This is a genomic window from Bacillus sp. HSf4, from assembly GCF_029537375.1.
In the GTDB taxonomy this organism is placed as follows: domain Bacteria; phylum Bacillota; class Bacilli; order Bacillales; family Bacillaceae; genus Bacillus; species Bacillus sonorensis_A.
The window spans coordinates 680,001-795,343 of record NZ_CP120679.1 but is presented as its reverse complement, the minus strand read 5'-3'; the positions used below and the strand labels follow the sequence as shown (position 1 = coordinate 795,343).

The following is a 115,343-nucleotide window of genomic DNA, read 5'->3' as shown; positions in this document are numbered from 1 at the left end:
CGGGACTTCTCCCGCCGCCACCGCAGCTGCGGAGCCCCCGCTTGATCCGCCTGGAACGGTTTCAAGATTCCACGGGTTTTTCGTTTTTTGGAAGCCTGAATTCTCTGTGGAAGATCCCATGGCAAACTCGTCCATGTTCAGCTTTCCGATGGTAACCGCTTCAGCTTCATGAAGCCGCTCGACAACCGTTGCATCATAGATCGGGTCGAAATTGTCGAGGATTTTGCTGGCACAGGTAGTGCGCAGATCCTTTGTGACGATATTATCCTTGATTCCGATCGGCATCCCGAAAAGAAGGCCGTGCTCGCCCCGTGTCTCAAGCGCTTCGTCCAATTCTTTGGCGTAGGCGCGGGCTTTTTCTTCATCAAGCTGCAAAAAGGCCTGTACCTTTCCGTCAACTTCCTGAATCCGTTTGTAAGATTCATCGACTAAATCTGATATGCTGATCTCTTTATTATGTATGAGACGTTTTAATTCAGATATTTTATGGTCAAACAATGACATGTTCTCTCGCTCCCTCCTTTATTTAGTCCAAGATTGACGGCACGCGGATATAGCCGTCTTTATGATCAGGCGCGTTTTTGACGACATCTTCAACCGGAAGGCCTTTATCAGGAACGTCTTCCCTCATGATATTCTTCATTTGCAATACATGCGTTGTTGGTTTAACATTCTCTGTATCGACTTCATTCAGCTCTTCTGCAAATGAAATAATGCTGTCCAGCTGTTCAGTAAACATCGCCGCTTCCTCGTCCGTAATCGCCAGTCTGGCAAGATGGGCGACATGTTTTACTTCTTCTATAGAAATACGTGACATAAAAAACACCTCCATGATGATTCTCGTTTAGTCATATAATACTGATCATATCAAATACCAGCCTGCTAAATCAACAAAACCGCGATTTCAGCCCTTTTTCATTGTATACGAAAATCCCGGACAAGACATCTTGTCCTAATATTCAGAATATTTTTACTTTTAATAATAATTGTAAGCGCTTTCATTAGGGTGCTTATCAGGCCCTTTGCTTCCTTTTGTCAAAAAATAATGGGCTTATAACGGTTGATTGATTTCCAATAGTTTGATAGGTTAGTTAACTAAGTACGATCATATTGGCAGCGCCTTAATTATTCCAATACTTGATCCTTAAAAAGAAGGCTCTGCAATCATTCTTCGTACGCATAAAATCAGTATTGTCGAAAATTCTAAAGAGGTGATGCCACATTATTTTTAAAGAGGAGAGATATGAAACGTGAGTGTTGAAATATTTATTTCGTTGGGGATTTATTTTGCCACTATGCTTTTAATCGGTTGGTATTCCTACAGAAAAACATCCAATCTGAACGACTATATGCTTGGCGGCAGAGGTCTCGGGCCCGCTGTTACGGCTTTATCGGCCGGCGCTTCTGACATGAGCGGATGGATGCTGATGGGACTCCCAGGGGCCATGTATGTATCAGGACTATCAAGCGCCTGGCTTGCAGTTGGTTTAACGATAGGAGCTTATGTGAACTATTTAGTCGTTGCTCCCCGTCTGCGCACATATACGGAAGTAGCGAACGACGCGATAACAATTCCGGACTTTTTTGAAAACCGGTTCAATGATACAACAAGAATCTTGCGCCTGGCATCGGCCATTGTCATCATCGTGTTTTTCACACTGTACACGTCAGCCGGTATGGTATCTGGAGGACGGCTGTTTGAAACGGCGTTTGGCCTTGATTACAAAGTCGGTTTATTTGTAACGGCCGCAGTCGTGATCGCTTATACGCTATTTGGAGGATTTTTGGCTGTCAGTCTGACGGACTTTCTGCAAGGTTTGATTATGTTTATCGCTTTAGTGCTCGTGCCGATCGTTGCCTTTACTCAATTAGGCGGAGTTACGCCGACTTTAAATGTGATAGAAGAAATCGATCCGAGCTTGCTTGATTTCTTCAAAGGAACGACCGTCATTAGCATTATTTCCTTCCTTGCCTGGGGACTCGGCTACTTCGGGCAACCGCATATCATCGTCCGCTTTATGGCGATTTCATCCGTAAAAGAGCTGAAGCCTGCCCGACGCATTGCGATGGGGTGGATGATTATCTCTGTCATCGGCGCATTGCTTGTCGGACTGATCGGAGTGGCGTATATCCATGAGACGGGTGCAAGTCTGAAAGATCCTGAAACGATCTTCATCGTCTTTTCAAAGGTATTGTTCCATCCGTTGATTACAGGATTCCTGCTTTCCGCATTGCTTGCGGCTATCATGAGTACGGTATCGTCCCAGCTGTTGGTGACGTCTAGCGCCATGACGGAAGACTTTTACAGAACGTTCTTCCGCCGCAAAGCTACCGATAAAGAGCTTGTCTTTGTCGGCCGTCTGAGCGTTCTCCTGGTCGCTGTCATCGCCATTCTTCTGTCCATAAGCCCAAATGACACGATCTTGGATCTCGTCGGCTATGCTTGGGCAGGGTTTGGATCCGCCTTTGGACCCGCCATTCTTCTCAGCCTGTACTGGAAACGAATGAACCAGTGGGGCGCATTAGCGGGTATGATTACAGGGGCTGTCACCGTGTTGATTTGTATTATTTTCGGACTTCAAGAGGCAACCGGCGTATATGAAATGATCCCTGGATTCTTCCTGAGTCTGCTTGCCGTTATCGTTGTCAGTCTGACGACGAATAAGCCGGCTAAAGTCGCTTCTGACATGTTTGAGGAAATGGAACAGACGCACGAGGATAATCATTCTTAATCATCAACAAAAAAGCTGCCAGATATATGTCCTGGCAGCTTTTTTATTTTCATCATCGTCCCGGCTTTGCTTCTCTTTTTTTCTTCATGGAATTCTTTTGCGGTTTGTCCGGCAATATAATCAAAAGGGGTATAGTGGTTTTGAATGGTTTTTTTGCGGATCAACATATTGCAGGCAGCAGCCAAGATGATGACGGAAACCGCCAGTGGAAACATGAGTGATAAAAACATCAGCATGCAAAGTCCCGCCTTTCAAAAATGGTTGTCTGTCGGTCATGTCTGTGAGAAAATCATATCAATCAGCTCAGTGAGAAAGGAGGTCCGAAGGCATGGATTGGCATATCGACCTTGATACGGTCCTGAAGCTGGGAACAGCGACATTGATCGGCATGGTCATCGGTCTTGAAAGGGAATTGAAAAACAAGCCGCTCGGCTTGAAAACCTGTATTGTCATTGCGATCAGCTCATGCGTCCTGACATTGGTGAGCATTGATGCAGCCTATCATTTTCCGAAATCAAACAGGATTATGATGGACCCGTTGCGGCTGCCGGCGCAAATTATTTCCGGCATCGGCTTTATCGGGGCCGGCGTCATCTTAAGAAAAAGCAATGATGTCATATCCGGCCTGACCACCTCTGCGATGATCTGGGGTGCGGCAGGTCTCGGCGTTGCGATTGGCGCCGGTTTTTACAAAGAAGCATTTATCAGTCTGATCTTTATATTAGTGAGCGTCGAGTTTTTGCCATGGCTGATCGGGAAAATCGGTCCGGACCGTCTCCAGGAAAAAGAAATCCGCATTCGCATGTCGCTGTCTGATAAGGATAAAATGACCGATATCCTCAAGGAAATGAAAGCGAAAGACATCCGGATTCACTCCGTCCGGATCGATGATATGCGGGAAAAAGACTTCCCGATTATGGAAACGAAAATCATGGTCCATAAGAAGAGGTATGTCACTGATGTTTATTACGACATCAAAGCGATCGACGGTGTCGTCGGCGTTAAATGCGATACGCTTTAAATGCGAAAAGAAGCAGCCTTATCCAGCTGCTTCTTCTTTTATGAATCATAAATATGAACGGTCGGTTCTTTGTCTCCCGGCTTTTTGAGGATGAGGGCTTCCTGTCCGTCAGATGACGTAATGTTGATTTCCACATTCAGTCCGCTCTTACCGTAGTAATCCATCACTTCACCGGTCAGAAATTGCGTAAAGGCAATGACTTCGCTTTTCCCGTAAAACTGCATCGGGATATTGATTTTCATCTCCTGCATTTCGCCGTCTTTATACAAGGCTGTGCCGACAACACCTGTGTAGTTCGGGAAATACGTATCGACTTTATTTTTAAACCGTTTAAAAAGCTCTGAGTCATCCGGGTGCTTTTCCTTCCCTTCATCTGATGGGAAGAAGGTGTATTCTTCATTGATATTGTCCCAGCCGCTGATTTCGCTTGAACCTGCTTTCACTTCGGTTTTTGCGATAAAGTTTCCAGGCACGATCGATGATTTCGGCGCCTGTTTGTATAGGACGATCGTCATCGGAATATTCTTCAGATCATCCATGTTGCGGATTCGTTTTGCGACTTCCTGCGCGATCTTTTCGCCTTCTGTTTTCAATTTTTTATCGCTGATTGTCACTTCTTTTTGCGGATCGCCGACATTTTCGCGGTAATAGTAAACAGAATTGAGCGCCAGACCGATGACAACACCGCCCAGCTCGATCGTGTCTTTGTCTTTGCGGACAAGGTAATCGTGCTCAAGCATATGAGCGAGATAGATCGGGCTTTTCTCGTTTTGCTCTTCCTTTGACCCGCTTCCGGAAAGAGGCGGATTCAGCCCGAGATTTTCAAAATTCTTATCTTCTTTCTGCGCCTTCTTCAGGTCATCGCCCGTTTTTTTCCGTGCCAGCCAGCTTGTCACAGTATCTTCATCCAAATATTGACCTTCCTGAAAAAGGTAATCGTCCGTAGGGAAAGAATTCTGTGCGAGGCGCATCATGCCTGTTTCAAATTCATCGATGTCAAGCCTCGTATTCAGCCGCTCTGTCGTCAATCCCCGGGCTTTTCCGGCTTTAAAAGGAAGAACCATTTTATAATAAGAATCAGAGATGTTGTATTTCGGAATGATCGCTTTTTCTTTTGACTTTTCCGTCTTTTGGACCATCTCCTGTTCTTCTTCTCCCCCAAAATTCGGCGCACAGGCTGAGAGCATCAGCATACCCGCAGCAGCCGCCAAACATAATATCTTTTTCAATAGAACACACTCCTCTTATTTCTTTAGCTCACTGATCAGCCTTGCTTCATCCCAGACTTCGATGTTCAGCTCTTCAGCTTTGGCCAGTTTGCTGCCTGCCGCTTCGCCGGCAATGATAAGATCGGTTTTTTTGCTTACACTGCCTGTGATTTTTCCCCCGAGCGCTTCAATTTCCGCTTTCGCGTCGTTTCGCGACATCTCGCTGAGCTTACCGGTCAGCACGATCGTTTTTCCGGCAAAATAGGAATCGCTGTCTTCGGCGGCCGCTTTTTTCGGGCCTTTGTAAACCGTATTGACGCCGAGCTCTTCCAGCTCAGCCAACAGCTTCAGAATCTCTTCTTTTTCAAAATAAGTGACGAGGGCGTCCGCCATCTTATCGCCGATTTCTTCCACTTCGATTAATTCTTCTTTTGATGCTTTTTTAAGCCTGTCGAGCGTTTCGAAATGCATGGCGAGCGTTTTCGCCGCTTTCTCGCCGATAAAGCGGATGCCGAGGCCGAAAAGCAGCCGCTCCAATGAATTTTCCTTCGATTTGTCGATGGAGGCCAACAGGTTGTCGGTCGATTTTTCGCCCATCCGTTCAAGCTTGATCAGCTGATCCTTTGTCAGCTTGTAAAGGTCTGCGACATTGTGGACCAAATCCTCACGGAACAGCTGGGTGATGACACGCTCACCGAGCCCCTCTATATTCATGGCATTGCGGGAAACGAAATGAATCAGGCCTTCCCTGATCTGTGCCGGACATTCCGGATTGATGCAGCGAAGCGCGACTTCGCCTTCGATTCGGACGAGTTCGCTTCCGCATTCCGGACATTCCTCCGGCATATTGAACTCCTTTTCCTCACCGGTCCGCTGTTCAACAAGGACATTGACAACCTCAGGGATGATGTCGCCCGCTTTTTTGATGACGACTTTGTCCAAAAGCCGGATGTCCTTCTCCTTAATTAAATCTTCGTTGTGAAGGGAAGCTCTTTGGACCGTCGTTCCCGCCACTTTCACGGGCTCCAGAATCGCCGTCGGCGTCACAACGCCTGTGCGGCCGACGCTCAATTCAATATCCAACAGCTTTGTGACAACCTCTTCAGCCGGAAATTTGTAGGCGATCGCCCAGCGCGGGCTTTTCGCCGTATAGCCGAGCTCATCCTGTTGGTGAAGGGAATCGACTTTAATGACGATCCCGTCAATTTCATACGGGAGGTCGGCCCGTTTTGTCTTCAGCTCTTCAACGATTTCGATGACTTCTTCGATCGTGCTGCATTTTTTTCGTTCGTGATTCGTTTTAAAGCCGAGTTCATCGAGAAAATCGAGCCCCTGGCTCTGCCTTTCGACACCCATTTCGTCAAGCTCCGCTATACTGTAGACGAAGATATCAAGATTTCGTTTCGCGGCAATTTTCGGATCAAGCTGTCTTAAGGAGCCGGCAGCCGCATTGCGCGGGTTTGCAAACGGCTCTTCGCCCCTTTCATGCCGCGCTTCATTCAGCAATTCGAAGGAGCGTTTCGGCATGTAGGCTTCCCCGCGCACTTCAATCGAAAGGTCGCGCTTCATTTTGAGGGGAATGGTTCTGATCGTCTTCAAATTCTCTGTGATATCCTCGCCGGTCGTTCCGTCGCCCCTTGTCGCACCTCTGACAAATACGCCGTTTTCATACCGCAATGAAACGGCAAGACCGTCAATTTTGAATTCAACGTTATATTCAACGTCTCCGACCGCCTGGCGCACCCTGCGGTCAAAGTCGCGCAGATCTTCGTCGTTAAACGCGTTGCCGAGGCTCAGCATCGGCGTTTTGTGCTGCACTTTTTGAAAAGCGTCCAAAACGGCTCCGCCGACGCGCTGTGAAGGAGAGTCGGGCGTTTTCAGATCAGGGTGCTCCTCTTCTATTGAAATGAGCTCCTTCATCAGCTTGTCGTATTCGGAGTCTGGCACGCTCGGATCGTCAAGTGTGTGATATTCATAGTTGTATTGGTTGATCAGTGCACGCAGTTGTTCCACACGGCGTTTCGCTGCTTCTTTTTCCATTGATTTCGTCCTTTCATTTCAGGTCTTTTGCCATTATTGCTTTTCAATTGGCGCAAAGGCCGCGAGAAGACGCTTCACTCCGATCGGGCTCGGAAAGGCAATGTCAAGCTCTGTCGATTCGCCGGATCCTTTGACGCTGACGACCGTTCCGACACCCCACTTTTTATGGGAAGCTTTGTCGCCGACGGCCCAATTGACGCCGTCTCCGCCCGTTTTGCTGTAGGATGCGGCGGCTGGTCTCTTCACCGGTCCCCTCCGCTCAGGTCTTCTTGCGAACGGACTTTTCAGATCTTTCTTCTTCTCATTTAGATTGTCCAATAATTCTTCCGGTATTTCCGCGATGAACCTCGATTCCGGATTCATATTCGTTCTGCCGAATAACGTCCGCATTTTCGCGTTTGTCAAATAGAGCTCTTCCTCAGCCCTCGTAATGCCGACATAGGCGAGCCTGCGCTCCTCTTCCATTTCCGCTTCCTCCATCAGGGAGCGGCTGTGCGGGAAGACCCCTTCTTCAAGACCCATCAGGAAAACAACCGGAAATTCAAGCCCTTTTGCGGCATGGAGCGTCATTAAAATGACGGCGTCTTTATTTCCGGACTCTTCTTCTTTTTGATCAAGCTGGTCGATATCGGCGATGAGCGCCAAATCCGTCAAAAAGGCGACGAGCGATTTGTCTTCGCTTTGCTGCTCAAAGTTTTTCGTCACGGATAAAAACTCGTCGATATTTTCGAGACGGCTCTGGGCTTCCAGAGATTTTTCCGCTTTCAGCATCTCGCGGTATTCGGTTTTTTCAAGAATTTCTTCCGTCAGCTCTGTGACGGATAAGTATTCCTGCATATTCGTCAAGTTTTCGATCATCTGTCTGAACTCGTCAAGCGCGTTGGCCGCTCTGGCACTGAGGCCGATAAAATCAACCTGGCCGAGCGCTTCAAATAAAGACATCCCGTTCATATCGGCATACGCCGCGATTTTATCGACGGACGTCGCACCGACGCCGCGCTTCGGCACATTGACGATCCTTGCGAAGCTGATATCATCATCAGGATTTGCCACAAGGCGCAAATACGCGAGAATGTCTTTGATTTCTTTTCTGTCGTAGAATTTCGTGCCGCCGACAATATTATAGTTGATGTTCGCTTTCATCAACGTTTCCTCGATCACACGGGACTGGGCGTTCGTCCGGTACAAAATCGCGATGTCTGAAAGGGATCGTTTTCCGGAGCCGGCAAGCTCCCTGATTTTGCCCGCGACAAATTGGCCTTCGCCAAATTCATTGTCGCCTCTGAAGTAAGAGATTTTCGCACCTTCATCATTTTCCGTCCAAAGGTTTTTCGGCTTTCTGTTTGAATTGTGTTGGATCACTTCATTCGCCGCATGCAAAATCCGCTTCGTCGATCTGTAGTTTTGTTCAAGCAGAATGACGCTTGCGTTCGGATAGTCTTTTTCAAATGAAAGAATGTTGGCGATGTCCGCCCCGCGCCATCTGTAAATCGACTGGTCCGAATCCCCGACGACGCAGATGTTTTGGAAGCGCTGCGCCAGCTTTTTGACGAGCAGGTACTGCGCTCTGTTTGTATCCTGATACTCATCGACATGAATGTATTGAAATTTGCGCTGATAGTATTCGAGCACTTCGGGAACCCGGTCGAACAGACGGATCGTCGTCATGATCAAGTCGTCAAAATCGAGCGACTGATTTTTCCGCAGCTTTTTCTGATAATCCGTATACACGTCGCTGACGACCTGATCAAAGAAGCCGCCCGCCGTTTTCTCGTATTCCTCCGGTTCGATCAATTCGTTTTTCGCGCCGCTGATCGAACCGAGAATGCTCCGCGGGTCGAATTTTTTCGGATCGATGTTTCTCTCTTTTAAAATACCTTTAATCACGGAAAGCTGATCTGAGGTGTCCAAAATTGAGAAATTTCGGTTGATCCCGATCCGGTCGATATCTCTCCGCAAAATTCTGACGCACATGCTGTGGAATGTCGAAATCCAAATGTCATCGGCTCCCGGCCCAAGAATGCTTTCCACACGTTCTTTCATTTCTCTGGCCGCTTTGTTCGTAAAGGTAATCGCCAAAATATTCCAAGGTGCGACACGCTTTTCCGCCATCAGGTAGGCGATCCGATGTGTCAGCACCCTCGTCTTGCCGCTTCCCGCGCCGGCCATGATCAAAAGCGGCCCATCCGTTGTCCTGACCGCTTCCTGCTGCACTTTATTCAACCCATTTAATAATTGGTCGCTAATATAATTCAAAATCCGTTCACCGCCTATTCAAAACATATGTTCTATTATAAACCAATCCGATTCGTTTCGCCTTACTCTTTTACGGCTTTTACCGTTTTCAGCGCTTGTCCGAAATTTTCATAAACCGCGTTTCCGACGACGATCACATCGGCATGCTCAGCCATTTTCGCCGCTGTTTCCGGATCTTTAATCCCGCCGCCGTAAAACAATGTCGTACGTTGCAGCACAGACTTTGCTTCTTTAACCGCCTCGGCGTCTCCAAGCATGCCGCTGTATTCCATGTAAAAGACGGGCAGCCGGAAAAGATGCTCAGCCATTCGCGCGTATGCTTTAATGTCTTCAAGATCAAGCGAAGCATCAGCATTTGTCAAAGCGGCCGCCTTGCAGTCTTGATTCAAAATACAGTAACCTTCAACAACGATTTCTTCAGGCGACATCAGTTCGCCGTACTCTTTCATCGCCTCTTTATGTAAACCGACAATCCAGTCGCGGTCCCTGCTGTTCAGCACCGTCGGGATAAAATACAGGTCAAATCCCGGAACGATCGCGCCAATCGTTGACACCTCAAGGATGCATGGGACTAAAAAACGGCGAACCTTTGACATCAGCCGCAGGACATTGTCCTCTGTGACATTGTCGCTTCCGCCGATCAAAATCGCATCTGTGCCGGATTCACACAGCTGTTCAAGCTGATCATCCGTTATCTCTTTATCGGGATCGAGTTTAAAGACGTGCTTCCACTCGGTAATATCGTACATGAAAAAAGCTCCTCCAATCGTTCTTACCATTTAAATATTATAACAAATTCATTCTCTTTGGAAAAACGGATCGTGCAGAAAGATGAAGGAGGAATCATACAACGGAGGCAAAAGTTGACGGACATGAAAAGACCGCCAAGCCAGGCGGTCCAAGTGTACATCACGAAGATGATTCAGATTCTTTTTCTTTTACACGGTCCAGGGCCATGATATAAGCGTCGTTTCCGTAGTTCAGGCAGCGCTTCACCCGGGAAATGGTCGCCGTGCTCGCTCCGGTTTCCGTCTCAATTTTGTGATACGTGTTGCCGTCGCGAAGCATCCTGGCCACTTCGAGCCGCTGAGCCAGTGACTGAATTTCATTTATCGTGCACAAATCATCGAAAAAGCGATAGCATTCTTCGAGATCTTTTAATGACAGAATGGATTGAAAAAGCTGGTCCAGCTCTCTCCCGCGCAATTTATCGATCTGCATCGTTAACACCTTCTCCTTTACTAATAGAAACCTTGCTGAGATCGGGAATGATATTGATCCATGTTTTACCCGGCACGAATGGAACGGTTTTTCCGTCATCAACAGGGATGATTCGGCCGTTTTCGTTTTTCCAGTTGATCTGACGGACTTCCCCGTTTTGCAAAAGCAGCCCTTTTCCGCCGGACATGAGGTCGATTTCCCTTCTCCCGTACGCATCCTTTTGATGATGTTCGGCTTCCGCTATTAGAATGTTTTGAAGAATAACCGGTTTGTCTGTTTCAAGATCTGTTGTGACAGCGCCGTTTGACGTTCTCACATAGCCGTCAGCCTTCTGATCATAACCGTATTCCACACGGTTTGCAACAGATGTTGTTCCATAATCCAACCGGATGGAATAAAGCGGCTTTGAAGGCTTTTTGCGGCTTTCTGTAAAAGGAAGCGAATCTGTGCGGGCTTTTAGGGCATATCCTTTTTCTTCAGCTGCTTGTTTGATGTTTTCGAATGACGTGTACGAATTATGCGGCGCTTGTCGAAAATCCGCTCTCCAAAACAGACTGCCGTCATAATCCATTCCATTGACATAATCGGCTTCACCGCTTTCAAGCCGGCTTTTCGCACCAGGACTCCAGCCGTGGTGCACAAATACGGCGTCAAAGCCGAGAGCCAAATCAATGAAATACTCCCGCGCGCTTCTGACAGGACCGACCGCTTCAGGCATTTCACTCTGGAAAATCGCCAGAAACCTGGTAATCCGTCCTTCAGCGAGCGCCTCAATCACAATGTCGGCTTTGCTTAAACCGGACTGCGGCCTTGCTTTCGAATGATTATTGACCACGACAGCAATCGGCCGCTTTTGGATGTCCCCGTCCGTTTTCATTCCCGAAAGCGGATATCGTTTCTCTCCAGACTCCTGCTTATTCTGCTGCTGGCATGATGCAAGCAAACATACACAGGCAAAACACAGCAGCACTCTTACATATCGATTGATCATCAAATAGCTCCCGCTCTTTTATATTTTAACGCATTATCGATGGAAAGAGTACAGTTTTTTTCATGACATCAAAGATCCCTTTCGGCGTCACTCTGATGTAAGGGAGATGCGTGCTTTGCAGAAAAAGAAGCGTGTAGACAGGATCGCTGAATGTATAGCCTCTTTCGAAAAGAAGTTCTTTTAATGTTTCTTCCCTTTCAAGCACCTTCTCATACGTCTCATTTGATGCGCCGCCGCTTAAATGCAGAGGAATCTCGTGCAGTATTTTTCCGTTTTCGGCTAAGACGATTCCCCCTCCGATTTCTTTCATCCGTTTAAAGGCAAGCAGCATGTCTTCCTTGTTTTTGCCGATTGCCACAATGTCCCCCGTTGTTGAGTATGAGCTGACAAACCCTTGAACCCGGGTCGCGAATCCTTTCAGCATCGTATTGACCCGCCATTTTCCGTTTTTGTCAAACATGGAAAGATAGCTTTCATCATGGTCAAAAGAGAGCTGATTGACGGAATTGTCAATCTCAATTGTATAAGGTTCCATAATGACCGAATTCCTCATTTTCAAGCCGAGCGGCATCGAAAACTGCAAATCATCCATCGTTAGATCATATGAAAGGTTGAGAGGGACAAGACCCCCTTTTTGCCAATCCGGCTCTGTAAACGCCTTCATATCAATGCCGTCCGCCTTCAAGATTCGCCCCTTCGCAAGAACCGTCACGGGATCGGGTTTTTCAGGACTCTCCAAAATGTTGAGTGTCGCGTATCTTCCCGGTGCGACAACGCCGAGAATGTCTTCCATATGATAATATTTGGCGATGTTAAATGAGGCCATATTATAAGCGTCAATCAACGGCACTCCTTCATCAATGGCAATTTCGATCAGCTTGTTCGTCATGCCTTCCTTATAAAAGTTCGGTGTGGCGCCGTCCGTCGTATAAAACAAATGGTCATAATGGCGAAAGCCTTCTTCATGAAGCTCGCGCAAAATCTTTCGCAGGTCAGGCCTGATGGAAGAATTCCTCAGCCCCACATGATACCCAAGCTCAAGCCGCTTGAGCACTTCCTTTCCCGTCATGGCTTCATGATCGGCGTCAGCGCCGAAAAGCTTCATTTTTGTTAATGTTTTTTCCGATGCGCCCGGAAAATGGCCTTCAATTCGCTTCCGCCTTCTTTTCGTGCACTGCATGCAATGCAGGATCAGATCATCGCCGTCCAAAAGGCGCGGCCAGCTTGTCATTTCTCCTCCCTGTATCACATCCGGATGTTCTCCCCAATGTTTTCGGTAATCGATCGATAAGATTTGATCTTCATTCAAGACTTCGGTCTGCAGGTCATACCTTGACCACCAGTAGTAGTGGACAGGCTGTTTTTTCAGTTCCTCCAATATAGAAAACGCTTTCTTTTTTCCGCAATGCAAAAGCAGAAATAAGTTGTCATTCACGAATGTCGTCGTGCCAAACTGTGACACATATTCAGCCAATGTTTGGGGATTATAAATTTGAAAAGGATGCACATGAGGCTCAATATACCCGGGTACAATGTATTTTCCTTCACAATCTATTGTAGTTTTAACAGCCGATTTAGGCAAATCTCGGCCGACATAGACGATTCTGTCATGATGAATCCATACGTTTGCTTTGATCCATTGCTTTAAAAACGGGTTCAGTACGGATGCATTTCGTAAAAGGAGCGTTGGGAGCAGCCTTGAACTTACAACATCAACTTGCGATCTGATGTGCTTGTTTTTCCAAATTAAGGTGCGTTCGAACATTCACATACTCTCCTTTACATGTAATGATCCTATGTTAACACATTTACTATAGTCACGCATTACCAACACGTTACAATTTTTCGAATAAACACTTTATTTAATTATTTTAATCGGAGGAATTGATCATGAAGCAAAACATCGGACTGTTTGACGCCGTATTTCGCATCGCCTGCGGACTGACGATCCTGTCGGCGGCAGCGGCAAAGTTTACGAGAAAACCGTGGTGCAGAATGACGCTTTTCTGCATGTTTATGGGCGCGCTGAAAGCCGCTTCCGGCATTTTACGATTTTGTCCCATGACATATGTTTGCCAAACTTATATGAAGCAACAGGGACAGACTGGCGAACAGCCGTAAAAAAGCACCCGGTTAGGGTGCTTTTTTCATGATTGAAAAGGCGCCGATTCTCCGGCGGGCTTCACGCGGAGGCGGAAATGTTTCAGACCGTACATGCTGGTGTTTGCCATCGGTGTAATCGAGAGCTTTTCCATTGAAGCATATTGTTTCAAAAGCGCCGTCAGCGCGATTTTGGCTTCCAGCCGTGCCAGCGGGGCGCCGAGGCAGAAGTGAATCCCGTGGCCAAATCCGATGTGCGGGTTCGGATGGCGGTGAATATCAAATTCGTGCGCCCTTGCAAATTTGGATTCATCCCGGTTGGCTGAAGCAAGAAAAGCGATGACACCTTCTCCCTTTTTCAACCGTGTCCCCCTGATCTCAATATCCTGCTTGACATAGCGGACGATCATCGGGGCGGGAGCGCGAAAGCGGACAGCTTCCTCGACAGCCTGCGGAATCAGATCGGGTTCATTGCCCAGCGCATCGTATGTACCCGGCTTTTCAAGAATGCTGTATACCGCATTTGAAATCAAATTCGTCGTCGTCTCATTGCCGGCCAGCAAAAGCAGATTGCAAAACGGCACAAGTTCATCTGGCGAAAGCTTTTCCCCTTCTTGTTCAGCTTGAATTAAGAGCGAAATGATATCGTCTCCTAGATTCTGTCTTTTCTCTTGAATGATGTCTTCAAAAAACGCACTCAGCTCTTTTTCTCCTTGATCTCTCGCATTTATCCACGCCAGCACGTCTTCCTGATGATCACTCTTTGGCAAACTGACCAACAAATCGGACCATTCCTTGAATTTCTCCTTATACTGAGCAGGAACGCCCAGCATTTCAGAAATGACGATGACGGGCAAGGGGTAAGAAAAATCCTGCACAAGATCGATTTCTTCCCGTCCGCGAGTCTCTTTCAGCAGTTCATCCGTCAGCTCCTGAATCCGCGGCTCCCAAGCTTTCATGACGCGCGGGGTAAAAGCCTTGTTGACGATCGACCTGATCCGGGTATGTTTTGGCGGGTCCATGCTGACCATTGTTTTGGCAAATGTATTGGTACCTTCAGTGTGGGGAAATTGATTGGAAAAGAAGTCTTTGTCACTGATCACCTTTTTGACATCCTCATACAAAAACACGCTCCACACTTCGCTGTCTTCATCATAGTGTACAGGCGATTCCTTGCGAATGCTTTCATACCATGGAAACGGATCATACGGGTCCTGGCTGTTCTTTCCGTTAAGCAGCGCTTTTTGAATGGGGTTCTGCTGTTTTGCTTGTTTCACTCGCTTCACTCCTTCTTTTGTTTAGCTGATTCATTTTTACAAATATGTTAGTTTAAAATTAAAAGAATCAGCTGGATGATTCAACCAACAGATGAGAAAGAAGTGTCGAAAAAGTTCGGAGGAGGAGGCTTGATGGACAGCTACCGCGGGGACAAGCGGGTGACGCAATCGAAAAACCGTTTAAAAATGGCCCTTTTTCACCTGCTTGCTGAAAAAGAATGGGAAAAGATATCCGTACAGGACATTACAAAACAGGCAAACTTGAATCGAACGACATTTTATCAGCATTACCAAGACAAATATGATTTGCTGCTCCAAAATGTGAGCGAGATGTTTGCAGCCATGCAAAAAGAGATTTTCTCGCCCCTTGATGCTGAGCTCTCCGGGGACAAGCCCGAAGCGTACTGGTATGTGCTGCGTTTCTATCAGCATTTAAAAAAGAACAGCCCTGATTTTACGATCATCATGAACAGACGGTATGAACTGAATATTAAGGAATTGCTTCAGGATTTTTGGAATGACAGCTTTTTGACGGGCATTAAAAAAGCTGCAGCCGGTGAAGTTGAACATACAGTGCCCTTGGACATTCAGCGGCAGTTCGTGATTTCCGCTTATGCGGGTACGGCGGCATGGTGGCTTGAAAACGGAATGCCTTATACACCGGAATTTATGGCGGAATCCATGATCAGCCTGATCCAAAAAAAGCCGATATAAAAAAAGAGACAAAATGCGCTTCCCATTTTGTCTCTCTTCATGTTTATTGTTGCGCGGCTTTCAAAGCGCGCGAACCGATATCCGTCCGGTAAAAGAGCCCCGGCTTGGCAATTTGTTTTACTGCTTTATAGGCTGTTTCCCTTGCGGCTTCAAACGTATCGGCAAACGCCGTGACATTGGCGACGCGGCCGCCGTTTGTCACAAACTGCCCGCCGCTTTTTTTCGTTCCTGCATGAAAGACGACCGTCTCTTCCTCAACCGGTGTCAAGGCACCGATCGGTGTGCCTTTTTCATAGCTTTCCGGGTAGCCTTCGGATGCGAGGACGACGGTGACCGCCGCCGTGTCTTTCCACTTGAGCTCGACTTGGCGGTCTTCCAACAGATCAAGCATCACTTGCACAAGGTCTGATTCAAGGCGCGGGAGGACGACCTGTGTCTCCGGATCACCGAATCTGGCGTTGAATTCGATCACTTTTGTTCCTTTTTCGGTCAGCATTAAGCCGGCATATAAGATGCCCGTAAACGAACGTCCTTCATTGACCATCGCCTTGGCGGCGGGCTCAAGGATTGTTTTGACGGCATCCCCGACGACCGCGTCGGAAATCTGCGGCACAGGAGAATAGGCGCCCATCCCCCCTGTATTCGGGCCTTTGTCTCCGTCAAAAGCCCGCTTGTGATCCTGTGCGATTACCATCGGATACACTTTTTCACCTTTGACAAAAGCCATCAGTGAAAACTCTTCACCGCTTAAAAATTCTTCGATAACGACGGATGCGCTGGCTTCGCCGAATTTTTCGTCTTCGAGAAAGTCGTGCAAACACTGAATCGCATCTTCCTCTGTCATCGCGACTGTGACGCCTTTTCCGGCGGCAAGCCCGTCCGCTTTAATGACAATCGGCGCGCCTTTGGCTTCGACATAGGCTTTCGCTTGATCAAATGATGTAAATGTGTCGTATTCGGCTGTGGGAATCTGATATTTCTTCATCAGATCTTTCGCAAACTGTTTGCTGCCTTCGATCTCCGCGGCTTTGGCGGAAGGGCCGAATACCGGCAAGCCCGCTTTTTCAAATTCATCGACAAGACCTTCAATCAAAGGGACCTCAGGACCGACGATCGTCAGTCCGATGTTGTTTTCCTTTGCAAAAGCGATGAGTCCCTTGTGGTTTCCTTCATCAAGATCAACGAGTTCGGCCGTCCCGGCCATTCCGTCATTTCCGGGCGCCGCGTAGACGGTGCCGACAAGAGGGCTTTGCGCCGCTTTCCAGGCGAGTGTATGCTCTCTTCCACCTCTACCGATAATCAATACATTCACACTGGTCACTCCCCTTAATGTTTGAAATGGCGGATTCCGGTGAACACCATCGCAATTCCGTATTCATCCGCTTTTTGAATCGAATCTTCATCACGCACCGAACCGCCCGGCTGAATGATCGCCGTCACACCGGCTTTAGCCGCTTCTTCGACCGTATCAGGCATCGGGAAAAATGCGTCTGATCCGAGCGCGCTGCCCTTCGCTTTTTCGCCGGCCTGTTCGATCGCGATTTTTGCGGAGCCGACACGGTTCATTTGCCCGGCGCCGACGCCGATCGTCATGTCGTCTTTTGCGAGAACGATGGCGTTTGATTTGACGTGTTTGACGACTTTCCAGGCAAGCTTCAGATCGGCCCATTCCTGTTCGGTCGGCTCTCTTTTTGTCGGAATCGTAATCTCGGCGTCATCAAAACCGTGCATATCCAGATCCTGAATCAAAAGCCCGCCTTGAACAGATGTCAGCTGCTTTTCGTTTTTGACAGGCTGATTGACATCGAGTGTGAGCAGACGGAGGTTTTTCTTGGACGTTAAAATCTCAAGCGCTTCTTCGCTGAATGAAGGGGCAATGATGATCTCCAAGAAGATTTGCTGAAGCACTTCAGCCGTCGCTTTGTCGACTTCGCGGTTAAGGGCGATAATCCCGCCGAAAATCGATGTTTGATCAGCTGCATACGCTTTGTTGAACGCTTCTGCAATCGTTTCTCCTGTGCCTACGCCGCACGGGTTCATATGCTTGACGGCAGCGGCTGCCGGCTCTGAGAATTCACGGACGATTTGGACCGCGGCATCCGCGTCTTTAATGTTGTTGTAGGAAAGCTCTTTTCCGTGCAGCTGATTCGCTGAAGCGATCGATCCTTTCACAGGGATGGCGCTTTGATAAAAAACAGCTTCCTGATGCGGGTTTTCCCCGTAGCGGAGCGATTGTTTTTTCTCGAATGTCACGGTGAACTGCTCTGGCTCTTTTTCACCTGTCACATTTGTTAAATAGTCTGCGATCAAGGCGTCATATGCCGCCGTGTGGCGGAATACTTTCGCCGCAAGCTCGCGTTTTTTCTCAAGGGAGACGCCGCCTGATTCCTTAATGTCGTTCAATACAGGGCTATAGTCGCGGGGATCGACGATGACGGCCACATCCTGGTGGTTTTTCGCCGCGGCGCGAAGCATGCCCGGTCCGCCGATATCGATGTTTTCAATCGCTTCTTCGTAAGTGACGCCTTCTTTTGAGATCGTTTCTTTAAATGGATATAGGTTGACGACCACAAGGTCAATCGGCTTGATTCCTTGTTCATTCAGCTGAGCCATATGTTTTTCATTGCCGCGGACGGCAAGAAGCCCGCCGTGAATATTCGGATGAAGGGTTTTCAGACGGCCGTCCATGATTTCCGGAAAGCCCGTCACTTCAGAAATGCCGATGACATCAACACCGTTTTCCTGAAGAAGTTTGCTCGTGCCGCCTGTAGAAATTACCTCAACGCCAAGCTCTGTCAATTCTTTTACAAAAGGGACAATGTTTGTTTTATCAGATACGCTGATCAATGCGCGTTTGATCGTCATTCCTTCTCACCTCTGCCATTTAGTTCAAGAAGCTCTTTGATGACTTCCGGATAAAGTTCGTGTTCCAAATTGTGAATCTTTTCTTCCAGGGATTCCAATGTTTCGTCTTTTTCAAGCTCAAGGGCCCGCTGAGCGATGATCGGTCCTGTATCCATGCCTGCATCAACATAATGAACTGTGATTCCGGCTACTTTCACACCGGCTCTGTACGCTTGTCCGATCGCGTCAATTCCCGGAAAAGCCGGGAGGAGCGACGGATGGATGTTGACGATTTTGTTCCGGTATGCCGAAAGAAGCGTGTCACCGATCAGCCTCATGTAACCCGCCAGTACGATCCACTCCGCCCCGTGGAGACGCAGCTGTTCGACGATGATCTGTTCAAAAGCCGCTTTGTTTTCGAACGATTTCGGCTGGAAGGCAAATGACGGGATTCCGGCTTCTTCCGCTCTTTCAAGCACTTTCGCCTGCGGCTTGTCACAGACGACAAGCACGATTTCGGCATCCCAGTTTTCTTCTTTCATCTTCTTTAAGATCGCTGCAAAATTCGTTCCGCTTCCTGATGCAAAAACCGCAAATTTTTTCATGAAAGTCCGGCACCGCCAAACGTCACGCCGCTTCCGCTTTTCACCCGGCCGATCAAGTATGCTTTTTCTCCATTGTTTTCGAGCGTTTGAATGATGTCTGTCATATGCTCTTCTTTGACCGCCAGCACAAAGCCGATTCCCATGTTGAAGACATTGAACATTTCTTCTGATTTCAAACCGCCCTTTTCCTGAATAAACGGGAAGACGGGAGGAACGGGCCATGAGCCGTTGTCGATTTCAACGCCAAGGCCGTCGGGCATCATCCTCGGCAGATTTTCATAAAAACCGCCGCCCGTGATATGGGCCATGCCGTCGACTTTCCCTGTTTTGACCGCTTCAAGCACAGGTTTGACATAAATTTTTGTCGGCTCTAAAAGCTCTTCGCCAAGAGGCCGTTCAAAAGGTGGATATGTTTCAGAGAGGCTCAAGCCGGCATCCTCAAGAAGAACTTTCCGCACGAGTGAAAAGCCGTTGCTGTGAAGACCGCTTGAAGAGAGCCCGATTAAAAGATGCCCTTCCTGAATCTTTTCGCCTGTTACGATCCCGTCCTTTTCCGCGGCGCCAACTGCAAAACCGGCGATATCATATTCATCTTCGGTATAAAGCCCCGGCATTTCCGCCGTTTCCCCGCCGACTAGCGCCGATCCGGACTGCACACAGCCTTCGGCAACGCCTCCTACGATCTCTTCGATTTTGGCCGGATCTGCTTTTCCGAGTGCAAGATAGTCGAGAAAGAAGAGCGGCTCAGCGCCTTGAGCCAGTACATCGTTGACACACATGGCCACGGCGTCGATGCCGATCGTATCGTGTTTATCCATTGCAAAAGCCAGCTTCAGCTTCGTCCCGACGCCGTCCGTTCCGGAAATGAGCACCGGTTTTTTGTAAGGAAGCTCCGACAGGTCGAACATCCCGCCAAATCCGCCGAGAGAACCCATCACACCGATGCGCTTTGTCCGTTCGACGTGTTTTTTCATCCGTTTTACGGCTTCATAGCCCGCCTCAATATCAACCCCGGCGTTTTTATAGCTTTCAGACATCACAATCACTCCTTATTCCGCACTTGTCGATTTATACTTTCCAATTTCAAAAGAGCAGCAATCAAAGAGCTGCCCTTTATTCATTTCACCAGGCACTTTATTTTGTCAACACGGCTTCTTTCACGTGCGGAAGTTCAGTATCCTGATAAATTTCCGTCGGGTATTTTCCCGTAAAGCAGGCCATGCACTGGCCGCAGTTTTCGTCTTCATACTTTCTGCCGATTCCGGAAAGGAGCCCTTCAATGCTTAAGAAGGACAGCGTATCGGCGCCAATTTCCTGACGGATTTCTTCCACTGAATGCGAAGAAGCGATCAGTTCTTCGTGCGTCGATGTATCGATTCCGTAAAAGCACGGATGGGCGATCGGCGGAGAGCTGATTCTGACGTGCACTTCCGTCGCTCCGGCTTCGCGCAGCATCGTCACAATCCTGCGGCTCGTCGTCCCTCTCACGATGGAATCATCTACCATGACGACGCGCTTGCCTTCAACGACACCGCGCACCGCGGAAAGCTTCATTCTGACGCCTTGTTCTCTGAGCGACTGTGACGGCTGAATAAACGTTCTGCCGACATAGCGATTTTTGATCAGTCCGAGTTCGTAAGGAATGCCTGTCGCTTCGGCATAGCCGATTGCCGCCGAAATGCTGGAATCCGGGACACCTGTGACAACATCCGCTTCAACGCCGGATTCTTCGGCCAGCTTTTTGCCCAGGTTCTTTCTGGCGCTGTGGACATTGATTCCGTTAATATTGCTGTCCGGTCTTGAGAAATAAATGTACTCCATGCTGCAGATCGAGCGGTTGATGTTGATGGAGAACCGTTCAGATTTCATGCCTTCATCATTGATGATCAGCATTTCCCCAGGTTCAACATCGCGCAAATAGGTCGCGCCGACCACATCAAAGGCGCACGTTTCCGAGGCGACGACATACGCGTCGCCGAGCATGGCGATTGATAACGGTCTGAGGCCGTTCGGATCAAGGGCGACGATCATTTCCGATTCCGTCATGATCAAGAAAGCGTAAGCGCCTTTCAGCATGGAAAGAGCGTTTTTGATCTGATCTTTCAGCTCGAAGTGCCCGCTTCTTTTAATTAAGTGGGCGAGCACTTCCGTATCAGAAGACGTTTGAAAAATGCTTCCCTGATTTTCAAGCTGCTGCTTGAGTTGGCTGGCGTTCACTAAGTTGCCGTTGTGCGCCAGCGCCAGGCTGCCGTTATTTTGCGAATGGAACAGGAGCGGCTGCACATTTTCAAAGCCGCCACCGCCCGCCGTTGCATAGCGGACATGGCCGATCGCCCCTCTTCCCTTCACTTTTTCAAGCTCGCCGTTTTGGAAAACTTCTGTGATCAGCCCCAGCCCTTTGTGGGCGGACAGCTGTTGCCCGTCCGTCGCCACAATCCCGGCGCCTTCCTGACCTCTGTGCTGAAGGCTGTGGAGTCCGTAGTACGTAATCTGCGGTGCTTCATCATGCCCCCAAATCCCAAATACGCCGCATTCTTCATTTAAGCCTTTGATTTCAGCAAGCATGGGATAGCTCCTTTCCACGCGCTTTTCAGCTCTTCCGTCTGCGCATGAATCCATTGTTTTCCTTCCTGACCTTGGATGACAAGCGTTTCGTCTGATGTTACTTCACCGATAGGGACGGCGTCTTTCACGAGCTTTTCGAAAGATTCACGGTCTTCTTTTTTCACTGATACGATGAATCGTGATTGTGATTCGCTGAATAATAAAGCCGGCTCGCCTGCAAGTGCGACTTCGGCGCCAAGGCCGTCAGCAGACATGACGCTTTCGGCAAGCGCTACACCGAGTCCGCCTTCTGAGACGTCGTGCGCTGATTGGACAAGCCCTGAACGGATCGCTTTGAGGAGCGCTTTTTGCCGCGCCTCTTCAACCTCGAGATCAAGCGCAGGGGCTTTTCCATAGATCTTTCCTTCCGTCAGCTTTTGCAGCTCACTTCCGGCAAACTCAGGAAGCGTTTCTCCGATGACATAAATCAAATCGCCGGCTGCTTTGAACTGCTGTGTCGTGATGTGTGCCGTATCTTCGATCAGTCCGACCATACCGATGACAGGCGTCGGATAGATCGCACTTCCGTTCGATTCATTGTAAAGGGAGACGTTTCCGCCGATGACTGGTGTGCTTAAGACATTGCACGCCTCGCTGATGCCGTCAGCCGCTTTTTCAATTTGCCAGAAGATTTCCGGCTTTTCCGGGTTTCCGAAATTGAGGTTGTCTGTGACCGCGAGCGGCTCGGCTCCCGAGCAGACGATATTGCGCGCGGCTTCAGCGACAGCGATTTTCCCGCCGATTTCCGGATCGAGGTACAAATAGCGGGCATTGCAGTCCGTCGTCATCGCGAGCGCTTTTTTCGTGCCGCGGATTCTGAGAACCGCCGCATCAGAGCCAGGAGCGACGACCGTATTTGTGCGCACCATATAGTCGTATTGGTCATAAACCCATTCCTTGCTCGCAATCGTCGGCTGCTGTAAAAGTGCGAGAAGCGTTTCTTTCGCATCATCCACTTGTGGAGCAGGGACGTCTGTTTCAAGGAACTCTTTGTAGTATGCCGGAACCGTTGAAGGCTTGTGGTAGACAGGTGCCTCTTCTGCCAGCGCATCGACCGGAAGCTCGGCGACCTTTTCGCCATTATGGAAAAGACGGAGCATTTTATCGTCTGTCACCCGGCCCACGGCTACCGCTTCAAGGTCATATTTGTCGAAGATATCGATGATTTCCTGTTCACGGCCGCGCTCAATGACGAGCAGCATGCGCTCCTGGGACTCGGAAAGCATCATTTCGTAAGGTGTCATTCCTGTTTCCCGCTGCGGGATCAAGTCAAGGTTCATTTCGATGCCGGAACCGGCTTTGGACGCCATTTCCGCGCTGGAGCTTGTCAGTCCGGCCGCACCCATGTCCTGAATACCGACTAGAGCGTCGGATTTGATGACTTCAAGGCACGCTTCAAGAAGCAGCTTTTCCATAAACGGATCGCCGACTTGAACCGCTGAGCGCTTTTCTTCTGAAGTATCAGACATTTCCTCTGAGGCGAAGGTTGCGCCATGGATGCCGTCGCGTCCCGTTTTGGCACCGACGTACATGACGGTGTTGCCGACGCCTTTCGCCTGCCCTTTTTTAATGTCTTCATGGTTGATCAAGCCGACACACATCGCATTGACAAGCGGATTGCCTTCATAGCAGCTGTCAAACTGGACTTCCCCGCCGACGGTCGGGATGCCGATGCAGTTGCCGTAGCCGGCGATGCCTGCGACTACTTCTTCAAACAAGTACTTCACACGCGGTGAAGTGAGTTCACCAAACCGAAGAGAGTTCAAAACAGCGATGGGACGAGCGCCCATTGAGAAGACGTCGCGGATGATGCCGCCTACGCCTGTAGCCGCTCCCTGATAAGGTTCGATCGCTGACGGGTGGTTGTGCGATTCGATTTTGAAGACGACCGCCTGGTTGTCGCCGATATCGACGATCCCAGCGCCTTCTCCCGGACCTTGCAGAACACGCTCGCCTTTAGTCGGGAACTTTTTCAGGATCGGCTTTGAATTTTTGTAGCTGCAATGCTCTGACCACATGACCGAAAAAACCCCGATTTCCGTATAGTTTGGAAGCCTTCCAAGGATTGATTCAATCATGGCAAACTCGTCATCGCTGACACCCATTTGCTGATAGAGTTTCTCTTCCTTAATTTGTTCTTTACTTGGTTCAAGCAGTAGCGACATGAGTTTCCCTCCAATTTTTCACGATAGACTGAAACAGCTTAAGACCGTCGGCGCTTCCGAGCAGAGAGTCGACAGCGCGCTCAGGGTGAGGCATCATGCCTAATACATTGCCTTTTTCATTGACGACGCCGGCAATATCGTCGACGCTTCCATTGATATTCGTTCCGTACGTGAAAGCAATCTGGTTGTTTTCTTTTAATCTTGCAAGCGTTTCTTCATCACAATAGAAGTTTCCTTCGCCGTGTGCGACAGGGATCGTAATCGATTCCCCTTTTCCATAAGAAGATGTAAACAGCGTTTCATCGTTTTGCACGATCAGTTCAACCGGGCGGCAAATAAATTTCAAATCTTTATTGCGTCTCATCGCACCCGGCAGAAGTCCGAGCTCCTGCAAAATTTGAAATCCGTTGCAGACCCCGAGCACCGGCTTTCCTTCTTCAGCCGCTTTTTTGACGGCAGGCATAATGTTTGCGAAGCGGGCGATCGCGCCGCATCTTAAATAATCGCCGTATGAAAAGCCTCCGGGAATCAGAACGCCGTCGTATTCGTCAAGACTTGTTTCCGTGTGCCAGACGTATTCAGCTTCTTCACCGAGCTCATCTTGAATGGCGTGGTACATATCGATATCGCAGTTTGAGCCCGGCAATACAATCACCGCAAATTTCACTGTGCGACAACCTCCTCAACTTCATATCTGTAGTCTTCGATCACCGTGTTTGCCAAAAGCTTTTCGCACATTTCTTTGACGAGAACGTCAAGGTCGCGGTCTGATTTTTCGATGGAAAGCTCCATGTATTTTCCGATGCGGACTTCCTGAACTTCTTTGTAGGACATGCTGTGCAAAGCATGCTGGACGGCACTCCCTTGAGGATCTAGGACACTTTCTTTTAAGCTGACATACACTTTCACTTTGTACATATTACATGCCTCCAAGTCTTTTGAAAATTTCTTCGTATGCATCAGTCAATCCGCCTAAATTTCTTCTGAACACGTCTTTATCAAGCTTTTCATTCGTTTCTTTATCCCAAAGCCGGCACGTATCCGGGGAAATCTCGTCGGCCAGCAGAACCTCACCCATAGCATCGAGTCCGAACTCAAGCTTGAAATCTATCAATCTGACATCACAAGCCGCGAAAATCGTCTGCAGCTCTTCGTTTACCTGTCTCGTAATCGATTTGATTTTCTCCACCTGTTCAGGCTCAGCCGCTTTTAAAATCCGGATATGGTCTTCTGTGATCAGCGGATCGCCGAGCGCGTCATCCTTGTAGTAAAACTCGATAATCGGCTGCCCCAGCTCCGTGCCTTCCGGAATGCCGAGCCTTTTGGACATGCTTCCGGCAACGACATTGCGGACAACGACTTCAAGCGGGATGATCGTCACTTTTTTAATGAGCTGCTCCGTTTCAGAAATTCGTTCAACGAAGTGGTTGTTGATTCCCTTCTCGTGAAGCCTTGTGAAAATCAGGCTGGAAATTTCGTTATTTAAACGGCCTTTTCCGTCAATCTCGGCTTTTTTTTCTCCGTTAAAAGCCGTCGCTGAGTTTTTGTATTCGACAAACAAAGTGTTGTCATCATCCGTCCGGTAAATCTTTTTCGCTTTTCCTTCGTATAAAAGTTCATTTTTCGCAATATTCACAGAAGGCCTCCTAACCCGAATGTTGGAAATATTTAAGCAGTTAGACCCCCGCCTGTAAAAGCGGGCGGTCTATTCTATGCCAAGCCTAAACGTTCAAAAATGTAGTCGACATTTTTTAAGTGGTAATTGTAATCAAAGCAGTCGTTAATTTGTTCCGGAGACAGTCGGGACGTAATTTTTTCCTCAGCTTCGACAAGCTGGCGGAACGGCACTTGTTTCTCCCATGCTTCCATCGCTTTCGGCTGCACGGTGTCATACGCTTCCTCACGCGCCATGCCGGTGTCAATGAGAGCGAGAAGGACGCGCTGAGAGTAGATCAAGCCGAGTGTACGATCCATGTTGCGCTTCATGTTTTCAGGGAACACGGTCAAGTTTTTGACGATGTTGCCGAAGCGGTTCAGCATATAGTTCAGCGCGATCGTTGCATCAGGCAAAATGATGCGCTCCGCTGATGAATGGGAAATATCGCGCTCATGCCAAAGCGGTACATTTTCGTAAGCCGTCAGCATGTAGCCGCGGATGACGCGGGCCATTCCCGTCATGTTTTCCGAGCCGATCGGATTGCGCTTATGCGGCATCGCGGATGAACCTTTTTGGCCTTTTGCGAAAAATTCCTCTACCTCGCGCGTTTCGCTTTTTTGCAGGCCGCGGATCTCAACGGCGAATTTCTCGATGCTTGTCGCCACCAGCGCAAGGGCGGCCATGTAGTCGGCGTGGCGGTCACGCTGCAGTGTCTGTGTGGATATCGGCGCAGCTTTTAGGCCGAGCTTCTCACATACGTATTGTTCAACGAATGGGTCGATGTTCGCGTACGTTCCGACGGCACCTGAGATTTTGCCGACTTCGATGCCTTCTTTCGCTTGCTTGAAGCGTTCGAGGTTGCGTTTCATTTCTTCATACCAGAGAGCAAGCTTCAAACCGAATGTCGTCGGTTCTGCGTGCACGCCGTGTGTTCGCCCCATCATCACCGTATATTTATGTTCTGTCGCTTTTTCTTTTAAGATGTCAATAAATCTCTCAAGATCCTTGAGCAAAATGTCGTTCGCCTGTTTTAATAGGTAGGAAAGAGCGGTATCGACAACATCTGTTGAAGTGAGTCCGTAGTGAACCCATTTTTTCTCTTCGCCAAGCGTTTCGGACACGGCGCGGGTAAAGGCGACGACATCATGGCGTGTGTCCTGCTCGATTTCGAAAATGCGGTTGATGTCAAATGACGCGTTTTCCCGCAGAACCTTCACATCTTCTTTCGGAATCACGCCAAGCTCCGCCCATGCTTCACATGCCAAAATTTCAACTTCAAGCCATGCTTTGAATCTGTTTTCATCCGTCCAAATCGCGGCCATTTCCGGTCTTGAATAACGTTCGATCATTGTTTTCGTCCTCCATCTCTTTCGATCCACTTTTCGGTGATGCTCTCGATCCATTCCTGATCGGGTTTTCTTAAAAATGTGATATGCCCCATCTTGCGGCCTTGTTTCACTTCATGTTTTCCGTATATATAAAGCTTTGCTTCTTTTAAAAGCTCCGGGTCTTCTTCTGCCATGTACACTTCATCACCAAGCAGGTTGACCATCATCCCTTCTTTGAGAAGGTCTGTTTTCCCGAGCGGCAGTCCGCAAACAGCCCGGATATGCTGTTCAAACTGGCTTGTTTCGCACAGATCGAGTGTATAATGGCCCGAATTGTGCGGACGCGGCGCAAGCTCGTTGACGAGCAGCCCGCCGTCTTCCTTTAGGAAAAGCTCGACAGCAAGCGTTCCGACGAGCTGAAGCTTCTCCGCAAGCTTAAGTGCGAGTGATGCGGCTTTTTCCTGAATTGCATCATCGATTCTTGCCGGGACGATGCTTTGGAACAAAATGTTGTGCTTATGGATATTTTCGGCTGCGGGAAATACGGCTGTTTCTCCATTTACAGATCTCGTCACGATGACGGACAATTCCATTTTGAAAGGAACCCAGCTTTCCAAAATGCATGTACCATGCTGCAAGAGAGCGGCAGCCTCTTTGATTTGCGCCTCACTCTTGATCACATGCTGGCCTTTTCCGTCATATCCGCCGCGGCATGTTTTCAACACTGCGGGAAGCTCGAGCTCTGCCACGGCTGCTTCAAGCTCAGCATCATCGCGAATGATCCTGTACGGCGCCACTTTGCAGCCTGCTGATTCAATCGCTTTTTTCTCCGTCTCCCTGTTTTGCGTAAGGAGCAAAAGCTCGCTTCCCTGAGGAAGATAAGCATTTTCCTTTAGCCAGTTCAAGGCGTCATAGTCGATGTTCTCAAATTCATAGGTAATGACATCGCTCACTTCGGCCAGCTTCTTTATCGCTTCTTTATCATTGTAAGCCGCGGTGATTTCAATATCGGCGATCTGTCCGCAAGGCGAAGAAGGTACCGGGTCAACCACCGCGATCTTATATCCCATCTGTTTTGCGGCGACCGCCATCATTTTTCCAAGCTGTCCGCCGCCGATAATACCGATTGTTGCACCAGGGAAAATCGTCTGTTTATACAAGCTGATCACTGCTTTCCAAAACGGTTTGTCGAGTGTGTTCTCTTCGCTCATCCAAAACGCGAGCTATTTTCTCATCAAAAGCGGAGATCATCTGTGCCGCAAGCAGACCGGCGTTGACCGATCCGGCTTTTCCGATCGCAACGGTTGCCACCGGAACGCCTCCGGGCATTTGCACAATCGATAAAAGCGAATCCATGCCGTTCAGGGCCTTTGACTGGACAGGGACGCCGATAACAGGCAGCGTCGTTTTGGCTGCGACCATTCCCGGGAGGTGAGCGGCGCCCCCCGCTCCGGCGATGATCACTTTCAAGCCTCTCTCCCGCGCTCGTTCGGCATATTCAAACATTAAATCAGGCGTCCGGTGCGCGGACACGACCTTTTTTTCAAACGGAATCCCAAGTTCCTCGAGTATGCCGCAAGCATGCTTCATCGTTTCCCAGTCGGATGTGCTTCCCATAATAACGCCAACAAGAGGCTCCATATTATTGTCCCACCTTTAGCTGTCTTTTTTGCAAACAAAAAGCCCGGCATGTATTGCATTTGTAGGAAGCAACACAAACCGGGCATGGCGCGTGTATCGTCAGTTAGTCCGCTTCTCCGCGTTTTCCATGTCAGTTTATTGTCCACTTTCCTGCATAGTCCGATGATTTACGGTCATCGGGTAGAGACTTATGGGCCATATTCCCAAGATTATATGAGGTTCGTGTTTTCATGTCATGTTTATCTTAACAACGGACTGTTATAATGTCAACGACATTATCGAACGATAGTATATTTTGTTGTTTTAATGTTCGGGTTTAGAGTAATTTCCCTTCAAATATAATTTTTCTTCCGCACGGAACGGCCTGAATCGTTCCATTTTCTTTCTTTTCTTTGAATACCGGTTCCTCCATCCGGCGAACCGGTGTGTAGCCTTCTTGCTGCATCCGGTTCAACACGGTGTCGATCGTTTCCCCTTCCGCCACTTCAAAGCGTTTTTTCTTCGGCTTTGTCATCACTCTTTAATTCTCCTTTTCTTTACGGCTTTGACCCAGAAGCCGCCGTGTATCGTTTTCGGTTCATAGGAAATGATAAACGCCTTCGAGTCGATTGATTTGATGGTTTCGTACAATTGCAGCTCATACTTTCTCGGCGTCAAAATTTGCATCGCCGTTCTGTCTCCTTCAAGTCCGCCGACGACCCAGTGGGTGACGCCGTAGCCTTTTTCCCGAAGCTGTTTCGGAAGATCAAGATCGAGCTCTTTCGTAATCGCATTGACTGTAATATAGCCCAATGCGAGCTTTTCTTCAATTTTTGTGCCGACGATGATGCCTATCCCGAATCCGACTGCATAAGCGATCACGTTTTGGATTTGATTTAGATTATCTAAAACCAGTCCAAGCCCGACGACATAAACCAGCATTTCAATTGTCCCGATAAAAGCGGCCAGATACCGCTGACCTTTTAGTGTCAGTATCATTCGAAGGGTTAAAAATGTTACATATATAATATTGATAACCAGAATAATGCCAACCATACTCACAGCGTGTATAAATGCCGTGTGAAGCATTTGCAATCCCTCCTTTAGATCGAAAGCAATCATATTCTACTAGAGAAATTCAGCGTATACAATCCTGTAATGGCCCTGCTTCACCACAAAATTTTTCGACAATCGCAAAAGCCGGCCCGCATACGATTCAGTTTACCCTTAATCAAGCCGATTCAAATCTTTTCCGCCGATAAAAAGGCGCACGCAATCGCCCGGTCATATGGGTTCAGTGAACTGTGATCACCATAAAAAAAAGCCGGTTCCATAGGAACCAGCTTTAGTCGATTAAACCGGAATAAGCGATGACAGCAAATAGCCGGCCATGAATTTCCATGTTGCGCCGACAAATACCAATTCAATCAGCAAAACCGCGAAGACGCAGTACATCAAATCCGCCCGCTTTTTATCGCTTTTTTCATAAACCGATTGAATCAGCACAAATGCGCCGAATGTCAGCCCCAAAAACATCAAAATCGACAAAATCACCGTCATCGTTGTAAAATTGATGATCGCAAAAATCATCCAGAAAGCCGCGGGTATGATAAACGGTACTAAAAGAGAACCGAATTTCGCCGCCGTTTCATAAAAAGAGATGTTAACCCTCATCATAAACCTTGCTGCAGCCCAGATGGCCGCGACCACCCAGAACATGAAGATCATGCAGTATAGGAAAACAACAAAAAACACTTCAAAAAACGGCACATTCACACCGAAGCCGAGAACCCTGCCCCTGCCCGCCAGAAGCTGATAAAAGTTTCCGAGGGAAAAGAAGACAGCCAAAAGCATCATCGAAATAACGGAATATTTAAAATAAGTCCGGTCATGCTCATCTGCTGCACGTACAGGAGATTTCAAGACATCAAGCACAAAGCTGAAATAGCGGAACAAAGCAGCAATGACGCTTTGGAGAATCCTTTTGGCTTTTGACGCCGATGGATTTGGCTCCTTGCTTTTCCTCGTCTTCCGCGCATTTCTCGACATCCGTGATGCGGGTTCTTGTTCTATATCTTCTTCATTTCTTTTATGCTGTTCTTCAATCATATAAGCAACTCCTATCTATTCAAAAGCTTTACATCAATGAAAAGCACTTATATAAATTACATAAGCTGTTTAAAACAGTCAAGCCAAACCCATTCTTATCATAAGTGCTGCCGCCTTTATATATGACGAAAAACAAGAATCAAAGGTTCCACTTTTCATTTTTTTCCACATAAAAAAAGCCCCCGTGTAAACGAGGGCTATTCCGCTTCCTTTTTATTTCAGGAAAATAAAGTAACAGATGAACACGACAAACAGTCCGTACATAATCGGATGGATGTCTTTCGCTTTGCCTTTCATGATCATCGTGATCGGATAGAAAATAAATCCGATGGCGATCCCTGTGGCGATGCTGTAAGTCAGCGGCATCGCGATCATCGTTAAAAAGGCGGGAACAGCAATTTCAAATCTGCTCCATTCAATTTTATTGAGATTCGCCACCATCAGCACACCGACGATGATTAAAGCGGGCGCTGTCACATTCGAAGTGATGACGCTGAGAACCGGTGAAAAGAACAGCGACAATAAAAACAGCACACCCGTGACAACCGCTGCGAAACCGGATCTTGCCCCGGCAGCAACCCCGGCGCTAGATTCGATATATGACGTCGTTGTCGACGTTCCGAGGATTGCTCCGGCAACGGTCGCAGTCGAATCGGCAAGCAATGCCCGGCCTGCACGCGGCAGCTTGTTGTCTTTCATCAAACCGGCCTGTGAGGCAACACCAACCAATGTACCGGCAGTATCAAAAAAGTCGACGAATAAAAACGTTAAAATAACAACGAGCATCTGGATCGAAAAAACGTCAGGAAGATGCATAAAAGCCTGTCCAAATGTCGGCGCAAGACTCGGAACAGCGCCAACGATTTTCTCAGGCACGTCAATCAGGCCAAACATCATGCCGACAACGGCTGTGATCAGCATTCCGAAGAAAATCCCGCCATTGACGCGGAGGACCATTAAAATGACGGTAATGACCAAGCCAAATACAGTCAGCAGAACAGGGCCTGAATGAATATTTCCAAGAGCTACCACTGTATCGGGATTGGCAACGATAATTTTTGAACCTTGCAGACCAACGAAAGCGATAAACAGCCCGATTCCCGCCCCGACGGCCATTTTCAGCTCATACGGAATCGAGTTGATGATTTTTTCCCTCAGCCCTGACAGGGAAAGAACGATGAAAATAAGACCGGAAACCATAACACCGGCCAGCGCCGTCTGCCATGGAATCTGCATCGTTAAAATAACAGAAAAAGCAAAGAACGCGTTAAGCCCCATTCCCGGCGCAAGCGCAATCGGATATTTGGCTAATATCCCCATCACAAAACAGCCGATGGCCGCCGCAACAGCCGTAGCCGTGAAAACGGCGCTTTGATCCATTCGCAAAGCATCGGGAAAGTCTTGCACAGATGCCAGCGAAAGTGTGAGCGGATTGACGATCAAAATATATGCCATGGACAAAAATGTGGTGAGTCCGCCAATCATTTCTCTCCGATAGTTCGTACCCAATTCTTCAAACTGAAAGTAACGCTTCAAAATGGTATACTCCTCTCGATTTTCTGTCGTTTTTATTGTTTCATAAAGCTTTGTATTTAAACAAAAAACGCCCCAATTGGCGGGACGCTTGACTACGGCATATTTCATACTGAAAAAATGTATTTTTCACGAACAAAATAGTGTATACAAGCGTAGTCAAGCTATTTACGGTAGCTTGGTAGAAACTTATGGGCCATATCCCCATGATTATACGACAAGTCTTTTTTGAATTACTATACTATTGTAACAATACCTAACGCGGAACACAATACAAAAAACGAACATTAATACAAATAATATTCTCTTCGTTCGCTATTTTTCCATATTCTTACCGATGTACTTGTTATCATAAAAAAAGCCAGAACAGACCAAAAGCGCTTTAGACTGTTTACCAAACGGTTTAAAGCTATTCTTTTAAAATTAACAGAGTCTTATCCGAATAAGATAAATGGTAACCTCTTTGCCGTCAGTGAAAATATCCTTCCTGTCTCACGAAGAATCAATTTCATTTTCCACTTTCTTGGTGTTCCAAGAAAAAAAGCCTTTAAACCAATGTTTAAAGACTTCATTTTACATTCTATGTGATTCTGTAACATCGGCATTTGAACGTCTGCTCTGATCAAGATGCTTTTTGGCCAAAAATAAAGCTGGAATTCCCGAGGCTGTCGTTACAAACAAGATGAAGAATATATAAATAGACCCGTTCACCCCAAAATAGGAAAGAAGAAAACCGCCCAGCCATGGGCCAATCACATTTCCTAAACGGTTAAAGCCTGTTGCCCCAAAATATGTTCCTTTTAAACCTGGTTTTGCAATTTCATCCACCAACATATCAACCATTGAAAAAATCAAAACTTCCCCTATTGTGAAAAATATAACGATAATACCCCATATGACTGGATTAACTGAAAATGAAAAGAATAATAAACTGAAACTAATCAATATATTCCCCAGAATAATTGAATGAATCGGCGGAAACTTTTTCATGGTATTCACAATCGGATATTGAACGAGCAAAACAACAATTGCATTCAGAACCAAAAGCCATGAAAATACGGTCACCCCATCCTCCATTTTTGCGGCAAAATATTGGGGCAATGTTGTGGAAAAATGTGCGTATCCGGATATTGATAAAATCACTCCAAATAATGTGATAAGAAACACTTTGTCTTTTCTTATCACATGAAAAGCCGTAGCAATCGTCGTTTTATCTTCTTTTCGGTTATTCTCACCTATGTTAAATTTCCGAAATGAAAATATGAGGGACAGACCGTAAAGAAAATATGTAAGACCTGCGATCAGAAAAGGGAGAGCCGTTTTGGCGGCTCCCAGACGAAGGCCTATAAGCGGTCCAAAAACCACGCCTATATTGATCGCAGTATATCGCAAATTAAACATCTTCAAACGGTTTTCTTCTTTGCTTATATCTGATAACAAGGCTCTAGATGCCGGTTCAAAGATTGATTGGCACAGCCCGTTAAGCACATTGATGACAAAAAATGCAAGTACACTATCCGCAAAAACAAAGCTCACAAAAACAAATGCCCAACAAAATACAGATGTTATCATCACAATTTTTCTGCCAAAAAGATCCGATAAATAGCCTCCGTAAAAGCTCATTACAATCCCAGCCAGAGAACTTACCGATACAATGATGCCGGTCAAAGCTGGAGATACACCTTTGACTTGTGTAAGGTAATATAGAAAGGAAAGGAATGCTCATTGAAACTGACATTCTGCTAAACAATGTTCCCAAAATGATATTCCAGCCCACCGAATGAATCCTGAATTGTTTCATTTTAAAAAAACCACCTGCCTGAACATTAGGTGCTGATTAGAAGGAGTGTTTTGGATGCCGGCCTGTTATACCTTAATGGCCAGCTGAGTTGTAAAGTTCTTTATTCTTTTCAACGCTTCTGTAATAAGATCCTTTGGAATTGCAAAATTCAAGCGGATGTTATTACGCTCTCCAAATGCTGTACCGGGAACAGCTGAAACATGCTGTTTTTCCAGCAGCAGATGGCAAAATGTCTCCGCATCAACGATTGTTTGATCTTCATATGTTGTTCCGATAAATCGCGAAACATTCGGAAATGCATAAAAGGCCCCATTTGGTTTGGCACAGCGGATACCCTGAATATGATTTAAACCCTCGACCAACAGATCACGTCTCTTTTTGTATTCTTCGACCAGAGACTGATCAAAACCGTTTAAAGCCGCTATGCCCGCATATTGAGAAATCGTTGACGGGCTACCTGTAGCATGGCTTTGAAAGCTGGCAATTGCTTCTGCTATATCCGCCGGGGCAGCGATATATCCAAGCCGCCATCCAGTCATTGCAAACACTTTAGAAAAACCATTCGTTAAGATAGTCCGGTCTTGTAATTCGGGAAAAAGGAACGGCAAGCTGACATGCTTGCCCTCGTACACAAACTGATCGTAGATCTCATCAGAAATAATAAAAATGTTCTTATAATCCTTTAACACATTTCCGATCTCTTTCAATTCGTCTTCAGAATAAACGGACCCTGTCGGATTATTAGGAGATGTAATAACGACAGCTTTTGTTTTAGGGGAAATCGCTGCTGCAAGCTTCTCCGGCGTCATTTTAAAATCAGTCGTTTCATCACATCTTACAATTACAGTCACTGCTCCCGACAGTTTGATTTGCTCTGGATAAGACACCCAGTAAGGGGATGGGAGAACCACTTCATCACCTTGATCACAAATTGCTTGAAAAACATTATATAACGGCTGTTTTCCCCCGGCTGATGCAATAATTTGATTCGGACTGTACTTAATTCCACGTTCATGCAACAAGTATTGTGCAATGGATGCTCTTAATTCAATCAGTCCTGTTGCCGGTGTATATCCGGTTTGGCCATTCACTATCGCTTGGATTCCTGCATGTGAAGCTTTTAATGGCGGCTGAAGATCCGGTTCACCTACACTCATATTAATCATATCTTTACCTTCTTTTATCATCATTTTCGTTTTGGCATTTAATGACATTGTAGCCGAAGGTTTGATATTCATGACTCTGTCAGATAATCTTTTATTCAATCGGAACACCTCCAGTTCTTATATATGGACATGCTAAAAAGTCAGAATAGAAAACCTTAAGTAGCCGGCTGTTTATGGATCAAACGCTCGAGCTGCTTCATCCCCGGTACGTCTTGAATATCAAATATTTCCTTGACACTCACTATGTCTTCTTCAACCTGCAAAGAAGATTTATTGTTAATAATGCTTTCGAATGTATCATTTATAGCCTTAACAGAAGCACGCAAAGCCTGATTGGCATAGATGGAAACCTTCACTCCCAATTCCTCCAACTGTTCCATTGAGAGCGTCGGATATTTAGTCGGAACCACAACCAACGGTGCATCAACATCCCAATTGTTAACAAATTCAATAATCTCATCAGGCGATTGTTCTTTTGAATGAATTAAAATCGCATCTGCTCCCGCTTGAACATATGCTTTTGCTCTTGTATAAGCTTCTTCTTGACCCAATTTAGCAATTAAAGCTTCGACACGCGCAATCAATACAAAATCGTCATTTTGCTGAGCCATCTTTGCGGCTCTAATTTTTTCGCAAAATTCTTCAGTACTGACAAGAAGCTGTTGTCTATCGTCAAATGAATTTAATTTCGGATATACTTTATCTTCAATACAAACCCCGGCAATACCGGCAGCTTCATATTTTTTGATCATGCGGGTGACATTATGAATATTCCCGTATCCAGAATCACAGTCTGCTATGACCGGCAAATTGCATGATTCATTCATAATAACGGCAGCTTCAAGAAATTCAGTCATCGTTAATATACTGGCATCAGGTACAGTTTGCACAGCAGAGATTCCCAAACCGCTTGCCCATATGGCATTAAATCCGTTTTTCTCTGCTAATTTAGCGCTTAAGCCGTCATGAGCTCCCGCTACTTTCACCAATCCTTGACTATTTAAAGCGTTCCTCAAAATAGCTGATTTTCTGTTTCTCATCATCATTCTCCCCTTCACCTATGATTATTTTTATCTTGTCAACCGCATTATGTAATGCGTCATTGACTTCTCGCTCATTTTTCCCCTTTACAATCACCCATCCTGCTCTATCGTAGCTGTTTTTGATCGGCCCGATCGTATCACCAACATTGCAATTTATATGAAAATCGACTAAATTCCCCATCCTTTTCAGCTCACCTAGTCCTTCGATCGCGCTTACAACCCCTTGATTCGTTTCTAAAAAGCGAACGGCGCACACTTCATTTTGGGCAAGCTTACTTTCCGGTTGATATGGGACGCCCGCCAGTTCAGCAAAAATAGGTGTGTGCATATCACATTTCATGGCGATTTCGGTTATGGTCACTATGTTGTCTCCGCCATAGCGGGTGTGCACCTCACCTACCACAAATCCTTTATTTGTGTGATATCCCTCAATATGCAAGGGGCCAAATACGATCCCAACAGCATGAACGACTTCCATGACCAGATCCTTATAAAAGTCCTGATATTTTTTTTGACCTTGATAAGGCGATATGTGCCCCAATTCCACGAACGTTCCAGGATAAAGCTGCTTTTCGGTTACACCAAATATTCCGACCTTGCCTTGGCAGACAACGGCTTCTATAGAAATTTCCTGTCCTTCTATAAACTCTTCAGCTAATATTGATTCCTCATCGTCATGCTTTGAACATTCTTTAAAACACGCCTCTATGTCTTCTTGTTTCTCAACTTTAATAACACCCACACTACCTTGCCGAGATCTCGGCTTTAAAATGATAGGATGTTCAGATTTGTGCCAAAAATCATATACTTCTTCCACATTCCTGCACAATTTAAAACCAGGAGAGCATAGTCCCGCCTTTTTTAAAAGCTGCCGCGTTTTATATTTATCAAGACAAGCTTGTACCACAGACGGAGGATTTCCTTTCAAATGAAAGGCTTGCTGAAGTTTAGATACATTGAATAAACCGGCTTCTTTGAAAGTAAATATGGCATCTAATGGCTCTTTGTCATGGATCTCTTTGGCGACTGAGAACAGATTCTCATCATTCGTATAATCTAAAACGATTTTTTGATCAGCTTCCTTTATTAAATGCTCATAATTTTTCAATGAAGCTTCTGTATCTCCCAATATGACGTCAAAACCAAGTTGCTTAGCCCGCTTAATGGCCCTTTCGATATGTGTTTCAGGAATCCCGACCAGGAACAGTCTCTTCCGTTCCATTGATGAAACACCTCACTTTGGATAAAGCATCTTCAGCATATGTGATCGCTTTTTCTGTATCCTCGGCTTCTGTGATGACATAAGCAATCCGGGAATCATGAAATTTTTCAGGCGGCAGGCCAACATTATCGCCCTGTTGTTTTTCTAAAACAAATTCAACGACCCCAGGCATGTCTTTGATCGATTCAACACCTTCCCACTTTTCTATCACACCCTCACGGTCTGCAATCAAAAATCGGACGCAGGCAGCTCTTCTTTTCGAAGCTACAAAGCTTATTTTTTCTCCTAATACCGCCAATAGGTTTGCGCGTGTTATATCTATACCTTTGGCTAGAGGAACCAAATGTGTAGTAATAAAGTCGCCACCTAGACGACCATTGATCTCTATAATCTTACATCCTTTTTCTGTGATCATGATCTCGGCATGAAAACCACAATGATCCAGCCCCAAAGCTTTTATCCCATCACTGGTGATATTGAACAATTCACGTTCGACATCTTCCGACAGCCTGGCGGGAAATGCATGCTGGTATTCTTCGAAATACCGATCCGTCCATTTTTCTGTAACACCTGCAAAGTGAATGACTCCATCGGAAATTACTCCCTCAATGCTGACTTCTTGTCCATTCATAAACTCTTCAACCAGATACTCGTTTTGATAAAAAGAAAACATTTTATCATTTTCTGGAATCGCAGCGTTTAACATGTCCTGATAGGCGTGATATAAATCTTCCGGCTTTTCTATTCGGAACACGCCTTTGCTTGCAGAAGCACCCACAGGCTTAATGATTAAGGGGTATTCCATCTCAACGCTGGCATGATATAATTCGTTCCAATTTGTAAACCTGTGATAATTTGGATGCGGAACTTGTGCATGGTTTAAACAATGACGCATCTTCCATTTATTCCGGGCCCGTTCCGCCGCTTCCACCGGACTGCCCTTCAGGTTAAATTCTTCGGCAGTCACCGCCACAGGCACCACATCTCTATCCCAAAATGTAATGACTCCGTCAAAAGGATTTTCTTTGGCCGCTTCCTTCAGAACAGGTATGGTCTCATCCATCTGATAAGTATTTGCGCAAATGTAATGATCAACCAACGGGTGCGACCAACCTGGAAGTTCTGGCCCAACAACAGAAACCTTTAAGCCTAAGTCTTTAGCAGTCTCAAGAGTAGAAATTTTCTTAATATAAGTAGCATTAAAAAATAAAATATGTTTGTTCATCCTTTGAGCCTCTTTCAGTATTTTTTTCTCCATTTCAAAAACCTTATCCTGAACCTGAAGCACTGAATGCAGAAGGTAAAAAATGACGCTCAACATTATTGAGGGCATCATTTTTTATCATTCTTATCTAACAAAGAACCCCTTGAAAAATTAAAAACACTATCTACTTTAAATTGTATATATTTATACTATCATACATTATTTGTAATTAAATGAATATTTTATGAATTCGATTTTATTTGACAAATGAATAGATGATGCAGGCTGGTGAAAACTAGGGATGTAACAGTTTATTCGTTTAATATGTTTTATAAAAAAAGCCTCAAATCTTTATAAAAAGATTTGAGGCTTTTTTCATTATTCCCACTCAATTGTCGCAGGCGGCTTGCTCGTAACATCGTAGACAACGCGGTTAATGTGCTTCACTTCATTGACGATCCGTGTCGAGATTGTCTCAAGGACATCCCAAGGAATTCTCGCCCAGTCGGATGTCATGCCGTCAATCGATGTCACGGCGCGAATACCGATCGTATAGTCATAAGTTCTTGCGTCTCCCATGACGCCGACGCTGCGGATGTCAGGAAGGACCGTGAAGTATTGCCAAATATCTTTTTCAAGATCAGCTTTTGCGATTTCTTCGCGAAGAATCGCATCAGATTCACGGACGATTTCCAGTTTTTCTTCCGTTACCTCTCCCAAAACGCGGATGCCGAGACCCGGGCCTGGGAACGGCTGGCGCCAAACGATCTCATCAGGAATGCCGAGCTCTGTTCCAAGCGCGCGCACCTCATCTTTAAACAAGGTGTTCAGCGGTTCGATCAGTTGAAACTGCATGTCTTCCGGCAGTCCGCCGACATTGTGGTGCGACTTGATCGTCTGCGCCGTCGCGGTGCCGCTTTCGATGATGTCTGTGTAAAGCGTTCCCTGTGCAAGGAAATCGATCCCTTTCAGCTTGTCCGCTTCATCATCAAACACATAGATAAATTCATTGCCGATGATTTTGCGTTTTTGCTCAGGGTCTGAAACACCTTTCAGCTTGTTCAGGAAGCGGTCTTTCGCATCAACTTTAATCACGTTCATGTTGAAGCCTTCACTGAATGTTTTCATGACGCCGTCGGCTTCACCTTTGCGAAGAAGTCCGTGGTCGACGAAAATACAAGTCAGCTGATCGCCGATCGCTTTATGGATCAACACCGCAACAACGGATGAATCGACACCGCCGCTTAGCGCGCACAGCACTTGCTTGTCGCCGACTGTTTCGCGGATCTTTTGCATTTCAATTTCAATGAAGTTTTCCATTGACCATTCTCCGGCACATTCACAAACACCGAAAACGAAGTTTTTCAACAGATCATTTCCGTATTCCGAATGGCGCACTTCCGGATGGAACTGAACACCGTACCATTTCTTATCCTTCTTGCTCATCGCTGAATTCGGGCAGTGATGGCTTGTCGCATCAACAGTAAAGCCTTCTGGAACTTCGACAACTAAATCACCATGACTCATCCAGACGACTTGTTCGTTTGGAAGATCTTTGAACAGGTCTGGTTCACCTTCAATGTGAATGTTCGCTTTTCCGTATTCACGCTGACTTGCCGCCTCAACTTTTCCGCCGAGGTAATGAGTCATCAGCTGCATGCCGTAGCAGATGCCGAGAACAGGGATATCCAGGTCAAAAATCTTCTCGTCGCAGCGGAATGATCCTTCATCATAAACGCTGTTCGGCCCCCCGGACAAAATAATTCCTTTCGGATTCATTTCCTTGATTTCTTCTGCCGTCAACGTATGCGGATGAAGCTCACTGTATACACCAAACTCACGAATGCGGCGGGTAATCAGCTGATTATACTGACTTCCAAAATCCAATACAAGAATCATTTCATTTACTAATTTCGTCATGGTGTCACCTCTTTATCAAATTGTTTTTTGCACAGAAAAAATGGCGGCAGACATATGGCCGTCCTGCCCCCATTCGCGGGACTAAGGCTCGGGGCGCAGCCGAGCCTGCCAGCAAGTATATATAAGGGTTTTTAATATTCACTTATTCTAACAATAGGACAGAAAGCGGTCAAGACTATCTCCTTTTAATTAAATTTTCCCATAACTCCGCTGACTCATTCCAAAGTTCTCCTGCATTTTCCTTGCGATACAGGGCCCGTTCATAACGAAGGGTTAAAGCCGTCATATCATGATTGCCTGAGCGCTCATCCACCGCTTTCGCGAACTCGCGGAGGGTCTGCCCTTCCTGCTTGATGATGCCTTTCCGCTGCAGCTGGCGGATAAGCTCCTCATATGCTTTGAAGAAAACCGCGTCATCGCGCCGTTTTTTCAGCCTGGCGATGATGATGACCGGCATCCATTTGGAACGTGTATAGTACAAACCGGCCGCAAGTGCCAACAGGAGAAAAAGAGCCGCTGCACTGTATAAGAGAACGCTGTTATTGCCGCTGTTGGCGGCACCTGAATCGGCTTGAGCTTCTTTATGTTTTTCCTTCTGGTCGTTTTTTTGCGGGCTTTCCTGTTTTTTGGCGGTCTGCTGCTGTTCATCTGCGGCATTTTCTCGTTCTTCTTCCTTTTTTTCTGCTGCGGCGCCGCTATGGCCGTTCGACTGTTCGATGAAATGCTCAGGGTTGACAAAACCTTTCGTCGGTTCAAATGTCACCCAGCCCTGCCCTTGAAAATATACTTCGACCCAGGAGTGGGCATTATTGTTTGTCACTTCATACATATTGCGTTTCCGGTCGGCTGTCGCTCCGGCGTACTGTCCGGATGTATAGCCTTTCACCCAGCGCGCGGGTATTCCGGCCGAACGAAGGAGAACCGCCATGGCCGTTGAAAAATTGTCGCAATAGCCGATTTTCGTTTCAAATAAAAACTGATCGACATAGTCCTGATCCTTGTTCGGCACGGCAACGTCTTTTGTATCATACCTAAATTCGGAAGAACCGAGATAGTCTTCAATCGCTTTTGCTTTGTCATAGACATTATCTTGATCCTTTGTTAGCTTCCCGGCGAGATCTTTCACCCGGTCAGGAAGTGTGTCGGGAAGCTGAAGGTACTTTTCATGGCTGCTGCTCCACTCCTTCTCCGATTCGATCGTGACTTGTTTAAGCTTGTTCACATCAAAAATGGGTGCTTTATAGGTTAATGTATAGCTTTCAAGATTCTGAACATCAGCCCCCGTCTTGCCGGCCGGGACGATTTTCTCCGTGTTTTCGTTCATATGCAGCGGAACAAAAAAGTTGTTTAAGGTGATATGCGTCGTCCCGATCGGATAAAGAACATGGTTATACCGGTAAGAAGGCTCCATATCGATAACCGCTTTGTGTGTCTCTGTTTTCACATTTTTTTCAAACCATTGATAATCAAGCCTGTCCAGATCGAGCTGGATGGATGAACCCGATTTCTCATCTTCAATCCAACCTTTCCCTGTATAATGGCTTTTCGTTTCCGCCCTGAAGTAGCTTCTTTCCGTTCCCTGCCATGTAAATACCCAAGAATCATCTTTAGAAAATGGGCCGCCCAATGCTTCATCATTTGTGCCATAGCCGACTCTGCTCTTTCCCGGCGAATCAAGACCGCCGTTTGCAGCCGTTTTGATGAATGGCACCGGGTCAGGCCATACTGGATCTGTCTTGGGTGCCACCGTCCCGATGCCCACACAGGCGGCAGTCAAAAGCAGCAGCGGGGCAAACCATTTTAAAAACACCGTTTTCGAGGTTTGCAGCCTTTCACCTTCCCTCATTCGTTCAAAATAAAGGAGTCCCAATAAAAGAAAGCCGAACAAAACGATCCGCACGATCGCCCCTGAGGCGTCAAACGGCGTAAACGTGTCGATAACCGCGATATAAACGACGGTCATCATAAAAAAGAAAAGAATTCGGCGCTGATAAATGACCCAATAATGCAGCAAATACACAAGCAGCCAAAGCAAAATGTAAAAGAGAAGCGTCCGAAACAACGGCGACATATCCCGCCACATCCCGGAGAAGATGTGGGAAAGATTCCGGCCGATGTCTTGCAGAAACAGCGTGATCCACGAAGGCGAAAATAAAGATCCGTCGTAAAAAATCCAATGAAGGGCAAACAAAATAAATCCGAGGCTGACCGGAAATCTGATAAACCATGAGACCCTGAAAAATGTAAGCGAAAAAACAAGAGCGATAAATAAAATGAAAAAGTACGTATGCCCCGTATCCGTAAAGTATTGCAAGGGACGGAGCCATTCCCAAAGCAGCATAAACGTTAATACATAAAAAAACAGCAAACCGACCCGGCTGTATTGTCTACCGGTCCTCATGGTTTTCACCTCGCTTTCGCAAAAGCACGGGAAAAGCGCCCGCCATAAATGACGCTCACTTCCGTCCCCCGCGCTCTTAAATGTTCAACAGCCGCATTCTCTTCGCGTGAGACGTCCCCTCCCTTATCCTTGACAAGAAAAACGACAGGCGGGTTGTCTTTCAATGTGTGAGCCAAAACATTTGATAATTCCACCGTGATCCGGCTTGTCACCACATATGTCACCGCATTCCTCACGTCAGGCGAGTTTAACTCGCTGTCCATGAGCGTGTGGAACGGATAAAGAGCATCGCAATCCGCTACCGCCAAATAATGAAACAGATGCTGCAAATGCTCTTCTCCGTTCCGCGCCGGAAACCGGGCTTTTTCCTTTCCGCCGGCAACAAGCCCGGTGTTCGTCCCGTCCCGCAGAGCGGCGCGAACGATGGATGCGGTCAAGCTGACGATATCCTCAAACGCGTCAGACGGAGACTGATCCAAAAAGATCAGCAGATCATGGCCTTTAGTTTGTTCAAACTCCTTTGTCATCAGCTGATTTCGCCGAGCCGACGCTTTCCAGTCCACCCAGGCAAAACGATCACCGGGCTGGTATTCCCTGACGCCTGACGCCAATGTACTGTTCTTCCGCCGCAGGTCTGAGGCATACCCCGATTGATCATCAAACTTCCCCGACCTCGCATGAAATGCAATGTCTTGATATGAGGGCAAAACAAAGAAAGACGTTTCCACCTGTAGGGAAATTTCCTTTTCCACAAGTCCGAGCGGATCGCCTGTGCGGATCCTGATCTCTTTTAAGCGGTGATCTCCCCTCGGCACCGAATCTATTGTATAAGCCATTTTGATTTCCTTTTTGAACCAGGGAAAAAGAAATTGCTTCGCTCCGGCGGGATTTCCGTTTTTCAAAAGCGAATCAGAGAGACAGTCTTCCACGATCATAAACATGAGCGGAAACGGAACTTTTCGTTTTAAAGTGATGACGGGATTCAGCCGCTCTCCGGCTCTCAAATGCTCCCCGCTGATCTTTCGCACCGCCGTTATGCTGGACAGCGGGTAAATAGCAAACAGGAAAGCATACAACATAAAGGGGAGAAAAGCGAAAAACAAAAACCAGCTGACAAATCCCCCTTGAAACATGGCATAGCTGAACGCCACCAGGGACAGAAGAAATAAAACAAACAGCTTCCACCCGTATTTCAACAGACCGATACGCTCACTCATTATTTGTTCATCGGCCTTCCAACAGGAACTTCCGTTTTCGACATAATCTCCTGAAGAACCGTTTCAGGGCGCTTCCCTTCGAACTTAGCCTCCGGCCGCAAAATCATTCTGTGCTGGAGGGTAAAAGGCGCCAGGAATTGAATATCATCAGGAATACAATAGTCGCGACCGTGCAAAAATGCATACGCCTGTCCGGCTTTCATCAGTGCAATCGATCCGCGCGGACTGACACCTAAATATACGGAAGGGTGGTTCCTCGTTTTTTGCGTTATTTCAACAATGTACTCTTTAATTGAGGCGTCCACATAAACCATTTCCGCCTCTTTTTGAAAAGCCGCGAGCTCCTCCTTTTCGATGACAGGCTCAATCTCTTCAAGCGGACGGCGGTTCTCTTGAAGATCGAGGACCTGCAGCTCTTCACGGATGGTCGGATAGCCCATGCGCAGCTTAAATAAAAAGCGGTCAAGCTGTGCTTCAGGCAGCGGATATGTCCCTTCATATTCAACAGGATTTTGCGTCGCCATCACAAAAAAAGGCTTTGCAAGCGGCATTGTCACACCATCAACCGTCACACTGCCTTCTTCCATCGCTTCAAGGAGAGCCGATTGGGTTTTCGGCGAAGTCCGGTTGATTTCATCTGCCAGCACGATATCCCCCATGATCGGGCCTGAACGATACTCAAATTCCAATGTTTTCGGATTGTAAATGGAAACACCTGTTACATCCGAAGGCAATAAATCAGGTGTAAATTGGATTCTCTTGAATTCCGCACCGACTGATTTAGCCAGCGCCCGGACCATCATGGTTTTGCCGACGCCGGGTACATCTTCCAAAAGGACATGACCGTTGGCCAAAATGGCGGTCAGGCTCAAAACGGCTATATCTTTCTTTCCTACTATTACTTTATCTATATTATCGGCTACTTTTCCCAAAACAGGGTGCAGCGCTTCTTGATAAGCCATCCTCTTCCTCCTCATGCTGACGATTCGAATTGATTTAACTTTACCATAAACGATGTTTCAGCAGAAGACAACAAACCGATGAAAAAGTCTTTTTTTGCAAATCGAAAAAAATAGCCTTTCCCTGCTGGAAAAGGCTATTTTTCCTCAAAAGGCTCTATATGAACATGGGAATGAACGATCGAATGTTCTTCCTGCATCCTTCTTTCAATCTCATCAGCGATATCGTGACTTTCGGAAATATTCAGGTCCGACCTGACCTCGACAATGATCTCTACGTGGACGGCGCTTCCTAAATACCGCGCTTTTACATCCTTGATCCGGCCGACTCCCGGCACCTGTTGAATCGTTTCTTTATACATCGAAATATTTTTGATGTCAAAGCCGTCCGTCAAGGAATGGGCGGCATCCCTAAAAATGTCCCAGGCGGTTTTGCAGATCAATAAACCGATGATAAAGGCCGCCGCGGTATCGACCCAGGCGAGATTAAACTGCGAGGCAAAAATCCCCGCAAATGTTCCGATGCTGACAAAAGCGTCTGATTTATTATCAGCTGCCGCCGCATAAAGGGCCTGGCTGTTGACCTTCTGAGCCAGCCTTTTGTTATAAATGAACACGAGAAACATGATGATTGCACTTCCGGCCGCCGTCCAAGCCGCGATCATATCAGGCGTTGTTTCCCGAGGATGAAACAAGGTCTCACCTGAGCTGTACAACACTTGAAGACCGACAACCATCATGATAAAAGATGCAACGAGCGAGGCGATTGTTTCAGCGCGAAAATGTCCGTACGGATGGTCCTCATCAGGCGGCTTTTGTGAAATCCTGAGGCCGATCAGCACCGCTAAAGAAGCGATAATATCCGTCGTATTGTTAAGCCCGTCAGCTTTTAAAGCCTCTGAATGAAAGGCGTAGCCGATGAAAAGCTTCACAGCCGACAGCAAAAGGTAAGCGATGATGCTGACCCATGCCCCGGTTTCTCCTTTTTTCAATTCATCATACCGTTCCATAAAAAGCTTCCTTTCCCATCCGTGTTTTCGCCTTTAATCATACAAAGCCAAACTTGAGTGAGTCTATAGAAACATGATTCACTTCTTGCAGAAATATAGTCGGCATAGAACTTTTTTTAATGAGAGAAACAAATTTCAATGGAGCCAAACCCCCAATAAACCCGTTCCCGGCAAGGCTTTCCATAAATCGTCTGTTCCGTCCACAGCCGCCAAACCGAGCTGCAGCTCTTTTATTCTGAATATTTTTTCTTTGAAAAATCAAAACCTTGCAAAGTCTGCAAGGTTTTTCAGCACCTCCTTCTCCCAAGAAAAACCGGATACCGATTCAACACGATGATGCATGGAATCATGATGACCAGCGTCGCGATTGAATAAATCCCGCTCCATAAAAGCGAGCCGTATGTCTCATCAAGCGAAAAATCAAGCAAATAGTATATGACGGCTTTCAATATTCGAATCACCGGATAATGGAGAACAAGAATGATCAGCGAGTTTTTGCCGAGAAATCGAAGAAGCCTTACATTTTCCAAGTGAAAGCTCGTAAAAATGACACCGGCAGTACCCGAAAATGCCGTGATGTAAAAGATCGCCATATCACCGTATTCATTAGCTCTCATATCAACTCTGACATTCCAGCTTTGCAGATAGGCGACCACCGCGAAAAACAGAAATGAAAGCAGCAGTGTTCTTCGATTTCTCATTTTCAGCTCCCTCAAGCGTTTCCTCAGAAGAAAACCGGCCGAGTAGAAAACGATTGCGGTCAAGGCCACCTCGATATTCCACAGCAGTTTGATGTCGAGATACTGGTAATTATAATAACCCAAAGCGGCGGACAACATGACGAAACAGACGATAAAACGGTCGTTCAGCCATTTTTTCATACAGAAAAAAAGAAGTTCGACAACAAACAGGCATGTCAAAAACCACAGCGCCGGATTGTGTGTCAGCATGTAGTGATCGGGTATCGAATAAAAGATTCCTTTAAAAGGAATGATCGGATCGACATCAGAACTTCCGCTGAACTTGAAATGCCTCTCGATTAAAAACCAGAATGAATAAGCGAGGACGGAAAAGATGAAGTAAGGCAAAAGAAGCGTCTTCATTTTCTTATACAGAAAAGACTTAAAAGTCAGATTCGCATCATGATATACGACCCCGGACAAAAAGAAAAACAGCGGCATATGAAAAGCGAAAATGAACGTTTTCAGCCAATCCGTCGTCGGTGTATGACCCAACACGACGAGAATAATTCCCAAACCTTTCGACGCGTCAATCCAATCTATTCTTTTCTGCATCAAGACATCTCCTTTCAGACCGATTCGCTCCCTAAAAGTAAGGGTTCACGCATAACATACCATCATGAAATACGTCAGCTCCACTCTCATCCCCCGCAAAACCGATTTCAAGGCAATATTTAATCGTTTGGAAATATTCTGTTCATACTTTTGTAATCATCCGCCTTTTTTAGAGCATATTCGACCCGGAACTTAAAGTGAAAAGAAGGGGCAGCAGCCGCTGGGAAATAAACGGCTTTTAGCCCGCCCTTTTCCTCTCTCGGCAGGAACCTATCCACACACACCGTCTTATAATGTACTGATGCATTTATCAGAACTTAAGAGGACAGGTGAAACATGAAGCTTGAAAAATTCGTTGACAGTCTGCCGATTCCAAAAGTGATCAAACCTCATACAAAAAGCAAGACCAAAACGTATTATGAAGTGAAGATGGAAGAGTTTCACCAGCAGCTTCACCGCGATCTGCCGCCGACCCGGCTTTACGGATATAACGCAAGCTACCCCGGACCTACATTTGAAGTGAATAAAAATGAAAGGGTCGAAGTCAAGTGGCTGAACAACCTTCCAGATCATCATTTTCTCCCGGTCGATCATACGATTCATGAGGATGTCCGCCACGGACCTGAGATGAAGACCGTCGTTCACTTGCACGGAGGGAATACTCCGGCTGACAGCGACGGCTATCCCGAAGCCTGGTTTACGAGAGGCTTTAAAGAAACAGGGCCGTTTTTCAAAAGGGAGGTATATGAATATCCCAATCATCAGGATGCCGCCGCACTCTGGTATCACGACCATGCGATGGCGCTGACGAGGCTGAATGTATACGCCGGTCTGGTCGGGCTTTATTTCATTCGCGACCGGGAAGAACGGTCATTAAACCTGCCGAAAGGAGAATACGAAATCCCCCTGTTGATACAGGACAAATCGTTTCATGAAGATGGCTCATTGTTTTATCCGCGCCAGCCAGACAACCCTTCTCCCGAACTTCCGGATCCGTCTATTGTTCCCGCTTTTTGCGGAGATACCATTTTAGTCAACGGAAAAGTGTGGCCATATGCGGAAGTCGAACCGCGAAAATACCGGTTCCGCATTCTGAATGCTTCCAACACCAGATTCTATGAACTATATTTCGACTCCGACAATGTCTTCCATCAAATCGGAACGGACGGCGGCCTGCTCCAGCATCCGGTAAAAGTTCAGTCTTTGACGGTTGCGCCTGCTGAACGGTTTGACATCATCGTCGACTTTTCGAATGCTGAAGGAAAAACCATCACCTTGAAAAACCGGATCGGCTGCGGCGGACAAGACGCTGATCCGGAAACCGATGCAGACATTATGCAATTCCGCGTCACAAAACCGCTGAAGCACAAAGATACGTCTTCAATCCCAAAAATGCTGAGAAAACGGCCTTATGTGAGAAGTCATAAAGTGGATACCATCAGGACACTGTCATTGGGAGCTTCCCTGGACCAATACGGAAGACCGGTTCTTCTTTTAAATAACACAAAGTGGCATGAGCCAGTGACAGAAACGCCTGCGCTCGGCAGCACCGAGATCTGGTCGATCGTGAATGCAGGAAGAGCTATACACCCGATCCATTTGCATCTCATTCAATTTTTGATCCTTGATCACCGGCCGTTTGACACAGCCCGCTATCAGGAAAACAAAGAGCTCATTTTTACAGGCCCCGCCGTGGCCCCGGCACCGAACGAAAAAGGCCTCAAAGATACCGTAAAGGTCCCGCCGGGAACCGTTACCCGCATCATCGCCACCTTCAGCCCCTACAGCGGCCGATATGTATGGCACTGTCACATATTGGAGCATGAAGATTACGATATGATGCGGCCGCTTGAAGTCCAAGACCCGCGGCAACAACGATAAAGCCTCCCCATCAGGAGGCTTTTTAAAAAAGCACAAATCATCAAAAAAATCCACACGTAATCTTGTACAATAAAAGTAATCAAATGGTAAAGGCTGTGTATGACGATGGACTATTATGAACGAATTCAAAAAGCGGTTTATTTTATCGAAGAAAATCTTCAAGAGGAATTAAACATCATAGATATTGCGGCAAAATCGTATTTTTCCCCATTTCATTTTCAAAGGCTTTTCCAGGCGATTTCCGGCTTCTCTGTCAAAGAGTACATCCGCAACCGGCGGCTGTCTGAGGCCGCTGTGTCGCTCTTGGAAACGGACAGGCCCATCCTCGACATCGCGATGGATTTCCAATACGGATCACAGGAAGCATTCAGCCGGGCGTTCTCTCATTATTTCGGGATCACTCCAGCCAAATACCGCAAGGCAAAGGTCAAGCTGGACCATCAAGCGAAAATGAACTTTCTCGACTACAAAAACAAAATGAATGGAGAGCTGATCATGACCAAACCAAAGATCATGCATCTGGACGAGATCCATATCATCGGATATGAATATCGGACAAACTTAAACAATGAAACATATTTCGAAGAGATTCCGGGATTTTACTTTGATTTCGGACAAAATGAATATTATTTAAAGATCCAGAATAAAGCTGCTCCAAGTATGTCATATGGGATTTCATGCAACTTTCAAGATGAAGGGGAATTCTCTTTTATCATTGGAGAAGCCGTTCACGCCCCGGCGGAAGAAGTCCCGGAGCCACTGGTTTATTTTAAAATTCCTGAAGGTAAATACGCCATTTTTGATGTGAAGGGGCCGTCGGCATCGGTTCAAAACACACGCAGATTCATTTATGGGACATGGCTGCCGAATTCGAATTATGAAAGAAAAGAAGGACCTGATTTTGAAGTGACTGATGTTTGCCAATCTTCCTATCCGGATGATATGAGAATGAAAGTCTACATTCCCATTCGTTAAAGGCCTGGAACCAATGGTTCCAGGCTCTGTTTTTTTATATTGCTTTCAGCGCTTCAGCGACAGGCGTGTCTCCTGAAGTCAGATCAAAGGAACGGCGGTATGTATGCTCTTCAGTGAGCGCCGCTGCAATGGTTTTGGCGACATCTTCACGAGGAATCGCGACGCGATCAAGGTTTTCAGCGGCTTTCACCTTGCCTGTGCCAGGTTCATTTAGGAGGCCTCCCGGGCGGATGATCGTATACGTTAAATCGCTGTCTTCAAGAATTCGATCCGCATAATGCTTCGCAACATAATACGGTTTGAGCGCTTCGTTCCAATTTTCCCGATGGTGAGCCTGCAAAGTGCTGACCATGATAAACCGTTTGATTCCCGCTTTTTCAGCGGCTTCAATCGTTTTGACAGCTCCGTCAAGGTCAATCAGCAGTGTTTTGTCAGCGCCGGTTTTTCCGCCTGAACCGGCTGTAAAGACAATCGCGTCACATCCTTTTGCAGCTTGTGCAATATGATCCACTGTCCCCTCTAAATCGGCAAGAACGGCTTCTGTTCCAGATTGTTTCAGCTCTTCAGCCTGTTCCTGATTTCTAACCATCGCTCTGACTTGATGCACGCCGTCTTCATTCAATATACTGATCAGAAGGCGGCCAATTTGTCCATTTGCACCGACAATCAACACTTTCATCTGAATATGCTCCTTTCCATTCGGTTCTCCTTCCATTATTTCATTGTGGGACAACTTCTTCAAACGGCCTGCTCATATGGAAGTTTTAAGCAAATCAAAAAGACCTCCCGCTTATCATGAGAAGTCTTTTCCCGTCCTATTCTATCCCGCCGATTTCATTAAAAGGAAAATAGCGGAATTCAACCTTGCCGACAACGGAGTCATGTGAGATAAATCCGAAAAACCGGCTGTCCCTGCTGTTTTGGCGATTATCCCCCATCACAAAAAAGTGATCTTTCGGGACTTTCTCTTTCCCCGTTAATTCTTTTAGTGTGAAGTTGTTTGTTAAATGTTCATGAACCGTCAGCTTTTGCTTATTTTCCTTTAAATACGGCTCATTATAAGCTTTTCCATTGACATAAAGAACATCGTCCTTCATTTCGACCGTATCCCCCGGGAGGCCGATCACCCGTTTGACATAGTTTTCGTCAGCATCAGGGGCATGAAAGATGATTTTGTCAAAACGCTTGATATCGCTGATTTTGCTGACCATGACCATGTTTCCATCCTGTAAAGTCGGATACATCGAATCCCCCAGGACGGTGGATGGTGTGAACAAAAAATATCGGCAAATGAAAACGATGATTCCGGCAATGACAAGGGTTTTCACCCAAGATAATATCTCTTTTTTTCTGCTGTTTTTCATAAAAATTTCTCCTTTGTTTCTGATTCATCTCGGCTTCTTTCATATCATATCAAGCCGTCCGCCCAACATTTAAGACAACATTCGGAAAAAACGAATCTATATTTATATGAATTAGCGATTTTTACTAAAAATCCTCTATTCCAAGGATGATAAATCATGTCTTTCACGAGCTTCAAGAGCAAACCATTATAAATGCACAGGCAAAATCATCCCGCCTATAATACATTATCATATCCTAAATAAAAGGCGGTGACCTGAGCAAAATGTCCGGTTATGAAGATTACTATGACAATTACGATCCATACAGCCCAGAACGGCAAAGTGAGAGAAAGGCCCTAGCTGAAGGGCGCACCCCAAAACGAACCCATCATTCCGATCCCGATCCAGGTGATGATGATTCTCGCTTTAAATGCAGGCCCAGAAAGTGTCATTCAGATGATGACGACCGTTTCAAATGCCGCAGAAAGAAGTGCTGACAGCTGATTGTAAAAGCCGATCCTTTACATGATGATCGTGAATGAAAAATTTATGTTCAGTTGCCGTCCTCATTTGGAACATTCATCCAACAGGTGAATATCATACATCTAAAAGGGGATGAAAACATGGATCTTCCAAAAGGTGCAGTGACCTCTATGCCCCATCACCATCAAAGGTCTTTGCACGAACTTTGCCGCAAATATATGCACTATCATGTCGTTTTGCGAATGAAGGACGGCCGTTTGATCCACGGCATTCTTGAAGGGAGCAATTCTCAGGCAGCATCTGTTCTTGTGCCTGAAGACGTGCTCGAAGAAAAACAGGTCTATGGCAGCACGGGGTTTCCGCGGCGAAAACGGTTCCGACGGTTTAACAGAAAGATTTTTCCGTTTGTGATGCTGACGGCATTATACCCCTTCCCTTATGATGAAATATCAATATATCCGAATGCTGCGGCCGGAAGCTTTTCACACCCGTGACGCTCTCCGGCAGAAAAACGGCTTCGGATGCGGGCTGCTTTGGGACAAGCACGGCAGCCGTAACCATGACAAAAAACAGCCAGGCAGAGGCTGTCTAAAAAGTTCTCCCCGGCTGTTGTCCGCTGTTAATCCAAAACGGTAAAGCCGTTGATAATTCCATTTGGTTTCTCCCATTCTTTTCTCACTTCTTTTGTTTTGAGATGATAGGAGTAAATCGTTCTGACTTTAGCTTCACTGCCCGTTTCATCTTCCAGCAGCTTCGCATCTTTTGCCTCAGCAAGAAAATAGATTTTTTCCCCGTCCTTTGAGAATTGCGGCTGAGCTGACTCGATCAGTTTGAACGCCTGCTGATCGGAAATGACGGCTTGATATTTTCCGGTTTTCACATCCAGCGCATCAATCGCCGCCTTTTCGCCGTCAGCATCTGATTCCGTGAAAATGATCGTCTTTCCTTCAGGAGATATCGCGATGTCATTGATAAATTTTGCGGCCGTTTTGACGGTGTGATTCCCTTTTTCATCCCCAAGAGAAATACGCATATTCGTCGGCTCGGGAGAAACCCCTTTGCTATTCGCTTCATCGGTTTTTTGATAGTCCTCTTCGACAGAATAATGAAGCAGAACGAACCGGCCGTTTTGTTGATTGTATTGATAATAGCTGACGCTTTCATCCTTGTTGTCCGGCTTCGGATAAAGAACGGCAAATTTCCCTTTTTTCACATCAAATGAGGCGAGATGAAAATTTCTTTCCGACGGAAGATTGTAGCGCATATACAGCTTTGAGCCATCAGGGGACAAGCTCAGCCCGTCGACATACTCATCGCCTCTGTGCAGTGTTGTTTTTTTTCCCGATTTCAAGTCAAGCCTGATCAAGCGGCGCATATTGCTGTCTTTTGCGTTTGTGAAATAAAGCATTTGATTTTTCCGATCAAGCGCCATCGCCGGATAGTCGGTCATCTTTTCCTGATAGAGCTTCCTCTGATTTTCATAATAGGAAGTCACAAGCTTTTCATCTGTAAAGGAAACGAGCAGGTTTGAACCGGTGCCTGCCGTTTTCTGCTCCGCTTTTTTCGGAGAGGAAAAATAGACGGCAGCGTAAGCTCCCGCAGCTAAGGCGATCACTGCCACTAGAATGATTGCGATTTTTTTCATCGTCTGCCTCCGCAAATGGAAAGAAGCAAGAAAACAAGTTTTCTTGCTCCGCTTTTATTTTTTATAGGTGTAATGTCCTTTGACTTTGCCTTTGCTTGTCGGATATCCTAAAGCCCTGAAAGCCTTCGGGCTTACATCCAAGACGGCTCCCGGCATTCTGCCGACATCGTATTTATATACAGTGATTACTTTTTTTGGTTTCGCTTTTGAGTAGGCTCTTATTTTCGTGCCTTTTCTCGGAACATCAAAGCCGATTTTTGTGGCACAGTCCCAATGGCCGAGCCTTTTGCCGTCAGCGCCGATTTTCCCCACTCCATTGTACCAAGTGATATATCCGCTGACTTTCTTTGTTTTAGCGCTTGCCTCACCGGTAAAATTGAATGCCAAAATGAAGCTTGCAGCTAAAACGAAAACAGAAAACACGATCTTCTTCATAAAAAATATCCTCCGTAACTGGGATTTTTTTCTGACATTCAGATTATACCTTTTTTCATAGAAATGGGATTTTACAGTTTGTTTACGTTTAAAATGCAAATATTACGCATTGATCCTATGGAAAATAATCCAATTCCCCTATAAAATTTATGACACTATTTGATTCATTGATTCGTATCAAAAGGTGAAAATAAATAGAATAGGATGATTATGATGAAAAGATCAAAACGTTTAGCCTTCGGTATGGCCGTCATGCTTGCTGTTTTTATCATTTCAGGATGCTCTGAAGACGGTGCTGACCGTTCGCAGGACGTGGCCAAAGACAAATCAATCAAAAAATATGACCTCGTATGGTTTGATTATCTAAATGACAGCAAATCTGAAAAAGCGCCGCTATTAAAAGTCTCATATATAATAGACGGGAAACAAAAGACAAAGACATTCAAAAATTATGTAGAAAACATTGAAGACATAGAACAGCCCTACATCAAAATTCGCGATGATGAAGCATTTATCTACCGTCCGCCATACATAAAATACGACCAGGAACCGCTGGAAGGTGTCGTGAAGGACAAAATTGAACAAAAAAGCAGTGATGACAAGCGATGAAGAAACAGGCGATTCTGCTGATTGTCTTATCCTTGCTGATGCCGCTTCCGGGCCATCAGGCAGCGGCAGCCACAAGCAATGGTTCATCAGGGGGAACGAAGACGTCAAGCTCAGCTGCGAAAAGTGCTGCAAAAAGCCGCGCGGGGTCGGTCAATCACAGTTTGCGCAGCTATATGAGAACACAGGGAGCCAACAGGAGTCACGCAAGCAAAAACGCGCTGCAAAGAACATTACCTTCCAATGCGCTCTATAAAGGCAGTGTCAGGCAAACAATGAACCAAAATCCCGCAGGCTCAGCATTTTTGAATTATTACTTTCCATACTGGATGATCTTTCACAGAGGCGGGTACACAGCAGAACAAAAACAAGTGCTCAACACCGCCGGAATCAAAGAAAAGGAGCTGGCAAAACCGCGGGAAAAAAGATACTGGCTGCTGGTTGAGGATCAAAACGGCAAAGAACAAGCCGTGCTCGTATCGAAAAAACAATATGACAGCGTGCAAAAAGGAGATCATATTAAACTGATTCACAGAGGGCTTGTTAAGGATTAACAAAAGCGGCCGGCTCTTTGTACCGTTGTACAAAAAGGGCTTGAACCTGCCGGCAAACGGACATTTGTAAAATTGAAAACCGACAATTAAAAGACAGCCTCATCATGTTTGATGGGGCTGTTTGTCGTCAAAAGCACAGGCCGGTAGCCGATCTCCTGATATATGTTATTGGAAGTCGGATTGTCCTGATCGGTATATAAACAGCGCCTTGCTCGAGCGCCGCCATACAAGATGAGGCATAACCTTTTTTGCGGTCTAAAAACGAGATTGACGGTAACGCCGTTTTGCGTCAGTCTTGTCTTTTTCGCCATTGAAACAGGCTCCCGATCTTCCCATAAAGAGAAGAGCTTTCAACCCCTTTGATGGTCATCCGTATGGGCGAGAAATGTCTCGAGACTGTTGAACCGCTTCACTTTTATTTACTTTCCAGTCATTTGTCAAAAAGACCGCCGGCCGGAAACGATCCGAAAACAGCGGTCTTTCTTCGTCATTTATGCTTCTCTTTGCTTCCTTCATTCCCCTTCAACATCGAGAGCGCCGCCATCCTTCATTGAGCAGCCTAAACGACAAATCACGCGTATCATGGACAATCAGATCAGCCGCATGCATTGCTTTTTCATCACCGACGCCAACCGCGAACATCCCGGCGGCTTTGATCGCGGAGATGCCTGCCTCAGCATCCTCGATGGCGGCACATTCCGTCGGAAGGACGCCGAGAAGCGCCGCCGCGGTTAAAAAGATTTCAGGATCGGGTTTTCCCTTCGCAAGAGCAGCCGGGTCAACGACGGCGTGAAAGTCATCCGCGATTTTCAAGCGTTTTAATATCGCGGGAGCGTTGCGGCTTGATGATGCTAAAGCAACCTTGATCTTTGCGGCTTTCAGATCGCGGACGAGCCGCCCGATCCCGGGCAAAAGCTGCTCCGGCCCAATGTTTTCGATCAGCGTTTGATAATATCGGTTTTTTTCGGCCAACAGAGCTTGTTTCTCTGCCTTTGCATACCTTTCCGCCACACCGCCATGATCCAGCATCTTTTCCAGCGACTCTTCCCGGCCGATTCCTTTCAAGCTTTCATTAAAGCTTCTGTCGAATGGAATATGCAGCTGTTCGGCGATGCGTTTCCAAGCGAGAAAATGATACTCCGCCGTGTCTGTGATCACTCCGTCCAAATCAAAGATGACCGCTTTCATGATCCGTGTTCCTTTGTATCGTTGATGCACATCAAGGCTTCGTAGGGCTTCAGGTAAATCTTCCTCATGTCAGCCTGCTGCCTCGAGTAGTTGGAAAGGAGAACGTCCCACCGTTCAGCAAGCCGCTCCGGCGGTGCTTCAAACACTGCCTCCTCCTCCGACAAATTCGCGACGACGAAAAGCTTTTCTCCTTGATATTGGCGGATATAAGAAAAGATTTGCGGATCATCTTCGAGCAAAAGCTGAAAATCTCCGTGAACGATACTCTTGTACTGCTTGCGCAACCGAATCAGCTTCTGATAATAATAGAAAATCGAATCTTGATCATTCAAGGATTCTTGCACATTGATTTCTTGATAGCGGGAATTGACCGGAAGCCATGGTTTTCCCGTCGTAAATCCCGCGTGCTGCTTGTCGTCCCATTGCATCGGCGTTCTTGCGTGGTCTCTGCCTTTTTTGCCAACGGCTTTTAGAAAATCTTCCTCCGAGATTGTTTTGTTTTCGATGACAAGCTCCCTATAAGCGTTTCTGATTTCGAGATCATCATACACCTCGAGCGGCATCTCGCTGTTTGTCATGCCGATTTCCTCGCCCTGATAAATAAACGGCGTTCCCTTCATCCCGTGAAGAACCGTGGCGAACGCTTTGGCGCATTGTTTTCTGAGCTTTCCGTCATTGCCCCAGCGGGAAATCACCCTTGGCTGATCATGATTTTCAAAATAGAGCGTGTTCCAGCCGACATTCATCAACCCGGTCTGCCAGCGTGCCATCGTCTTTTTTAAAGCAATCAGATCAAACGGCTTCAGCTGCCATTTCCCATTTGGCGAATGTTGCTCTGTATCAATGTCCATATGTTCAAATGTAAAGATCATGTTCAGCTCTTGCCTGCTTGCGTCCGTGTACTTGATCGCCTCTTCAATATCAGATCCGTTTGCTTCCCCGACCGTCATGCAATCATAATGCGACAGCACTTCACGATTCATCTCCTGGATAAATTCATGAAGGCGGGGGCCGTTTGCATGATAATGGCCGACGACATAAGAGCGATTCTCGTCTGTCTCATAGTTCGGAAAATCGGTGTATTTGGAAATGGAGCTGATGACATCCATCCGCCAGCCGTCAACACCTTTATCCATCCAAAATTTCATTAAATCATACACTTCCCGGCGGACGGCTTCATTTTCCCAATTTAAATCAGGCTGTTTTTTCGAAAAGTAGTGCAAATAATACTGCCCTGTCCGCTCATCATATTCCCACGCCGACCCCGAAAAGATCGATCCCCAATTATTCGGCTCCGCTCCGTCCGGTGCGGGGTCCCGCCAAAAATAATAATCGCGGTAAGGATTGTCCTTCGATTTGCGGCTCTCGGCAAACCAGGCATGCTCGTCAGATGTATGGTTGACGACCAGGTCCATGATGATTTTCATTCCTCTTTGATGAACCTCATCAATCAACTGAAACATATCCTCGTTCGTTCCAAACTTTTCGTACATATTTCTGTAGTCCTTGATGTCGTAGCCGTTGTCATCCTGCGGGGAGTCAAACACCGGGCAGAGCCAGATCACATCTGCGCCGAGGTGTTTGATATAGTCCAGTTTTTGAATGATTCCCTGCAAGTCGCCGATTCCGTCGCCGTTTGCGTCAAAAAAGCTGCGCGGATAGATTTGATAAACGACAGCCTCTTTCCACCATTCACTCATCATCCATCCTCCTTTCGTAGCGTCCGCTCAAGAGAATCGGTTCCTGGCAGACCATCATCTGCAGCGGTTCGCCTTTTAACAGTTCAAAGACGACGCTTTTTTCCGCCGTCATCACACGGATCAGCCGTCCCCTGTAATTGATCTGGAACGAATAGCTTTCCCACTCCTTCGGCAAAGACGGAGCAAACGACAGCGTCTCATTCGCGGTGCGCATTCCCGCAAACCCCTGGACGATGGCCAGCCAGCTTCCCGTCATCGATGTGATGTGAAGGCCTTCTTCTGTATCACGGTTGTAATTGTCAAGGTCAAGGCGGGCTGTTCGTTTCGTTAACTCAAGCGCCTTCTCCTCCATCTTCAGTTCAGCGGCAAGCACCGCGTGGACAGAAGGGGAAAGGCTTGATTCATGGACGGTCATCGGTTCATAAAACGCAAAATTGCGCCGTTTTTCTTCCAATGTAAAACGGTGGTTGAACAAATAAATGCCTTGAAGGACATCCGCTTGTTTGATAAAACTGGAGCGGAGAATTTTGTCCCATGACCAATTCTGATAGAGCGGCCGATCAGCCGGATCCAATTCATCCGCCGATTGCAGCTCTTTATCCAAAAACGTATCATGCTGAAGGAAAACCTCAAGTTCTTCACTGTACGGATAGTACATCCGCTCGATGATATCTCTCCATAGCTCAAATTCATCTTCGCACACACCGAGCCGGCGGCGTTTTTCCGCTGAAATGCTGCCGAGATTTTCAAGCGTATACTCAAGCGTCCAAGCTGCGATCACATTTGTATACCAGTTGTTGTTAACATTGTTTTCGTATTCATTCGGTCCTGTTACACCATGGATCATGTACTTGTTTTTCCGCTTTGAAAAATGAACGCGATCTGCCCAAAACCTGCTGATTTCCACGAGCACATCGATCCCGTACGCTTCGATATAATCGCGGTCGCCCGTATAATTGACATAGTTGTAGATCGCATAGGCAATCGCACCGTTCCGATGGATTTCTTCAAAGGTGATTTCCCATTCATTGTGGCATTCATCACCGACAAACGTCACCATCGGGTAAAGAGCCCCTTTCAGCCCCAATTTTGCCGCGTTTCGTTTGGCAGCCTCCAAATGGCGGTAGCGGTACAACAGCAGGTTTTTCGTCACTTCAGGATCGGCGGTCGCCAAATACATCGGTACGGCGTAGGCCTCCGTATCCCAATATGCCGCACCTCCGTATTTTTCGCCTGTCAATCCTTTCGGTCCGATATTCAAGCGTGCATCCGTCCCGTAGTAAGTCGAGAACAATTGAAATATGTTGTAGCGGATTCCTTGCTGAAGTTCATCATCCCCATTAATCTCAATATCCGCTTTTCGCCATCTTTCCTGCCATTCGGCGATGTGCCTCCGCCTCGCTTCTTCATACCCTTCCTGAAGCACACCGTCCAAAAGCTCCCGGCCTTTTGTGAGAAGCTCTGCTTCCTCGAAATCGCGGGAAGTCGTCACGATGATCAATTTTTTCAGCGAAGCCTTTGTTCCCGGCTTCATTTCATAGATGTAGCGGTTTTCCGCATACATCCGCTCCGTTTTATAGCTGTCACTGCTAAAGCCTTCCGTCACATTGGCCATCATGGCGGAAACGGTGAATCGCGGCGTTCCGAAAGGGTTTTCAATCGTTTTTGTTGTTAAATGGCCGCGGTGGGCACTGGCTCCTTTCGCTTCTTCCTGCCAAAAGCGCTCATCGTAGTTGGCGTCTTCATTTTTCACATCCCCGTCCAGGTAAGGAATGAGCGTGATGACAGCCTCATCCGTCAAGCACTCCGCTTCGTAATGAATCGCACAGAGCTCGCGAACGGCAAGGCTCAGAAACCGTTCAGACGCAATTCTGACCGTTTTATCCTGAATGCGGAATACAGCGCTTCTTCGCAAAATCCCTTCTTTCATATCGAGCTCTAAATCAAACGATTCGATCTCGTTTTCATAAAGGTCGACTTTTTCGCCGTCTATATAGACATCGATGCCGATCAAATTCATCGCATTGATCACTTTTCCGAAATATTCCGGATAGCCGTTTTTCCACCAGCCGACACGCGTTTTGTCCGGAAACCACACCCCTGCGATATATGTGCCTTGAAGGCTTGCGCCTGAATAGCTTTCTTCGAAATTCCCTCTGATTCCCATATAGCCGTTGGCCAAGGAAGTCAAGCTTTCCTGGAGGCGATTATGCTCCTTATGAAATATGCTGGTTTTGATTTTCCATTCATCAATCTCAAATAACCGCTGATTTGCCATGATTTCCTCCTGACTGTAAATTTTCGTTTTGATGGCGGGTTTTGGACAAATGCCGGAAGATGAAAGAAATCATCAAGGCGGTGCTGCACGAATAGATCAGCAGCACGGCGATGAAATCAAAATGAATCATGCCGAACACCGCGGCGGCAAATGCCGGAAGCGCCGATCCGCAAACCGCCGCCGCGGCTGCTTCCTTGAATGACGCGATGCCGGTCATTTTTGATTTTTTTGTGATCCAGATGCCTCCGGTGAGAACTCCCGTCAAAAAAAGCGCAACGATGAAGATCACCGAATAGGCCAGCATCATGATCATCGGCTTATATTGGGCAAACCACAATGTTCCAAGCAACGTCTTTAAATCAAAGACATTCAGATCACTCAGCCGGACATCCTCTTTCACATAGCGGATGGAAAAACCCGTTCCGTTTTGATCACTGATGATCAGATGATCAGCCTGAAAAACAATCGCGTTTTGATAGCCTTCCACCTTCAGGCGCCCATTTTCACCGCTCGTTTTAACCTCGTGTTTCAGATCGACCGCCAGCAAAGCGCCTCCTTTTTCTATCCGATACAAATCGGCCCCGCCTGTCAGTTTTCCGTTTCTGAATTGATATCCTTTTAATTGTTCGGCAAATGCCTGATCACTCTTTTGAACAACAGACGGCATGAAAAGTCCGACATTGAAGCGCTCCATTTTCATGAAGGAAACGGCAAACGGCACCATCAGGCAGCCGCTCAAAAACAGAAATAAAAAGGTGATGTGCAGCCAGCTGAATGTATTCCTGTAGCGGCAGACGCCTGTCGGAGATGCCGCGGCTTTCAGGAAACGAATGATCAAGCGGTCATGTTGCAGATTTCCCATCGGATCATCCCTTCGTTCCGCCGGTGGTCAGCCCGGACACAAAGTTCTTTTGGAGAAAAAAGAACAAGATGCAGATCGGCAGTGCCGCAAGGATCGCCCCTGCCGCAAACAGCGCGACTTTTTGCTGCTGCGGGTTTGATATGAACGACTGCAGCCCTACGGCGATGGTCAGACTTTCCGGAGAGCGAAGCAAAAACTTTGCCAGCAAATAGTCGCCGAACGGCCCCATAAACGCCCATAGCGCCTGCACCGCAAGCATCGGTTTGACAAGGGGCAGAACAACCGAAGCAAAGATTCGCAAGTGCCCCGCTCCATCGATCCGGGCGGCTTCATCGATTTCTCTCGGAACCGTGTCAAAATAGCCTTTCATCAGCCATGTGTTCATCGGAATGCCCCCGCCGATATAGATCGCCGTTAAAAACCAGAACTGGTCAAGCGCGCCGATCAGCATCGCCAGGACGTAAAAAGCGGTCAATGCCGCCATCGTCGGCACCATTTGAATAATCAAAAAGAAGACAAGGCTTTTTTTTCTACCGCGAAACCTGTAACGGCTGTACGTATAGCCGGCAAGCGTCACGATCGTGACCTGGAGAATCATGACCGACAGCGCGATCACAAGTGTATTGCCGTACCAATTGGGATAAAGCGTATCTGCAAACAGCCGCCTAAAATGGTCCAATGTCCACGGGCCCGAAAAATCGAGCTTGAAAGCGGCCACATTTCCCGGTCGAAAGGCAGATGATGCCGTGATCACCAGCGGGTATATAATGACAATGCTTAACATCGCTAAAAAGAAATAGGTCCAGATTTTGTTCAGCATCCTTGCGGTCCGCGCATTTTTGAACATTCCCTTCATCTACATGACCTCCTCATTGCCAAAGGCATTCGATTTCTTAAACGCAATCAGGGAAACGCCGATGACAATGAAAGAAATCAGCAATGTGACTGCGGCCGCAACCGAATATTGCGGGGAGGTGCCTGTTGTCAGCTTATAGATCCAGGAGATCAAAATATCGGTTGATCCTGCACCGGCTCCCGCGCTGCCCGGTCCTCCCTCATTGAACAAATAGATGATCGAAAAGTTATTGAAATTAAACGTATACTGGGTGATCATCACGGGTGCGGTCGCAAATAAAATCATCGGCAATGTGATGTGCCGAAAACGCTGGAGAAATGACGCACCGTCAATCTTTGCCGCTTCATAAAGCTCGCCCGGAATCGCCTGAAGCACACCTGTTACCATGACATAAATGTACGGAAATCCAAGCCATGTCTGGATCATAATCAGGGCCGTCTTCGTCCAAAACGGGTCGGTTTTCCACGGGGCTGCCGGAAGCTCCACAAACGGAAGCTGATTCAAAAGCGGAATGACTTGCGCGTTCATAGCGCCTATGCTGTCGTTGAAAATGTTGGAAAAACTCATGATCGTAATAAAAGCCGGGACAGCCCACGGGAGCAAGAAGATGATTCGAAACATCCGCCTGCCTTTAATAAAATCCTGATTGACGATAAGGGCCGTCACGATGCCAAGGACAATTTGCAGTGTTGTCGCACAGATCGTCCAGATCACGGTCCAGCTCAGCACATCGAAGAATGTCTCCCGATAGGAGCCAAGGAAAAAGACGTTCAGGAAGTTTTTAAATCCCACCCAGTCAATGAGGCTTGCAGGCGGAATATGGTAAAAATCATAGTTTGTAAACGCGACAAACAGGGTGACCAGGACCGGAAAAATAATCACAAACACCATCATGATATATGCCGGCAATGTAAATAAATATGGGAACCCTTTATCCCCCAGATTCCGGATCATGTCCCGCGCTGTTTGGCTGACCTTCAATCCCGCCGCCTTCATTGCAGCCGTTTTTTGCGCATCATAAATATTAAAGATGTAGAACATCAGAAAAATCAGTGTCACAATCAATTGCAGAGTGCCTTCTATCAACAGAAACAACGAGTGGTCTTCCCCAGGGACGCTTCCCAAAGTCAATAAGCCGATCAGCGCGTCGATGCCGAATACCCCTAATTCACAAGCAAACAGCACTGTGACGGCCAGAAAAAGGATTCCTTTTGACAGCTGCCGATTGGCAATCTGTCCGGCCCCTGGAATGATCGATAAAAGCCCCGCTTTTCGCCTTTGTTTTGCACGTGTGTCGTCTATGTTCATGTTTTTCGCCCTCTATTCTTCCGGACGCTAACCCGCCGCTTTATTTCACATATTTCTCTTTAATATTTGCTTTCATGACCTTTACAGCATCATCCGCTGACTGCTGCGCAGATTTTTTGCCGGAAGCTGCATCAAATATCAAGCTTTCCGCTCCCGTCCATACTTCGGCCATTTCCGGAATATTCGGGGTCGGCGTCGCAGTTTCATACTGCTGAATGACGGCTGAGGTCAGCTCATCTTTTTGCTTGTCCGCTTTCATCCTCGCGGCTAAGTTGGCCGGAACCTCGTTTGTCTTTTCATAAAAAACATAGGCGTTTTGATCGTTTGCCGCATATTCAAGCCATTTTTGAGCGAGCTCGGGCTCTTTTGTATATTTTGAAGCCACCCAGCCTTTCCCGCCGGCAAACGGAGCATATTCTTTTCCATTTGGCAATGTCGGAATTTTGACCGCCCCGTAGTTCAAACCGGCCTCTTTATAATTGGCGGCCGACCACGGTCCGCCGATGACTGCCGCTGCTTTGCCGTCCATAAAGGTCTGCTGAATAAAATCGTCGGCGCTCGAATTGTCCTGCATGCCTTTCGGCCAATATGTTTTAAACCATTTTTCCGCGTACTCCACACCTTCTACAGATCCTTTGTTGTTCAAGCCGATGTCTTTGGCATCGGCACCATTTTTGCCGAACACATATCCGCCATATCCGGCCAGCAAGCCGTATGACATATAAAAATCGGTCCACTTCGCCAGAAATGCGGTTGATTTTCCTTTTTCCGAAGCGAAGGCAAACCGCTGATCATCCGTAAGCTTTTCAAGGTCCTGAAATGTTTTCGGCGGCGTTTTTAACAAGTCTTTGTTGTAATATAAGACAAGCGTTTCAATGACGAGCGGAATGCCGTAAATTTTCCCGTCGATCGTCACCTGGCGCATGTCTTTCTCAGCAAAGCTTTTCGTGTCGGACGGTTTGATGTCGAGCAGGTGCCCCTGCTGTCCAAGACCGCCGATACGGTCGTACGCCGCGAGCATGACATCAGGCGCATTGCCCGCCGGTCCATCAAGAGGAAGTGCTTCCAGCTGATCAAACATCGGTTTTTCAACAATCTTTACCTTCACATCATTCTCTTTCTCAAAATCTGTTTTGATGCTTTCAACATATTCTTTATATGTTTCTTCAACAGACACCGTCAGCACCTTTTTCCCATCAGAGCTTGCCGCTTCTTTTGAACCCGAGCAGGCGGAAAGGCCGAATGTCAGGACTGAGGCCAGCATTAAGGCAAAACCTTTTTTGAAATGTGTCATCTTTTTCCCCCTCCTATCAAGAATCTAATCCAATTGTAAGGCGCTTCCGAAAGCGGTTACAATAGCTTTCACGATTGTTACCGGTAACAGAATTTACCCCGCGCCCAAAATAAAAAATTCTCCCGGATGAACGGCAATCTCATCACTGTGGTTAAGCGTCTTCTCTGTCCAGGCATCATAGATTTTCCAAGCGCTGTTGATCTCCAAATCTTTTAAACTGACATGGCGGGCCGCTGTCCCCTGATTAAAGAAATAAATCAATTTTCTCTCGCCGTCAGTCCGCAAAAAGCTGAAAAAATCGTGTTGATCATCAAGGATGTCCCACTCAAGTCTTCCATACGTCAGGAGTTGATGCTCCTGTTTTCGCAAAGCGATGAGCCGCTTCATAAACTTAAGCATCGCTTGATTTTGCTTTTCTACTTCCCATATCATGCACTTCCGGCATAATGGATCATTTCCCCCGTCAAGGCCGATTTCCGTACCGTAATAGATGCATGGCGAACCCGTCTGGGCAAACATAAACGCCAATAAAGACCGCACCTTTTTCTCATCATCACCGCACCTTGTCAAAATCCGTTTTGTATCATGACTGTCAAGCAGGTTAAACATCGATTCATTGACCTGCTGCATTCCGCTCATCAAATGCGCGTTGAGGCGGCTCGCCATTTGCGAGGCAGTCATGCGGCGATCCGCAAAATATTCAATCATCGGCTCTGTGAAAGGATAATTCATCACCGCGTGAAATTCGTCTCCTCTAAGCCAAGGGTCGGCCTGATGCCAGATCTCTCCTAAAATATAAACGTCGGGCTTTTCAGCGGTTACCGCTTGCCGGAATGTCTTCCAGAAAGCGTGATCCACTTCATTGGCCACATCCAAGCGCCAGCCGTCGATGTCAAATTCGCGAATCCAATACAGCGCGATATCGAGCAGATATGCCTGGACTTCCGGATTGGCCGTATTCAGTTTCGGCATGTCCGGCGTAAAGGCAAAACGATCATAATTGTCTTCTTTGACAGGAAAGGAATGAATATGGAACCAGTCCTTGTAGCGGGATTGCTCACCATTTTTCAAAACATCCTGCCACTGCATCGACGCGCTGCCAATATGGTTAAAAACGGCATCCAGCATGATCTTCATCCCCCGCTGATGAAGGCCGTCGACCAATGTGCGAAAAAGCTCGGCATCCCCAAAATGCGGGTCGATGGTGTAATAATCCAATGTATCGTATTTATGATTGGAAGGTGCGGAAAAAACCGGCGTCAAATAGATGCCGTTCACACCCAAATCCTCCAAATAATCAAGCTTATCGATGATTCCCTGCAAATCCCCGCCGAAAAAATCATTGACACCGGGCTCTTTGCTTCCCCACGGCAGCACGTTTTCCGGTGATAGGTCGTCTCTAGCGTTGGCAAAGCGCTCCGGAAAAATTTGATACCAAATCGTTGATTTGACCCATTCAGGTGCTTGAAACGCATCGACCTCATGGACAAATGGGAATTTAAAAAAGTGCTGGATCGTCTCAAGCGTTTTTTCATGATATGGATGTACGCCTGAGCTGCCGTAAAAGACGTCTTCATGATCAGCGTCTGTTAGTACAAAAGCATATTGCAGGCGCCGATACGGCGGCGCCACTTCCGCAAACCAATAATCATGCAAATCTGTCGCGGCGATTTTCTTCATCTGCATCTCCTCTGCCGCCCACCTGCCGACTCCTTTTTCTTCCACATATTGATAAGGGTCTCCCCAGATGAGGCGGACCTGCTTGGCATCGCCTTTTTTGGTGCGGATCTTAATATGCACTCTCCTCCCGTCATAAGCATAAGCATCAGAGCTGAACGGCTGATGATGAATCGCTGCATACTCCATCATGACTCCCCCTTTTCCATTTCATATGTTGAAATTATCATGGTGAAATCTGAGGAACAATCATTTTCAGCTTGTTAACGGTAACAGAATGAGACGCTTACAAAGTCGACTCGCGCACGATGAGCTCCGGCTCAAAAAATTGATTGCCCTGGACGGCGCCGTCCTCATTTATTTTTTTCAGCAAAGTTGCCGCACAAGCCTCACCCATTTCGACCACAGGCTGTCTGACCGTTGTCAAGCGGGGCGAAGAGATGCGGTCAAGAAAAACACCGTCAAACCCGGTGACCAGAACATCTTCCGGTATTCTTTTGCCAAGCGCCTGCACCGCCCGGATCACGCCGATCGCGATTCGATCGGAAGCGCAGACGACCGCAGCCGGACTGCCCAAGGCTGGCAGCACTTCTCTCGCACAGCGTTCAGCTTTTTTCGAACTGTTTTCCATCCGGACAATATTCGCCTGGCCTGAGCATCCTTTCATCGCCTCTAAATAGCCTTTCTCCCTTGATCGTTCAAAAGGTTCGTCCAAATCAATACCGAAAAAGACAACATCGCGCGCCCCCAGCCCGATGACATGGCGGGTTGCCATAAACGCTCCTTTTTCATTGTTCACATCGATAAAATCATAGCCCATTTCATTTTGGCCGAACACGACGACCGGTTTTTCAAATGCTTTGATGAGCCCTTCATAATCCGCCCTTCTCAAGCCTGTGGCGATAATGCCGTCACATTGGCCGATGTTGAGAGATTTCCTTGTTACAAGCTGCAATGCATAATGATGGCGGTCCAGCTCCCGGCTGATACCAGTCAATAGATTCATATAATAAGGTTCTGTCGTATCCATTTCTTCTAAAATCAATAGTTTTACAACCTGTGTTCTGTTTTGCACGAGCGCCCTTGCCGCATAGTTTGGTATATAGTTCAGCTCTTTCATCGCGGAATGGACCAGCTCTTTCAATTCATCCGTCACCGTCTCAGGATGATTGATCACCCGCGACACCGTCATTTTTGATACATTTGCTCTCTTTGCCACATCCGACAATGTTGCCATTTTATCCCCGCCTTATTTTTGAGCTATTCAAACTGTCAGCAATCCGATTTTCGGAACTGATAACAATATTATAAGATGGAATCAGCGGGATTTTATGAAACACGGGAAATAAAAAAGCAGATTTCCTCAAGGAAATCTGCCCCATTCTCTTTCTACCTCTGAACATAAATGGAAACCGAACCGCCGTTCACACGGAATTCTCCCCAGCCGTTCGAATCGATCGCGACGGAGTCTGAACGGTTCCCCGTGATGTCATACCACGTTTCACCCGCATTCTCACGTCCGACATACATACGCTTTGATCCGCCGGGTCCGTCTGTTATTAATGCAGCTAGACCGGACTTCTGAATCGAACTGTCACCTTCCCTCGTCCAGCCGATGATATCATGATGGTCGAAATAGTCGTGCTGGGCGCCATATGCATAATGTTTGCGCGCTTTTAAAATCGGCTCGAGTTTGTTTTTAAGCACTGGAATTTCCCGTGATGTAGAACCCTTTGTCCCATACAGATCTCCGTAGAAAACCTGCGGGTAGCCGGACTTCCTTGTCATAATGAGACAATAGGCAAGCGGTTTAAACCATGGTTCGACAGTGGACTCAAGCGATTGTCCAGGCTGTGTATCATGATTATCAACAAATGTGACCGCCTTTTCCGGATATTTGGATACGACAGTACCGTTCAGCAATTGCCTCATATCATAGCCGCCCCCTTGCGATGATGCGGCATGCAAATTGTAGTGGAGCGGAACATCGAATACCGAATGTTGAAAATCGGTTTTCTTCAAGTAATTTTCAAGGGCGCCCTGGTCATTCCGCCAATACTCAGCTACCGCAAACATATCCTTCCCCGTCGATTCCCTGACTGATTTCAGCCAATCCCGCAAAAATGAAAATTTAATATGTTTCACGGCATCGAGCCGAAAACCGTCCAAGTTCAGTTCATTGGCATACCATGTTCCCCATTTTTTCAGTTCTGCCACGACATCGGGATGGTTGTAATCAATATCAGCATACATCAGGTAGTCATAGTTGCCGTTTTCGCTTGAAACCTCCCAATCCCATGCCTTGCCCTCTCCACGAAACTTATAGATGCGGTTCAATTTCCGGGACTCGTCCCAATCTGTTCCATCAAAATGATACCAATGCCACTTAAAACCGCTGTAGGTGCTTCCGCGTCCTGGAAAATGAAACGCTGTCCACGCTTTGATTCGCTGCTCCCCGGACGTTTCCTGATTCCTGTCCCCCGGATTGACTTCAACAGCGGTGACGTCTTCCGTCCCATCAGCTCCTCCTTTATGATTGATGACGACATCCCCGTAGACGTGAATATTACGGGAATGAAGATTGCCGATCGCAGATTGAAGCTCACCTTTTGTTCCGTATTTCGTTCGCACCGTCCCTTTTTGCTGAAACTCTCCTAAATCATACAAATCATAGGCGCCATAACCGACATCAGACTGACTCGTTCCCTTGTAGGCCGGCGGAATCCATACAGCGGTGACGCCGAGATCTGATAAATATGCCGCGTCGTTTTGTAAACGCTTCCAATGTTGGCCATCATTGGGCAAATACCACTCAAAATACTGCATCAATGTGCCGTTAATGCTTTCCGCACTTGCTTTAGGCGGCGGAACCAGGAACATGAGCGTGACGAAAAACGAAACCATCCATGTGAAAAACCGTTTGTTTTTTCCCAGCATTTTTTCTCTCCTTTCATTTTACAGCCTGTTTAATCACAAAAGTCATTTTACAAATTTTTAGAATATTTAACAAATATCATTTTCCCTATATTTTGCTAAAAAAAAGAAAGTGCCGCTGCAGCACTTTCATTGTTCCCTTTGCTTTTTCACTTTCTCCAGCTGTGAAACAGTCACCAATTGATAGCCTTGCCGCTTCAACCTTCTGATAATCTCCTCGGCAGCATCGGCGGACGTTTGATAAATATCATGCATCAGGATGATTTTTCCATCTCCAGCTTGACTCATCACACGATTGACGATTTTTTGCTTATTTTTGACCTTCCAATCTTCAGGATCAACATCCCAAAGCGTGATGGAGAGCCCCGTCAGTCCCCGGACGGAGTCATTCACACCGCCGTAGGGCGGCCTTAAGCGGGTCGGTGTGTGACCGCTAATGTTTTCAATCACCTGCTGTGTGTCGTCGATTTCCTTATATGCCTTATCATTCGTAAGCCTCGTCAACAATGGATGATCCCACGAGTGATTGCCGACTTCATTCCCTTCTCTCATCATCCTTGTGATCGTTTCCGGATAGACTTGAGCTCTGCTGCCCAGCACGAAAAATGTCGCATGCCCTTCATATTTCTTTAAAGCATCCAATACTTTGTTTGTTGAAGACGGGTTCGGGCCGTCGTCAAATGTCAGGGCAATCACTTTTTCATCAGGATTGACTTTCGCTTCTTTTGGCAGAGGGATGGCCTCCTGCTTTTGCTTGTTATCAACGCGATTCTTTTTTCCTTCTCGATATTGATCTTTTAATATATCTTTCAACCATTCTTTTTTGATTTTAACAGACTGCTCAACACCTGTTTGCTCCTTGCCAAAATAGAATTCGATGTCGTTCTCAAGCAAGGCGAAACGGCTGAAGTTTTGTTCAAGGGGGCTTGTCCCTTTTTTCAGCAGTGCATCATCAGCTGCGGGATGGTCATTTTTCAATTGTTGATAGACAATGCCGGAAATTCTGTTCAAAAACCCGGCATCATCTATAAAAAGGTCATGAAGTGCGAGACATTTTTTTTGCTTCAAATCGGCGTTGAACGTTTTGATGGTCGTTTTTCCCGGCGCTCCGCCGCTTTCTATGTATTCATTCAGCACAATTGCAGCCGTTTGTTTTGTGTAATAGACAATCTTATACTTGATATTCAATTCGAACGGACCGTCTTCATTCCGAGACCGCGCACTTGCGCTGTCTTTTTTGAAGCGGCTCAGTTCATCTTTGACATAGCCTTTCAGCTTGTCATCGATCGCTTTGATATGAAAGATGGGGTAATGGATCGCATATCTCTCTTGTTCACTGTCGCTGACGAATGATCCGATCTCGATATCCGAATAATCTGGGTCTTTTTTCGGCTTAGGGGGAGGGGCCTCTTCATTGCTTGACACATGGTTGAAAGAGTACCCCGCAAAACCTATGAATATCGCTAAAAAAATCAATACATTGATCCATCGCCATGACCGTTTGCCAGACATCGCTTTTCACTCTCCTGTATTTATCAAAATCTTTTGCTCGCGTCTCCTGCCGGATGTCTGCTAACACACCAAGGCTAATATAAAAATGAAGAAGGAATCTTGATTTCCTGGTTCCCAGCAGCATAAGGCGCGATATCATACTGCTGAAATACAATGGAAATTCCGCTGTTTGTATAGTAGAAAGCAGTATTTTCGTCTAAGCTGATATCACTCTTTTGAATGTCAGAATAAAATCGGTCCGCATGTTCGGTTATATAGCTGTAAATATAGTTTTTGGCTTTCTCGATTTTAGCTTGATTGTTTAAAAGATCGGTCAGGAGCACCTGCTGATGCTTGTTCAAATCATAGTTGTAGGATGTGACGGTATACATCCCGTGCGCTCCGCCGGTATATTGGTAGTTGTAGATTAAAAAGCTCAGTTTGCCGCCTTCGTTGTATTTGACTTTATAGGACGTTTCATAGGCGCTTTCCTCGCCATCTTCCCCCTTCTCTTTCTTCACCTTTTCGTATTCCTTGAATGAGGCTTTCATATGAAGCTCGATCGCATCATGGACCAGCTTTTCATCACGGGCTTTTAAGCCGCTGAACACCGGATATGATAAAGAATCGATATTGTTGTATAGTTCTGTGTGAACTGCAGCTTTTCTGTTTTTAGCAGCATTTATTTGAGATGATCCTTTATTGATCATAAATAGCAGCGAGGCTGTAAGCACAAGAAACCCCAATATGGCTATTGCTTTTTTCATGAGCATACTCCTTTGTCAATCTCCTTTAAAAATCGTAACATATCATTTTCTTTTGTAACATAAATGTAATATTTATATCACATTTGTAATGATACCGGCTTTTAAATGCCCCGTCAACTTTTTTGGGTAAAAATTTCATTATTCGGCAAAAATAAGACACCCTCAGAAATCTGAGAGTGTCCTATTTTGCAAGATCAGATGCTTCTGGCTTTAATACAGAATATGAAAATGGTGATGGCGATCTGAATGATGACGGCGTATTGTCTGACGAATGATTGCTGACACGCTGTTTTCGGCCGCAAGCATTGCCATATTAGCGATCTTAGTGAGCAGTCGGAACGGAGTCTCCATTTGTATATTGGTTCAACATGTCAAATAATGTTTTCTTCATCTTTTCGATTAGCTGTGATGGTTTTTGAATGACCGCTTCCCGGCCAAATGAAATGAAATAATCCGCAAAAAAGTCAATATCCTTTGACGCAATCAAACCTGACAGTGTTCCGGAACCGTCTTTTCTGACATGCAGTTCAAGATGCGGCCATTCCAGGGATCCATGCCGCTCTACGCCTTGTTTCGTCAATTCCACGGATAGTTCCAGCATCTTCGGAGGAAGGGATAAAACCGAAAAACGGTTTTTTAAATTGATGTTTGACAAGTCCATCGGATCGGTATTTTCATCAAGTTCGGCAAATATCATCCGATCGCATCTGAACATACGGTAATCCTCTCTTAAAAAGCAATAAGCGGGACAATACCATTTGCCGTGATTCGCATAGATGCCGATCGGCTGAATTTTTCTTTCGTTTGTCACATCATTTGATTGATATTTGATGATTAAGACCTTTTGCTGAACCGCCGCTTCCAATAGCACCCTTAAAAACGGAATTTCTTCTTTTTGCTCATAAGCCGTATAAAAATCGACGCGGTCCTTCATGCTGTCAATCGCATCCCGAATATCGCCGGCGAGATTCAAGTAAAATTTTTTCTTGATTGAAGCATACTGTGCATCAAACGGCAGGGATATATAGTGCCTCAGTGCATGGATCGCAAAAAAGATGGCGATCGCTTCGTTCTCGCTCAAGGCGATGGGAGGAAGAATTCTTTCACTTAACACCTGATAGCCGCCATGGGGCCCCGTTTCTGAATAAAGGGGCACACCCATCTCGCTAAGCTCTTGCAGATCCCTGAGAACGGTTCTTTTTGACACTCCGAATTCCTGCGCCAATTCCCCGACCGTAAACCGTTTTTTTCGATTGACCATCATGATCATTTCATTTAATCTTTTCGCTTTTGACATTTAGAACCTCCCAAAGTGTTTAACCATGACATAAGTTGTCACCATTATAATATACAATTACCTTAAATCAACGAAAAAGGAGATGTTTTAAAGATGGAAATGCAATTCACCCCTTATATCCTGATGAACGGGAGAGCAAAGGAAGCGATTGAATATTATCGGGAAGTGCTCGATGCTGAAGTAAAATTCCAGCAGACATTTGGTGAAGGTCCCGCGGATGAGGCGAAGAATTTTAAGGAAGAGGAACAAGATCTGATTGCCCATGCTGTCCTAAACTTCGGCGGGGCCAGCTTGATGATCGCTGATATGATCCCGGAGGTGCCTTTTCAAAGCGGCAGTCAAATCTCCATCTGCATCACGGTCGGTGACGCGCAAACGGCTGAGCGGCTGTATGACAAGCTCCGGGAGCAGGGAGAAGTCAAGCTTGAACTCCAAAATGTATATTTCAGCCCAGCCTACGCGATTGTCACTGACCCATTCGGTGTGACATTTCAGATTTTTGCGGCGAGGGGTTGAAACGATTCATATCGTCTCTTGCTTCCCGTTCAGGGTTGGCCGGGCTTCATTACATCAAAAGGAGTGAGCTGTCATGCTCACTCCTTATCATGATTTTGGGGGATATTCAATCCAACCCTGTTTTGATGCCAAACCCCACCAGCACCAAACCGGCGGCTTTTTGAAAGACCTTCTGGAACTTCACGCTTCTCAGCCATTTTTTCGCGTAATCAATCAGATGGACGAGGATGAGAAACCAAAATACAGCCATCAAGGTTAGAATGAATGCGAGAATAATTAACTGCTGGTTGACGCTTTCCTTTAAATTGATAAATTGAGGCATGATCGTGATATAGACCAAAACAGTCTTCGGATTCAGAACATTGCTGAACAACCCTTGCATAAACGAATCTTTATAATGCCGCTTGGAAGAATGGCCAGGTTTGTTGTTGTCGGCTTTCATGTCCTCCAAAGAAAACATCTTTTTAGCAAAAAAACTTTTGACACCTAAGAAAATTAAATAAGCCGCTCCCAAGTATTTGATTGCATTGAACAGAAACACCGACTTCGCAATGACAACCGCCAAACCGAAAACGGCAATCAGCGTCCAGAACGACAGTCCCGTCGCCAAGCCGAGAACATTGCAGCGTCCGGCGTTCGGGCCGTATCGAAGCGTGTTTTTCACAACGAGCATCGTATCAGCTCCGGGAATCACCACCATCATGGCGGCGATCGATATGTATGACAGCAGGCTATCCATCAGATGTCTCCCTCCATACCTTTTCATATAGTGACTACCTTAGTAACTACTTATAAAAAGTGTATCAGCGCCCTTGAAATAAATCAATACATGAAGCAAAATATGAGTGACAAAGGTAGCGACTATTTTTTGAGGCTGGAGGATGTATGAAGAATTTAGACATACTGAAAAACCTGAACTTTACCGAATATGAATCGAAAGCATATCTCGCGCTCTTGGAAGAATCGCCTTTGACAGGCTATGCGGTGGCAAAAAAATCAGGTGTACCGCGTTCGAAAATATACGAAGTGTTGGAGAGCCTCGTGATTCGCGGCGATATTTTTGTAAGCTATGGCAACACCCCGCAGTACATTCCCGTTCCTGCCAAGGATCTGATCAAAAACCGCAGACAGAAAGCGGAGGAGACGTTTGAACAGGCAGAAAAATATTTTGAGAAATTTGCGCGTTCCGCAAATGATCGGGAAAATATTTGGAATATCACCGGGCGAACCGAAATACTCGACAAGGTTAAGACGTGTATATCCTCAGCCCAAAAAAGAATTCTCCTGGAAATATGGAAAGAGGACTTTCCGGATTTGGAGCCCGACCTGAGCGAGGCGGCAAACAATGGCGTCATCGTCACCATTATTGCATATGGAGAAATTGAAGCTGATTTCGCTGATGTTTATCTGCATGACAGCAGCCGGGAAATAACAGAAGAGTATGACGGACGATGGCTTGTTTTGAGTGTTGATGATTCCGAAGTCGTTGCCGGCATTGTCTCGCAGGGCAAAGACAGCCGCGCGGCCTGGACGATGCATGTGGGCTTGGTCATGCCGATTACGGAAGTGATGATTCATGATCTGTACCTCATGGAAATCTTGGAGAAGCATAGAGATGTTTTGGAGGAAAGTTTTGGTGAAAACCTGATCCATCTGCGCCGCAAATTTTCAATTCATCCCGATTTCAAAAAGCATTACATGAAATAAAAACGGCCCGCAAAATGTCCGGGCCGTTTATTCTTTAGGTTCTCTGCGACGCCTCCCAGCGGGAGACTTCCTCCCTGACGCGCGGCGCCGTCTCTCTTCCAAAAAGCTCGATCGCTTTCATGACATCGTCGTGAGGCATCGTACCGACCGGGACATGCAGCATAAATCTTGTGATTCCCACATGTTTGCGCAGATGGATGATTTTTTCCGCCACCGTCTGAGGGTCCCCTACATAAAGCGCTCCCTCAAAGCTCCGCGCAGCATCAAAGCTGGAGCGGCTGTACGGTCCCCAGCCCCGCTCCCTGGCGAGCGTGTTCATCGCCTGCTGAGTCGACGGGAAAAATTGATCTGCGGCCGTCTCCGTATCCTCTCCAATAAAGCCGTGTGAATGGGAAGCTACGGCAAGCTTTGATACATCGTGACCTGCATGCTCCGCCGCTTTGTAATAAAGCTGGACAAGCGGGGCAAAGTGCTGCGGACTTCCCCCGATGATGGCCAGAACGAGCGGCAGACCGAGCAGCCCCGCGCGAACGACGGATTCCTGGTTGCCGCCGCTTCCGATCCATACAGGCAACGGATTCTGCACTGGCCGCGGATAGACGCCAAGGTTTTGAATGGCGGGGCGATGCTTGCCGCTCCACGTCACCCTTTCCGACTTTTGCAGCGCCAACAGCAAATCGAGTTTTTCTTCAAACAGCTCTTCATAATCGTCTAAATCATAGCCGAACAGCGGGAAGGATTCGATAAAAGACCCTCGACCCGCCATGATTTCCGCCCGTCCGTTTGAAATCCCGTCAAGCGTCGCAAAATCCTGGAAAACGCGGACGGGGTCATCAGATGAAAGCACTGTGACTGCACTTGTCAGACGGATTCTCTCCGTCTGCGGCGCCGCTGCGGCCAAAACGACGGCGGGGGAAGACGCCGCATAGTCTTCACGGTGGTGCTCACCCACACCGAACACATCCAGTCCCACCTGATCGGCAAGGATGATCTCCTCAACTACCTCGCGCAGCCGCTGTGCATGGCTGATGATTTTTCCGGTCTTAATGTCCGGGGTTGTTTCTACAAAGGTGCTGATCCCTAGTTCCATTTCATATTTCCTCCACTTTTTCTCAAGGTTTATGGCAATTATCCTCTTATTTGATTTATGTTTGCCAGCCGTCAGCGGCTTCAATCCTTTTTCCTACCCGGACCTGCCAGTCAGGGCGCCGATCCGATTCTTCCGGCCCGCATCTATTGTTTCATTTATAGGATACGGCTCTTGAAACGATCATGCAATTGATGTGATTTTAGGCTGTTACTTCAGGTGGGAAGGCTCTGACCGGAATGACATATGAAGACCTATACAGGCAATCATGAAAAAAACGGCTCAAGCTTTTCCGTTCTTCAAACATCATAAGTCATGTCTCCCTGCATTCCACTAACACCTCGCCCAAAACCTATTTTTTGATACCAAGTGCTTTGTATGCAAGTTTGACACCGGACATGGCACTTTACCTCCCGCGCTCACAAGGCTGATACATAATGGCGGCGGCGTCAAAAACATGGTGAAATGCAGACATTATCAATACATATCAATCCGCCGGCTCCTGAACAAAAATATTCAAATATAAACAGAAATATAAAAGGTGAATCATTTGAATTTTGTGTTGATTTATTTTTGTTTTCTGAATAAAGTTATACTATAAGCAAAAATCTAAATGATTACAGCTTGAAACGGATGCGGAGGCAGACATGATCCCATTATAGTAAGCGCTTACAAAAACAGCTTAATATCCACATTTAGTCATCTGAAAAATCGGCTTTGAAAGGGGAGCGAAAAATGGCAGGGAGAACAACAGGCAGTTTAAAATCGACGATCACCGTTGCGATGTCCAACTATTTGGAGGCGGGGTCAATCGTCGCCGGGGCAGGCGGGCTTTCCTTATGGGTCGAATACCTGGGCCTGGATGATGCGAGAGTCGGTCTTCTCGGGGCATTGAGTGCAAACGGATTCGGTGCGGCGATCGGCGCTTTGCTCGGAGGTTTTTTAGTCGATCGCTACGGACGGAAATTCATATACAAATACGATTTGCTGGTCTATATGCTGGGCGTTTTGCTGATCACCTTATCAATCAACTTCCCGATGCTTTTAACAGGCTATATTGTAACCGGGATCGCGGTCGGTGCAGCCATTCCGGCGGCATGGACATATATCGCGGAAGAAGCGCCTGATCATGAACGGGCCGGACGCGTCGGCTGGGGACAGCTGGCATGGTCGATCGGACCGGCTCTGACATTGCTGCTGTCGGTCGCTCTGGCGCCGCTCGGATTAATGGGGAGCCGCCTGATTTTCGGACAATTATTCATTGTTGCGATCATCACCTGGATATTGCAGCAGCAAGTTCATGAATCCGCCATCTGGCAAGAGCAAAAACAAAAAGACGCCGCAGAAAAAGCGCAAGGAATCGGTGAGAAAGCCTCGCTCAAAGAGCTTTTTACAAACAAAGCAAACCTTCATGCCATGTTTCTGCTCATCGGCATCTATGCCTTTTGGAACCTTGTCGCCGGAACAATGGGGTATTTTATGCCGTATATTTATGAGACCGTCGGCGGTTTAAGCGCGGCACAGGCCAACCTGCTGCAGGCGTTCCTCTGGATACTGACGGTAGCGGCCACTTACTTTGTCTTTATCCGTCTCGGTGATCGGGTCAATCGCAAGCGGCTCTTTGGCGTAGGAGCTGCCATGGGAACCGTCGCATGGATCATCCTCACCTTCGGCACTATGAACATAACGGAGCTCTTATTGTTCGTCACTCTCTGGGGTATTTCCGCCGGTTTCGGCGCACAAGCGTTTTATGGATTATGGGCGGCCGAGCTTTTCCATACGAAGTACAGGGCAATGGCCCAGGGCTTCATGTTCTTCATCGTCCGCGTCGGTGTCGGGCTTATTTCATTAGTCGTTCCGATCATGATTACATCTCTAGGGTTTAAAATAGCCGGCGCCGTGATGATTACCTTCCTTGTCATTCATATGATCATCGGTCTTCTCATGGCGCCGGAAACGCGCGGAAAATCGCTCAAAGCCATTCAAAATGAACGGTATCAAAAAAGCGGTTGACCACAGGTCAGCGCTTTTTTGATACCTGTGGGTTCGGCACTGTCAACATCTTTCTCTTGTCTCTATACGGATCGCTTTCAAACGAAATCTCGTGATTGAAAATGAGCGTTTGTCGTGATTCTTCATGATATTCAGGCCAGCTGACATCATCGGTGCTCGGGTTTCCGAAGCGGGCAAAAGACAGCCAGGCACCCTGGATCTGTTGAACAAGCAGCAGCGTTTCTTCATTTACCTTTGTACCTGTCAGCCATTCCAGAATGTCCATATTTCCAAACACAAACGGGATTTCCAAACCGTGCGCCGCTTTGTTGAACGGCGGATGCTCCGAATCGGCATGCCAGTCAAACCGGTACATAAAGACGGGTGCATGTCGTGATTGCGCCGAAGCGAACACAACGGACGGATGCCAAAAGATCAGGTCTGTCATCATATCAACCTGGCCTTGCCATGATCTCGGATACAGCGCCGAGGCGATGTCAGCCGCCTCTTTCCCCAAGTATTCTTCTAAAACATCATAGATCTTGCTCTCAGGTAAAAGATCCGACTCAGGGGTGAAAAATAAGGCGCCTTCGTCACGGTTTGTTCCGATCAATAGATTGATTCCGTTTGCCGAACCCTTTGCGACGGCGATTTCCGGCTTCATCGGCATGGTCTTTTCGTCAACTACAGGCAGAAAGATCAATTCAAAAATATTTTCCCCCATAACAGCGCGCAGCTGATCGGCAGCTTGGAGAAGCTCTTGGTCAGATACATCGCGGAGGCGATCCGCATGATTGGAATCAATATTGAGAATGCTTAAGAACCTTTCCGTCGCAGCTTTGGCCAGCTTTGCGGACATTGTTGCGGTTGCCCCGCTTTCCATAATGGCCTTTTGAAAAAGGCCTTTTGCTTTTGGCATCGCCAAAAGCGAAGCGATGCTCATGGAACCCGCCGATTCGCCAAACACCGTAATATTTTCAGGGTCTCCGCCAAAGGAAGCGATATGTTCTTTCACCCACTCGAGAGCCGCGATTTGATCCAAGAGGCCGAGGTTGCTGCTGTAGGAATCATCAATCGACGAAAGGTGTAAAAAACCGAATGGGCCGAGGCGATAGTTGATGGTGACCACGATCACTTTGCCCTGCTTGGCAAGCTGAGTCCCGTCGTAGAGCGGTTCACTTCCGGCGCCGAGATAAAAAGCGCCTCCATGAATCCACACCATCACAGGCAGATCCCTGTCCGCCTCTTCAGGTGTGTACACATTTAAATAAAGGCAATCCTCAGACTTGTGAACCCCCTCTATTGCTTGAGCCAATAACCCGTCTGGCTGGGGACAAACCGGACCAAATTCAAAAGCGTCCCGTTCCCCCTCCCAGGCGTCCATTCGCTGCGGTTTCCGAAACCTTAAATCGCCGACGGGAGGTTTTGCGTAGGGAACACCTTTAAAGACGCGAACACCGTTTTCCGCTCTGCCTTTCAGCTTTCCGAAGTGTGTTTCGACAATCGTTTCATACATTTTATTCCACCCCTTTCACTTTTCAATGATAATGGAATCGGAACATACCGTCTAATCAGAATACTTGCACTTTGGAAAATAAAGGGTCATTATAGAATCAGAAGAGATGTCCAACCAATTTTTTAGAAACTTAATAGAAAAGAGGGATTCCAATGGAACTGTCGGGAAACACAGTATTGATCACAGGCGGTGCATCAGGAATCGGCTTCGCTTTTGCCGAACGTTTTATAAAAGCGGGAAATACCGTTATCGTCTGCGGGAGAAGGGAAAGCAAGCTTAAAGAAGCAAAGGAAACATATCCGGAGCTGATCACGCGTGTATGCGATGTGACCGTTGAAACGGAACGACTGGCATTATTTGAATGGATCAAAGAACAGCACCCTGAGGTGAACGTGCTGGTGAATAACGCGGGCATACAGCAGCGCTACCACATTTTAAAAGCCGATGTTATAGACAATTGGGCTGACTACAATAAAGAAATCACCGTCAATATGGAGGCGCCGATCCATCTGGCCATGCTCTTTAGCCAATACTTTGCAAAAAAAGCCGGGAAAACAACGATCATCAATGTGACATCAGGTCTGGCATTTACACCGATGGCGATCGCACCGATCTACTCATCGACAAAAGCCGCTCTCCATTCCTTTACGATGAGCATAAGACATCAGCTCTCAGAGACCGGCGTTGAGGTGATTGAGGTCGCCCCTCCTGCGGTCAATACGGATTTAGGCGGTGTCGGACTGCATGATTTCGGAGCTCCTTTAGATGAATTTGCCGACGCGATTTTCAAAGGGCTGGAAGAAGGCCGGGTGGAAATCGGCTATGCCAGATCGGAAAAAGCCTTGCGGATGTCAAGAGATGAAATCGATGAAAGCGTCAGCCAAATGTACAGCTCTTTAAAAGATTCCATCGAATAAAAAGGGCTTTGGCATTGTCTTTTTCAAAAGTTAGAAGGAGTGATCCCGATGCCGATGGTTCTCCAGCGCATTTATCAGGAAAACCAGCAAACAGAAGGACGCCGCATTTTAATAGACCGGGTGTGGCCGCGCGGCATATCGAAAGAAAAAGCGAATCTTGACTGCTGGATGAAAGAAATCGCCCCAAGTCCTGAGTTAAGAAAATGGTTCGGTCATGATCCGAAAAAATTTGAATCGTTTAAAAAAGCCTATCAAAACGAAATCATACAAAACCCTGAAAAACAGAGCAAGCTCAAGGAATTAAAAGAAATGGCGGCGGACGAAACCGTTATTCTGCTTTACGGGGCAAAGGATGAACGCCATAACCATGCCATCGTTCTTTATGAGATGCTGAACGGACAAAGCCTTTGATCTTGAAACCTTTTTCAAAACCTTTCGTATTACAATTGAAGCAACACATGTGAAAAGGATGGGAAACATGGAGATAGACTTTTTTTGGCTTGCGCTTGGTTTAGCGGCTCTAGGCTATTTCATCGGTGACGGGTTGAAAAATTTCAAAAACCCAAAAGGGAATGATTCAGGCTATCCACATTTAATCAAAGAAAGAGACCTACAGTATTATTTAGGCTTAAGCAAAGAAGAAACGAAAGAAATGCTGCGCAAATATCCTGACATCCCTAAAATTGAATTAAATGGCACGACCTATTATCCTTACCAGCACTTGATGAAATGGATGTCGTCGGCCGACCTTTATAAACATTAAAGCGCAGCATCCAAGCTGCGCTTTCTCTATTCCACTATTTCGATATAGCCCTCCGATCCGTTGAGCCTGATCTTTTGTCCATCCTTGATGATCTTTGTTGCATTGTCAACGCCGACAACAGCCGGAAGCCCGTATTCCCGCGCAATGACGGCGCCGTGCGTCATGAGGCCGCCCACTTCAGTCACCAATCCTTTGATCGAGACAAACAGCGGTGTCCAGCTCGGATCTGTGAAAGGCGTGACAAGAATATCCCCCTCTTCGATATCGGCTTCCTCCAATTTCAGAATCACCCTTGCTCTTCCTTCGATGACTCCTGATGATACTGGGACACCTGCCAACGCTCCTGCCGGAAGGTTCTCTCCCAGGGCTTCTCCGGTGATGACCTCACCTTCTGATGTCATCATTCGCGGAGGCGTCAATTTTTCATAATGTTGATATTCTGCTTTTCTTTCTTTGATCGTCTTTACATCGAGACGATTGGTGTGAACGGCCTCTCTCAATTCTTCAAAGGACAGATAATAAATATCCTCCTTCGCTTGGATAAGCTTCTTTTTCTGCAAAATGGCGGCTTCTTTCATCAGCGCTTTCTTATAAATAAAATAGCGTTTGATGAGAGCATACTTTGGATATTCCCGGTAGCCGATAAAATTCCGCAGCACACTGATCATTTTCTTCGTTTTTTTCGCCTTTTTTCTGCCTCCTTTTAATGTTTGCAGACGGCTTAATAGATCCCTCTCCTTTTGCTCCGCTTCCAATCGCCCCTGTTCAAATTTGGACATTCGCGCACCAGGCGCAAAATTCTTGATGTTGCCCAAAATGATCGGAGCAAGAATCGAAGGCCGTTCACTCCAGCGCGTCTTGGTGATGTCGATCTCGCCCGTACAGCGCATGCCGTACTTCTCAAGGAATTCGCGCAATGCGCTGATAAAGGCGGGGCCGCCTTCAAGCTGTTTGAGCTCTTCGAAAAAGGTTTCATCATTGGCATGCGCTAAATACTTCTGAACCTCGGGGTATCCTCTGGCAGCATCTGCTACATCCAAAAGGGCCAAGCCCATTTCAGAGGTGACATTGTTCAATACCGACTGGGAAAGAATATCGGCCGCACCCTTTTCCCCCAGCCATTTTTTCATTTTGCTGTTAAGCCAGTACGAGGCGTATAAACCAACCATGATGACGGCCATGCTCTGCGTGTCATACAGAACCTTTTTCAGCGCTTTTTGATCTTCTGCAATCGCTTCAAACAACGCTTCACCGGAGACCTTTTGCAGCCGCTGTTCAGCTTCTTTTATAGACGCCTCGGCTCTGGACATCAGCTGTTTGACGATGTCGATGTCATTTCTCCGGTATATTTTCAGCGTTTTTGCCGGAAGAGCCCATGACAGCCCTTCAGAGCCTAATGTAAACATCCGTTTTCCTTTCGGGAGTCTTTTGACGACCTCTTTTCTTTTCAAAAAGTTAGAAATCGCGCTGTACATCATCGGATCATTTTTGCCCATTGTCCCAAGGACCATTTTCCGTCCAATGGAAGATGCCAGATCATGTGATAAATCAATAAAAAGTCTGCCTCCGGCGAGAATCAGCTCAGAATCCGAGATCAACCCGAAGAACGATATCCCGAGCGGGTTGATCGTCTCTGTCATCATTTGCTGGTGCCCGACAGACATATAGACGCGCAGCTTGTCATCGCTTTGTTTCGGAAGAGGAAATAATGTCGTCACAGGCCTGCTCTGCACAAAGAAAAATTCGCCTTCAGTCAGGCACCATTCAATATCTTGAGGCGTCCCAAAATGCGCCTCAATCTTCCGTCCCCATGTTTCGAGCTGCAAAATTTGTTCGTCCGTCAGCGTTTGACGTTTCTGCCGTTCAATTTCAATCTTGCGTTCTTCTGTACCTCCATTTTCCAATGAATAAATCGCGTGTTTTTTCACAGAAATCGTCTTTTCGGCGATTTCCCCTTCACACACCTTGTAATTGTCGGCTGAGACCAATCCGGAGACGAGCGCCTCACCCAATCCAAAGCTTGCATCAATGGACAATACTTTTCTGTTGGATGTGACGGGATCAGCCGTAAACATGATTCCCGAAGCCTCGGGAATCACCATTTGCTGAACCAAGACGGCCAATTGAACACTGCGGTGGTCAAAACCGTTTTGCATCCTGTAGATGACGGCGCGCTCAGTAAACAACGATGCCCAGCATTTTTTGATATGCTGCAAGATCGCTTGTTTTCCGATGATGTTCAAGTAAGTATCCTGCTGTCCCGCGAATGAAGCGTTCGGCAGATCTTCAGCCGTTGCACTTGAACGAACCGCATAAGCCTTATGTTCGCCAAGCTTGATGAGAAAGCGAAGCGTTTCTGCTTCGAGATCTTCAGCCATCACCGCGTGTTCAATTTCACTGCGAATCTCGCGGCTGATTTGGCTGATCTGCTCCCTGTCTGTCATCTTTAATGCCGAAAGCTCATCAAGCAACTCCCCGACTCTTCGATTGCCGTCAACCATGTTTTGAAATGCCGGCGTGGCAACGCAAAATCCAGGCGGTACTTTTACGCCTTCAATCTTTGACAATTCAGCAAGATTCAGTCCCTTGCCACCGACGAGCGGCAAATCCGTTTGCTCGATCATATCAAAACCCAGCACATATTCCCGCACAAGGCACCCTTCCCTTCATTTCTTCTCAATGCCAAAACGAATCATATTCAAAAAGCGGCTTCTTTTTTCAAGGAGGCGTCTGTTATAATCCGGATCAAAATCACGCTGAGGCGGAACTTCAGCTAAAAACTTTTCCTCAAAATGCTTCATCATCACCATAACCAATTCAAAAGCCTCGTCGCGATCGACTCCTTCCTTTAAAGGAACTTGGGCAAATAGCTGTTTTAATATATGATTTCTGACCGCAAACTGCTCTCCGTATTTTTCTGCAATTTCATCCTTCAGCTCAGAAGGCGGATCATAGAAAGCGTCCATTGTCACCTTGTAAACATCAGGATATTTTTGAAAAAATGCAAGCTTTGCCAAGCTGATCTTTTCTTTTGCCGCAAAAAAATCCGTGTATTGGAGCAGGTCATCCAATGCAAGGTGGGCCTTCAATTTTTCAATACAGTCATCCAAAACAGAAAGATACACATTCTTCTTGCTTTGAAAATGATGGAAAATGAGCGCTTTTGAAATGCCGGCTGCTTCAGCCAGCATCCCTGTCGACGTCTTCGAATATCCATGGCGGGCAAAAACCCCAAGACAGGCATTCAGAATTTGTTCTTTTTCATATAGCTGCAAAGGCACAGAAATCATCCCTTTTCATTTATTGACCAATCGGTTAGTAAAGATTTTAACGCTTGCTGACCAATCAGTCAATATAAGTTCTTTGCGGGAAAAGCCCAAAAAAACCCCGAAATCAATTCAAGGGTTAATTTGGCCATCAGGGCCAATCTTCATGAGCTACAGGGATTGCAAATCAGATTTTTACGTATGTAAGGCTGACAAAATCAAAGAAGTTCGAACAGATGTGGACACCGTATCCTTTTATTCCGATTATGATGTGTCTGAAATTACAAGGTCTTACACAGTGGTTTGGCACAGCTTCCATTAACGAGACGAATCTGGGTCATCAATTGTAGAGGAAGAACATATTGCGGGACATTGTTGAAGAAGCAAAACATTTGCAGGCTGAAACGATGCGATCCATAAAAAAGAGGGGGAGACCCCTCTTTTTACGATTGCCACTTTACTTTTTCAGGACGTCCATATTCAGTCACAAGCTGTCTGAATGAATGAAGCTCTTGATCAAATGCGAAAAAGCGTTTCGGTATCAAGATCAACTGGCCGCTGGAGGTTTTTATGTAGAATAGGCGTTTATATTCTGCTACTGCCGTCACTTCATGCCATTCAAACAACATATAAGTATTTTTAGATTGAATCTGAATTCCCTGTGGATTGATGGTATAGTTTCTTTTTTGTTTTATCCGTTCATTTTTTCGATATCCAGCAGTCAGCCGAATATAATAAACACCAATGAAAAGCAATGTCAAAATCAACGAAATGACTGTCATGAGAATGCCGTTGAAGAGCAATTCGAGTGTTTCACTATAATAAACAGTTATCGGCAGCCCCTCAACTGAAAACACGAAGACAGACACCAGAAAAATAAAAATAAAATAAAAAATGACGGATTTTCTTAGCCCATAGAAAAAGAACAATCTCATATCTTGAAATGTAAGTTTTCCCTCAAGAAAGACACTATGCTGGATCATACGTTCACTGCACCTTTAGGATATATTTCCCTCTAACTTTAGCATAAAGGATTCATGTTGGACAGCCTAAAGCTTGTTAGATTAGAAGAATTGATGACAAAGATACCCCGAACCTTAAAGGTTATGACTGACAAAAAAGTGGTGAACTAGGTAGAGCGGAGCATAAGAAATGGTCATTGTAGAAATTTTGATACTTTCTCGAAGAACTATATTAACATCAGGCAAACAGTGCCGATATATAAGTTATGTAAAATTTACATTGGAATAATATCACAAAATTTTATCCTCTTAGATGGTTAAACCATCTAATTGCATATAAATAAAATTTGATGAAGGGGTTTATAACATGAAGAAATGTTTTACATTTTTTACCGCATTGCTGACAGTCTTCATGCTTCTGACAGCCTGCAGCAACAATGAAGCATCGTCCAAAAACGAATCAGAAAAAAGCGAGGCCAAAACAAAAAGCAGTGAGGATTCATTGAAAACTGACGGTCCTTTGGAAAAAGTAGGCCAGTGGAGAAATGAAGACGACGGAACCAAAGTTACGTTAAAAAAGATCGCAAAACTGGACAAAACCTTTGATTTAGATCCAATCAAAATGAAAATTGACGATGTCAAGGTACTTGAAAGATCCAACCTTCAAGAGAAAGGAAAAAAATTGTTGGAACAAAAGGGCATTGAAGCCGATAAATATTTAACTATTCAAGTTTCATACAGCATCGAAAATACATCGGATAAAAATATCATGTTTAACGGAATTGATGTCATTACAACCAGTACAAAACAACAAATCGATGTCTCTAGTGAGGACATGGTGCTTACCCCGGCAAAAACGAGAGTCGGATCTTTTTACGGAAAAGTAGAAAAAGAAGGTTACATAGTTGTCCCTTACTTTAAGACGGATGCCGACGAATTAAAATATATCAACATTAAACTAAAAGATGTATACGATGACGAGGTTCCAACAAAATATCATGACGGGATTACAGAAAAAGTCGACTTTTAAACCGCATATAAGCGCCAAAGGGTGGCTCTCAAGCCACCCTCTTCATGGAAGCGCACGCCTTTCACCCGCCCCAAAAATTTCACCATTTCCGTTCAAAAGAAAATAAAAAAATCACAAACAGCCAAAACGTAAGCACCTCAAACAGACCGCTATTTAATATCGAAGCAATCGGCAGATTAAATGTAAAAAAGGTCAAGACGATAGCTCCCAAAAGCATCAGCAAAGTCTTCTTCATCATATGCTCCCCCTTTCCAGTCCGCAAGATATCATATTTTTTAGATCGCGGCAAAATGATTTTTTCAGGTAGAAAATGATAGAATAAACAAAAAAGGGTGATTTCATATGTGCGGGAGATTCACACTGTTTTCCGAGTTTGACAATATCATCGCTCGCTTTGCCATCAAGCAAATGACATCCGCAGAAGACTATATCCCCAGCTATAACATCGCGCCTTCCCAGAAAATCCTCGCTTGTATAAATGACGGTGCACATAACCGTTTAGGCCGGCTTCAGTGGGGGTTCATTCCTCCATGGTCAAAGGATGAGAAAATCGGCTACAAGATGATCAATGCCCGCGCTGAGACCTTGTCTGAGAAGCCAAGCTTTAGAAAGCCCCTTGTCAGCAAAAGATGCATCATTCCGGCCGACGGCTTTTACGAATGGAAGCGTGTTGACGCTAAGACAAAAAAACCGATGAGAATCAAGCTCAAGTCAGACGGCTTGTTTTCGTTTGCCGGACTATGGGAGAAATGGCAGCCCGCCGACGGCAAGCCCGTCTACACTTGCACGATTATTACGACAAAACCAAACGATTTAATGAAGGATATCCATGACCGGATGCCTGTCATCCTCAAGCCTGGTGATGAACAAGAATGGCTGCGCCCCGCCAATCAAGACATCCGGTATTTGGAAAGCCTATTAAAGCCCTATCCGTCAGATGAAATGGAGGCTTATGAAGTGCAGTCTCTTGTCAATTCACCGAAGAATAATTTTCCTGAGTTAATCAAAAAATCCCCTTCACAATGAAAGGGGAGATCAATGCTAATTTGTCAGTATATAAAATTCCCTGCTCAGCCCGATGCCTTCCCAAAAACGCAGGGCTGTTTTATTGTCTGGATCAACATAGACGTTGACGTAAGAAACACCTTGTCCATTCAGCCAGTTGATCAGATGTCCGGCTAAACGTTTTCCGATTTTAAGGCGGCGATACGGAGGCGCAATATAGATTTCATCGATTTGACCATACAGCATGTGACTGACTAAATCCTGCTTGATCGATGCCAGGCCGTATCCAATCGTCTGGCTGTTTTCATCTTTCACTGTCAAAACCGCTCCGAAAGCAGTTTGAACATATTGCTCCAGCTGCTTTCGGACCTCCTTTTTTTCTTGTTCAGCCAATTCGCAAGCCGCGGTCTCCAAAGCATTTTGACTCCACAATTCGACAATTTCATCAAGGCATTGCGGTCGCTCATCTTTTAAGTTATGGATTGATGCTTCCATTCTCTTTTCTCCTTTAAACCAATTCGGCCGTTTCTAACGTACAGTTTTGGAGGCTTTCCGAGCGGAGACGGTACGCGGCCGTTTTTTTCTTGGATTGTTTGACGACATCGATGTGATCATCATATCTGTACACAAACAGCCGGACATCGTGTTTGCCCTTTTTCGCATCGATGACAAATGGACTCCCGCCGTTCTTTGGGTTCAGATATAAATGCTCGTCTCCCGGATAAATATAGTAGCGCTCCATAAATATAGCTTGATTAAAATCTTTGATAAATTGCTTGTGATCCTGCCCCTTCAAGCGCCTCCCGCCAATCGTGACGGCGCAACCGGCGGCATCCAGTTTGGAATGCACTTGAAATTTGCTTGTCATCCATTCGACGACACCAGTCGGAAGGCATGTCACTAATATTTTGAACAGGCTGATGAAAACAAGAAGCATCACAAAAACCCATGTCATATTTGATCATCCCCATACATTGGAATATATTACACAAGCTTTATACTAACATATGGAAGGAACCGTTTTTTTGGATATTGTGTGAACAAACAACCCCCGCTGTTGCGGGGGTCATCCTTTAAAATTCTTTGTTGTTTTTTTCTGTAATGTGTTTGACACCGTACCATTTCTTGCCGACATGTGAATATCTTGTATTCGTCATGACGACGGAGCTTGTATTGCTGTCGGTTCTGAAAATGGCTTCTTTCATATTTGTTATGGTGCAGTTGTCAATAAACACTTTGACATTAAAGGTCGTGCCGCCATTTTGACGAATGAATTTTCCGGCGTTATCGCTGGTGAAATTTTTCACCGTAAATGTACTCGGTTGATTGATTTGAAAAACTTTATCTGAACCGTTGCGTGCTGAGCCGCCGTCAATCGTCACGTTTCCTTGTTTTTTCACGGTCAGCGCATCCTCACCGATATCGGTCCAAACGACATTTTGAATCGAAACGTTTCCGTAAGTGTGTACGCCGTCCGCAGCCGGTGCATCCAGCACGACATTTTTAAGCGTTGCACCATCTTCCACCTTGAAGAGCGGTTTTTGGTCTTCCCTCTGACTGCCGTCACCTATTTCAGAGCCAGCCTTAAAATGCTTGCCTTTCCCATCATAAGTCTGGCCTTTTTTGACAACGATCGTTTGATGGACAACCTCAGCCGCGGAAGCTTTTGCAGGCAAAGCTTGTCCAAGCCCCCCGGCAATCATCCCTGCCAGTAACACGACACCTGCTAATTTCTTCATTCCTTTCACCCTCCTGAAGTTTGGTATTTGAATGAAAGTAAAACAAATTCCGTTCCTTTTACATCATCTGCAGATGGTGTTTTCATTCTTTTTGCGTCATCTTGAGGACCTCATATTTAACTATAGGGGCGTTTCTTTCGTTTGTATATCAGCCATTTGAACTTTTGCTAAAAAGAGTAAATCAAACACAAAAAAGGGATTCAGTCGTTCTTTTTACGAGTCCTGCAAGGGCAGGCCTTACTATTTTCAGGCGAATAAATGAATGAATCATCGATAAATAACGATTCGGTAAGTCGACACGATCAGACATCAACATCGACAGCCGAATCGGATCGGGAAACTGGTCAATCAGAACCAGTTTCAAGCTTTACCTGAAGGTTAGACCTCAAAAAGGCACCACGATTTAGCAAAAATCGCCTGACTGTCATAAAATCGGTATGTGATCCAGCCTTAGTTCATGCGTTCGTTCAGAATCCAGGCACAAATCAACATTTGTTCCCTAAAATTAATTGCATTTTGCAAATAAATGAGTTATAACTAAGAAGAGGTGAAGGAACAATGGAAAATCTTCGTGAATTATTCCAAGTGATGACAAGACGTTTTGGTTTTTTAAACAAGAATTGCTGCAGTACAGGCGGTTATGATATTTCCCTCATTCAAAGCCATATCGTTTATGAAATTGACCGTCAGCATAAACCGTCCATACAGCAGATAGCAGAAACGCTCGGTACCGACATTACAACGTTTAGCCGCCAGGTGCAATCATTGGTGAAAATGAATCTGGTCAAGAAAACACCGGACCCGGACGATCGGAGAATCCAGATTCTTTCTTTGACGCCGGAGGGAAAAGATGTGGCTGCAAGCATTGATCAACAAATGAATGCTTTTTTAGATGAAGTCTTTTCACATATGAACGAATTTGAAAGAGAAACGGTCATTCGTTCGATTAAGCTTTTAAATGAAGCCATGGCGAAATCAAACAAATGCTGTGCATCACCTTTGGAGTAACCCCTTTTATCAGCAATGCACGCTTATGAACCTGAGCGGGAAAAGAAGAAGCACTTTTCCCTTTCTTTAATATCGAAAACTTGCAAATTGCAAATAAAAGGAGACATGTCATGGATATCATTCAAAGCTTTCTATCTATTTCGTTAGAATTAACGATTTTATTTGTTGCCATTTCCTTTCTGATTCACCTCATTTAAGGGGTCATCCCGTATGACAAATTGAATCAATACTTGAAAGGGAAAAATGTTCTTGCCGGTTCAGTGATGGCACTCGTCATTGCATTTGTTACGCCTTTTTGTTCATGCTCCACCATTCCTGTAGTCGTCAACCTGCTGCATAAACAGATCCGCTTCGGCATCGTGATGGTGTTTTTGTTTGCCTCTCCAGTTTTAGACCCGACCATCATCACGTTGATGGCCGCTTTATTAGGTATGAAAGTCGCCTTAGCCTACACAGTCATGACATCCGTTTTATCCATGGTCATTGGCTTAACCCTCGAAAAAATGGGATTTGCAAAATCTGTAAAAACCGTGGTGGTGAGCGGCTACAAGGAGAAACAAACAACATTCAGCTTGAAAGCCGCCTTGCAAGAAACACTTGTCCTTATGAAATCCGTCTATCCTTTCTTAATCATTGGCGCAGCCATCGGCTCTATGATTCATGGACTTGTCCCGACGGTTTGGATTTCATCTGTTTTTGGCGGGAATCAATGGTGGCTGGTCCCGATTGCCGCCATCATCGGCATACCGTTGTATATCCGGCTTTCTGCGATGATTCCTCTTTCACACATCTTCGTTTTGAAAGGAATGGCCATCGCTCCTGTAATGGCATTGATGATTAGTTCGGCAGGAGCGAGCTTGCCAGAATTGACATTGTTAAACAGCATCTTCAAGAAACGGCTGGTCATAGCGTTCGTCATATCCGTGATTTCGATGTCCACGATTTCAGGATTCCTATTCTATATGATGTAACTTAAAAGGAGGTGAAAAGGATGGGACTATTCGATAAAATATTTGGAAAAGACAATTCCGATACCAAAGCGGATAAACAAGACTGCTGTCATATTACTTTCGAAGAAGTGAAAGAAACCAATGAAACATGCTGCACGCAAAAATAAGAAAGTTTGCGGGGGATGTCTATGCACCATCTAAACGTTCGAAAAGCTGTTTGGCGTGACTTACCATGTATTCTGGCCGTTTATAATCAAGGGATCGAAGACCGGATGGCCACGCTTGAGGAAGATTCAAAAAATATAGACGATATGGAATCTTGGTTTCAGGAACATCAAGGGCGGTATTCCGTCCTTGTCGCCGAAACAGAAGGAAAAATTGCCGGCTGGGCGGCTTTAAACCCTTACTCGCACCGCTGTGCTTATCAAGGGGTTGCCGACCTGTCCATCTATGTCGACCGCTCCTGCCGCGGCAAAGGAGTGGGACGCCTTCTTCTCCAAGCTCTTGAAAAGACGGCTAAAGAAAACAGCTTTTATAAAATCGTCTTGTTTACGTTTCCATTTAATAAACTCGGGCAACATTTATATGCGAAAATGGGCTACAGGCAGGTCGGCATTTTCAAAAATCAAGGGAGGTTAGATGGGCGGTTTGTTGATGTGATGGCGATGGAAAAATTATTGCAAGATGAAGGGCCTTCCGAACTGTGAAGGTCCTTTTTTTGTCCCGGTTTTCAAGAAAGTCCTGCCTCTGTTCCATTCAGAAACTCCTCTGACTTCAAGCAATGTGTTTCTAAAATTTCTCCTCACTCGGGAAATAAACTGGACAACTGTTGTTACTTAATTCTCTTAAAAAACATAGAATACTAAAAAAGGATGCTGGAAGCATTTTTTAAAAAGGAGTTCTTGAGTATGAATTTGAATGGAATCAAAGGAGAATATAATGCTGTTTTCGGTTTGGGCCATCTTTGTTTAACAGCCCTTCAGCTTCGCAAAAACAATTTGCGTCCTTATGCTGGCCCATTAGACTGGGTCGGAACTTCTTCCCTTACAGACCTTAACTTTCTGTTAAAAAATCGTTTTTCTCATTTTATGGCACCTGAAAATCTTAGGGTGACGGGTTATTCGACCGGTGTCTATACAAAGGACCGTTACATCTCACTAACAGACGATTATTACCATGTCGATTCCGCCCATGATTTCAAGGCAGATCAAAACACACTGGAACATCTGGTCACATACCGCGAAGTCATGGAGAAATTCAACAGAAGAATTAACCGGTTTTTAGACAAAATGGCGACCGCTGACCGCATCCTCTTTATCAGAACGAAAGGTACTTACAAAGAAGCTCAGGAGCTTCAATCCGTATTATCAGATTTGGTTCAAAATGAATTTCGCGTTCTTCTGATCAATCATGCTGATGTTAAAGGGATCGTGGAGCAGAATTGGTCATTAGAAAGGGTGTGCGCGGTTCAACTTCCTGATAAGGAAATTTGGGAATCCAATGATCGGCTGTGGAGAAAAATGCTGAGCGGTGTGAAAATCGTTTAACACCGCAACACTGGCGGGGCAGCAAACATATTTTCCGTTAACAGCGGCCAATCTGCCGGGGGGCATGGCTCTCCGGATTTTGCCGATAAAGCATTATCATGATCGGTGTTGTGATGGGATATGGAATATTCGAGACAATTCGGCAAATGGATGTTCATAATGTCTTGGTGAATAATTTTCGCATTTGAATGTTGTGCGGTTTTTCGCTTCAGAATGCCGATAAACTTTTGGTTCATATTCCACTGCCAAAACCTTGCCGGCTCTCTCATTTAAAATGGTTGTCAAAGCCCCTGTTCCGGCTCCAAGCTCTAAAACCGTACCTTTTATGCTTACATTTGCCCGCTCTATCATTCATGAAGCAGTTTTTTATCGTTTATCAAATGCCGTCAGGAAAAATTAAGAAATTCTCCACAGCTTCGTTTTTTTCCGCTAACTTATGAATTTTTTTCACCATAACTTCCCTTCCTTTCAAAATAAAAAATCACAGGCTGTCTGCCTGCGATTCAGAGTACAAGGGAAGAGAACCCATCCTTATAAATGAGGGAAAACCAAATAAACCTTCCTTTTTTTCTAATCAAAAGAGGGGATAATTGTATAAAAAAAGAAAGGCAGAACGATCCGCCTTTCTACATTAATCACATATATTTCATAAAAAATGAAGATTAGTAAAAAAGGACAGACTGATCCCGTTTACTCTGCTATTCACAAACAGAGCCTTTGAACGTATTGAATTACTGGTTCAAAGCTGGGAATCGAAGTCTCATCGAATGTGTCATTTTTTAATAATCCTTCATAAAAGTGTAAAATACATGAGCATTATACGTCTGTTTGCAGTAATAGTCAAAATCAATTTCTGTGAGGCTCCTGCTCCGTGTTTGTGACGAGGCATTGTAAATGGTTCAACATCTGAGGAGTAAAGCATAACAACCATACTTCCCTATAGATCGTCAGCCCGAATCCATACCGGTTGGAATGACAAAATCCTAAAGCTTTAAAGTGTTTTAGGATTTTGTCAACAAGTGGTTTAGACTACACCATGCCGCCATGGAAATTCAAAGTATCAATGAATCGAACCAAAATGTTTGATTGTAACATTTTTAAAGATCGCTGTGCCGCCTTCGGAGAAAAAGGTGATTCCTTGATCATCAGGTTTTGGATATATTAAATTTGAATGTGTGAACTTTCCATTATCGACAAAGACTTCAATACTGCTTTTATCAACAATAATCTTTAAGTGAACTTGCTGTTTGCCAGCATCAAACGGTGTTGTGCTTTCCGTGAATTGATTACTTTTGTCAGAGTGGATTGTTGATGACCGATTGACATAAAAGTATTGTCCTTCTGCAAAAATGCCAACATCAACATGGCGTTCTTGATCCGCTGATTCCCTGAGCCTTAAACCTACATTTTTCAGTTCTGACCAAGAGATATCCGTCTCCAACTGGTATGCATCACCGGTTACATGAAGTGTTTTTGAGCCATTTACTTCAATTTGTTCATAGGTATCTGTCGTCTTTGTTAATTTATTCAAAGCGTTAATTGGTTGTGAGATTAGATGATATTTATTGTCTTTGTCATGCTTTAGTTCAATTTGGCGAACAATCGAGTCCATTCCGTTAAACCCTTCTCGCATTGTTGGCGTTTGATGGGCATAATCCCAATTATTCATCCAGGCAAAGGCATAACGTTTATTGTATTTATCGCTTTCTTTTCCATCCTCAAACGTTACTCCGCCGTACCAGTCAAAGCCATAGTCTAACCATTGAGGTTCATGGTGATCCGGAAAGAACTCCTTTCCATCAAAGTTTCCGGTCCAGTAAGCGTAAGTATTGGGCTTGTCTCGCGATTTACCATTTGCACTAACACCAAGCACCCATTTTAATATCCCGTTATTGGCACGCATGACATAAAGATCAGGACACTCTACAATTCCGATATGTTCCGTAACAAAACTGCTCATATAATTCCATTCTTTTAAGTTTTGAGATTCATAAAAGCCTATTTTTGTTCCTTCGGCCATGACCATGATCCATTTATGGCTGCTATCATCCCAAATGATTTTCGGATCTCGAAAATCTTTTGTTCCCGGATTTGACATGATCGGATCATCACGATATGAGGTAAATGTTTTTCCGTGGTCATTACTGTACCATAAAAACTGTTCCTGCTTTCCTCCATCCTTAGAGAGCTGTGTCACAATCGCAACGAGAGCGCCTTTTCCAAACCCCGCTGTATTTTCCTTATCAATCACGACTGATCCTGACCATGGATCTCCATTTTCGTTTGTATATTTCGGAATAGCTATTCCTTCATCATTCCAGTGCACCAAATCCTCTGATGTGGCATGTCGCCATTCAGTTCCATTTCCATTTGGATAATCACCATTATAGAGGTAATAGTAATGATATTTTCCATCCAAATAGATCGGTCTCTGGGGATCATTTTTCCATTTGTCAGGTGTAGTGAAGTGGTAATTTGCCCGGTATGACGGCTTTTTATGTGTATGAGCCGATTCCTGAGACTTATTTGTTTGTTGTTCAACTGTCGGTTCACCAGACTTAAAAACAAGGTGATCTACGAATCCGATGGCAGTTATGATCAGTAAGCCCGCAATAAAAAAAACCAACAGCTTATATCCCCTTTTATTTTTTACTCGTTTGTCCAATCAGACTCACCGCCCTCGAAAAAAGTCAAAGCAAAAAGAAAATGCCAATCATGATTGACATTTTCTTGTTTTACAATATTATTCGTTAATTGTGATTTGTCCTTGTTCAAGGATACTATCTTTTACAACAGATGTTTTTGGTCCTTCAATATTCAGTAAAAAGCTTGGTGCAAACGTAGAGTGATGATCCTCAAAGTAACCTCTGTTTGTCATGTAGCTTGTTACAACCACATTGTCGCTATCCTCTTGTGGGATCGCATAATGAGCGTAATTCCAAGTAATATCATAAGGATCAAGATCATGGTGTAATACAAGTCCGGTTTTATTGAGCGGCTTGTATGGTCCGGTTAAGGAATCGGACACATAACCTAACAAGTAAATGTCTTCGTCATCAATACCGTCAATTGTCATTTTAGATCCTCTTGAGCTAGTGAATAAATACCATTTGCCATCCTTTTTAAAGATGTTCGGACGCTCGATTTCATCTGTTACTGTATTTGAAACAACCAATGGTTTCATTACTTTTTTCAGAGTATAATCATCATTGATTTCAATAATCCCTATTGCGCCATTCGCTAGAGTAGCCAGCTCTTTTTTCGAGCTTTTCAACAGCTTATTCTTTTCAGCTTGGAAAAATTTATTGCTTCCGCCATAGTAAGCTCTATTGTATAGTGATTCCTCACCTTCATCACCATATTCCGTTCCCGTATTTGCTTCAAAGACAAGATACTTATGACCATTATCTTCAATATAATGAGGATCTCTTAATGTATGGTTATTCATGAAATTACCTTCACTGAAAGCTTGATCGACATTTTGATAAACTTTACCGTCTCCACCTTCGAAGATGGATTTAAAATCTTCAACACCTTTAATTTTTAGTGTATCAGCATCTGGTTGAGATAGATTCACTTGAGCTGTTGTTAACGTTTGTTTACCGAAGTGTTTTTCCCCATCCCATGGGTGGCGATTTGTGTAAAATAGGCGAACTTCTCCGTCAGACGTTAAAGTTGCCGATCCTGACCATTCCTCTGCTTGATCTTTTAAATACGGATCGTTTGCAGCGTATTTATCACTATCCTTAAAAACTCTGCCGGCATTTTTCCAGCTATCAAGTGAATGATCACCAACTTTTTTATAGAACATGTATATAAAAGTGTCGCTTCCATTGTCAGGGTCTCCTGCTAAACCGAAAACGATATGATAGCCTTTATATTCCGCCACTGTTCCATCAGCGTTTTGAAGCGGCCAAGTGTCCCATACGTCTATATCCATTAGCTTGCCATTCTCATCATACTTTTTTGCTGAAGGAATGTTTTTAATGGTGGATGCATCGAATTGCGGAACTTCAAATTTTGGATTATCATGCTGCTTGATGATGTCGTACATGTCTGAACGAGTGATTTGAGAAGTCCCATACGTTTCTTTGTGATCCAATGAATCTTTTTGTTTTGCAAAAGATATTGAAGCCCCCCCTCCTACTAGAATTGCTGTACCAAGCGTTACAACTGTTGCTTGTTTAACAAGACTTTTGATTCTCATCTTCTTCCTCCCTAAAATTGTTTTGAAGGTTTACTTGAAACCCAGCCGTAGTCAAACCGTGTTTACAAACTTCATTATAGTTGAGGGCGAATTTTGTGGATATGGCTTATATTGATTAGAATATTGTCTTAAATTGATATCGTATTTTCGGGCAGATTATAAAAAAAATGCCTGCTAAAAATGCGGGCATTTTTTTTATATAATCAAGACTAGTCAGCGGGTTGATCAACTTTTGAGAAGAATTATTTGCTTTTAGCATGATCCCACGATTTCTGAAACTCTTGCAGCAATTGCTCGCGATTCAGCTGTTTTCCGACGTATAGCTGCATTGCAGCGCCAAACTCAGCTTTTACTCCCACAGGAAAACGAAACCAGTTGGAAGATAACGTCTTTCCGGCTTGAGAGTAACGAATCATTTCATCCGCGAGCGGTCCTAAATGGTCAGTCTCGATGTTTTCAAACGCAGGAACATATTTAAAACGTTCCGTCATAAACGTTTTTCCTTGTTTTGAAGAAACCATCCAGTTTAAAAATTTCTTCGCTTCTTTTTTCTTTTCTGGTGTTGCTTGTTTGTTTACAACCCAGTAATTCGGGACACCGACAACTAAGGCATCATTGTTAGGCTCGTCATTAATTGGTATTGGCAGCATTCCTATATTCATATTTGGTGATAGTTGATCAATCATCGGCTGAATCCAGTTTCCTTGCAGTATCATCGCGGCTTGTCCCTTTGCAAATAAGTTCAATTCCATGTTGTAATCTGTTGCGAGCGCACTGTTGTTTCCATATTTCATTGTGACATCGAGCAACTTGATTACATCTTTGAATGTTTGATTATTCTCAATTTTTCTCGTCCCATCATTTAGACCTTTAATAAAAGCAACTGGATCTTCTTGTTGTGCAAAAGCAATACTCAACAGGTGGTCACCCAATTTCCACCCTTCATAATAACCGTTTGCAAAAGGCGTGATCCCTGCTTTTTTCAACTTTTCCGCTGCTGCTATTAATTCAGTTAGCGTATTCGGCAACGTATCAATGCCTGCCTGACGAAATAAATCCTTATTATAAATGAATCCAAAACCTTCTAAATTAAACGGCATTCCGTAAATTTTTCCATTGAATTTCATTGGGGTTAACGTATCTTCATATGCATGTTCAACCCATGGTTGGTCCGTAAGATCCTCCAAATATTCACGCCATTGTTTGCCATGTTCGTATCCAGTGTTTGTGAAGATAGCAGGACCATGACCAGCAGCCATCTGTGCTTTCAGGTCAGAAAGGTCATCGGCAGCCCCGCCTACGGTGTGAATCTGAATATCTACGTTTGGATTTTTCTTTTCATAAACATTGACCATTTGTTCGAACTGTGTGGATATTTCCACTTTCGGATTTCGAACCTTTAATATGATTTTTTCCTCCGCACGTTCCGGCTCTTTTGATATCGGTACCTTCTTCGTCTTCGTCTGACATTCCGAAAGAGATAAGCTTAGTATGCCGACTAAAAACATGTGAAACATCCCTTTTTTCATCGATTCACCCCAATAGTCAAAAGATATCGATCACCTGCTCCCAACTTTCAGCTTCTTCCCGTCGTTGCGGTACTCAAAAGGTGTCATGCCAACGACCTTTTTGAATAATTTTGAAAAGTATTTCTCGTCCTGATAGCCAAGCATTAAGGAAATGGAATAAATACTTTCTTCCGTTTCACTTAACCATCGTTTTGCTTGATCGATTCTTAGTTTCATGATGTATTTGGAAAGAGTCATTCCCGTTTCTTGTTTGAACTTTCTGGATATGTGTTCACGGCTCAAAAAGAACCGGCTTGATAGTTTTTCCAAACTCAATTCCTTCATGTAGTACATGTCAACATAAGAAACAATGTCCTTCATGCGACGGGCGTCATCCAGATCATTTAAACGATGAATCGATCTGAAGTTTTGTTCTTCCACTGCTTTTAGTAAAGACTGAAACGATTTCGGGATCTCTTCCAATGATTTGATTGGTTGACCGGTAACAAGACGAACAGGAATATCAAATTCATGACTTATCCATTCCTCAACAGATAACCATTCGCCCTGTACAGTCATAGCTAAACAAAGACTTTGATCATTCTGAAGCGTAAACGCATTTCCAAGCCCCTGATCGACAAGCTGATCAGCAAGCCGCTGAATGTATGGATCAGAATGGTGCATTTGATAAAAGGAAATGAGTGTAAGGTCGTACTCCTCGGCTGGGGGAAGACATAAAGCCATTTCATTCATGTCGAAAGGTTCCCCGTTGCAAGCGTCGGTAACGAACTGATTCATACGAAGCCTTTTAACATCCTCATAAACACCTGCTTCTTTATATAGACGATCCTCCTCTTCACTCGCCCAGCATTTAACAGCTTCTTCCAACGTTTCATTAAATGCATCAGCTTCAATCGGCTTCAATAAATAATCGAAACTGCCGCACTTAATTGCTCTGCGCATATATGAATAATCGTCAAAACCTGTGATTAAAATGACTTTCCCGGGATAAGACATGGCGTCTAACCACTCCATTAATTCTATACCGCTTATTCCAGGCATTTTCACGTCTGTAAAGACGATCTCCGGATTATCTCTTAAAATCACTTTTTTGGCCTCTTCTCCATTGCTTGCTTCGAAAATATCAGTAATACCGTACTTTTTCCACTGTCCCAAATGCCGGATGACATCACGCACATTAAATTCATCATCTACAATTAGAGCCTTCATACTTTTTCTCATCCTCCTTACAAGATACCAAGTGAACATTTTCTGTTTGGATGACTATGAAACAATCTCTTCTTTTGCAATCTTTGAATCTAAAGGAATCATGAGTCGAACGAAAAATCCATGTCCTTGCTTCCGATCCAGCTCTAGTCCAGCACCTTGTCCATAATTTAGAACTAATCGGTCATGAATATTTTTCAAACCAATATGCTCGTGGGAGTACGTTCCTTCATCAGAAGCCGTATAGATATTTTCCCTTAATGTTTGCAGCTCTTTATGTGTCATACTAGGTCCGTCATTTTCTACCACGAGACTTAACATTTCTCCTTGGATTTCTCCATAAATGTTTAAATGTGAGTGATAGAAACCTTCCTCATAACAGTGTTTAAAAAAGTTTTCAACAAGCGGTTGAAGAATCATACTTGGAATCTTCATTGCCAGGATTGTTTCATTTATTTGAATAGAATAATTTAAACCGCTTCCAAAACGCTCCATTTGAAGGGATAAGTATGATTGTATATACTCTACCTCTTCTCGAACCAATACCCACTGATCTGCCCGAATCGAGTACCGCATCATTTTCGATAAGTGCGTGACCAATTGGTAAACTCTCGGAGAATGGTCTCTTAAGGCAACCGCCCCTATTGATTGTAATGCATTAAATAAAAAATGCGGGTTTACCTGGGATTTGAGCGCTCTGAATTGGTTTTTCCGATTTTCAATTTCCAGTTTATATTCACGTTCAATATGCAGATTGATTCGGTCCATCATGTCCTTCATATGATTTTCTAATAGACCGATTTCGTCTTCTCTGCTGTCATCAAAAGGGACATCCGTATGTCCACCTTCAATTGATTCCACTTTCCTGCTGAGAAGTTTAATCGGACTCGTTATTTTATAAGTAATAATACTTATCATCATTAATCCCAGCACCCCTACTCCTATCCCGACAAGTATGTTTGTGTATGCGGTCTGCCTGACATCTTGAAATAATACGTGACTAGGAGTTATCTTGACCAGTTTCCATTGATTTAGTGGCTCTGATAAGGTTTTGGATAGGATAATATCTTCTTCCCCAACATCTTCAGCTGCATCGATCCTCTTCAGCAAACTAGGGGGAACGGACTGACCTATAAGTGCTTGATTATTTGCATACATGACACGATGATTTGAATCTATCAGTAATACGGATTCTTCTTCATGCTGAGCAACACTTTTGCATATACGTGCATACCCATCTAAATCGAAATCAATTGTAATGATTCCGAGAAATTCATTCGACAGCACATCTACTAATTTATGATGAATCGTCATCACCATTGCGGTATCTGCTTCAGGAACAATTGCGGCATTATTATAATTCTCAATCCGATGCGGAGGCTCAATCATATACTTTACGTTTGAGTTATAAAGTTTCCTCATTGATTGTTCCTTTAATAAATCCGGTTGAGATTTACGTGCACTGACCATCGTATTATAAACAGTAAACGATTCTTTATCCTTATCAATATAAAAGCGGACCTGACGTATTTCGTTTCGCATGAGAGAAAAAGTTTCAATGCTTTTTTCAACAGCAGCCGGATTGAAATAAATGGAATCCTCAAAACCATCTTGAAAAATTCGGTATAAATCAGGAGTCCGATATAAATTATATGGAAGATTGATCTTGTCATGAAAATATTGCTGCAGCTCCTCCGACAATGTCTCCATTTGATCATGACTAACTTCAAGCTCGTGCTCTTCAACACTTTTTTTCGTATATTCATAAATCAAAAAAACGGAAACAAAATACGGCAGGATAATAAAGGTAAACAGCATGAACAATAAACGGCTTCGAATACTTTTCATTTAAAATACTCCTTTCGTGAAAATGGAGTCCAAATTAACATGCCTTTTTCATAAGAGAATTAGAAAGTATGCAAATGACATATAATGAACCTCCATCAAAAGGAGTTCTATTAAAATCAGCAAATTTAAATTGAGTATTAAAAAAATGTTTTTTAACGATTGGGCATCCTAATACTTTTTATTTAAATTTATTTGAATATGTATGTCAACATAGGACAAATAGGTTAAAAAAACATAAAGGATTATAAAATTTCCTTGTTACAGCGCATTTTGAAAACGGTTACCAAAATAAACGAAACCGCTGTCATCATAAGCGAAATGAATCTTACTTACTAGAAAAGTAATTGATTGTTACAATAATGCAGGAAAATATAATTAGTTGTTGTAACAATCTTAATAAATTCCCCATAAAAATATAATTTGTTACGAAATGATGTTATTTTGGGATAGAAACAGTCGTTTGTTTTTAGATATAAAGCGAATGGAGAGATTCTTGGATGAAGTGTTGAAAGAGGCTCAAGGTGTTGCTGAGGATGTTAGCAACGCAAAAATAATATTGAAAAAGAGTAAGAATAAAGAGTTTATTTTAACTGGTTATCCTATAAAATAAAGGAGCTCTAAAAATGTTCGATAATAATTATGATATTCTTGAAGAATTAAGTGATTTCTTTGCTGGAAGGTTTCATCAAGATATGGGTTCTCCAGACCAAGCACTTGAAGAGTTTATTACAGAATCCAGCAAAGAATGCTTGGTTTTCACAATAAAAATTTGTGAAGAATTTTTAAATAGTGACAAATCCGATCAAAAAAAAGAAGACTTTATAAAATCGAATTCGGAGATTTATTATCCTGCAATCGGATTAACTCCTTTACAATGGTTGAAAAGTATAATAGAACAAATGAAAAAAGCTATTTGAAAGAAAACTTGAAAGGCCCTTCTTAATGAAAGGGCCTTTTTTATTTACTTCAATAACGCCGCGAGTTTTGCTTTAGTTTTAGGCCCGTATATTCCATCAGCAGATAACCCGTACATCAGCTGAAACCGTTTGACCGCGTTCGCCGTTTTCGGACCGTAATAGCCGTCAATCCCGTGATTCTTGGCGTTCCTGTTCGGGTAGAAATAAAGACTCGCCAGCGCCTCCTGAATCTGCCGGACAGCCGTTCCTTTCATCATCGGACTTTTCACTTTATAGATGCCGGACGGCAGCTTGTAGGATGATTTTTTTCCGCTTAAAGATGACTTTTTCTTTTTCGCTTCAATGTCCTGCAAAACGTTTTCTGTTGCCGATCCATAAATGTCATCAACCGCTATTCCAGCTTTCAATTGATGGTAAACTATATAATCATAAAGGTTGGAAAGTAGATGAAGTGATTGATGTTCCAGACGAACTTGTTCCAATAAGGATGGTAGCTATATCAGAACAGCACCCCAACGAGGTGAATAATAAATGATTGAAATAAAAGTTTCTGATCCTGTATATCAATTTCTCGGAGGGATTTTCCACCAAGACATTGAATCACCAGAGTCAGCACTTGAAGAGTATTTAGATCAGGTATCCCAAAAGGAACAAGAAGACGATGTAATAGCTCTAACAGAGTTTATAAACAGTGAGTATTCAGAAGAAGAAAAGAATGATTTTATAGAGGAAGCTGCCGATGGTGTAGATTTCCTTAGTTATGAAGTAGCTCCATTAATGTGGCTTAAACAAGTTACTCAAAAAATAAAAAACAATACTTAAATTTTGTAATCACTTACGAGCCCCTTGAAGATTCAAGAGGCCATTTTTATTTCAATAATGCTTCAAGTTTTGCCCTTGTCTTTGGTCCATCAATACCGTCCACAGACAGCCCGTGCATCAGCCGCATCAGCTGTCTTCGGTCCATAATAGCCAGCAGCCCCATACCAGCGAAAAGCCCGCTGCAATCATACAGGTTTTGCAGCGCCTCTGACAATCTCTTTTTTCAGGATAGTTCCTGTGGATTTACTTGTTTGTCTGAAACACGTTTTTTCCCTAGCGTACTGTCGACTTTTTTTGGAATGCATCCAGTTTTTGGCTTGAGTCGCTCCCCTAGGACGCTGAGTGAAAAATGATCAGGAGCTTTTTTTGTAAATAAGAAAAACCCCTTGATTTCTCAAGAGGTTTTTCGCGGAAGCTGGGCTTACATCATGCCGCCCATGCCACCCATTCCGCCCATGTCAGGCATTCCTGCGCCGCCGCCTTTGTTTTCTTCAGGCTTATCGGCAACAACTGCTTCAGTTGTCAGGAACATGGCCGCAACAGATGCTGCGTTTTGCAGAGCTGAGCGCGTTACTTTTGTAGGGTCAACGATACCTTTGTCGATCATGTTCACCCATTCGCCTGTTGCAGCGTTGTAGCCGACACCGATTTCTTCATTTTTCAGGCGTTCAACGATGACAGATCCTTCAAGACCGGCGTTGTGCGCGATTTGACGGATTGGTTCTTCAAGGGCGCGAAGAACGATGTTGATACCAGTCAGTTTGTCGCCTTCTGCATCAAGTGCGGCAACTTTATTGTACACATTGACAAGAGCTGTACCTCCGCCGGATACGATTCCTTCTTCTACCGCGGCGCGTGTAGAGTTCAGGGCGTCTTCAATACGAAGCTTGCGTTCTTTCAGTTCAGTTTCAGTCGCAGCGCCGACTTTGATGACAGCTACGCCGCCTGCAAGTTTAGCAAGGCGCTCTTGTAATTTTTCTTTATCGAACTCAGAAGTTGTTTCTTCAACTTGAGCGCGGATTTGGTTGACGCGGGCCGCGATTTGTTCCGTGTCTCCTGCGCCTTCAACGATCGTTGTGTTTTCTTTTGTGACAACGACTTTAGAAGCGCGTCCCAATTGTGTAATTTCAGTTGATTTCAGGTCTAGGCCTAAATCTTCTGTGATCACTTGCGCACCTGTCAGGATCGCGATGTCTTCAAGCATCGCTTTGCGGCGGTCACCGAATCCAGGAGCTTTTACAGCCACTGCATTGAACGTTCCGCGAAGTTTGTTGAGAACGAGTGTCGCAAGTGCTTCACCTTCTACATCTTCAGCGATCAGAAGCATAGGTTTGCCTTGTTGCACGACTTGCTCAAGCACCGGCAGGATTTCTTGGATGTTTGTGATTTTCTTATCTGTCACTAAGATGTACGGATTTTCAAGAACCGCTTCCATCTTATCAGAGTCAGTCACCATGTAAGGAGACGCATATCCGCGGTCAAACTGCATACCTTCAACCACTTCAAGCTCAGTCGTGAAGCCTTTGGATTCTTCGATTGTGATGACACCGTCGTTGCCGACGCGTTCCATCGCTTCTGCGATCAGGCTGCCGACTTCCTCATCAGCCGCTGAAATCGCAGCAACCTGTGAGATGGACTCTTTGCCTTGGATTGGTTTAGAGATTTCTTTCAGGCTTTCAACCGCTACAGCCACAGCCTGCTCGATTCCTTTACGGACGCCTACAGGATTTGCACCGGCTGTTACGTTTTTAAGACCTTCGCGAATCATCGCTTGGGCAAGAACTGTCGCTGTCGTTGTACCGTCACCGGCAACATCGTTCGTTTTGCTGGCAACTTCAGCAACAAGCTTCGCACCCATGTTTTCGAAAGCATCTTCAAGCTCGATTTCTTTCGCGATCGTTACACCGTCGTTTGTGATTAATGGAGAACCGAATTTTTTCTCAAGAACGACGTTGCGTCCTTTAGGTCCCAACGTTACCTTTACAGCATCCGCCAATGCATCGACACCGCGCAGCATTGAACGGCGGGCTTCTTCGCTAAACTTAATATCTTTTGCCATGTTATCCGAACCTCCTATAATATTGTGTAATGTTTATTTAAGACTTAGCCGATGACAGCTAAAATGTCGCTTTCACGTAAGATTAAGTAGTCAGTACCTTCATATTTCACTTCGGTACCTGCATATTTTGAGAAGATGATGCGGTCGCCTGTTTTAACTTCTAATGCCACGCGCTCTCCGCTCTCTAATACACGGCCTGAACCGGCAGCAACCACTTTACCCTCTTGGGGTTTTTCTTTTGCGGAGTCAGGAAGTACGATTCCGCTAGCAGTTTTTTCTTCAGACTCAACGAGCTCAATGACAACGCGATCACCTAATGGCTTTAACAATGAAACAACCTCCTCAATATTTTCATATGTAATTTTAGCACTCGCATCTGTTGAGTGCTAACACAATTCTTATAATAAAGAATCTCCCAGCTAATTTCAAGTGATAAGGTGAAAATTTTTTACGCTTACATTTTTCCCGTGATACCTTCAGCGACCTATAATTTCAAAAAGGTGTGTTACAATAAACATAGCCTGTTTAGATTTTAGAAAAGGAGTACATACGGCTTGAAAAAACAATACTGGTTTATTATTTTGACATATGTCCTCATGCATCTGTCATCTGTTGTCGGCATTCCCCTCTTGTACTTTTTCGGAGTGGGAAGAGGCATGGAACCCGCTCAAGCGGAGCTTACACTTTCAGGTATTTGGCTGATCATCGCCTTTTCGCTCTGTCTTGTCATCGTGCTGTTGATCTTGAGGACGGCGCCGAAAACGACGCTTCGCAACGGCAAGAAAGCATCTGCCGGCGCATCTATTGCCTGGGCGGTAGGCGGCGTATTCCTCGCTCTGTTTGCCCAGTCGATTGCCGCTTCAATCGAAATGAACCTGCTTGGGGTCAAACCGGAATCGGAAAATACGCAGCACATTATGCAGCTCATTAACACAATACCGCTGATGATATTCGTCTCTTCCGTATTCGGTCCGATTCTCGAAGAAATCATTTTCAGAAAGATCATTTTCGGCGCTATTTACGAAAAAACGAATTTCTTCATTGCCGCTCTGTTCAGTTCAGTGCTTTTCTCGGTTGTCCATATGGATTTCTCACACCTGCTCATTTATGCGGCAATGGGATTTACGTTCGCCTTTTTATACGTCAGAACAAACCGGATTATCGTTCCGATTTTCGCCCATGTCGCCATGAATACGCTCGTTGTATTGATTCAGACTTTCCAAGGGCCTATTGAAGAATATTTGGAACGGCTCGAGAAAATGCAATTGATTATTGGAGGATTTTTATGATGAGAAGCCCTGTGTTTTGGGGGGTCATTTATTTATTGACAGGCGTGCTGTTTACTTACCTGGCATCCACCTCACCGGGAGGCATATGGTCTTTTTACACCATTCTGTTGATGCTTTTCGCCGCCTATAATATCAGTATTTCCTTCAAAATGTTCGCCTTGTCGGGCAGAATGAAGCGAAAAAAATAAAGAGCCCTTTCGAGCCATTCCCTTTCCGCGGGAATGGCTCTTTATTTGCTCTGGTCTTTCAAAAACGCCTGGTTTTCCTCCTGGATGATCGTTTTTTGCGCCTGTCTGTAAGAGATTCTTGAAATCACGATACTGAGCTCATAAAGCAGCAATAAAGGCACAGAAACCATTAAATGAGACAATACTTCAGGCGGTGTGATGAGCGCCGCGATAACAAACAAAACAAAATAGGCGTACTTTCTGATTCTGGACAAAAACATGGGCGTCACCAAACCGAGCCTCGTGATAAACATGATCACGACAGGCATCTGAAACAATAAGCCAAAAGGAAGCGTTAATTGCAGCAAAAACTGAAAATATTCATGAATTCCGATGACCTGATTGACGTTCAAATCATCGGAGATCCTCGTCATAAAATCGACGACAAACGGAAATAAAATAAAGTAAGAAAAGGCAATGCCGCCTAAAAAAAGTATGATCGATACCGGAATATAGCTGAGCGTCACTTTACGCTCTTTTTGATACAGCCCGGGGCTGACAAAAGCCCACAGATGATATAAAAGAAGCGGCGAAGTCAAGACAGCGCCGATGATGAAAGCAAACTGCACATACACAAACAAAGGGTCAGTCAGCTTAAACGCGTTAAGCGTGAGCAGCTTTGCTTCATCCGTCTGCTGCAGATAAATGATCAGCGGCTTTGCCAAAAAAAAGCCTGCTGCAACAAAAACGACAAAAAAGAAAAAAATCATCATGAGTCGTCTTCGAAGTTCTGTAATATGTTCTACCAGCGACATTTCTTTTCCCTTCATAAATGTCATCCTATCTTACTGATCTTCCTTCTTTTTATCCGTATCGTCGTCAGCCAACCCTTTTGTCGCATTTTTAAATTCCCGCAGCGTATTTCCGGCCGCTCTTCCAAGCTCCGGAAGTTTTTTCGGGCCGAATACTAAAAGCGCCACCACGACGATTAAAATAAAGCTTCCAGGACCGATTGGCATCAATGCCTGCCCCCTTTCCTTTACTTTTAAGCTTCCCGTTTTTCACTTGTCATTCATTGAATAATGCTTCAGAAAATACACGAGTGACTGCAGTTCAACCGCCAAATCTATATGATGAATTCGAATGTGGTCCGGCACATTCAAACGAGCCGGCGTAAAATTTAAAATCCCTTTAATGCCCAGCGCGACCAGCCTGTCTGTGATGGATTGCGCGGCTTGGGCCGGAACCGTCAAGATGGCGACGGGAATGTCATCCGTCATATGTTCTTCAAGGGCGTTTAAGTCATAGACCGGAACGCCGCCCACCTCGGTGCCGATTTTATTCTCATTGATGTCAAAAGCCATGGCAATTTTCGTATTGTTGTTTTTGATGAAATTGTAATGGAGAAAGGCTGTCCCTAAATTCCCCACACCGATGAGTGTTACGTTTGTCATTTCATCCTGATCAAGCGTCTTTCTGAAAAAGGACAACAGATAATTGACATTGTAGCCGTAACCTTTTTTGCCGAGGGCGCCAAAGTAGGAAAAATCCCTGCGTATGGTAGCGGAATCGACCTTGACGGCATCGCTCAGCTCAGCGGATGATACACGCTGTTTTCCGGATGCATGAAGGTTTTTTAGAAAACGATAATATAACGGCAGCCGTTTTGCTGTCGCTTGCGGAATTTTTGAATGATCCATGTTCATAGACGATCCTCCATGTTTACATCAGCTTTTTCCTTTTTGTAGCCACCGTTTTTCCCGCCAGTCTTTTCGAGAAGACATGTCGGTCCTATCACCATTCCCTTATCCGCCGCTTTGCACATGTCATAGACGGTCAACGCACAGACGGAGGCGGAAGTTAACGCTTCCATTTCCACACCTGTACTCCCTCTCGTCTTGACTCTAGATTGAATATGCAGCACGCTTTTCTGTTCTTTTTCCTCCCACCGAAAGGCAATATCAACTCCCTTGAGCGCGATCGGGTGGCACATCGGGATGATGGCGGAAGTTTGTTTTGCCGCCATGATTCCGGCAACCTGAGCCACTGCCAGCACATCGCCTTTCCCGATTTCCCGGTTGTTGATTTTTTCATGTACTTCTTTATTCATGGACACACTTGAGACGGCTACTGCGGTGCGGACTGTAGCTTCCTTTTCACTGATGTCAACCATCCTCGCTCTGCCCTGTTCATTAAAATGTGTAAATTCATTCATGATCAAAACTCTCCTTATAACGATCATACACTATTTTTTTCGTTCTGTCTTTTTCTTTTGGTTAAAATCTTCCAGACTTCACTTAATTGTTTGCTGACTGCCGGTTGATAGGCTACACTTAAAATAGCAGACAAGAGGTGAAATATCATGATGATCTTGCAAGTCAATCAGCTCGCAAAATCGTTTGGGGCTGATACTATTTTAACGAATATAAAGCTGGAAGTCAGATCAAAGGACAGGATTGCGATCGTCGGACGCAACGGAGCCGGAAAATCGACTTTCTTAAAAATCATCGCAGGAAAGCTGTCATATGAAAAAGGTGAAATCATCAAGCCGAAAGATTTAACGATGGGCTACCTGGACCAGCACTCAGGGCTTGATTCAAAGCTGACGATTAAGGAAGAACTGCTGTCGGTATTTGAATTTCTCAAGAAAATGGAACAAGAGATGCGTTCGATCGAAGAGCAAATGGCGCATGCTGATCCGGGCAAGCTGAACTCTTTAATGAAAACTTATGACAGGCTGCAGCAGGAGTTTAAAGACAAGGGCGGCTACCAATATGAAGCCGAAGTCAGATCCATCATGCACGGACTTGGTTTTGCCGGGTTTGATGATAACGCCCGCGTTCAGGACTTGAGCGGAGGACAGAAAACGCGGCTCGCTCTCGGTAAAATGCTTTTGACAAAGCCCGATCTCCTCATTCTCGATGAGCCGACGAACCACTTGGACATCGACACGCTGACATGGCTTGAACAATATTTGCAAAACTACAGCGGAGCGATTTTAATCGTGTCCCATGACAGATACTTTCTCGATAAAGTTGTCACACAAGTTTACGAGATTTCCCGCTCCCAGAGCAAAAAATATATCGGAAACTACAGCTCTTATCTTAAATTGAAGGCAGAGCATCTTGAAAAAGAAACGAAGCTGTATGAAAAACAGCAGGATGAAATCGCCAAGCTGCAGGACTTCGTCGACCGCAATTTAGCCAGGGCTTCAACGACAAAGCGCGCACAGAGCAGAAGAAAGCAGCTTGAACGGATGGAAGTCATGGATAAACCGCTGGGTGATGAAAAGTCGGCGTCCTTTCGCTTTGACATTTCAAGGCAAAGCGGAAACGATGTGCTGCGGGTTCAGGATTTAACCGTCAGCTATCAGGATCAGCCCCCGCTTCTCCGCTCGCTCGATTTCCACATTACCCGCGGTGAAAGTGTGGCGCTCGTCGGACCAAACGGAATCGGCAAATCGACTCTGCTTAAAACGCTGGTAGATAAACTGAAGCCTGTATCGGGAGCGATTGCGACAGGCTCGCATGTCACAATCAGCTACTACGATCAGGAACAGGCTGAACTGACATCGTCAAAACGCGTGCTCGACGAGCTTTGGGACGACTATCCCGAGATGAATGAGAAAGACATTCGAACTTGTCTCGGCAACTTTCTATTCTCCGGAGACGATGTGTTAAAGCCGGTACACGCTTTAAGCGGCGGGGAAAAAGCGCGGCTCGCTCTCGCCAAGCTGATGCTCCAAAAAGCCAATTTTCTTATTCTTGATGAACCGACAAACCATCTTGATTTAGACAGCAAAGAAGTATTGGAAAACGCTTTGATCGATTATCCGGGAACGATATTATTCGTGTCTCATGACCGCTATTTTATCAATAGAATCGCTACGAAAGTATTTGAGCTCTCCCCTGAAAAAATCGAGGAGTATCTGGGAGACTACGATTACTACACAGAAAAAAAAGCACAGCAGCTTGAGCTCGAACAGCTGGAAAAACAAAAAGCAGATGAGCCCAAGAAAACAGCTTCTGAAAAAGCGGGCGCGAAACGCAGCTATGAAGAAGAAAAGGAATGGAAAAGAAAAGAACGACAGCGACAGCGCCGCATTGAAGAAATCGAAACAAGAATTACGGGTATCGAAGGGCAAATCGAAAAAAATGAAGAACTTCTTTGTGAACCGGATGTCTTTCAAGACCATGAAAAAGTTCAGGATATCCACTCCGAAAACGAAAAGCTCAACCTCGAGCTTGAACAGCTGTTATCGGAATGGGAAGCACTTTCTACAAATGAATAAATGAAAAGCAGACCGCTTCATATTATGAAGCGGTTTTTTGTCCACAAAAGAAAACCTTTGTTATTAAGAAAGAAAACGTTTTACCCACAATATCCACAAAAAACATAATGTTTATACACATTATCAACAAGTAAAAAAGGTCTATAAAATAGGCTTTATTAAATTATACACAAGGCTGTGGATGTGTGTTAATAATTTGTTAATAACTTTTACCGCGTAAAAAAACCCCACTTACGTGAGGTTTTGATAAGAAGTCAGCTCAAGACCGGGGTTGCCATTCATATCATATCTTCCCCTGATTCCTTTTTCAAAAGCGACGGTTCCTGCCGCGGCGATCATCGCTGCATTATCTGTGCATAGCGAAAGAGGCGGAATCAGAAGCTCAATCTCCGGATGGTTGCTGAATGTCTGTTCAAGCGCCGTTCTAAGCCCTTTGTTTGCCGCAACCCCTCCGGCCAGCAAAACCTGTTTGACGCCATAAGCCTTTGCCGCACGTTCCGTTTTGGTTACGAGCACATCAATGACGCTTTCTTGAAAGCTTGCGGATAAATCCTCCGGCGATATGGTTTCACCTTTTTGCGAAGCATTGTGAAGCGTGTTGATAACCGCTGATTTAAGTCCGCTGAAGCTGAAATGATATGAGCCCTCTTCAAGCCATGCACGCGGCAATGGCACGTTTGCATCACCCTGATGTGCGAGCTTGTCTATATGCGGACCTCCCGGATATGGCAGCCCCATTGTTCTCGCTACCTTATCATAGGCTTCACCCGCCGCATCATCAAGCGTTTCTCCTATGACTTCAAACGATCCGTGTTCCTTCATATACACGAGTTCTGTATGCCCTCCGGAGACGACGAGTGCAAGCGCCGGAAAATCCATTTCCTGAACAAGACGGTTCGCATATATATGACCGGCAATATGGTGAACACCTACCAACGGAATGTTGCGGGCGAAGCTCAGCGCTTTTGCCGCATTTACCCCGATTAATAGTGCGCCGACAAGACCGGGTCCTTCCGTTACCGCAATCGCATCAATGTCATCAAAATCCATTCCCGCCTGTGAAAGAGTTTCCTCCAGCACAATCGTGATTTGCTCCACATGATGACGGGACGCGATTTCCGGAACAACGCCCCCAAACCGCTTGTGGCTTTCAATTTGCGATGCGACAACATTAGCGACAATCTCTGTTCCATTTTTCACAATCGCTGCGGCGGTTTCATCACAGCTTGTCTCAATTCCCAATACATACAGATCTTTTTTATGATTCATTTAGTCTCACCCACATGATCAACGCATCTTCTCCATTATCAGTATAGTAATTTTTGCGAATGCCTCCCGGCTGAAAACCGAGTTTTTGGTACAAGCTTTGCGCAATATGATTCGATACCCTCACCTCTAATGAAAGCTGCTCCGCCTTTTTCATCCGGCACAGCTTCATGGCGGCTTTTAACAGAGCCTCGGCAAAACGGCGGCCCCTGTGTTCAGGTGAAACGGCAATATTCGTAATCTGTGCATCATCCATCACGATCCAGATGCCGCAGTAGCCAATGACTTGTTCTTCGATTTCAAGAACAAGGTAATGTGCATACATATTGTGATCAAGCTCATGGTGAAAAGACTCTTTTTTCCACGGTGATGAAAAAGAGCGCCTTTCAATTTCAAACACTTGATCCACGTCTTTTGGCGTCATTTCACGTATGACCATTTGTGTATTCATGGCTTCACCCGTTTATTTTTGTTTTTCCAGCCAAACAGCTTCCGCTTCGGCCAGCCGAATATAGTTTGGAACAAGGCCGTGTACAGGTTCAGGCTCTTTAAGCTCTCCGATCAATGCCAGCTCAGAAGGACGCGGAAGCTGCAGGGCAGGCCCTGCAATCACCGCTTGGTCGCCCATTATCTGCTTAATCAAATCTTTGTGGATGTCCGTATCATGGCCCAGGAACAGGACTTGCTGCTCCATGTCTTTCAGCTGTTTAAGCCAATCTTCAAGCAGGATATTTTGATCTTCTTTTAAAGCCCGCAATACACAGTTTTGATCATATTGATACAGCCCTGTATAAACCTGTCCGCGTCTTGCGTCAAACAATGGACAAATCAGTCCGGAGAAAAAACGGCCGCCCGCAGCCAGCACCTCAAGGCTGGAAACAGCTGCAACCGGAATATTTAACGACCAGGCAAGCGTTTTGGCTATCGTGACGCCAATCCGGACGCCTGTATAAGATCCAGGTCCTTTGGCAACGACAATTTTGCTCAAGTTCCCTGGCTCAAGTCCGCATTCCTTCAACAGCTCATCAATCGCCGGCATTGCCCTGACCGAATGATTTTTTTTCAAATGGGAAATATGCTCGGCCATCACCTTTCCATCCCTTGTTAAGGCAACACCAAGCGTTAAATTGGATGTATCAATCGCAAGTATCGTCATGTTCGCTTATCTCCTTGCAAAGATTTTCGTATCTGGCGCCTCTTGGAGAAAAGGTCAGTTTTCTCTCATCATCACCTATCCGTTTGATGACGATGTCAAGCCGTTCTTTCGGAAGCTGCTCCTCAATCAGATGGGCCCACTCCACTAGGCAGACGCCGTCTCCTTCAAAGTACTCATCTAGTCCGAGATCTTCGGCCTCATCTTCAACTCTGTAAACATCCATATGATACAGGGGAAGAGCGCCGTCGCGGTATTCTTTTATGATGGTGAAGGTCGGGCTGCTGACAACCCGCTGGATGCCGAGTCCTTCCGCAAACCCTTTCGTAAAAGTCGTTTTCCCGGCTCCAAGATCGCCTTCTAATGTCATGACATCGCCAGGCTGAACGTATCTTGCAGTCAATCTGGCAATGTCTTTTGTCTGTTCAGGTTCTGTCGTTTTCCATTCTACTGTTTTCACCTTTATGTCACCTGTCTTATTTAAAATGATTATATCCTTTTTTCTCAAGGAGTACGCAATCTTGTCCGCTGTGATAGAAAACTTGGGCATCCCCGGATTGACGAATGCGCCCGATTTGACAAACCGGAATCCGATGCTTAGAGCATTCTTCATAAAAATGCTCCCACTGATCGCTTGAAATCGTACCGACAAGTTCGTAGTCTTCGCCGCCGAACAAGACCCACTCTTCCCATCCGTTGTGCAGTGTATGTAAATCTGAATGTACAGGGATTAAATCTTGATATATGTCAATTGAAACACGGCTTGCTTCAGCAATTTCATTGAGCTCGCTGGCAAGTCCGTCGCTGATATCATTAAGCGCCACATGTTGATAGCGCGAACAAATTAAACCGGCTTCGACTTTCGGTGTCGGCCTTTTATGACGTGCAATAAAATATTGCGCCTGCCGCTCATCTTTGACCGGTATTTTCTCTAATAAAAAGGACAGCCCCGCCGCTGATGAACCGAGTTCCCCTGTTACAAAGACGACATCCCCCGGCTGAGCGTGGCTTCTGAGGCAGGCTGTGCCCTTTTTGATCTCACCGATCACCGTTACGGTTATCACCATTTGTCCGTTCGTCGCTACGGTGTCACCGCCGATTAAATCCATTTGGTATAGTTTCGCCAGCTGGTTCATTTCTTCATACATCGCCTCAATATCCGCGTCGTTCCATCCGGAAGGGACGGCGATTGAAACGAGATAAAATTTCGGAAAGCCTCCCATAGCAGCAACATCACTTATATTCACAGCCAATGCTTTATAGCCGATTTCAGCCGGTGTTGAATGCGAGGAAAGAAAATGGACACCGTCGACCATGGTATCGAGGCAAACAATCTCCTGATATCCGTTCTTTGAATGGTAAACAGCGGCATCGTCTCCAATGCCGATTTCGATTTCCTGATGAGAAAGCGAACGGGGCGCAATCTTGTGAATCAGCTCAAATTCATCCATAAGATAACATGCTCCTTTGCTGTTAAAAGCGGCAAATCAAATACTATCACTAGTTTATCGAATTTACTGCAATAAAGAAAGCTTGGCAGAGCCAAGCTTTAAAAATGATGGGAAAGAAGACATAAAAAAAACGAAATATCTCGATTTCGTTTGTGTACAACATGGCGGTCCGGACGGGACTCGAACCCGCGACCTCCTGCGTGACAGGCAGGCATTCTAACCAACTGAACTACCGGACCATTTCGTTATGTTTAACATTTTGGCTGTTAATTTAAATTTGGTTGCGGGGGCAGGAT

Annotated in this window: 108 protein-coding genes, 2 tRNA genes, 5 pseudogenes and 2 riboswitches (2 of these 117 cut by a window edge); of the genes and pseudogenes, 27 read left to right on the top strand and 88 right to left on the bottom strand. The window is 45.5% G+C overall.

Features of this window, described 5'->3' with window-relative positions; genetic code table 11:
* Positions 1-504: the 5' end (the start) of an Asp-tRNA(Asn)/Glu-tRNA(Gln) amidotransferase subunit GatA gene (gene gatA / locus P3X63_RS03975; RefSeq protein WP_026589672.1), read on the bottom strand. It extends 954 nt beyond the left edge of the window; 504 of the gene's 1,458 nt are visible here — the first part of the coding sequence; it begins with the start codon at positions 502-504; its stop codon lies off the left edge, out of view.
* Between the two features lie 22 nt (positions 505-526).
* Positions 527-817 (bottom strand): Asp-tRNA(Asn)/Glu-tRNA(Gln) amidotransferase subunit GatC, encoded by a 291-nt coding sequence (gene gatC, locus P3X63_RS03970; RefSeq protein WP_003179590.1) that lies wholly within the window; start codon positions 815-817, stop codon positions 527-529.
* A gap of 433 nt (positions 818-1,250) precedes the next feature.
* Between gatC and putP the strand changes: the two genes are divergently transcribed.
* On the top strand, positions 1,251-2,732 hold the full coding sequence (putP, locus tag P3X63_RS03965; RefSeq protein ID WP_026589673.1) for a sodium/proline symporter PutP: 1,482 nt from the start codon (positions 1,251-1,253) through the stop codon (positions 2,730-2,732).
* Here putP and P3X63_RS03960 read toward each other — a convergent pair.
* A complete protein-coding gene (locus P3X63_RS03960; protein ID WP_035428791.1) occupies positions 2,729-2,968 on the bottom strand; it encodes a DUF3951 domain-containing protein in 240 nt (79 codons plus the stop codon). The genes putP and P3X63_RS03960 overlap by 4 nt on opposite strands.
* Positions 2,969-3,060: 92 nt before the next feature.
* On the opposite strand from P3X63_RS03960, the gene P3X63_RS03955 reads away from it, so the two are divergent.
* Positions 3,061-3,753: an MgtC/SapB family protein gene (locus tag P3X63_RS03955; protein ID WP_026589674.1), complete on the top strand. Its 693-nt coding sequence runs from the start codon at positions 3,061-3,063 to the stop codon at positions 3,751-3,753.
* Between the two features lie 38 nt (positions 3,754-3,791).
* Here the strand turns inward: P3X63_RS03955 and P3X63_RS03950 are convergent, their stop codons facing one another.
* The 7 genes from P3X63_RS03950 to P3X63_RS03920 all read right to left on the bottom strand — a co-directional run bounded on the left by P3X63_RS03950 (position 3,792) and on the right by P3X63_RS03920 (position 13,234).
* Positions 3,792-4,982 (bottom strand): CamS family sex pheromone protein, encoded by a 1,191-nt coding sequence (locus P3X63_RS03950; RefSeq protein ID WP_026589675.1) that lies wholly within the window; start codon positions 4,980-4,982, stop codon positions 3,792-3,794.
* A 15-nt stretch (positions 4,983-4,997) separates the two neighbouring features.
* Positions 4,998-7,001, bottom strand: coding sequence for an NAD-dependent DNA ligase LigA (gene ligA / locus P3X63_RS03945; protein WP_026589676.1), 2,004 nt, complete (start codon positions 6,999-7,001; stop codon positions 4,998-5,000).
* 33 nt (positions 7,002-7,034) lie between these two features.
* On the bottom strand, positions 7,035-9,257 hold the full coding sequence (gene pcrA / locus P3X63_RS03940) for a DNA helicase PcrA (RefSeq protein WP_026589677.1): 2,223 nt from the start codon (positions 9,255-9,257) through the stop codon (positions 7,035-7,037).
* Between the two features lie 62 nt (positions 9,258-9,319).
* Positions 9,320-10,006, bottom strand: a complete 687-nt coding sequence (pcrB, locus tag P3X63_RS03935) for a heptaprenylglyceryl phosphate synthase (RefSeq protein ID WP_077735356.1) — start codon at positions 10,004-10,006, stop codon at positions 9,320-9,322.
* A 160-nt stretch (positions 10,007-10,166) separates the two neighbouring features.
* Entirely contained in the window at positions 10,167-10,478 is a 312-nt protein-coding gene (locus tag P3X63_RS03930; RefSeq protein ID WP_026589679.1) for a YerC/YecD family TrpR-related protein, read from the bottom strand.
* The gene (locus tag P3X63_RS03925; RefSeq protein WP_026589680.1) at positions 10,465-11,466 is read right to left on the bottom strand and encodes a DUF3048 domain-containing protein; all 1,002 of its coding nucleotides are present in this window, start codon (positions 11,464-11,466) and stop codon (positions 10,465-10,467) included. The genes P3X63_RS03930 and P3X63_RS03925 overlap by 14 nt, the downstream gene beginning before the upstream one ends.
* A 28-nt stretch (positions 11,467-11,494) precedes the next feature.
* Entirely contained in the window at positions 11,495-13,234 is a 1,740-nt protein-coding gene (locus P3X63_RS03920; protein ID WP_026589681.1) for an adenine deaminase C-terminal domain-containing protein, read from the bottom strand.
* Positions 13,235-13,359: 125 nt separating this feature from the next.
* On the opposite strand from P3X63_RS03920, the gene P3X63_RS03915 reads away from it, so the two are divergent.
* The gene (locus tag P3X63_RS03915; protein WP_026589682.1) at positions 13,360-13,590 is read left to right on the top strand and encodes a YgaP family membrane protein; all 231 of its coding nucleotides are present in this window, start codon (positions 13,360-13,362) and stop codon (positions 13,588-13,590) included.
* A gap of 26 nt (positions 13,591-13,616) precedes the next feature.
* Here P3X63_RS03915 and P3X63_RS03910 read toward each other — a convergent pair whose 3' ends face one another.
* The gene (locus tag P3X63_RS03910) at positions 13,617-14,846 is read right to left on the bottom strand and encodes a cytochrome P450 (protein WP_077735357.1); all 1,230 of its coding nucleotides are present in this window, start codon (positions 14,844-14,846) and stop codon (positions 13,617-13,619) included.
* A gap of 75 nt (positions 14,847-14,921) precedes the next feature.
* Between P3X63_RS03910 and P3X63_RS03905 the strand changes: the two genes are divergently transcribed.
* Entirely contained in the window at positions 14,922-15,560 is a 639-nt protein-coding gene (locus tag P3X63_RS03905; protein WP_306291997.1) for a TetR/AcrR family transcriptional regulator, read from the top strand.
* 43 nt (positions 15,561-15,603) lie between these two features.
* Here P3X63_RS03905 and purD read toward each other — a convergent pair whose 3' ends face one another.
* The 27 genes and pseudogenes from purD to P3X63_RS03770 all read right to left on the bottom strand — a co-directional run bounded on the left by purD (position 15,604) and on the right by P3X63_RS03770 (position 47,263).
* Positions 15,604-16,872 carry a phosphoribosylamine--glycine ligase gene (purD, locus tag P3X63_RS03900; protein ID WP_277692481.1) on the bottom strand — a complete coding sequence of 423 codons (1,269 nt, stop codon included), beginning with the start codon at positions 16,870-16,872 and terminating at the stop codon, positions 15,604-15,606.
* A gap of 14 nt (positions 16,873-16,886) precedes the next feature.
* Positions 16,887-18,425 carry a bifunctional phosphoribosylaminoimidazolecarboxamide formyltransferase/IMP cyclohydrolase gene (gene purH / locus P3X63_RS03895; protein WP_077735359.1) on the bottom strand — a complete coding sequence of 513 codons (1,539 nt, stop codon included), beginning with the start codon at positions 18,423-18,425 and terminating at the stop codon, positions 16,887-16,889.
* Positions 18,422-19,009, bottom strand: a complete 588-nt coding sequence (gene purN / locus P3X63_RS03890; RefSeq protein ID WP_077735360.1) for a phosphoribosylglycinamide formyltransferase — start codon at positions 19,007-19,009, stop codon at positions 18,422-18,424. The genes purH and purN overlap by 4 nt, the downstream gene beginning before the upstream one ends.
* Entirely contained in the window at positions 19,006-20,046 is a 1,041-nt protein-coding gene (gene purM, locus P3X63_RS03885) for a phosphoribosylformylglycinamidine cyclo-ligase (RefSeq protein WP_026589688.1), read from the bottom strand. The genes purN and purM overlap by 4 nt, the downstream gene beginning before the upstream one ends.
* Before the next feature lie 97 nt (positions 20,047-20,143).
* Positions 20,144-21,574, bottom strand: coding sequence for an amidophosphoribosyltransferase (purF, locus tag P3X63_RS03880; protein ID WP_026589689.1), 1,431 nt, complete (start codon positions 21,572-21,574; stop codon positions 20,144-20,146).
* Positions 21,550-23,778, bottom strand: a complete 2,229-nt coding sequence (gene purL, locus P3X63_RS03875; RefSeq protein ID WP_026589690.1) for a phosphoribosylformylglycinamidine synthase subunit PurL — start codon at positions 23,776-23,778, stop codon at positions 21,550-21,552. Before purL ends, purF begins: the two co-directional genes overlap by 25 nt.
* Positions 23,762-24,445 carry a phosphoribosylformylglycinamidine synthase subunit PurQ gene (gene purQ / locus P3X63_RS03870; protein WP_077735362.1) on the bottom strand — a complete coding sequence of 228 codons (684 nt, stop codon included), beginning with the start codon at positions 24,443-24,445 and terminating at the stop codon, positions 23,762-23,764. The genes purL and purQ overlap by 17 nt, the downstream gene beginning before the upstream one ends.
* On the bottom strand, positions 24,442-24,696 hold the full coding sequence (gene purS, locus P3X63_RS03865; RefSeq protein ID WP_026589692.1) for a phosphoribosylformylglycinamidine synthase subunit PurS: 255 nt from the start codon (positions 24,694-24,696) through the stop codon (positions 24,442-24,444). Before purS ends, purQ begins: the two co-directional genes overlap by 4 nt.
* A gap of 1 nt (position 24,697) precedes the next feature.
* A complete protein-coding gene (gene purC / locus P3X63_RS03860; protein ID WP_077735363.1) occupies positions 24,698-25,414 on the bottom strand; it encodes a phosphoribosylaminoimidazolesuccinocarboxamide synthase in 717 nt (238 codons plus the stop codon).
* Positions 25,415-25,488: 74 nt separating this feature from the next.
* Positions 25,489-26,784, bottom strand: a complete 1,296-nt coding sequence (gene purB, locus P3X63_RS03855; protein ID WP_077735366.1) for an adenylosuccinate lyase — start codon at positions 26,782-26,784, stop codon at positions 25,489-25,491.
* Positions 26,781-27,923: a 5-(carboxyamino)imidazole ribonucleotide synthase gene (purK, locus tag P3X63_RS03850; RefSeq protein WP_077735456.1), complete on the bottom strand. Its 1,143-nt coding sequence runs from the start codon at positions 27,921-27,923 to the stop codon at positions 26,781-26,783. The genes purB and purK overlap by 4 nt, the downstream gene beginning before the upstream one ends.
* Complete coding sequence (purE, locus tag P3X63_RS03845) at positions 27,916-28,404, bottom strand: 5-(carboxyamino)imidazole ribonucleotide mutase (RefSeq protein ID WP_026589696.1); 489 nt, start codon at positions 28,402-28,404, stop codon at positions 27,916-27,918. The genes purK and purE overlap by 8 nt, the downstream gene beginning before the upstream one ends.
* A 135-nt stretch (positions 28,405-28,539) precedes the next feature.
* Positions 28,540-28,641, bottom strand: a riboswitch (purine riboswitch).
* Positions 28,642-28,720: 79 nt separating this feature from the next.
* Positions 28,721-28,918 (bottom strand): NETI motif-containing protein, encoded by a 198-nt coding sequence (locus tag P3X63_RS03840; protein WP_026589697.1) that lies wholly within the window; start codon positions 28,916-28,918, stop codon positions 28,721-28,723.
* Positions 28,918-29,472: a DUF2179 domain-containing protein gene (locus tag P3X63_RS03835; RefSeq protein ID WP_077735367.1), complete on the bottom strand. Its 555-nt coding sequence runs from the start codon at positions 29,470-29,472 to the stop codon at positions 28,918-28,920. The genes P3X63_RS03840 and P3X63_RS03835 overlap by 1 nt, the downstream gene beginning before the upstream one ends.
* Before the next feature lie 264 nt (positions 29,473-29,736).
* On the bottom strand, positions 29,737-30,492 hold the full coding sequence (locus tag P3X63_RS03830) for a hypothetical protein (protein ID WP_026589699.1): 756 nt from the start codon (positions 30,490-30,492) through the stop codon (positions 29,737-29,739).
* 213 nt (positions 30,493-30,705) lie between these two features.
* Positions 30,706-32,028 (bottom strand): NCS2 family permease, encoded by a 1,323-nt coding sequence (locus P3X63_RS03825; protein ID WP_026589700.1) that lies wholly within the window; start codon positions 32,026-32,028, stop codon positions 30,706-30,708.
* A 133-nt stretch (positions 32,029-32,161) separates the two neighbouring features.
* A riboswitch (purine riboswitch) is annotated at positions 32,162-32,263 on the bottom strand.
* Between the two features lie 335 nt (positions 32,264-32,598).
* Positions 32,599-33,826, bottom strand: a pseudogene (locus tag P3X63_RS03820) (MDR family MFS transporter).
* A gap of 65 nt (positions 33,827-33,891) precedes the next feature.
* Positions 33,892-35,100 carry a pyridoxal phosphate-dependent aminotransferase gene (locus P3X63_RS03815; protein WP_236251156.1) on the bottom strand — a complete coding sequence of 403 codons (1,209 nt, stop codon included), beginning with the start codon at positions 35,098-35,100 and terminating at the stop codon, positions 33,892-33,894.
* A gap of 47 nt (positions 35,101-35,147) precedes the next feature.
* The gene (locus tag P3X63_RS03810; RefSeq protein ID WP_026589703.1) at positions 35,148-36,038 is read right to left on the bottom strand and encodes an isocitrate lyase/phosphoenolpyruvate mutase family protein; all 891 of its coding nucleotides are present in this window, start codon (positions 36,036-36,038) and stop codon (positions 35,148-35,150) included.
* Positions 35,989-37,257 (bottom strand): ATP-grasp domain-containing protein, encoded by a 1,269-nt coding sequence (locus P3X63_RS03805; RefSeq protein ID WP_077735368.1) that lies wholly within the window; start codon positions 37,255-37,257, stop codon positions 35,989-35,991. Before P3X63_RS03805 ends, P3X63_RS03810 begins: the two co-directional genes overlap by 50 nt.
* Complete coding sequence (locus tag P3X63_RS03800) at positions 37,220-38,482, bottom strand: ATP-grasp domain-containing protein (RefSeq protein ID WP_026589704.1); 1,263 nt, start codon at positions 38,480-38,482, stop codon at positions 37,220-37,222. The genes P3X63_RS03805 and P3X63_RS03800 overlap by 38 nt, the downstream gene beginning before the upstream one ends.
* Before the next feature lie 357 nt (positions 38,483-38,839).
* Complete coding sequence (gene guaA / locus P3X63_RS03795) at positions 38,840-40,381, bottom strand: glutamine-hydrolyzing GMP synthase (protein ID WP_277692479.1); 1,542 nt, start codon at positions 40,379-40,381, stop codon at positions 38,840-38,842.
* Between the two features lie 175 nt (positions 40,382-40,556).
* Complete coding sequence (locus P3X63_RS03790; RefSeq protein ID WP_277692478.1) at positions 40,557-42,782, bottom strand: DUF4129 domain-containing transglutaminase family protein; 2,226 nt, start codon at positions 42,780-42,782, stop codon at positions 40,557-40,559.
* A gap of 5 nt (positions 42,783-42,787) precedes the next feature.
* Positions 42,788-43,999, bottom strand: a complete 1,212-nt coding sequence (locus P3X63_RS03785) for a DUF58 domain-containing protein (protein WP_277692477.1) — start codon at positions 43,997-43,999, stop codon at positions 42,788-42,790.
* Positions 43,999-44,961, bottom strand: coding sequence for an AAA family ATPase (locus tag P3X63_RS03780; RefSeq protein WP_026589708.1), 963 nt, complete (start codon positions 44,959-44,961; stop codon positions 43,999-44,001). The genes P3X63_RS03785 and P3X63_RS03780 overlap by 1 nt, the downstream gene beginning before the upstream one ends.
* A 134-nt stretch (positions 44,962-45,095) precedes the next feature.
* On the bottom strand, positions 45,096-45,968 hold the full coding sequence (locus P3X63_RS03775; protein WP_026589709.1) for a cation diffusion facilitator family transporter: 873 nt from the start codon (positions 45,966-45,968) through the stop codon (positions 45,096-45,098).
* A gap of 287 nt (positions 45,969-46,255) precedes the next feature.
* A complete protein-coding gene (locus tag P3X63_RS03770; RefSeq protein WP_035428799.1) occupies positions 46,256-47,263 on the bottom strand; it encodes an acyltransferase family protein in 1,008 nt (335 codons plus the stop codon).
* Between the two features lie 336 nt (positions 47,264-47,599).
* Between P3X63_RS03770 and P3X63_RS03765 the strand changes: the two genes are divergently transcribed.
* A complete protein-coding gene (locus P3X63_RS03765) occupies positions 47,600-49,144 on the top strand; it encodes a multicopper oxidase family protein (RefSeq protein ID WP_277692476.1) in 1,545 nt (514 codons plus the stop codon).
* Positions 49,145-49,249: 105 nt separating this feature from the next.
* On the top strand, positions 49,250-50,119 hold the full coding sequence (locus P3X63_RS03760) for an effector binding domain-containing protein (RefSeq protein WP_026589713.1): 870 nt from the start codon (positions 49,250-49,252) through the stop codon (positions 50,117-50,119).
* 34 nt (positions 50,120-50,153) lie between these two features.
* Here the strand turns inward: P3X63_RS03760 and P3X63_RS03755 are convergent, their stop codons facing one another.
* Positions 50,154-50,798, bottom strand: coding sequence for an SDR family oxidoreductase (locus P3X63_RS03755; protein WP_026589714.1), 645 nt, complete (start codon positions 50,796-50,798; stop codon positions 50,154-50,156).
* Between the two features lie 136 nt (positions 50,799-50,934).
* Positions 50,935-51,483, bottom strand: a complete 549-nt coding sequence (lepB, locus tag P3X63_RS03750) for a signal peptidase I (RefSeq protein ID WP_026589715.1) — start codon at positions 51,481-51,483, stop codon at positions 50,935-50,937.
* Between the two features lie 602 nt (positions 51,484-52,085).
* On the opposite strand from lepB, the gene P3X63_RS03745 reads away from it, so the two are divergent.
* Positions 52,086-52,439, top strand: coding sequence for a hypothetical protein (locus tag P3X63_RS03745; RefSeq protein WP_051290492.1), 354 nt, complete (start codon positions 52,086-52,088; stop codon positions 52,437-52,439).
* 125 nt (positions 52,440-52,564) lie between these two features.
* Here P3X63_RS03745 and P3X63_RS03740 read toward each other — a convergent pair whose 3' ends face one another.
* Both P3X63_RS03740 and P3X63_RS03735 read right to left on the bottom strand, forming a co-directional pair.
* Positions 52,565-53,590, bottom strand: coding sequence for a TolB-like translocation protein (locus tag P3X63_RS03740; RefSeq protein ID WP_026589716.1), 1,026 nt, complete (start codon positions 53,588-53,590; stop codon positions 52,565-52,567).
* A gap of 54 nt (positions 53,591-53,644) precedes the next feature.
* The gene (locus tag P3X63_RS03735) at positions 53,645-54,025 is read right to left on the bottom strand and encodes an RlpA-like double-psi beta-barrel domain-containing protein (protein ID WP_026589717.1); all 381 of its coding nucleotides are present in this window, start codon (positions 54,023-54,025) and stop codon (positions 53,645-53,647) included.
* A 213-nt stretch (positions 54,026-54,238) separates the two neighbouring features.
* Between P3X63_RS03735 and P3X63_RS03730 the strand changes: the two genes are divergently transcribed.
* Both P3X63_RS03730 and P3X63_RS03725 read left to right on the top strand, forming a co-directional pair.
* Entirely contained in the window at positions 54,239-54,634 is a 396-nt protein-coding gene (locus P3X63_RS03730) for a hypothetical protein (RefSeq protein ID WP_277692475.1), read from the top strand.
* Positions 54,631-55,185 carry a hypothetical protein gene (locus P3X63_RS03725; RefSeq protein WP_026589719.1) on the top strand — a complete coding sequence of 185 codons (555 nt, stop codon included), beginning with the start codon at positions 54,631-54,633 and terminating at the stop codon, positions 55,183-55,185. The genes P3X63_RS03730 and P3X63_RS03725 overlap by 4 nt, the downstream gene beginning before the upstream one ends.
* 86 nt (positions 55,186-55,271) lie before the next feature.
* On the opposite strand, the gene P3X63_RS03720 is transcribed toward P3X63_RS03725, so the two are convergent.
* The 14 genes from P3X63_RS03720 to P3X63_RS03655 form a co-directional block, all read right to left on the bottom strand.
* A complete protein-coding gene (locus tag P3X63_RS03720; RefSeq protein ID WP_026589720.1) occupies positions 55,272-55,496 on the bottom strand; it encodes a GNAT family N-acetyltransferase in 225 nt (74 codons plus the stop codon).
* A 211-nt stretch (positions 55,497-55,707) separates the two neighbouring features.
* Entirely contained in the window at positions 55,708-56,373 is a 666-nt protein-coding gene (pgmB, locus tag P3X63_RS03715; RefSeq protein WP_026589721.1) for a beta-phosphoglucomutase, read from the bottom strand.
* Positions 56,370-58,073 (bottom strand): glycoside hydrolase family 13 protein, encoded by a 1,704-nt coding sequence (locus P3X63_RS03710; protein WP_277692886.1) that lies wholly within the window; start codon positions 58,071-58,073, stop codon positions 56,370-56,372. Before P3X63_RS03710 ends, pgmB begins: the two co-directional genes overlap by 4 nt.
* A complete protein-coding gene (locus P3X63_RS03705; RefSeq protein ID WP_277692474.1) occupies positions 58,066-60,351 on the bottom strand; it encodes a glycoside hydrolase family 65 protein in 2,286 nt (761 codons plus the stop codon). Before P3X63_RS03705 ends, P3X63_RS03710 begins: the two co-directional genes overlap by 8 nt.
* Entirely contained in the window at positions 60,329-61,213 is an 885-nt protein-coding gene (locus tag P3X63_RS03700) for a DUF1189 domain-containing protein (protein WP_277692473.1), read from the bottom strand. Before P3X63_RS03700 ends, P3X63_RS03705 begins: the two co-directional genes overlap by 23 nt.
* Before the next feature lie 4 nt (positions 61,214-61,217).
* Positions 61,218-62,069: a sugar ABC transporter permease gene (locus P3X63_RS03695; protein ID WP_026589725.1), complete on the bottom strand. Its 852-nt coding sequence runs from the start codon at positions 62,067-62,069 to the stop codon at positions 61,218-61,220.
* A complete protein-coding gene (locus P3X63_RS03690; protein ID WP_026589726.1) occupies positions 62,070-63,377 on the bottom strand; it encodes a carbohydrate ABC transporter permease in 1,308 nt (435 codons plus the stop codon).
* Between the two features lie 40 nt (positions 63,378-63,417).
* On the bottom strand, positions 63,418-64,671 hold the full coding sequence (locus P3X63_RS03685; protein ID WP_026589727.1) for an extracellular solute-binding protein: 1,254 nt from the start codon (positions 64,669-64,671) through the stop codon (positions 63,418-63,420).
* Positions 64,672-64,764: 93 nt separating this feature from the next.
* Complete coding sequence (locus P3X63_RS03680) at positions 64,765-66,540, bottom strand: glycoside hydrolase family 13 protein (protein WP_035428802.1); 1,776 nt, start codon at positions 66,538-66,540, stop codon at positions 64,765-64,767.
* A gap of 94 nt (positions 66,541-66,634) precedes the next feature.
* Positions 66,635-67,585, bottom strand: coding sequence for a LacI family DNA-binding transcriptional regulator (locus tag P3X63_RS03675; protein WP_026589729.1), 951 nt, complete (start codon positions 67,583-67,585; stop codon positions 66,635-66,637).
* Between the two features lie 152 nt (positions 67,586-67,737).
* The gene (amyS, locus tag P3X63_RS03670) at positions 67,738-69,252 is read right to left on the bottom strand and encodes an alpha-amylase (RefSeq protein ID WP_277692885.1); all 1,515 of its coding nucleotides are present in this window, start codon (positions 69,250-69,252) and stop codon (positions 67,738-67,740) included.
* Between the two features lie 159 nt (positions 69,253-69,411).
* The gene (locus P3X63_RS03665) at positions 69,412-70,794 is read right to left on the bottom strand and encodes a polysaccharide deacetylase family protein (RefSeq protein ID WP_277692472.1); all 1,383 of its coding nucleotides are present in this window, start codon (positions 70,792-70,794) and stop codon (positions 69,412-69,414) included.
* 74 nt (positions 70,795-70,868) lie between these two features.
* A complete protein-coding gene (locus tag P3X63_RS03660) occupies positions 70,869-71,540 on the bottom strand; it encodes a DUF3298 and DUF4163 domain-containing protein (protein WP_026589732.1) in 672 nt (223 codons plus the stop codon).
* Positions 71,541-71,862: 322 nt separating this feature from the next.
* Positions 71,863-72,837 (bottom strand): helix-turn-helix transcriptional regulator, encoded by a 975-nt coding sequence (locus tag P3X63_RS03655; RefSeq protein ID WP_077735427.1) that lies wholly within the window; start codon positions 72,835-72,837, stop codon positions 71,863-71,865.
* Positions 72,838-72,930: 93 nt separating this feature from the next.
* Here P3X63_RS03655 and P3X63_RS03650 point away from each other — a divergent pair, with 93 nt between their 5' ends.
* Positions 72,931-73,353, top strand: a complete 423-nt coding sequence (locus P3X63_RS03650) for a VOC family protein (protein ID WP_026589734.1) — start codon at positions 72,931-72,933, stop codon at positions 73,351-73,353.
* A gap of 106 nt (positions 73,354-73,459) precedes the next feature.
* Here P3X63_RS03650 and P3X63_RS03645 read toward each other — a convergent pair whose 3' ends face one another.
* Positions 73,460-74,092, bottom strand: a complete 633-nt coding sequence (locus P3X63_RS03645) for a homoserine/threonine efflux transporter (RefSeq protein ID WP_026589735.1) — start codon at positions 74,090-74,092, stop codon at positions 73,460-73,462.
* A gap of 146 nt (positions 74,093-74,238) precedes the next feature.
* On the opposite strand from P3X63_RS03645, the gene P3X63_RS03640 reads away from it, so the two are divergent.
* Entirely contained in the window at positions 74,239-75,060 is an 822-nt protein-coding gene (locus P3X63_RS03640) for a TrmB family transcriptional regulator (RefSeq protein WP_026589736.1), read from the top strand.
* A 34-nt stretch (positions 75,061-75,094) separates the two neighbouring features.
* Here the strand turns inward: P3X63_RS03640 and P3X63_RS03635 are convergent, their stop codons facing one another.
* Positions 75,095-76,150: an LLM class flavin-dependent oxidoreductase gene (locus P3X63_RS03635; protein WP_077735457.1), complete on the bottom strand. Its 1,056-nt coding sequence runs from the start codon at positions 76,148-76,150 to the stop codon at positions 75,095-75,097.
* A gap of 732 nt (positions 76,151-76,882) precedes the next feature.
* Here P3X63_RS03635 and P3X63_RS03630 point away from each other — a divergent pair.
* On the top strand, positions 76,883-78,160 hold the full coding sequence (locus P3X63_RS03630; RefSeq protein WP_026589738.1) for an MFS transporter: 1,278 nt from the start codon (positions 76,883-76,885) through the stop codon (positions 78,158-78,160).
* Between the two features lie 7 nt (positions 78,161-78,167).
* On the opposite strand, the gene P3X63_RS03625 is transcribed toward P3X63_RS03630, so the two are convergent.
* Entirely contained in the window at positions 78,168-79,655 is a 1,488-nt protein-coding gene (locus P3X63_RS03625) for a carboxylesterase/lipase family protein (protein ID WP_277692471.1), read from the bottom strand.
* A 152-nt stretch (positions 79,656-79,807) separates the two neighbouring features.
* On the opposite strand from P3X63_RS03625, the gene P3X63_RS03620 reads away from it, so the two are divergent.
* The 3 genes from P3X63_RS03620 to P3X63_RS03610 all read left to right on the top strand — a co-directional run bounded on the left by P3X63_RS03620 (position 79,808) and on the right by P3X63_RS03610 (position 81,335).
* Positions 79,808-80,572 carry an SDR family oxidoreductase gene (locus P3X63_RS03620; RefSeq protein WP_026589740.1) on the top strand — a complete coding sequence of 255 codons (765 nt, stop codon included), beginning with the start codon at positions 79,808-79,810 and terminating at the stop codon, positions 80,570-80,572.
* A 48-nt stretch (positions 80,573-80,620) separates the two neighbouring features.
* Positions 80,621-80,983 (top strand): DUF488 domain-containing protein, encoded by a 363-nt coding sequence (locus P3X63_RS03615; protein ID WP_026589741.1) that lies wholly within the window; start codon positions 80,621-80,623, stop codon positions 80,981-80,983.
* Between the two features lie 67 nt (positions 80,984-81,050).
* The gene (locus P3X63_RS03610) at positions 81,051-81,335 is read left to right on the top strand and encodes a hypothetical protein (RefSeq protein ID WP_026589742.1); all 285 of its coding nucleotides are present in this window, start codon (positions 81,051-81,053) and stop codon (positions 81,333-81,335) included.
* Positions 81,336-81,361: 26 nt separating this feature from the next.
* Here the strand turns inward: P3X63_RS03610 and ppsA are convergent, their stop codons facing one another.
* The 3 genes from ppsA to P3X63_RS03595 form a co-directional block, all read right to left on the bottom strand.
* Positions 81,362-83,986, bottom strand: coding sequence for a phosphoenolpyruvate synthase (gene ppsA / locus P3X63_RS03605; protein ID WP_277692470.1), 2,625 nt, complete (start codon positions 83,984-83,986; stop codon positions 81,362-81,364).
* A gap of 15 nt (positions 83,987-84,001) precedes the next feature.
* The gene (locus tag P3X63_RS03600; protein WP_026589744.1) at positions 84,002-84,616 is read right to left on the bottom strand and encodes a TetR/AcrR family transcriptional regulator; all 615 of its coding nucleotides are present in this window, start codon (positions 84,614-84,616) and stop codon (positions 84,002-84,004) included.
* A gap of 428 nt (positions 84,617-85,044) precedes the next feature.
* Positions 85,045-85,458 (bottom strand): YcxB family protein, encoded by a 414-nt coding sequence (locus tag P3X63_RS03595; protein WP_277692469.1) that lies wholly within the window; start codon positions 85,456-85,458, stop codon positions 85,045-85,047.
* Positions 85,459-85,930: 472 nt separating this feature from the next.
* Here P3X63_RS03595 and P3X63_RS03590 point away from each other — a divergent pair, with 472 nt between their 5' ends.
* Positions 85,931-86,593: a hypothetical protein gene (locus P3X63_RS03590; protein ID WP_277692468.1), complete on the top strand. Its 663-nt coding sequence runs from the start codon at positions 85,931-85,933 to the stop codon at positions 86,591-86,593.
* 79 nt (positions 86,594-86,672) lie between these two features.
* On the opposite strand, the gene P3X63_RS03585 is transcribed toward P3X63_RS03590, so the two are convergent.
* A complete protein-coding gene (locus tag P3X63_RS03585; protein WP_277692467.1) occupies positions 86,673-86,831 on the bottom strand; it encodes a hypothetical protein in 159 nt (52 codons plus the stop codon).
* A 104-nt stretch (positions 86,832-86,935) separates the two neighbouring features.
* Here P3X63_RS03585 and P3X63_RS03580 point away from each other — a divergent pair, with 104 nt between their 5' ends.
* On the top strand, positions 86,936-87,619 hold the full coding sequence (locus tag P3X63_RS03580; RefSeq protein ID WP_277692466.1) for an SOS response-associated peptidase: 684 nt from the start codon (positions 86,936-86,938) through the stop codon (positions 87,617-87,619).
* Between the two features lie 15 nt (positions 87,620-87,634).
* On the opposite strand, the gene P3X63_RS03575 is transcribed toward P3X63_RS03580, so the two are convergent.
* The 3 genes from P3X63_RS03575 to P3X63_RS03565 all read right to left on the bottom strand — a co-directional run bounded on the left by P3X63_RS03575 (position 87,635) and on the right by P3X63_RS03565 (position 89,301).
* Positions 87,635-88,093 (bottom strand): GNAT family N-acetyltransferase, encoded by a 459-nt coding sequence (locus P3X63_RS03575; RefSeq protein ID WP_026589748.1) that lies wholly within the window; start codon positions 88,091-88,093, stop codon positions 87,635-87,637.
* A 13-nt stretch (positions 88,094-88,106) separates the two neighbouring features.
* A complete protein-coding gene (locus tag P3X63_RS03570) occupies positions 88,107-88,553 on the bottom strand; it encodes a YfmQ family protein (protein WP_277692465.1) in 447 nt (148 codons plus the stop codon).
* Positions 88,554-88,671: 118 nt separating this feature from the next.
* On the bottom strand, positions 88,672-89,301 hold the full coding sequence (locus P3X63_RS03565; protein WP_372708719.1) for a pectate lyase: 630 nt from the start codon (positions 89,299-89,301) through the stop codon (positions 88,672-88,674).
* 594 nt (positions 89,302-89,895) lie between these two features.
* On the opposite strand from P3X63_RS03565, the gene P3X63_RS03560 reads away from it, so the two are divergent.
* From P3X63_RS03560 to P3X63_RS03540, 5 genes and pseudogenes are all read left to right on the top strand, one after another.
* Complete coding sequence (locus P3X63_RS03560; protein WP_026589751.1) at positions 89,896-90,345, top strand: MarR family winged helix-turn-helix transcriptional regulator; 450 nt, start codon at positions 89,896-89,898, stop codon at positions 90,343-90,345.
* Between the two features lie 110 nt (positions 90,346-90,455).
* A pseudogene (locus P3X63_RS03555) lies at positions 90,456-91,316 on the top strand (permease).
* Between the two features lie 20 nt (positions 91,317-91,336).
* Positions 91,337-91,462, top strand: coding sequence for a hypothetical protein (locus tag P3X63_RS03550; protein ID WP_256860174.1), 126 nt, complete (start codon positions 91,337-91,339; stop codon positions 91,460-91,462).
* A gap of 21 nt (positions 91,463-91,483) precedes the next feature.
* Positions 91,484-92,002, top strand: a complete 519-nt coding sequence (locus P3X63_RS03545; protein ID WP_077735440.1) for an arsinothricin resistance N-acetyltransferase ArsN1 family A — start codon at positions 91,484-91,486, stop codon at positions 92,000-92,002.
* A gap of 201 nt (positions 92,003-92,203) precedes the next feature.
* Positions 92,204-92,842 carry a DUF1796 family putative cysteine peptidase gene (locus P3X63_RS03540; protein ID WP_026589754.1) on the top strand — a complete coding sequence of 213 codons (639 nt, stop codon included), beginning with the start codon at positions 92,204-92,206 and terminating at the stop codon, positions 92,840-92,842.
* Positions 92,843-92,909: 67 nt separating this feature from the next.
* Here the strand turns inward: P3X63_RS03540 and P3X63_RS03535 are convergent.
* The 7 genes and pseudogenes from P3X63_RS03535 to P3X63_RS03510 form a co-directional block, all read right to left on the bottom strand.
* A pseudogene (locus tag P3X63_RS03535) lies at positions 92,910-93,296 on the bottom strand (rRNA adenine N-6-methyltransferase family protein); the annotation flags it as partial.
* 277 nt (positions 93,297-93,573) lie between these two features.
* Entirely contained in the window at positions 93,574-93,618 is a 45-nt protein-coding gene (locus tag P3X63_RS22790) for an erythromycin resistance leader peptide (protein WP_121128006.1), read from the bottom strand.
* Between the two features lie 284 nt (positions 93,619-93,902).
* The gene (locus tag P3X63_RS03530) at positions 93,903-95,468 is read right to left on the bottom strand and encodes a glycoside hydrolase family 32 protein (RefSeq protein ID WP_481748576.1); all 1,566 of its coding nucleotides are present in this window, start codon (positions 95,466-95,468) and stop codon (positions 93,903-93,905) included.
* A 117-nt stretch (positions 95,469-95,585) separates the two neighbouring features.
* A complete protein-coding gene (locus P3X63_RS03525) occupies positions 95,586-97,049 on the bottom strand; it encodes a glycoside hydrolase family 68 protein (RefSeq protein ID WP_026589757.1) in 1,464 nt (487 codons plus the stop codon).
* A 242-nt stretch (positions 97,050-97,291) separates the two neighbouring features.
* A complete protein-coding gene (locus P3X63_RS03520) occupies positions 97,292-98,578 on the bottom strand; it encodes an ABC transporter substrate-binding protein (protein WP_026589758.1) in 1,287 nt (428 codons plus the stop codon).
* Between the two features lie 30 nt (positions 98,579-98,608).
* Complete coding sequence (locus P3X63_RS03515) at positions 98,609-99,799, bottom strand: helix-turn-helix domain-containing protein (RefSeq protein ID WP_277692463.1); 1,191 nt, start codon at positions 99,797-99,799, stop codon at positions 98,609-98,611.
* Positions 99,800-99,841: 42 nt separating this feature from the next.
* Positions 99,842-101,632: a sensor histidine kinase gene (locus tag P3X63_RS03510; protein WP_277692462.1), complete on the bottom strand. Its 1,791-nt coding sequence runs from the start codon at positions 101,630-101,632 to the stop codon at positions 99,842-99,844.
* 623 nt (positions 101,633-102,255) lie between these two features.
* On the opposite strand from P3X63_RS03510, the gene P3X63_RS03505 reads away from it, so the two are divergent.
* Complete coding sequence (locus tag P3X63_RS03505) at positions 102,256-102,549, top strand: contact-dependent growth inhibition system immunity protein (RefSeq protein WP_077735443.1); 294 nt, start codon at positions 102,256-102,258, stop codon at positions 102,547-102,549.
* A gap of 44 nt (positions 102,550-102,593) precedes the next feature.
* Here P3X63_RS03505 and P3X63_RS03500 read toward each other — a convergent pair.
* Positions 102,594-102,959, bottom strand: a pseudogene (locus tag P3X63_RS03500) (peptidoglycan-binding domain-containing protein); the annotation flags it as partial.
* Between the two features lie 121 nt (positions 102,960-103,080).
* Here P3X63_RS03500 and P3X63_RS03495 point away from each other — a divergent pair.
* Positions 103,081-103,371 (top strand): contact-dependent growth inhibition system immunity protein, encoded by a 291-nt coding sequence (locus P3X63_RS03495; protein WP_077735444.1) that lies wholly within the window; start codon positions 103,081-103,083, stop codon positions 103,369-103,371.
* A gap of 46 nt (positions 103,372-103,417) precedes the next feature.
* Here the strand turns inward: P3X63_RS03495 and P3X63_RS03490 are convergent.
* The 3 genes and pseudogenes from P3X63_RS03490 to groES all read right to left on the bottom strand — a co-directional run.
* A pseudogene (locus P3X63_RS03490) lies at positions 103,418-103,532 on the bottom strand (peptidoglycan-binding domain-containing protein); the annotation flags it as partial.
* Between the two features lie 260 nt (positions 103,533-103,792).
* Entirely contained in the window at positions 103,793-105,430 is a 1,638-nt protein-coding gene (gene groL / locus P3X63_RS03485) for a chaperonin GroEL (protein WP_026589780.1), read from the bottom strand.
* A 44-nt stretch (positions 105,431-105,474) separates the two neighbouring features.
* Positions 105,475-105,759 carry a co-chaperone GroES gene (gene groES, locus P3X63_RS03480; RefSeq protein ID WP_003179248.1) on the bottom strand — a complete coding sequence of 95 codons (285 nt, stop codon included), beginning with the start codon at positions 105,757-105,759 and terminating at the stop codon, positions 105,475-105,477.
* Between the two features lie 225 nt (positions 105,760-105,984).
* Here groES and P3X63_RS03475 point away from each other — a divergent pair, with 225 nt between their 5' ends.
* Both P3X63_RS03475 and P3X63_RS03470 read left to right on the top strand, forming a co-directional pair.
* Positions 105,985-106,719 carry a CPBP family intramembrane glutamic endopeptidase gene (locus tag P3X63_RS03475; protein ID WP_026589781.1) on the top strand — a complete coding sequence of 245 codons (735 nt, stop codon included), beginning with the start codon at positions 105,985-105,987 and terminating at the stop codon, positions 106,717-106,719.
* Complete coding sequence (locus P3X63_RS03470; RefSeq protein WP_277692884.1) at positions 106,719-106,907, top strand: YdiK family protein; 189 nt, start codon at positions 106,719-106,721, stop codon at positions 106,905-106,907. Before P3X63_RS03475 ends, P3X63_RS03470 begins: the two co-directional genes overlap by 1 nt.
* Before the next feature lie 41 nt (positions 106,908-106,948).
* On the opposite strand, the gene tatC is transcribed toward P3X63_RS03470, so the two are convergent.
* The 4 genes from tatC to moaC are packed head-to-tail and all read right to left on the bottom strand — an operon-like array spanning position 106,949 to position 109,101.
* Positions 106,949-107,725, bottom strand: a complete 777-nt coding sequence (tatC, locus tag P3X63_RS03465) for a twin-arginine translocase subunit TatC (RefSeq protein ID WP_142246033.1) — start codon at positions 107,723-107,725, stop codon at positions 106,949-106,951.
* Positions 107,726-107,731: 6 nt separating this feature from the next.
* Positions 107,732-107,905, bottom strand: coding sequence for a twin-arginine translocase TatA/TatE family subunit (locus tag P3X63_RS03460; RefSeq protein WP_026589783.1), 174 nt, complete (start codon positions 107,903-107,905; stop codon positions 107,732-107,734).
* Positions 107,906-107,947: 42 nt separating this feature from the next.
* The gene (locus tag P3X63_RS03455; protein WP_026589784.1) at positions 107,948-108,592 is read right to left on the bottom strand and encodes a redox-sensing transcriptional repressor Rex; all 645 of its coding nucleotides are present in this window, start codon (positions 108,590-108,592) and stop codon (positions 107,948-107,950) included.
* Positions 108,589-109,101, bottom strand: a complete 513-nt coding sequence (gene moaC / locus P3X63_RS03450) for a cyclic pyranopterin monophosphate synthase MoaC (RefSeq protein ID WP_277692461.1) — start codon at positions 109,099-109,101, stop codon at positions 108,589-108,591. Before moaC ends, P3X63_RS03455 begins: the two co-directional genes overlap by 4 nt.
* A gap of 147 nt (positions 109,102-109,248) precedes the next feature.
* On the opposite strand from moaC, the gene P3X63_RS03445 reads away from it, so the two are divergent.
* Positions 109,249-111,177: an ABC-F family ATP-binding cassette domain-containing protein gene (locus P3X63_RS03445; RefSeq protein ID WP_277692460.1), complete on the top strand. Its 1,929-nt coding sequence runs from the start codon at positions 109,249-109,251 to the stop codon at positions 111,175-111,177.
* Positions 111,178-111,408: 231 nt separating this feature from the next.
* Here P3X63_RS03445 and tsaD read toward each other — a convergent pair whose 3' ends face one another.
* The 7 genes from tsaD to P3X63_RS03410 all read right to left on the bottom strand — a co-directional run.
* Entirely contained in the window at positions 111,409-112,446 is a 1,038-nt protein-coding gene (gene tsaD, locus P3X63_RS03440) for a tRNA (adenosine(37)-N6)-threonylcarbamoyltransferase complex transferase subunit TsaD (protein WP_026589787.1), read from the bottom strand.
* Complete coding sequence (gene rimI, locus P3X63_RS03435; protein WP_277692459.1) at positions 112,436-112,894, bottom strand: ribosomal protein S18-alanine N-acetyltransferase; 459 nt, start codon at positions 112,892-112,894, stop codon at positions 112,436-112,438. Before rimI ends, tsaD begins: the two co-directional genes overlap by 11 nt.
* 12 nt (positions 112,895-112,906) lie before the next feature.
* Positions 112,907-113,599: a tRNA (adenosine(37)-N6)-threonylcarbamoyltransferase complex dimerization subunit type 1 TsaB gene (tsaB, locus tag P3X63_RS03430; protein ID WP_026589789.1), complete on the bottom strand. Its 693-nt coding sequence runs from the start codon at positions 113,597-113,599 to the stop codon at positions 112,907-112,909.
* Entirely contained in the window at positions 113,580-114,056 is a 477-nt protein-coding gene (tsaE, locus tag P3X63_RS03425; protein WP_026589790.1) for a tRNA (adenosine(37)-N6)-threonylcarbamoyltransferase complex ATPase subunit type 1 TsaE, read from the bottom strand. Before tsaE ends, tsaB begins: the two co-directional genes overlap by 20 nt.
* A gap of 16 nt (positions 114,057-114,072) precedes the next feature.
* Positions 114,073-115,047, bottom strand: a complete 975-nt coding sequence (thiL, locus tag P3X63_RS03420) for a thiamine-phosphate kinase (protein ID WP_026589791.1) — start codon at positions 115,045-115,047, stop codon at positions 114,073-114,075.
* 162 nt (positions 115,048-115,209) lie between these two features.
* Positions 115,210-115,286: transfer RNA gene (locus P3X63_RS03415), tRNA-Asp, on the bottom strand.
* 39 nt (positions 115,287-115,325) lie between these two features.
* Positions 115,326-115,343, bottom strand: a tRNA-Met gene (locus tag P3X63_RS03410); it runs 59 nt beyond the window's last position.

Excerpts from the sequence above, each read along its gene's own strand:
- guaA (WP_277692479.1), bottom strand. The coding sequence starts at position 40,381 with ATGACGAAATTAGTAAATGAAATGATTCTTGTATTGGATTTTGGAAGT.
- P3X63_RS03915 (WP_026589682.1), top strand. The coding sequence starts at position 13,360 with ATGAAGCAAAACATCGGACTGTTTGACGCCGTATTTCGCATCGCCTGC.
- P3X63_RS03565 (WP_372708719.1), bottom strand. The coding sequence starts at position 89,301 with ATGATTGCCGGGGGGCTTGGACAAGCTTTGCCTGCAAAAGCTTCCGCG.
- tsaB (WP_026589789.1), bottom strand. The coding sequence starts at position 113,599 with ATGACGATACTTGCGATTGATACATCCAATTTAACGCTTGGTGTTGCC.
- P3X63_RS03585 (WP_277692467.1), bottom strand. The coding sequence starts at position 86,831 with ATGATGAAGAAGACTTTGCTGATGCTTTTGGGAGCTATCGTCTTGACC.
- purB (WP_077735366.1), bottom strand. The coding sequence starts at position 26,784 with ATGATCGAACGTTATTCAAGACCGGAAATGGCCGCGATTTGGACGGAT.
- P3X63_RS03730 (WP_277692475.1), top strand. The coding sequence starts at position 54,239 with ATGAAAAGATCAAAACGTTTAGCCTTCGGTATGGCCGTCATGCTTGCT.
- P3X63_RS03675 (WP_026589729.1), bottom strand. The coding sequence starts at position 67,585 with ATGGCAACATTGTCGGATGTGGCAAAGAGAGCAAATGTATCAAAAATG.
- P3X63_RS03905 (WP_306291997.1), top strand. The coding sequence starts at position 14,922 with ATGATTCAACCAACAGATGAGAAAGAAGTGTCGAAAAAGTTCGGAGGA.
- P3X63_RS03610 (WP_026589742.1), top strand. The coding sequence starts at position 81,051 with ATGGAGATAGACTTTTTTTGGCTTGCGCTTGGTTTAGCGGCTCTAGGC.
- P3X63_RS03740 (WP_026589716.1), bottom strand. The coding sequence starts at position 53,590 with ATGAAAAAAATCGCAATCATTCTAGTGGCAGTGATCGCCTTAGCTGCG.
- amyS (WP_277692885.1), bottom strand. The coding sequence starts at position 69,252 with ATGGTTTCGTTTTTCGTCACGCTCATGTTCCTGGTTCCGCCGCCTAAA.
- P3X63_RS03695 (WP_026589725.1), bottom strand. The coding sequence starts at position 62,069 with ATGAAGGGAATGTTCAAAAATGCGCGGACCGCAAGGATGCTGAACAAA.
- P3X63_RS03840 (WP_026589697.1), bottom strand. The coding sequence starts at position 28,918 with ATGACAAAGCCGAAGAAAAAACGCTTTGAAGTGGCGGAAGGGGAAACG.
- P3X63_RS03645 (WP_026589735.1), bottom strand. The coding sequence starts at position 74,092 with ATGGATAGCCTGCTGTCATACATATCGATCGCCGCCATGATGGTGGTG.
- purS (WP_026589692.1), bottom strand. The coding sequence starts at position 24,696 with ATGTACAAAGTGAAAGTGTATGTCAGCTTAAAAGAAAGTGTCCTAGAT.
- rimI (WP_277692459.1), bottom strand. The coding sequence starts at position 112,894 with ATGAATACACAAATGGTCATACGTGAAATGACGCCAAAAGACGTGGAT.
- P3X63_RS03625 (WP_277692471.1), bottom strand. The coding sequence starts at position 79,655 with ATGTATGAAACGATTGTCGAAACACACTTCGGAAAGCTGAAAGGCAGA.
- P3X63_RS03760 (WP_026589713.1), top strand. The coding sequence starts at position 49,250 with ATGGACTATTATGAACGAATTCAAAAAGCGGTTTATTTTATCGAAGAA.
- P3X63_RS03630 (WP_026589738.1), top strand. The coding sequence starts at position 76,883 with ATGGCAGGGAGAACAACAGGCAGTTTAAAATCGACGATCACCGTTGCG.
- P3X63_RS03445 (WP_277692460.1), top strand. The coding sequence starts at position 109,249 with ATGATGATCTTGCAAGTCAATCAGCTCGCAAAATCGTTTGGGGCTGAT.
- P3X63_RS03805 (WP_077735368.1), bottom strand. The coding sequence starts at position 37,257 with ATGGAACGGAAGAGACTGTTCCTGGTCGGGATTCCTGAAACACATATC.
- P3X63_RS03635 (WP_077735457.1), bottom strand. The coding sequence starts at position 76,150 with ATGGAACTAGGGATCAGCACCTTTGTAGAAACAACCCCGGACATTAAG.
- P3X63_RS03960 (WP_035428791.1), bottom strand. The coding sequence starts at position 2,968 with ATGCTGATGTTTTTATCACTCATGTTTCCACTGGCGGTTTCCGTCATC.
- lepB (WP_026589715.1), bottom strand. The coding sequence starts at position 51,483 with ATGAAAAACAGCAGAAAAAAAGAGATATTATCTTGGGTGAAAACCCTT.
- P3X63_RS03780 (WP_026589708.1), bottom strand. The coding sequence starts at position 44,961 with ATGGCTTATCAAGAAGCGCTGCACCCTGTTTTGGGAAAAGTAGCCGAT.
- P3X63_RS03930 (WP_026589679.1), bottom strand. The coding sequence starts at position 10,478 with ATGCAGATCGATAAATTGCGCGGGAGAGAGCTGGACCAGCTTTTTCAA.
- P3X63_RS03505 (WP_077735443.1), top strand. The coding sequence starts at position 102,256 with ATGTTCGATAATAATTATGATATTCTTGAAGAATTAAGTGATTTCTTT.
- P3X63_RS03510 (WP_277692462.1), bottom strand. The coding sequence starts at position 101,632 with ATGAAAAGTATTCGAAGCCGTTTATTGTTCATGCTGTTTACCTTTATT.
- P3X63_RS03650 (WP_026589734.1), top strand. The coding sequence starts at position 72,931 with ATGGAAATGCAATTCACCCCTTATATCCTGATGAACGGGAGAGCAAAG.
- P3X63_RS03700 (WP_277692473.1), bottom strand. The coding sequence starts at position 61,213 with ATGGGAAATCTGCAACATGACCGCTTGATCATTCGTTTCCTGAAAGCC.
- P3X63_RS03755 (WP_026589714.1), bottom strand. The coding sequence starts at position 50,798 with ATGAAAGTGTTGATTGTCGGTGCAAATGGACAAATTGGCCGCCTTCTG.
- P3X63_RS03470 (WP_277692884.1), top strand. The coding sequence starts at position 106,719 with ATGAGAAGCCCTGTGTTTTGGGGGGTCATTTATTTATTGACAGGCGTG.
- P3X63_RS03540 (WP_026589754.1), top strand. The coding sequence starts at position 92,204 with ATGAATTTGAATGGAATCAAAGGAGAATATAATGCTGTTTTCGGTTTG.
- P3X63_RS03550 (WP_256860174.1), top strand. The coding sequence starts at position 91,337 with ATGGGACTATTCGATAAAATATTTGGAAAAGACAATTCCGATACCAAA.
- P3X63_RS03515 (WP_277692463.1), bottom strand. The coding sequence starts at position 99,799 with ATGAGAAAAAGTATGAAGGCTCTAATTGTAGATGATGAATTTAATGTG.
- pgmB (WP_026589721.1), bottom strand. The coding sequence starts at position 56,373 with ATGAAAGCGGTCATCTTTGATTTGGACGGAGTGATCACAGACACGGCG.
- P3X63_RS03660 (WP_026589732.1), bottom strand. The coding sequence starts at position 71,540 with ATGAAAAAAGCAATAGCCATATTGGGGTTTCTTGTGCTTACAGCCTCG.
- P3X63_RS03560 (WP_026589751.1), top strand. The coding sequence starts at position 89,896 with ATGGAAAATCTTCGTGAATTATTCCAAGTGATGACAAGACGTTTTGGT.
- P3X63_RS03685 (WP_026589727.1), bottom strand. The coding sequence starts at position 64,671 with ATGACACATTTCAAAAAAGGTTTTGCCTTAATGCTGGCCTCAGTCCTG.
- P3X63_RS03495 (WP_077735444.1), top strand. The coding sequence starts at position 103,081 with ATGATTGAAATAAAAGTTTCTGATCCTGTATATCAATTTCTCGGAGGG.
- P3X63_RS03545 (WP_077735440.1), top strand. The coding sequence starts at position 91,484 with ATGCACCATCTAAACGTTCGAAAAGCTGTTTGGCGTGACTTACCATGT.
- tatC (WP_142246033.1), bottom strand. The coding sequence starts at position 107,725 with ATGACATTTATGAAGGGAAAAGAAATGTCGCTGGTAGAACATATTACA.
- P3X63_RS03725 (WP_026589719.1), top strand. The coding sequence starts at position 54,631 with ATGAAGAAACAGGCGATTCTGCTGATTGTCTTATCCTTGCTGATGCCG.
- P3X63_RS03590 (WP_277692468.1), top strand. The coding sequence starts at position 85,931 with ATGAAGAAATGTTTTACATTTTTTACCGCATTGCTGACAGTCTTCATG.
- P3X63_RS03955 (WP_026589674.1), top strand. The coding sequence starts at position 3,061 with ATGGATTGGCATATCGACCTTGATACGGTCCTGAAGCTGGGAACAGCG.
- P3X63_RS03580 (WP_277692466.1), top strand. The coding sequence starts at position 86,936 with ATGTGCGGGAGATTCACACTGTTTTCCGAGTTTGACAATATCATCGCT.
- P3X63_RS03770 (WP_035428799.1), bottom strand. The coding sequence starts at position 47,263 with ATGCAGAAAAGAATAGATTGGATTGACGCGTCGAAAGGTTTGGGAATT.
- purN (WP_077735360.1), bottom strand. The coding sequence starts at position 19,009 with ATGAAAAAATTTGCGGTTTTTGCATCAGGAAGCGGAACGAATTTTGCA.
- P3X63_RS03790 (WP_277692478.1), bottom strand. The coding sequence starts at position 42,782 with ATGAGGACCGGTAGACAATACAGCCGGGTCGGTTTGCTGTTTTTTTAT.
- P3X63_RS03575 (WP_026589748.1), bottom strand. The coding sequence starts at position 88,093 with ATGGAAGCATCAATCCATAACTTAAAAGATGAGCGACCGCAATGCCTT.
- thiL (WP_026589791.1), bottom strand. The coding sequence starts at position 115,047 with ATGGATGAATTTGAGCTGATTCACAAGATTGCGCCCCGTTCGCTTTCT.
- P3X63_RS03800 (WP_026589704.1), bottom strand. The coding sequence starts at position 38,482 with ATGAACAAACATATTTTATTTTTTAATGCTACTTATATTAAGAAAATT.
- purH (WP_077735359.1), bottom strand. The coding sequence starts at position 18,425 with ATGACGATCAAACGCGCATTGATCAGCGTATCTGATAAAACAAACATT.
- pcrB (WP_077735356.1), bottom strand. The coding sequence starts at position 10,006 with ATGTACGATATTACCGAGTGGAAGCACGTCTTTAAACTCGATCCCGAT.
- tsaD (WP_026589787.1), bottom strand. The coding sequence starts at position 112,446 with ATGAATCATAAAAAAGATCTGTATGTATTGGGAATTGAGACAAGCTGT.
- P3X63_RS03680 (WP_035428802.1), bottom strand. The coding sequence starts at position 66,540 with ATGATGGAGTATGCAGCGATTCATCATCAGCCGTTCAGCTCTGATGCT.
- P3X63_RS03745 (WP_051290492.1), top strand. The coding sequence starts at position 52,086 with ATGGATCTTCCAAAAGGTGCAGTGACCTCTATGCCCCATCACCATCAA.
- gatC (WP_003179590.1), bottom strand. The coding sequence starts at position 817 with ATGTCACGTATTTCTATAGAAGAAGTAAAACATGTCGCCCATCTTGCC.
- P3X63_RS03615 (WP_026589741.1), top strand. The coding sequence starts at position 80,621 with ATGCCGATGGTTCTCCAGCGCATTTATCAGGAAAACCAGCAAACAGAA.
- P3X63_RS03520 (WP_026589758.1), bottom strand. The coding sequence starts at position 98,578 with ATGAAAAAAGGGATGTTTCACATGTTTTTAGTCGGCATACTAAGCTTA.
- moaC (WP_277692461.1), bottom strand. The coding sequence starts at position 109,101 with ATGAATGAATTTACACATTTTAATGAACAGGGCAGAGCGAGGATGGTT.
- P3X63_RS03835 (WP_077735367.1), bottom strand. The coding sequence starts at position 29,472 with ATGCTTCACACGGCATTTATACACGCTGTGAGTATGGTTGGCATTATT.
- P3X63_RS03785 (WP_277692477.1), bottom strand. The coding sequence starts at position 43,999 with ATGAGTGAGCGTATCGGTCTGTTGAAATACGGGTGGAAGCTGTTTGTT.
- P3X63_RS03570 (WP_277692465.1), bottom strand. The coding sequence starts at position 88,553 with ATGACATGGGTTTTTGTGATGCTTCTTGTTTTCATCAGCCTGTTCAAA.
- P3X63_RS03655 (WP_077735427.1), bottom strand. The coding sequence starts at position 72,837 with ATGTCAAAAGCGAAAAGATTAAATGAAATGATCATGATGGTCAATCGA.
- P3X63_RS03665 (WP_277692472.1), bottom strand. The coding sequence starts at position 70,794 with ATGTCTGGCAAACGGTCATGGCGATGGATCAATGTATTGATTTTTTTA.
- P3X63_RS03775 (WP_026589709.1), bottom strand. The coding sequence starts at position 45,968 with ATGGAACGGTATGATGAATTGAAAAAAGGAGAAACCGGGGCATGGGTC.
- P3X63_RS03765 (WP_277692476.1), top strand. The coding sequence starts at position 47,600 with ATGAAGCTTGAAAAATTCGTTGACAGTCTGCCGATTCCAAAAGTGATC.
- ligA (WP_026589676.1), bottom strand. The coding sequence starts at position 7,001 with ATGGAAAAAGAAGCAGCGAAACGCCGTGTGGAACAACTGCGTGCACTG.
- purL (WP_026589690.1), bottom strand. The coding sequence starts at position 23,778 with ATGTCGCTACTGCTTGAACCAAGTAAAGAACAAATTAAGGAAGAGAAA.
- P3X63_RS03710 (WP_277692886.1), bottom strand. The coding sequence starts at position 58,073 with ATGAGTGAATGGTGGAAAGAGGCTGTCGTTTATCAAATCTATCCGCGC.
- P3X63_RS03720 (WP_026589720.1), bottom strand. The coding sequence starts at position 55,496 with ATGGCGAAAAAGACAAGACTGACGCAAAACGGCGTTACCGTCAATCTC.
- P3X63_RS03620 (WP_026589740.1), top strand. The coding sequence starts at position 79,808 with ATGGAACTGTCGGGAAACACAGTATTGATCACAGGCGGTGCATCAGGA.
- purF (WP_026589689.1), bottom strand. The coding sequence starts at position 21,574 with ATGCTTGCTGAAATCAAAGGCTTAAATGAAGAATGCGGCGTATTTGGG.
- P3X63_RS03705 (WP_277692474.1), bottom strand. The coding sequence starts at position 60,351 with ATGGCAAATCAGCGGTTATTTGAGATTGATGAATGGAAAATCAAAACC.
- P3X63_RS03735 (WP_026589717.1), bottom strand. The coding sequence starts at position 54,025 with ATGAAGAAGATCGTGTTTTCTGTTTTCGTTTTAGCTGCAAGCTTCATT.
- P3X63_RS03460 (WP_026589783.1), bottom strand. The coding sequence starts at position 107,905 with ATGCCAATCGGTCCTGGAAGCTTTATTTTAATCGTCGTGGTGGCGCTT.
- P3X63_RS03640 (WP_026589736.1), top strand. The coding sequence starts at position 74,239 with ATGAAGAATTTAGACATACTGAAAAACCTGAACTTTACCGAATATGAA.
- P3X63_RS03830 (WP_026589699.1), bottom strand. The coding sequence starts at position 30,492 with ATGATTGAAGAACAGCATAAAAGAAATGAAGAAGATATAGAACAAGAA.
- P3X63_RS03525 (WP_026589757.1), bottom strand. The coding sequence starts at position 97,049 with ATGAGAATCAAAAGTCTTGTTAAACAAGCAACAGTTGTAACGCTTGGT.
- P3X63_RS03690 (WP_026589726.1), bottom strand. The coding sequence starts at position 63,377 with ATGAACATAGACGACACACGTGCAAAACAAAGGCGAAAAGCGGGGCTT.
- purE (WP_026589696.1), bottom strand. The coding sequence starts at position 28,404 with ATGGAGCCTCTTGTTGGCGTTATTATGGGAAGCACATCCGACTGGGAA.
- P3X63_RS03920 (WP_026589681.1), bottom strand. The coding sequence starts at position 13,234 with ATGTTCGAACGCACCTTAATTTGGAAAAACAAGCACATCAGATCGCAA.
- P3X63_RS03455 (WP_026589784.1), bottom strand. The coding sequence starts at position 108,592 with ATGAACATGGATCATTCAAAAATTCCGCAAGCGACAGCAAAACGGCTG.
- P3X63_RS03810 (WP_026589703.1), bottom strand. The coding sequence starts at position 36,038 with ATGATGATGAGAAACAGAAAATCAGCTATTTTGAGGAACGCTTTAAAT.
- groL (WP_026589780.1), bottom strand. The coding sequence starts at position 105,430 with ATGGCAAAAGATATTAAGTTTAGCGAAGAAGCCCGCCGTTCAATGCTG.
- purM (WP_026589688.1), bottom strand. The coding sequence starts at position 20,046 with ATGTCTGAAAGCTATAAAAACGCCGGGGTTGATATTGAGGCGGGCTAT.